98 protein-coding genes and 7 pseudogenes are annotated in these 113,279 nt (G+C 69.2%); 53 read left to right on the forward strand and 52 right to left on the reverse strand.

Annotation, left to right across the window (positions count from 1 at the left end):
- From FRCN3DRAFT_RS0224875 to FRCN3DRAFT_RS0224890, 3 genes are all read left to right on the forward strand, one after another.
- A partial coding sequence (locus FRCN3DRAFT_RS0224875; protein WP_007515006.1) for a hypothetical protein occupies window positions 1-3,918 on the forward strand: 3,918 nt, incomplete at its 5' end.
- Between the two features lie 5 nt (window positions 3,919-3,923).
- Window positions 3,924-8,123, forward strand: coding sequence for a hypothetical protein (locus FRCN3DRAFT_RS0224880; RefSeq protein WP_007515007.1), 4,200 nt, complete (start codon window positions 3,924-3,926; stop codon window positions 8,121-8,123).
- Between the two features lie 270 nt (window positions 8,124-8,393).
- Complete coding sequence (locus FRCN3DRAFT_RS0224890) at window positions 8,394-10,070, forward strand: hypothetical protein (RefSeq protein ID WP_007515009.1); 1,677 nt, start codon at window positions 8,394-8,396, stop codon at window positions 10,068-10,070.
- 382 nt (window positions 10,071-10,452) lie between these two features.
- Here FRCN3DRAFT_RS0224890 and FRCN3DRAFT_RS0224895 read toward each other — a convergent pair whose 3' ends face one another.
- Together FRCN3DRAFT_RS0224895 and FRCN3DRAFT_RS0224900 are read right to left on the reverse strand one after the other, a co-directional pair.
- Window positions 10,453-11,511, reverse strand: a complete 1,059-nt coding sequence (locus FRCN3DRAFT_RS0224895; protein ID WP_027140903.1) for an integrase core domain-containing protein — start codon at window positions 11,509-11,511, stop codon at window positions 10,453-10,455.
- Window positions 11,512-11,637: 126 nt separating this feature from the next.
- Window positions 11,638-12,309 carry an NADPH-dependent F420 reductase gene (locus tag FRCN3DRAFT_RS0224900; protein WP_007515011.1) on the reverse strand — a complete coding sequence of 224 codons (672 nt, stop codon included), beginning with the start codon at window positions 12,307-12,309 and terminating at the stop codon, window positions 11,638-11,640.
- Between the two features lie 125 nt (window positions 12,310-12,434).
- Between FRCN3DRAFT_RS0224900 and FRCN3DRAFT_RS46125 the strand changes: the two genes are divergently transcribed.
- Complete coding sequence (locus tag FRCN3DRAFT_RS46125; RefSeq protein ID WP_007515012.1) at window positions 12,435-12,845, forward strand: winged helix-turn-helix transcriptional regulator; 411 nt, start codon at window positions 12,435-12,437, stop codon at window positions 12,843-12,845.
- Between the two features lie 94 nt (window positions 12,846-12,939).
- Here FRCN3DRAFT_RS46125 and FRCN3DRAFT_RS46130 read toward each other — a convergent pair.
- Window positions 12,940-13,140: pseudogene (locus tag FRCN3DRAFT_RS46130) on the reverse strand (IS6 family transposase); the annotation flags it as partial.
- A gap of 207 nt (window positions 13,141-13,347) precedes the next feature.
- Window positions 13,348-13,743, reverse strand: coding sequence for a hypothetical protein (locus FRCN3DRAFT_RS0224915; RefSeq protein WP_007515014.1), 396 nt, complete (start codon window positions 13,741-13,743; stop codon window positions 13,348-13,350).
- 635 nt (window positions 13,744-14,378) lie between these two features.
- Here FRCN3DRAFT_RS0224915 and FRCN3DRAFT_RS0224920 point away from each other — a divergent pair.
- The 4 genes and pseudogenes from FRCN3DRAFT_RS0224920 (at window position 14,379) to FRCN3DRAFT_RS0224930 (ending at window position 18,535) form a co-directional block, all read left to right on the forward strand.
- On the forward strand, window positions 14,379-16,475 hold the full coding sequence (locus FRCN3DRAFT_RS0224920; protein ID WP_232794134.1) for an MMPL family transporter: 2,097 nt from the start codon (window positions 14,379-14,381) through the stop codon (window positions 16,473-16,475).
- A gap of 221 nt (window positions 16,476-16,696) precedes the next feature.
- Window positions 16,697-17,038 (forward strand): annotated as a pseudogene (locus FRCN3DRAFT_RS57190) (enoyl-CoA hydratase-related protein); the annotation flags it as partial.
- A 56-nt stretch (window positions 17,039-17,094) separates the two neighbouring features.
- Window positions 17,095-17,544, forward strand: a complete 450-nt coding sequence (locus FRCN3DRAFT_RS57195) for an enoyl-CoA hydratase-related protein (RefSeq protein WP_269799835.1) — start codon at window positions 17,095-17,097, stop codon at window positions 17,542-17,544.
- On the forward strand, window positions 17,483-18,535 hold the full coding sequence (locus tag FRCN3DRAFT_RS0224930; RefSeq protein WP_342435364.1) for an integrase core domain-containing protein: 1,053 nt from the start codon (window positions 17,483-17,485) through the stop codon (window positions 18,533-18,535). Before FRCN3DRAFT_RS57195 ends, FRCN3DRAFT_RS0224930 begins: the two co-directional genes overlap by 62 nt.
- Here the strand turns inward: FRCN3DRAFT_RS0224930 and FRCN3DRAFT_RS0224935 are convergent, their stop codons facing one another.
- On the reverse strand, window positions 18,536-18,841 hold the full coding sequence (locus FRCN3DRAFT_RS0224935) for a hypothetical protein (RefSeq protein ID WP_007515019.1): 306 nt from the start codon (window positions 18,839-18,841) through the stop codon (window positions 18,536-18,538).
- 523 nt (window positions 18,842-19,364) lie between these two features.
- Window positions 19,365-20,627: an ABC transporter substrate-binding protein gene (locus FRCN3DRAFT_RS0224940; protein WP_007515020.1), complete on the reverse strand. Its 1,263-nt coding sequence runs from the start codon at window positions 20,625-20,627 to the stop codon at window positions 19,365-19,367.
- 131 nt (window positions 20,628-20,758) lie between these two features.
- Between FRCN3DRAFT_RS0224940 and FRCN3DRAFT_RS49815 the strand changes: the two genes are divergently transcribed.
- Both FRCN3DRAFT_RS49815 and FRCN3DRAFT_RS0224950 read left to right on the forward strand, forming a co-directional pair.
- Entirely contained in the window at window positions 20,759-21,283 is a 525-nt protein-coding gene (locus FRCN3DRAFT_RS49815) for an integrase core domain-containing protein (protein ID WP_051466366.1), read from the forward strand.
- Window positions 21,284-21,698: 415 nt separating this feature from the next.
- Window positions 21,699-21,992, forward strand: a complete 294-nt coding sequence (locus FRCN3DRAFT_RS0224950) for a hypothetical protein (protein WP_198536035.1) — start codon at window positions 21,699-21,701, stop codon at window positions 21,990-21,992.
- Window positions 21,993-22,086: 94 nt separating this feature from the next.
- On the opposite strand, the gene FRCN3DRAFT_RS0224955 is transcribed toward FRCN3DRAFT_RS0224950, so the two are convergent.
- Entirely contained in the window at window positions 22,087-23,220 is a 1,134-nt protein-coding gene (locus FRCN3DRAFT_RS0224955; RefSeq protein WP_007515023.1) for an FAD-dependent oxidoreductase, read from the reverse strand.
- Between the two features lie 121 nt (window positions 23,221-23,341).
- Between FRCN3DRAFT_RS0224955 and FRCN3DRAFT_RS0224960 the strand changes: the two genes are divergently transcribed.
- The 4 genes from FRCN3DRAFT_RS0224960 to FRCN3DRAFT_RS0224975 all read left to right on the forward strand — a co-directional run bounded on the left by FRCN3DRAFT_RS0224960 (window position 23,342) and on the right by FRCN3DRAFT_RS0224975 (window position 28,304).
- Window positions 23,342-24,067: a TetR/AcrR family transcriptional regulator gene (locus FRCN3DRAFT_RS0224960; protein WP_007515025.1), complete on the forward strand. Its 726-nt coding sequence runs from the start codon at window positions 23,342-23,344 to the stop codon at window positions 24,065-24,067.
- Between the two features lie 472 nt (window positions 24,068-24,539).
- Window positions 24,540-24,875, forward strand: a complete 336-nt coding sequence (locus tag FRCN3DRAFT_RS0224965; RefSeq protein ID WP_007515027.1) for a MerR family transcriptional regulator — start codon at window positions 24,540-24,542, stop codon at window positions 24,873-24,875.
- 798 nt (window positions 24,876-25,673) lie between these two features.
- A complete protein-coding gene (locus FRCN3DRAFT_RS46145; protein ID WP_007515029.1) occupies window positions 25,674-26,417 on the forward strand; it encodes an integrase core domain-containing protein in 744 nt (247 codons plus the stop codon).
- 384 nt (window positions 26,418-26,801) lie between these two features.
- A complete protein-coding gene (locus FRCN3DRAFT_RS0224975) occupies window positions 26,802-28,304 on the forward strand; it encodes an FAD-dependent monooxygenase (protein ID WP_232794135.1) in 1,503 nt (500 codons plus the stop codon).
- 53 nt (window positions 28,305-28,357) lie between these two features.
- Here FRCN3DRAFT_RS0224975 and FRCN3DRAFT_RS0224980 read toward each other — a convergent pair whose 3' ends face one another.
- The 8 genes from FRCN3DRAFT_RS0224980 to FRCN3DRAFT_RS0225015 form a co-directional block, all read right to left on the reverse strand.
- Window positions 28,358-28,837, reverse strand: coding sequence for a transposase (locus FRCN3DRAFT_RS0224980; RefSeq protein WP_232794136.1), 480 nt, complete (start codon window positions 28,835-28,837; stop codon window positions 28,358-28,360).
- 151 nt (window positions 28,838-28,988) lie between these two features.
- Window positions 28,989-30,026, reverse strand: coding sequence for an integrase core domain-containing protein (locus FRCN3DRAFT_RS0224985; RefSeq protein WP_007515034.1), 1,038 nt, complete (start codon window positions 30,024-30,026; stop codon window positions 28,989-28,991).
- A 180-nt stretch (window positions 30,027-30,206) separates the two neighbouring features.
- A complete protein-coding gene (locus FRCN3DRAFT_RS0224990) occupies window positions 30,207-31,367 on the reverse strand; it encodes an amidohydrolase family protein (RefSeq protein WP_007515035.1) in 1,161 nt (386 codons plus the stop codon).
- On the reverse strand, window positions 31,339-31,779 hold the full coding sequence (locus FRCN3DRAFT_RS0224995; RefSeq protein ID WP_007515036.1) for an HAD family hydrolase: 441 nt from the start codon (window positions 31,777-31,779) through the stop codon (window positions 31,339-31,341). Before FRCN3DRAFT_RS0224995 ends, FRCN3DRAFT_RS0224990 begins: the two co-directional genes overlap by 29 nt.
- 8 nt (window positions 31,780-31,787) lie before the next feature.
- Entirely contained in the window at window positions 31,788-32,999 is a 1,212-nt protein-coding gene (locus FRCN3DRAFT_RS0225000; protein WP_007515037.1) for a thiolase family protein, read from the reverse strand.
- Window positions 33,000-33,003: 4 nt separating this feature from the next.
- Window positions 33,004-33,492, reverse strand: coding sequence for a Zn-ribbon domain-containing OB-fold protein (locus tag FRCN3DRAFT_RS0225005; protein WP_007515038.1), 489 nt, complete (start codon window positions 33,490-33,492; stop codon window positions 33,004-33,006).
- Window positions 33,489-35,162 carry a class I adenylate-forming enzyme family protein gene (locus FRCN3DRAFT_RS0225010; protein WP_007515039.1) on the reverse strand — a complete coding sequence of 558 codons (1,674 nt, stop codon included), beginning with the start codon at window positions 35,160-35,162 and terminating at the stop codon, window positions 33,489-33,491. Before FRCN3DRAFT_RS0225010 ends, FRCN3DRAFT_RS0225005 begins: the two co-directional genes overlap by 4 nt.
- On the reverse strand, window positions 35,159-35,341 hold the full coding sequence (locus tag FRCN3DRAFT_RS0225015; protein WP_007515040.1) for a hypothetical protein: 183 nt from the start codon (window positions 35,339-35,341) through the stop codon (window positions 35,159-35,161). Before FRCN3DRAFT_RS0225015 ends, FRCN3DRAFT_RS0225010 begins: the two co-directional genes overlap by 4 nt.
- A 424-nt stretch (window positions 35,342-35,765) precedes the next feature.
- Here FRCN3DRAFT_RS0225015 and FRCN3DRAFT_RS46150 point away from each other — a divergent pair, with 424 nt between their 5' ends.
- The 3 genes and pseudogenes from FRCN3DRAFT_RS46150 (at window position 35,766) to FRCN3DRAFT_RS53345 (ending at window position 39,841) form a co-directional block, all read left to right on the forward strand.
- Window positions 35,766-36,770, forward strand: a complete 1,005-nt coding sequence (locus tag FRCN3DRAFT_RS46150; RefSeq protein WP_232794137.1) for an LLM class flavin-dependent oxidoreductase — start codon at window positions 35,766-35,768, stop codon at window positions 36,768-36,770.
- A 395-nt stretch (window positions 36,771-37,165) separates the two neighbouring features.
- Window positions 37,166-38,509 carry an ABC transporter substrate-binding protein gene (locus FRCN3DRAFT_RS0225025; protein WP_007515042.1) on the forward strand — a complete coding sequence of 448 codons (1,344 nt, stop codon included), beginning with the start codon at window positions 37,166-37,168 and terminating at the stop codon, window positions 38,507-38,509.
- Window positions 38,510-39,022: 513 nt separating this feature from the next.
- Window positions 39,023-39,841: pseudogene (locus FRCN3DRAFT_RS53345) on the forward strand (IS5 family transposase).
- Between the two features lie 781 nt (window positions 39,842-40,622).
- On the opposite strand, the gene FRCN3DRAFT_RS0225045 reads toward FRCN3DRAFT_RS53345, so the two are convergent.
- The 14 genes from FRCN3DRAFT_RS0225045 to FRCN3DRAFT_RS0225115 form a co-directional block, all read right to left on the reverse strand.
- Window positions 40,623-41,360, reverse strand: coding sequence for an alpha/beta fold hydrolase (locus tag FRCN3DRAFT_RS0225045; protein WP_007515045.1), 738 nt, complete (start codon window positions 41,358-41,360; stop codon window positions 40,623-40,625).
- On the reverse strand, window positions 41,357-41,581 hold the full coding sequence (locus FRCN3DRAFT_RS0225050) for a hypothetical protein (RefSeq protein ID WP_027140910.1): 225 nt from the start codon (window positions 41,579-41,581) through the stop codon (window positions 41,357-41,359). The genes FRCN3DRAFT_RS0225045 and FRCN3DRAFT_RS0225050 overlap by 4 nt, the downstream gene beginning before the upstream one ends.
- A gap of 136 nt (window positions 41,582-41,717) precedes the next feature.
- Entirely contained in the window at window positions 41,718-42,149 is a 432-nt protein-coding gene (locus FRCN3DRAFT_RS46155) for a Zn-ribbon domain-containing OB-fold protein (protein ID WP_007515046.1), read from the reverse strand.
- Window positions 42,150-42,151: 2 nt separating this feature from the next.
- On the reverse strand, window positions 42,152-43,363 hold the full coding sequence (locus FRCN3DRAFT_RS46160) for a thiolase C-terminal domain-containing protein (protein WP_232794138.1): 1,212 nt from the start codon (window positions 43,361-43,363) through the stop codon (window positions 42,152-42,154).
- 114 nt (window positions 43,364-43,477) lie between these two features.
- Window positions 43,478-43,807, reverse strand: coding sequence for an aldo/keto reductase (locus FRCN3DRAFT_RS58295; protein WP_157845258.1), 330 nt, complete (start codon window positions 43,805-43,807; stop codon window positions 43,478-43,480).
- Complete coding sequence (locus FRCN3DRAFT_RS0225070) at window positions 43,704-44,891, reverse strand: amidohydrolase family protein (RefSeq protein WP_007515049.1); 1,188 nt, start codon at window positions 44,889-44,891, stop codon at window positions 43,704-43,706. Before FRCN3DRAFT_RS0225070 ends, FRCN3DRAFT_RS58295 begins: the two co-directional genes overlap by 104 nt.
- Window positions 44,892-45,368: 477 nt before the next feature.
- Window positions 45,369-45,761 (reverse strand): 2Fe-2S iron-sulfur cluster-binding protein, encoded by a 393-nt coding sequence (locus FRCN3DRAFT_RS46165; protein ID WP_007515053.1) that lies wholly within the window; start codon window positions 45,759-45,761, stop codon window positions 45,369-45,371.
- On the reverse strand, window positions 45,758-47,452 hold the full coding sequence (locus FRCN3DRAFT_RS0225085) for an FAD-binding protein (RefSeq protein ID WP_007515054.1): 1,695 nt from the start codon (window positions 47,450-47,452) through the stop codon (window positions 45,758-45,760). The genes FRCN3DRAFT_RS46165 and FRCN3DRAFT_RS0225085 overlap by 4 nt, the downstream gene beginning before the upstream one ends.
- Before the next feature lie 68 nt (window positions 47,453-47,520).
- The gene (locus FRCN3DRAFT_RS0225090; protein ID WP_007515055.1) at window positions 47,521-48,864 is read right to left on the reverse strand and encodes an aromatic ring-hydroxylating oxygenase subunit alpha; all 1,344 of its coding nucleotides are present in this window, start codon (window positions 48,862-48,864) and stop codon (window positions 47,521-47,523) included.
- Between the two features lie 55 nt (window positions 48,865-48,919).
- Window positions 48,920-49,162, reverse strand: coding sequence for a lipoyl domain-containing protein (locus FRCN3DRAFT_RS0225095; RefSeq protein ID WP_007515056.1), 243 nt, complete (start codon window positions 49,160-49,162; stop codon window positions 48,920-48,922).
- Complete coding sequence (locus FRCN3DRAFT_RS0225100; RefSeq protein ID WP_007515057.1) at window positions 49,155-50,150, reverse strand: alpha-ketoacid dehydrogenase subunit beta; 996 nt, start codon at window positions 50,148-50,150, stop codon at window positions 49,155-49,157. The genes FRCN3DRAFT_RS0225095 and FRCN3DRAFT_RS0225100 overlap by 8 nt, the downstream gene beginning before the upstream one ends.
- Window positions 50,151-50,271: 121 nt before the next feature.
- The gene (locus tag FRCN3DRAFT_RS0225105) at window positions 50,272-51,270 is read right to left on the reverse strand and encodes a thiamine pyrophosphate-dependent dehydrogenase E1 component subunit alpha (protein WP_007515058.1); all 999 of its coding nucleotides are present in this window, start codon (window positions 51,268-51,270) and stop codon (window positions 50,272-50,274) included.
- A gap of 28 nt (window positions 51,271-51,298) precedes the next feature.
- Window positions 51,299-52,066: a fumarylacetoacetate hydrolase family protein gene (locus FRCN3DRAFT_RS0225110; protein WP_007515059.1), complete on the reverse strand. Its 768-nt coding sequence runs from the start codon at window positions 52,064-52,066 to the stop codon at window positions 51,299-51,301.
- 142 nt (window positions 52,067-52,208) lie between these two features.
- A complete protein-coding gene (locus tag FRCN3DRAFT_RS0225115; RefSeq protein WP_007515060.1) occupies window positions 52,209-52,730 on the reverse strand; it encodes a nuclear transport factor 2 family protein in 522 nt (173 codons plus the stop codon).
- A gap of 668 nt (window positions 52,731-53,398) precedes the next feature.
- Between FRCN3DRAFT_RS0225115 and FRCN3DRAFT_RS0225120 the strand changes: the two genes are divergently transcribed.
- The 7 genes from FRCN3DRAFT_RS0225120 (at window position 53,399) to FRCN3DRAFT_RS0225150 (ending at window position 60,885) form a co-directional block, all read left to right on the forward strand.
- Window positions 53,399-54,112, forward strand: a complete 714-nt coding sequence (locus tag FRCN3DRAFT_RS0225120) for an AraC family transcriptional regulator (RefSeq protein ID WP_035929412.1) — start codon at window positions 53,399-53,401, stop codon at window positions 54,110-54,112.
- Window positions 54,113-54,414: 302 nt separating this feature from the next.
- A complete protein-coding gene (locus tag FRCN3DRAFT_RS0225125) occupies window positions 54,415-55,701 on the forward strand; it encodes an amidohydrolase family protein (protein ID WP_007515062.1) in 1,287 nt (428 codons plus the stop codon).
- Window positions 55,698-56,918 carry a CaiB/BaiF CoA transferase family protein gene (locus FRCN3DRAFT_RS0225130; protein ID WP_007515063.1) on the forward strand — a complete coding sequence of 407 codons (1,221 nt, stop codon included), beginning with the start codon at window positions 55,698-55,700 and terminating at the stop codon, window positions 56,916-56,918. The genes FRCN3DRAFT_RS0225125 and FRCN3DRAFT_RS0225130 overlap by 4 nt, the downstream gene beginning before the upstream one ends.
- Window positions 56,919-57,053: 135 nt before the next feature.
- Entirely contained in the window at window positions 57,054-57,263 is a 210-nt protein-coding gene (locus FRCN3DRAFT_RS0225135; RefSeq protein WP_007515064.1) for a ferredoxin, read from the forward strand.
- Between the two features lie 2 nt (window positions 57,264-57,265).
- Window positions 57,266-58,048, forward strand: a complete 783-nt coding sequence (locus tag FRCN3DRAFT_RS0225140; protein WP_007515065.1) for an SDR family NAD(P)-dependent oxidoreductase — start codon at window positions 57,266-57,268, stop codon at window positions 58,046-58,048.
- The gene (locus FRCN3DRAFT_RS0225145; protein ID WP_007515066.1) at window positions 58,045-59,301 is read left to right on the forward strand and encodes a cytochrome P450; all 1,257 of its coding nucleotides are present in this window, start codon (window positions 58,045-58,047) and stop codon (window positions 59,299-59,301) included. The genes FRCN3DRAFT_RS0225140 and FRCN3DRAFT_RS0225145 overlap by 4 nt, the downstream gene beginning before the upstream one ends.
- Before the next feature lie 126 nt (window positions 59,302-59,427).
- The gene (locus FRCN3DRAFT_RS0225150) at window positions 59,428-60,885 is read left to right on the forward strand and encodes an aldehyde dehydrogenase family protein (RefSeq protein WP_051467136.1); all 1,458 of its coding nucleotides are present in this window, start codon (window positions 59,428-59,430) and stop codon (window positions 60,883-60,885) included.
- Between the two features lie 414 nt (window positions 60,886-61,299).
- Here FRCN3DRAFT_RS0225150 and FRCN3DRAFT_RS51850 read toward each other — a convergent pair.
- A pseudogene (locus FRCN3DRAFT_RS51850) lies at window positions 61,300-61,569 on the reverse strand (transposase); the annotation flags it as partial.
- Window positions 61,570-61,584: 15 nt separating this feature from the next.
- On the opposite strand from FRCN3DRAFT_RS51850, the gene FRCN3DRAFT_RS46170 reads away from it, so the two are divergent.
- Window positions 61,585-61,791 (forward strand): MmyB family transcriptional regulator, encoded by a 207-nt coding sequence (locus FRCN3DRAFT_RS46170; protein WP_007515069.1) that lies wholly within the window; start codon window positions 61,585-61,587, stop codon window positions 61,789-61,791.
- A 593-nt stretch (window positions 61,792-62,384) separates the two neighbouring features.
- Here FRCN3DRAFT_RS46170 and FRCN3DRAFT_RS0225165 read toward each other — a convergent pair.
- Window positions 62,385-62,918, reverse strand: coding sequence for a cysteine hydrolase family protein (locus tag FRCN3DRAFT_RS0225165; protein WP_007515071.1), 534 nt, complete (start codon window positions 62,916-62,918; stop codon window positions 62,385-62,387).
- Between the two features lie 185 nt (window positions 62,919-63,103).
- On the opposite strand from FRCN3DRAFT_RS0225165, the gene FRCN3DRAFT_RS46175 reads away from it, so the two are divergent.
- Complete coding sequence (locus FRCN3DRAFT_RS46175; protein ID WP_007515072.1) at window positions 63,104-63,706, forward strand: TetR/AcrR family transcriptional regulator; 603 nt, start codon at window positions 63,104-63,106, stop codon at window positions 63,704-63,706.
- Window positions 63,707-63,946: 240 nt separating this feature from the next.
- Here FRCN3DRAFT_RS46175 and FRCN3DRAFT_RS55320 read toward each other — a convergent pair whose 3' ends face one another.
- Window positions 63,947-64,066, reverse strand: coding sequence for a hypothetical protein (locus FRCN3DRAFT_RS55320; RefSeq protein WP_007515073.1), 120 nt, complete (start codon window positions 64,064-64,066; stop codon window positions 63,947-63,949).
- Window positions 64,067-64,157: 91 nt separating this feature from the next.
- Here FRCN3DRAFT_RS55320 and FRCN3DRAFT_RS0225180 point away from each other — a divergent pair.
- Window positions 64,158-64,867 (forward strand): annotated as a pseudogene (locus tag FRCN3DRAFT_RS0225180) (IS6 family transposase).
- Window positions 64,868-65,118: 251 nt separating this feature from the next.
- On the opposite strand, the gene FRCN3DRAFT_RS57205 reads toward FRCN3DRAFT_RS0225180, so the two are convergent.
- The 3 genes from FRCN3DRAFT_RS57205 to FRCN3DRAFT_RS56500 form a co-directional block, all read right to left on the reverse strand.
- Window positions 65,119-65,247: a hypothetical protein gene (locus tag FRCN3DRAFT_RS57205; RefSeq protein ID WP_007515075.1), complete on the reverse strand. Its 129-nt coding sequence runs from the start codon at window positions 65,245-65,247 to the stop codon at window positions 65,119-65,121.
- Between the two features lie 117 nt (window positions 65,248-65,364).
- Window positions 65,365-66,129 (reverse strand): hypothetical protein, encoded by a 765-nt coding sequence (locus FRCN3DRAFT_RS54290; RefSeq protein ID WP_007515076.1) that lies wholly within the window; start codon window positions 66,127-66,129, stop codon window positions 65,365-65,367.
- A gap of 228 nt (window positions 66,130-66,357) precedes the next feature.
- Window positions 66,358-66,555, reverse strand: coding sequence for a hypothetical protein (locus FRCN3DRAFT_RS56500; RefSeq protein ID WP_232794140.1), 198 nt, complete (start codon window positions 66,553-66,555; stop codon window positions 66,358-66,360).
- 9 nt (window positions 66,556-66,564) lie between these two features.
- On the opposite strand from FRCN3DRAFT_RS56500, the pseudogene FRCN3DRAFT_RS56505 reads away from it, so the two are divergent.
- The 8 genes and pseudogenes from FRCN3DRAFT_RS56505 to FRCN3DRAFT_RS0225230 form a co-directional block, all read left to right on the forward strand.
- A pseudogene (locus FRCN3DRAFT_RS56505) lies at window positions 66,565-66,785 on the forward strand (IS6 family transposase); the annotation flags it as partial.
- 25 nt (window positions 66,786-66,810) lie between these two features.
- Window positions 66,811-67,527 carry an IS6 family transposase gene (locus FRCN3DRAFT_RS0225205; RefSeq protein WP_027140915.1) on the forward strand — a complete coding sequence of 239 codons (717 nt, stop codon included), beginning with the start codon at window positions 66,811-66,813 and terminating at the stop codon, window positions 67,525-67,527.
- A gap of 407 nt (window positions 67,528-67,934) precedes the next feature.
- On the forward strand, window positions 67,935-68,309 hold the full coding sequence (locus FRCN3DRAFT_RS55325) for a hypothetical protein (RefSeq protein WP_007515079.1): 375 nt from the start codon (window positions 67,935-67,937) through the stop codon (window positions 68,307-68,309).
- A gap of 335 nt (window positions 68,310-68,644) precedes the next feature.
- Window positions 68,645-69,109, forward strand: coding sequence for a hypothetical protein (locus FRCN3DRAFT_RS0225215; RefSeq protein WP_007515081.1), 465 nt, complete (start codon window positions 68,645-68,647; stop codon window positions 69,107-69,109).
- A gap of 679 nt (window positions 69,110-69,788) precedes the next feature.
- Window positions 69,789-70,850 carry a hypothetical protein gene (locus FRCN3DRAFT_RS0225220; RefSeq protein WP_007515082.1) on the forward strand — a complete coding sequence of 354 codons (1,062 nt, stop codon included), beginning with the start codon at window positions 69,789-69,791 and terminating at the stop codon, window positions 70,848-70,850.
- Window positions 70,851-71,161: 311 nt separating this feature from the next.
- Entirely contained in the window at window positions 71,162-71,329 is a 168-nt protein-coding gene (locus FRCN3DRAFT_RS54295; RefSeq protein WP_157845259.1) for a recombinase family protein, read from the forward strand.
- A gap of 197 nt (window positions 71,330-71,526) precedes the next feature.
- The gene (locus FRCN3DRAFT_RS0225225; RefSeq protein ID WP_007515083.1) at window positions 71,527-72,705 is read left to right on the forward strand and encodes an NACHT domain-containing protein; all 1,179 of its coding nucleotides are present in this window, start codon (window positions 71,527-71,529) and stop codon (window positions 72,703-72,705) included.
- A 7-nt stretch (window positions 72,706-72,712) separates the two neighbouring features.
- The gene (locus FRCN3DRAFT_RS0225230) at window positions 72,713-73,423 is read left to right on the forward strand and encodes an IS6 family transposase (protein ID WP_027140917.1); all 711 of its coding nucleotides are present in this window, start codon (window positions 72,713-72,715) and stop codon (window positions 73,421-73,423) included.
- A gap of 39 nt (window positions 73,424-73,462) precedes the next feature.
- On the opposite strand, the gene FRCN3DRAFT_RS51875 is transcribed toward FRCN3DRAFT_RS0225230, so the two are convergent.
- Complete coding sequence (locus FRCN3DRAFT_RS51875) at window positions 73,463-73,699, reverse strand: hypothetical protein (RefSeq protein WP_083401291.1); 237 nt, start codon at window positions 73,697-73,699, stop codon at window positions 73,463-73,465.
- Window positions 73,700-73,909: 210 nt separating this feature from the next.
- On the opposite strand from FRCN3DRAFT_RS51875, the gene FRCN3DRAFT_RS0225235 reads away from it, so the two are divergent.
- Both FRCN3DRAFT_RS0225235 and FRCN3DRAFT_RS0225240 read left to right on the forward strand, forming a co-directional pair.
- Window positions 73,910-77,506, forward strand: coding sequence for a tetratricopeptide repeat protein (locus FRCN3DRAFT_RS0225235; protein ID WP_007515089.1), 3,597 nt, complete (start codon window positions 73,910-73,912; stop codon window positions 77,504-77,506).
- 154 nt (window positions 77,507-77,660) lie between these two features.
- Window positions 77,661-77,852 (forward strand): hypothetical protein, encoded by a 192-nt coding sequence (locus FRCN3DRAFT_RS0225240; RefSeq protein WP_007515087.1) that lies wholly within the window; start codon window positions 77,661-77,663, stop codon window positions 77,850-77,852.
- Here the strand turns inward: FRCN3DRAFT_RS0225240 and FRCN3DRAFT_RS0225245 are convergent, their stop codons facing one another.
- The 3 genes from FRCN3DRAFT_RS0225245 to FRCN3DRAFT_RS0225255 all read right to left on the reverse strand — a co-directional run bounded on the left by FRCN3DRAFT_RS0225245 (window position 77,853) and on the right by FRCN3DRAFT_RS0225255 (window position 79,365).
- Entirely contained in the window at window positions 77,853-78,065 is a 213-nt protein-coding gene (locus FRCN3DRAFT_RS0225245; RefSeq protein ID WP_007515086.1) for a hypothetical protein, read from the reverse strand.
- Window positions 78,066-78,197: 132 nt separating this feature from the next.
- A complete protein-coding gene (locus FRCN3DRAFT_RS0225250; RefSeq protein WP_007515085.1) occupies window positions 78,198-78,587 on the reverse strand; it encodes an integrase core domain-containing protein in 390 nt (129 codons plus the stop codon).
- A 67-nt stretch (window positions 78,588-78,654) separates the two neighbouring features.
- The gene (locus tag FRCN3DRAFT_RS0225255; RefSeq protein ID WP_027140918.1) at window positions 78,655-79,365 is read right to left on the reverse strand and encodes an IS6 family transposase; all 711 of its coding nucleotides are present in this window, start codon (window positions 79,363-79,365) and stop codon (window positions 78,655-78,657) included.
- Between the two features lie 253 nt (window positions 79,366-79,618).
- Here FRCN3DRAFT_RS0225255 and FRCN3DRAFT_RS0225260 point away from each other — a divergent pair, with 253 nt between their 5' ends.
- Both FRCN3DRAFT_RS0225260 and FRCN3DRAFT_RS0225265 read left to right on the forward strand, forming a co-directional pair.
- Window positions 79,619-80,713 carry an IS110 family RNA-guided transposase gene (locus FRCN3DRAFT_RS0225260; protein WP_106410518.1) on the forward strand — a complete coding sequence of 365 codons (1,095 nt, stop codon included), beginning with the start codon at window positions 79,619-79,621 and terminating at the stop codon, window positions 80,711-80,713.
- 262 nt (window positions 80,714-80,975) lie between these two features.
- Window positions 80,976-81,959, forward strand: coding sequence for a phosphotransferase enzyme family protein (locus FRCN3DRAFT_RS0225265; protein ID WP_007516016.1), 984 nt, complete (start codon window positions 80,976-80,978; stop codon window positions 81,957-81,959).
- Window positions 81,960-81,999: 40 nt separating this feature from the next.
- Here the strand turns inward: FRCN3DRAFT_RS0225265 and FRCN3DRAFT_RS0225270 are convergent, their stop codons facing one another.
- Both FRCN3DRAFT_RS0225270 and FRCN3DRAFT_RS0225275 read right to left on the reverse strand, forming a co-directional pair.
- On the reverse strand, window positions 82,000-82,431 hold the full coding sequence (locus tag FRCN3DRAFT_RS0225270; protein ID WP_035925188.1) for a GNAT family N-acetyltransferase: 432 nt from the start codon (window positions 82,429-82,431) through the stop codon (window positions 82,000-82,002).
- Window positions 82,432-83,105: 674 nt separating this feature from the next.
- Window positions 83,106-83,603, reverse strand: a complete 498-nt coding sequence (locus FRCN3DRAFT_RS0225275; protein ID WP_007516018.1) for an integrase core domain-containing protein — start codon at window positions 83,601-83,603, stop codon at window positions 83,106-83,108.
- 314 nt (window positions 83,604-83,917) lie between these two features.
- Here FRCN3DRAFT_RS0225275 and FRCN3DRAFT_RS0225280 point away from each other — a divergent pair, with 314 nt between their 5' ends.
- A complete protein-coding gene (locus tag FRCN3DRAFT_RS0225280) occupies window positions 83,918-85,015 on the forward strand; it encodes an integrase core domain-containing protein (protein WP_007516019.1) in 1,098 nt (365 codons plus the stop codon).
- A gap of 600 nt (window positions 85,016-85,615) precedes the next feature.
- The gene (locus FRCN3DRAFT_RS0225285; protein WP_007516020.1) at window positions 85,616-86,650 is read left to right on the forward strand and encodes a terpene synthase family protein; all 1,035 of its coding nucleotides are present in this window, start codon (window positions 85,616-85,618) and stop codon (window positions 86,648-86,650) included.
- A 263-nt stretch (window positions 86,651-86,913) separates the two neighbouring features.
- Here FRCN3DRAFT_RS0225285 and FRCN3DRAFT_RS0225290 read toward each other — a convergent pair whose 3' ends face one another.
- Window positions 86,914-87,201: a hypothetical protein gene (locus tag FRCN3DRAFT_RS0225290; protein WP_007516021.1), complete on the reverse strand. Its 288-nt coding sequence runs from the start codon at window positions 87,199-87,201 to the stop codon at window positions 86,914-86,916.
- A gap of 694 nt (window positions 87,202-87,895) precedes the next feature.
- Between FRCN3DRAFT_RS0225290 and FRCN3DRAFT_RS0225295 the strand changes: the two genes are divergently transcribed.
- From FRCN3DRAFT_RS0225295 to FRCN3DRAFT_RS49820, 4 genes are all read left to right on the forward strand, one after another.
- Window positions 87,896-88,753, forward strand: a complete 858-nt coding sequence (locus tag FRCN3DRAFT_RS0225295) for a hypothetical protein (RefSeq protein WP_007516022.1) — start codon at window positions 87,896-87,898, stop codon at window positions 88,751-88,753.
- A 615-nt stretch (window positions 88,754-89,368) separates the two neighbouring features.
- Complete coding sequence (locus tag FRCN3DRAFT_RS54305; RefSeq protein ID WP_007516024.1) at window positions 89,369-89,533, forward strand: hypothetical protein; 165 nt, start codon at window positions 89,369-89,371, stop codon at window positions 89,531-89,533.
- Window positions 89,499-90,488 carry a hypothetical protein gene (locus FRCN3DRAFT_RS0225305; RefSeq protein WP_131803662.1) on the forward strand — a complete coding sequence of 330 codons (990 nt, stop codon included), beginning with the start codon at window positions 89,499-89,501 and terminating at the stop codon, window positions 90,486-90,488. Before FRCN3DRAFT_RS54305 ends, FRCN3DRAFT_RS0225305 begins: the two co-directional genes overlap by 35 nt.
- 375 nt (window positions 90,489-90,863) lie before the next feature.
- Window positions 90,864-91,946, forward strand: coding sequence for an effector-associated domain EAD1-containing protein (locus FRCN3DRAFT_RS49820; RefSeq protein WP_007516026.1), 1,083 nt, complete (start codon window positions 90,864-90,866; stop codon window positions 91,944-91,946).
- Window positions 91,947-92,032: 86 nt separating this feature from the next.
- On the opposite strand, the gene FRCN3DRAFT_RS57485 is transcribed toward FRCN3DRAFT_RS49820, so the two are convergent.
- From FRCN3DRAFT_RS57485 to FRCN3DRAFT_RS0225345, 7 genes are all read right to left on the reverse strand, one after another.
- Window positions 92,033-92,581 carry a C40 family peptidase gene (locus FRCN3DRAFT_RS57485; RefSeq protein ID WP_335341671.1) on the reverse strand — a complete coding sequence of 183 codons (549 nt, stop codon included), beginning with the start codon at window positions 92,579-92,581 and terminating at the stop codon, window positions 92,033-92,035.
- Between the two features lie 87 nt (window positions 92,582-92,668).
- Window positions 92,669-93,598, reverse strand: a complete 930-nt coding sequence (locus FRCN3DRAFT_RS0225320) for a hypothetical protein (RefSeq protein ID WP_007516027.1) — start codon at window positions 93,596-93,598, stop codon at window positions 92,669-92,671.
- Window positions 93,599-93,605: 7 nt separating this feature from the next.
- Window positions 93,606-94,028, reverse strand: coding sequence for a hypothetical protein (locus FRCN3DRAFT_RS0225325; protein WP_007516028.1), 423 nt, complete (start codon window positions 94,026-94,028; stop codon window positions 93,606-93,608).
- A 54-nt stretch (window positions 94,029-94,082) separates the two neighbouring features.
- On the reverse strand, window positions 94,083-97,292 hold the full coding sequence (locus FRCN3DRAFT_RS0225330; RefSeq protein WP_232794141.1) for a CHAT domain-containing tetratricopeptide repeat protein: 3,210 nt from the start codon (window positions 97,290-97,292) through the stop codon (window positions 94,083-94,085).
- 323 nt (window positions 97,293-97,615) lie between these two features.
- Entirely contained in the window at window positions 97,616-98,473 is an 858-nt protein-coding gene (locus FRCN3DRAFT_RS0225335; RefSeq protein ID WP_007516030.1) for a C40 family peptidase, read from the reverse strand.
- Between the two features lie 64 nt (window positions 98,474-98,537).
- Window positions 98,538-99,554, reverse strand: coding sequence for a replication-relaxation family protein (locus FRCN3DRAFT_RS0225340; RefSeq protein ID WP_007516031.1), 1,017 nt, complete (start codon window positions 99,552-99,554; stop codon window positions 98,538-98,540).
- A gap of 15 nt (window positions 99,555-99,569) precedes the next feature.
- The gene (locus FRCN3DRAFT_RS0225345) at window positions 99,570-100,349 is read right to left on the reverse strand and encodes a TraM recognition domain-containing protein (RefSeq protein ID WP_007516032.1); all 780 of its coding nucleotides are present in this window, start codon (window positions 100,347-100,349) and stop codon (window positions 99,570-99,572) included.
- A 706-nt stretch (window positions 100,350-101,055) separates the two neighbouring features.
- Between FRCN3DRAFT_RS0225345 and FRCN3DRAFT_RS46195 the strand changes: the two genes are divergently transcribed.
- The 8 genes and pseudogenes from FRCN3DRAFT_RS46195 to FRCN3DRAFT_RS46205 all read left to right on the forward strand — a co-directional run bounded on the left by FRCN3DRAFT_RS46195 (window position 101,056) and on the right by FRCN3DRAFT_RS46205 (window position 110,354).
- Window positions 101,056-102,747 (forward strand): recombinase family protein, encoded by a 1,692-nt coding sequence (locus tag FRCN3DRAFT_RS46195; RefSeq protein WP_007516034.1) that lies wholly within the window; start codon window positions 101,056-101,058, stop codon window positions 102,745-102,747.
- Between the two features lie 163 nt (window positions 102,748-102,910).
- Window positions 102,911-103,372, forward strand: a complete 462-nt coding sequence (locus FRCN3DRAFT_RS0225355) for a hypothetical protein (RefSeq protein WP_007516035.1) — start codon at window positions 102,911-102,913, stop codon at window positions 103,370-103,372.
- Between the two features lie 119 nt (window positions 103,373-103,491).
- The gene (locus tag FRCN3DRAFT_RS0225360) at window positions 103,492-103,926 is read left to right on the forward strand and encodes a hypothetical protein (protein ID WP_007516036.1); all 435 of its coding nucleotides are present in this window, start codon (window positions 103,492-103,494) and stop codon (window positions 103,924-103,926) included.
- Window positions 103,927-104,432: 506 nt separating this feature from the next.
- A pseudogene (locus FRCN3DRAFT_RS46200) lies at window positions 104,433-105,143 on the forward strand (IS6 family transposase).
- Window positions 105,144-105,476: 333 nt separating this feature from the next.
- Window positions 105,477-106,910 (forward strand): ATP-binding protein, encoded by a 1,434-nt coding sequence (locus tag FRCN3DRAFT_RS0225370; RefSeq protein WP_007516038.1) that lies wholly within the window; start codon window positions 105,477-105,479, stop codon window positions 106,908-106,910.
- Window positions 106,907-107,653: a hypothetical protein gene (locus FRCN3DRAFT_RS0225375; protein ID WP_007516039.1), complete on the forward strand. Its 747-nt coding sequence runs from the start codon at window positions 106,907-106,909 to the stop codon at window positions 107,651-107,653. Before FRCN3DRAFT_RS0225370 ends, FRCN3DRAFT_RS0225375 begins: the two co-directional genes overlap by 4 nt.
- Window positions 107,650-108,300: a hypothetical protein gene (locus FRCN3DRAFT_RS0225380; RefSeq protein ID WP_007516040.1), complete on the forward strand. Its 651-nt coding sequence runs from the start codon at window positions 107,650-107,652 to the stop codon at window positions 108,298-108,300. Before FRCN3DRAFT_RS0225375 ends, FRCN3DRAFT_RS0225380 begins: the two co-directional genes overlap by 4 nt.
- 287 nt (window positions 108,301-108,587) lie before the next feature.
- A complete protein-coding gene (locus FRCN3DRAFT_RS46205) occupies window positions 108,588-110,354 on the forward strand; it encodes a protein kinase domain-containing protein (RefSeq protein WP_007516041.1) in 1,767 nt (588 codons plus the stop codon).
- Window positions 110,355-110,489: 135 nt separating this feature from the next.
- Here FRCN3DRAFT_RS46205 and FRCN3DRAFT_RS56510 read toward each other — a convergent pair whose 3' ends face one another.
- From FRCN3DRAFT_RS56510 to FRCN3DRAFT_RS0225400, 3 genes are all read right to left on the reverse strand, one after another.
- Window positions 110,490-111,119, reverse strand: coding sequence for a hypothetical protein (locus FRCN3DRAFT_RS56510; RefSeq protein ID WP_232794142.1), 630 nt, complete (start codon window positions 111,117-111,119; stop codon window positions 110,490-110,492).
- On the reverse strand, window positions 111,085-111,609 hold the full coding sequence (locus tag FRCN3DRAFT_RS0225395) for a PAS domain-containing protein (protein ID WP_131803358.1): 525 nt from the start codon (window positions 111,607-111,609) through the stop codon (window positions 111,085-111,087). The genes FRCN3DRAFT_RS56510 and FRCN3DRAFT_RS0225395 overlap by 35 nt, the downstream gene beginning before the upstream one ends.
- A 138-nt stretch (window positions 111,610-111,747) precedes the next feature.
- Window positions 111,748-113,109, reverse strand: a complete 1,362-nt coding sequence (locus tag FRCN3DRAFT_RS0225400) for a glycine cleavage system protein T (RefSeq protein WP_007516043.1) — start codon at window positions 113,107-113,109, stop codon at window positions 111,748-111,750.
- Window positions 113,110-113,279 lie beyond the last annotated feature (170 nt).

A 113,279-nucleotide genomic window follows, 5' to 3' on the forward strand; every position in this document is an offset into this window, starting at 1 on the left:
GCCCGGGCGCGGCTGGCGGTCCGCGGCCCGGCCGACGTGCTCGCCCTCGACGCCCGCCAGGTGGTACGCGCCTACCCGGCGCCCGGCTCGCTCGGCGTGGACCCGAACTACCTGGCACACGTCGAGTTCGACCGGCCGGACCTGCCGTGGCTGTTCACCCCGTTCGCCCCCGCGGCCGGTGGCATCGGGCTCGCGCCGTGGCTCGCGCTCGTGGTCCTCGCGGACGGGTGCTACGAGGCCCAGGCCGGCCGGCCGGGGTTCCCGCCGGTGGTGCGGGCCCGCTGCTCGGAGCTGCAGCCGCTGGACAAGGGGTGGGCGTTCGCGCACGCGCAGGTGCTCGGCCCGCGCGGCGACGACGCGTCGGTGGCCCGGCGGCTGACCGACGAGTACCGGCTCACGAACCTGTCCCGGCTGCTGTGCCCTCGCCGGTTGCTGCCCGGCCGCGGCTACCTGGCCTGCGTCGTGCCCGCGTTCGACGCCGGCCGGCGGGCCGCGCTCGGCGAGCCGGGCGAGACGGGCTGGACCCTCGGCCCGGCCTGGACCCGCCGCCCCGGCGACGCCGACACCCAGGTCGACCTGCCGGTGCTGTACTCGTGGTCGTTCGCGACCGGCCTGGAGGGCGACTTCGAGGCGCTGGCCGCCCGGCTCGTGCCCCGCCCGGCCACCTGGCCGCTGGACCGCCGGGTCGACATGTCCGCGCCGTGGCCCGGCGCCGCCATCGACACCGGCCGGGTGCAGCTGGTCGCGGGGCCGCTGGTGGCGCCCTGGCCACCGGACGCCGCGCCACCCGGCTGGTCGGCGCGGGTCACCGAGGAGCTGCGGGCCAGGCTGAACGAGGCCGCCGACCGCGCCGACCGCGAGCCGGCGCCCGGTGCGGTCCCGGTCGTCGGGCCGCCGCTGTACGGCGGCGTGCACGCCGGCCGCAGGCGGGTGCCGGCCGGTACAGCGGACGACTGGTTCAGCCAGCTGAACCTGCGGCCGGGCGACCGGATCGCCGCCGGCCTCGGCGGCCAGGTCGTGCGCCGCGACCAGGAGACGCTGATGCAGGCCGCCTGGACGCAGCTGGGCGACCTGGAGGGCGTCAACGCGCTCCTGCGCGGCGCCCAGGTGGCGCAGGCCGCCGGCGCGTCGCTGTACCGCCGGCACGTCACTCCGCTGCCGCCGGGCGACCTGGTACAGCTCACCCGGCCCGTCCACGGTGTCGTCACCGCCAGGGACACCGCCGGGCCCGCCGTCGCCCAGCCCCCGACCGTGACCGAGGACCTGGCCCGCTCCACCACCGCCGAGGCGGCTGCCACCCCGGCGTTCCGCCGGCTCGCGGGCCGCTACGGTGTCCGCCCCGCCGGCCCCACCAGTCCGGCCGGCCCTGCCAGCCCTGGCGCCTACCTGACCGGCCCTGGCGGCGCTCTGGCCGACTTCCGGCGCCGGTACGACGACAGCTGGATGAGCCGGATGCCCCTGCGGGCCGCGGCGGCGGTCAGCCCGGCCGCGGTCGAGCAGGCCACCGGCCAGCCCGGCGCGGGTGCCGGGACCGTCTTCGAGCTCGCGAGACAGCTCGCCACCGTCGACACGCTCGCCGACGCGATGACCAAGGCCGTCCAGCACGCGCCCGTACTGCCGGAGGTCATGTTCGTCTTCCCGCTGGAGCAGTGGGTGGCCGAGCGCAACCTGAAGGCCGTGCAGGCCGCCGTGCCCGCCGACCCGGCCGCCGAGCACGACCGGGCCACGGCGTTGCTCGCCCCGCTCGCGGCGATCGCCAAGTCCGCCGATCCGGCGACCGCGCGGGCCGCGGCGAACGACCTGCTGCCGCTGGCGGACGCCGTCGACCGGGGGCCGGCCCCGGCGGCGCTCGCCGCCGCGGCGCGCGAGAGCCTCGACAAGCGGACCCTTGTCCAGGCCGTGACGACGAACGGCGGCGACCTGCTCGGCACCCTGGGCGTGGCCGAGGTGGCGGAGGTGGCCAAGGTCAGCGCCGATCCCCCGCTGCTGGTCGCGGCCATCCGTGAGGACCAGGCCGCGCTCGCCCAGGCCGCCCAGGACACCCTGGACCTGCACGCCTTCGAGGTGGCCGCCGCGGCGCTCGTTGAGCCGCCCGTCAAGATCATCGTGGTCGGGACGGAGGGTCCCACGACGTCCGGCGAGGTCGTGGTGATCGACACGGCGACGCCCGGGGTGGACGCAGGAGCGCCCACCCCCCCGACCGGCGAGGTCACGACGACCAGCTCCACCCTGGCAGCGGAGTCCCCGGCTGCCGAGCCGGCCGGATACCTCGGGGCCGAGGCGGGCGAGCCGGACGCCGCCCAGCCTGTCGCCTTCGACGACGGCGGCGACATCGATCTCGGCGGGATCGACCTGGGCGGCGGTGGGATCGACGTCGGCGGTGGCGGGATCGACGTCGGCGGTGGCGGGATCGACGTCGGCGGTGGCGGGATCGACGGGGGCGTGGTCCTGATCCCGGTCATCGACCCGGCCCAGGTGCTCGACCAGCTCGACCTGCCGGCCGAGCAGCTCGCGGGGCTGGCCGGCGGCAACCCGGACGAGGCGGTGCTCGCCAAGCTCGCCATCGGCTGCCTCGACGAGAGCCAGCTCGTCAACGCCGCGCGGGAGTTCCTGCCCGACGACATCCTCGCCGGCCTGCTGGGCGGCGGTTTCAGCGTCCCCGGCGCCGAGCGGCTGGCCAACGGCTGCTTCGAGGAGCCCGACCTCTTCCCCGACCCGATCGTCGAGGCGGTGCTGGCCTGGCTCGCCCGCAAGCAGCTGCCCCCGGACGACGTGCCGGACCTGTGCGGCCTGGACACCGACATGCAGTTCTTCATCAACAACTACCTGCACGTCCACCAGCCGCTGCCGACCATCCAGCCGCCGCAGGAGGCCGTCGACCGGCTGCGCCGGCTCTACGGCCAGCTGGTCGCGCAGACCTGGCCGGCCACCCCGCCGCGGCCGGCGGCCACCGTCGACGTGCCCCATCTACTGGCCCAGCTCAACCCGGCGGTCACCGTCCCGGCACAGGTCCGCGACCGGGTCGGCGAGCCGCCCGAGTGGCTGCCGGACGGCTGGCTCGACAGCTCCCAGGTGCGCCCGCTGGTGGCGGCGCCGGTGTTCACCCGGCCGATGTACCAGGCGCTGCTCGACGCGGACCCGTCCTGGCTGCTGCCCGGCTTCGACAGCGTCGCCGAGCCGGACCTGGTGACCGTGGTCGCCGCCAACCCGCGGTTCGTCGAGGCCTTCCTGGTCGGCCTCAACCACGAGATGTCCCGCGAGCTGCTGTGGCGCGGCTATCCGTCCGACCCGCGCGGTACCAACTTCCGCAGGTTCTGGTCGGGCGAGGCCGACGAGCTGGCGGCGCCGGTGCACGCCCTGGGCGGCGGGCCGCTCGGCTCGCACCTGGGCGCCGCGCACGCCCGGATGCTCGTCCTGGTCGTGCGCGGCGAGCTGGTCCGCCGCCACCCGGAGCTGCTGGTCATGGCGCTGCGCTCGGACAGCCTCGACGCCGCCGGCCGGCCGGTGTTCGGTGGGCACGGCGCCGTCGCGCCGATCGTGTTCACCGAGCACCGCGCGCCCGACATCCTGCTCGTCGGCTTCGAGCTGGCCGCCGCCGACGTGTCCGCCGTCGGCACCGGCCCGACGCGGTGGTGGTTCGTGCTGGCCGAGCACCCGTCGGCCCCCCGCTTCGGCCTGGACGTCTACAGCGGCAACCCCCACCCCGCCGACCGCGACGCGCTGGCCTGGAACCACTTCACCCTCACTGGCCAGACCCCGGCGGGCGACGGGTTCCTCGACCCGGTGCCCACCGCCGGCCCGGCGTCGCTCGGCTGGGGAAAGGCCGCCAGCGACACCGCGCACCTGCTGCTGCAGGACCCGGTCCGCGCGGTGTTCGACGCCTGGGACCTCATCCGCCCCACGTTGGCGAAGGGCTGAGCGCCGTGCCGAGTTCACCGACCGCTCCCGGCCGCCGGCCGCTCGTGCTGCTGCCCGTGCGGCTCGAGACCCGGTACAGCGCTGACGGCACCCGGCTGCGCGTGCGCGTCTACCCCGACGACGTGCACGTCGACCAGCTCGACCGCCCGCTCGACCAGGCCGAGGAGGATGCCGGCGCCGACTACTGGCGCAAGCTGTGGCGGGGCGTGCCCGTGGCCGAGGCGCGCGCCGGCCTGCGCGGCGCGGTCCGCCCGGACAGGGCCTCCTGGGTCGCCACCGCCATGACCCCGGCGAACCCGTTCGCCCGCCCCCACCCGCCCGCGCCGACGCCCGAGCCGCTGTTCCTGGTGGCGGCGGGCATCCCGTCCTCGCCCCCGGTGGCCCGCGGCCTGCCCGACCGTTTCACCGGCCGGCTCTTCCAGGCCGGCGAGCTCGTCGCCACCGGCGAGGGCGGGCCGGTGCGCCGGCCGCTGGTCCTGGGCCCGAGCCGCGGTGGGGCGCTCACCGCCGCGGCCGGCCTCACCGTCGGCGCCGGCGCGGAATGGGTGGTCGACTTCGACGCGGCCGTCGCCGCCGGGATGGCGTTCACCATCCCACTCGGCGGGCACACCGGCCCGTTCCGGCTGCTGGTCTACGGCGTGCGCGACGGCGACGGGACGACCGAGCTGACGGAGCTGCTCACCGCCCACCGGCACACCGGCGGCGTGGAGCTGCTGGCGCCGGGGACGCCGACCAACAACACCGAACGCGACCGGTCGGCGTGGCACCGGCGCACCGTGCCCACGCCGCCGGACGGCACGCAGGCGCCGCCGGAGCCCGACGCGGACGGGCCGCTGCTGGCCGCCGCGCTGGGCATCGGCGCGGATGCCCTGGCCGGCGTCGACGGCGCGGACCAGACCGACCAGCGGCTCGCCTCCGCCGCCCACGTCGCGCTGTGGCCGGGCACCTGGGACACCTACCTCGACGCCCTCGTCCAGGCGACGCCCACGGGCCTGACCATGGGCGAGGCCACCCGCGCCCAGCTGCGCGCCACCTTCGAGGAGGTGGTACGCGGGCGCGGGCCGCTGCCGGCGCTGCGGATCGGCCGGCAGCCCTACGGCGTGCTGCCGGTGGTCGACACCGGCGGGCCGACGCCGGTCGCCGGCCCGATGCCCCGGCTGGAGCCGACCCTGGCCAGGGCCCGCGGCCTGCTGCTCGCCGGCTCCGACGCGCCGACGGCCGCCAGCAGCCTGCTCGACGTGCTCGGCACCGCGCCGACGATGATCGGGACCCGGATGCGCGCCGGCCTGCCCGACCTGGACGCGCTGCTGGACGCCCTGACGTTCTACGACCCGCTGGGCGACGACCGACCCAAGTACAACAACGAGGTCGTCATGCGCGACATCCTCGCCAAGGACTTCGGGCTGGACTTCGGCCGGCTGGGCTACATCAGCTTCGGCAGCCTCACCCGCCCGCTGCTGCTCCCGCTCGTCGCCGACGGCGACGCCGTCGACACCGGCGCCGACGGTGACGACCGCTACGGCGACCGGGAGTTCGTCCGCCGGATGCTGGCCGGCGAGCACCGCACGATCTCGACCGTGCTGCAGGCGCTGCTGGAGATGAGCCTGGAGGCGCAGCGCCGCCACCAGCGCTTCGCCACTGGCGGGGACCAGCCGCTCTCGGCGGCCGGCGTCGACGCGATCCTGGGCTTCCGGATCGACCAGCTGCTCGCCGGCCGGGACCCGACGCTGGGCACCGCCGTCCGCCAGGCGCTCGCGTCGCCCAGCCCCGACGCGCTGCGCCGGGCCGCGGCGGCGCTCGGTGACTCGTTCGGCCCGGCGGACGCGAGCACGCTGGCCTCCTACCAGCCGCTCGCCGGGCTGCGCACGTCGCTGCTGCAGGTCGCCGACGCGCGGGAAAGCGAGACGCTGCTCGGCAAGGCGTTGGGGGTCTCGTTCCTGGTCGGCTACGACCAGTCGCGGTTCGCCCAGGCGGCCCAGGAGCTGGCCGACGCCCCGCTGGAGCAGCGCCGCCTCGCCGTCGCCGAGGCGCTCGACTGCTGCTCCCACCGGCTGGACGCCTGGCTCACGTCGCTGGCCACCACCCGGCTGCGCGGCGTGCGCGCCACCGACCCCTCCGGGCTGACGCTCGGCGCGTACGGCTGGGTCGACGACCTGCCTGGCCCCGGCGCTCCCCGCCCGCCGCGCGGCGGGTACATCCACGCGCCGAGCCTGGCCCAGGCGACCACGGCCGGCGTGCTGCGCAGCGCGAGCCTCGCGCACCAGGGCCAGGCGTACGACCTGGACCTGTCCAGCGGCAGCATCCGCACGGCGACGTGGATCCTCGACGGCGTGCGCGCCGGCCAGCCGCTGGGCGCGGTCCTGGGCTACCGGGTCGAGCGGGCGCTCCAGGAGGGTGGCCTGGCCCGGTTCGTCCCGACGCTGCGCAACCTCGCCCCGCTGGCCGCCGGCGCCCAGACCGGCGGCGGCGCGCCGGACGGGATCACCCGCGCCGGCATCCTCGACGGCGTGGCGCTGCTCGGCGTACCTCGCGCGCAGGTGCACACCGCGCTCGCCCGCCGCCCGGACAATCCGTTCCTTGCCGGGCCGTGGACCGTCAGCACGGACGAGACCGACGACGTCGACGCGGTCCTCGACGACGCCGCGGCCGCCTACGACGCGGTCGCGGACCTGTTGCTGGCCGAGAGCGTGCACCAGCTGGTCACCGGCGGCACCGCCCGGGCGGCGGCCACCCTGGACGCGGCCGGCGCGGGCGCACTGCCCCCGCCGGAGCCGGAGTTCACGCGCACCCCGACGACCGGCGTACCGATCACCCATCGCGACATCGTCCTGCTGCTCGCCGGCGCCGGCGACCTACCGCCCGCGGCGGGCTGGGTGTCGCGGACCCCGCGGGCGTCGGCCGAGCCCCGGCTGGAACGCTGGCTGCGCGCGCGGCTGGGGCCGGCGGCCGGCGTCCCGGTCGCCGGGGCGGTCACCCTCGACCAGCTGGGTGTCTCTGCCTCCGACCTGGTGTACGCCTGCGGCGACGACGCGTCGCTGGCCCGGCTGCTCACGGCGGCGGCACCCGCGGGAACCGCCGGGACGATCACCGCGACGGTCACCGGCGGCGCGCTGGCCCCACCGATGCGGCGGCTGGTCCAGCATGCCCGGGCGCTGCGCCAGCTGCTGGCGGCGGCGCGCCTGCTCGCCCCGGCCGATCTGGCTGCCTCAGGTTCCGAGCCCACGCACACCGTCGACGTGCAGGACGTGCGCCCGCGGGTCGAGGCGGCGATCGCGGCGCTGGCCACCGCCGCGAACGGTGACGCCGCCGCGCTGGTGTGGTTCGGCATCGATCCGGCAGGCGCCGACGTCGCCAAGGCCACCGCCCGCCAGCGCGTCGAGAAGGCCAGGGCAGCGACGGCGGCCGCGACGCCGGACTGGGCCGCGGCAGCGGCGGCGGTCTTCGGCGACGAGTTCCGGCTGCTGCCCCGGATGTCACCGGTGAATGCCGCGGCGGGCGACCCGTTCGTGCGCCGGCTCGGGCGCGTCGAGGCGCCGCGGTCCCGGCTCGCGCGCTTCCTGCGCGACGCGGCCAGCGTGCGCCCGTCCGTCGCGCGGCACACCGAGACGCTGCTGCACCTCGACGCCTCGCCCGCGACCGCGGCCGCCTACCGGCTCTCCGTCGGCCAGTTCGGCGGCGCGGCCGCCGGGCAGCCGCGCACCGCGGACGCCACGTTCTGGCTGAGCCTGGAGTTCGGCGCCGGCCGCCCGCCTCCGGACGCGCCGGCGACCTGCGTCGTCGTCGACGTCGGCGACGGCCTGGTTCTCGGTGCGGCCAGCGGGGCGCCGGCCGCACCGGTGACCGGCCTGGTCGTCGACGAGTGGGTGGAGGTCGTGCCGCGCGGCGGGCCGGCCGGCCAGCGCCTGGCCAGCGGGGTCGCCGTCCACGCCGACGCGCCCGACGCCCGGCCGCCACAGGCGATCCTCATCGCGGTCTCCCCGGACGACGCTCACACGGCCGCCGACCGGCTCGACGCAACCCTGTCCCAGACCCTCGACCTGGCGAAGCTGCGGGCCACCACGCTGGAGTTCAGCGCCTGGCTGGGCCGGGTCCTGCCCGCGATGCTGTTCGCCAGCTTCTCGCTGCGCAACGAGCGGGTGCTGGACCTCCAGGCGCTGGCGGAGCGCGAGCTCGACGTCCCCGCGCCGTTCGTCGAGGACATATAGTGCCGCTCCCGCAAGCGTTCCCACCCACCACGCGCACACCATCGCAGCCAAAGATCTGTCAGACGGTGCGCGTCGCCGGCGACGCGCACCGTCTGACAGATCTTCTGGACGTCGTCCTGGTGGGAGTGGACGTCGCCATTGGCGGCCGCGGTGGCAGCCTGCTGGCGCCTCGCCGTGCCGACGCCGTCGGCTTCGCGGGTGCGTCGAGCTGATCCCTGTTCGCGGCGGAACACCGGACAGAAACCCGAGATACCGGAGAGAGGCGGGGCTGTGGACGAGTGCGACGGCGCGCGGGTGCGCCCCGTGCCGGACGAGTTCAAGGAGGTCTTCCTCAGCGACTCGCCCTCCTGGGTCCGACTGGAGCCGCAGTCGGTGTCCGGCGACCCGAGCCCCGGCATCGAGGCACGGGTCCACGACCCGGCGTGGCTGCTGGCCCGGCAGTGGCAGCTCGGCGAGTTCCGCGGCGAGGACTCCGGCAGCCCGGTGTCGGTCATGGCAAGCTGGACGTCCATCCCGGTCGACGGCTGGCGCCCAGGCACCGGCGCCGGCACCGCCGCCGCCGCCACCAGTCCCGCGGGCGGTGGCGCGCCGATGCGCCCGCTCGGCCCGGGGGACCTCCTCGAAGCGGCCGTGGAGAGCGAGCCTCACCGCCCGCCGGGCCTGCGCGCGCGGTTCGACGCGGGCGCCCAGTTCCTGGCCGACCTGGCCGAGGCCGGGTTCGGCGCGGCCAGCCTCACCGCCGCGGTACTCGCCGCCTGCCGGATGCCCGACCCGCCCGCCGACCCGTTCGACCCCGGCGCGTCAGTACTGATGGACGTGTTCGCCGACCGGGTCCCCGACGGGGAGCGGATCGCGGCGGCGCTGGCGGCGCCCACCCCGCCGCCGTGGCTGCCTGCGGCGGCAGCGGCCACGGCCGCCGCGTGGCTACGCTGGTATCGCGGCGGCGACGAGCCCGGCTGCTGGATGCCGGCCCGGCTGGAGTACGCCTTCGACCTGTCCGCCGGCCCGCACCGGCTGACGGCGCCCGCGTTCCCCGGCGGCCGGCCCGACTGGTACCACCTCGGCCACGTCTCCACCGCGCCCGGCGGCACCCCGTCCGCCACCAGCACACCCGCGAAGCCGGTGTGGGCGACCCCGCTGACGTTCCCCGGTCAGCCGGTCGACCGCTACTGGGAGTTCGAGGACGCCCAGGTCAACGTCGGCGCGCTGGAGGCGGCGCCGCACGACCTGGCCCGCCTCGCCCTGGCCGAGTTCGCGCTGGTCCACAGCCAGGACTGGCTCGTCGTCCCGCTGGACGTGCCGCGCGGCGCGCTCACGATCATCGACCGGCTGAGCTACACGACGACCTTCGGCGAGACGATCGTGGTGCCCCGCGCCGACGAACGCGGCCGGTTCCAGCTGTTCGAGGTCGACGCTCTGCCCGGCCTGCTCGTCCCGCCGGCCGGCCCGGCCGTCCTCGAAGGCCCGGCCCTGGAGGAGGTCGGTTACCTGCGCGACGAGGCCGCGAACCTGGCCTGGGCGGTCGAGCGGGTCGTGACCGGCCCCAGCGGCCAGCCGCGCCGCCGCACGGACGAGCCACCGCCGCCGGCGCCGACGCCGGGTACCGAGCCTGGCGCCGAGCTGGACTACCTGCTGGCCACCACCGTGCCCGGCAACTGGGTCCCACTGGTGCCCACCCGCCGCGCCGACGCCACGATCGAGCTACGCAAGGGCGAGCTGTCCGGATCGTCCGCAAAGCCACTCGGCGTCCTGCTCGCGCCGGGCCAGCCGCTGGCGATCTTCGATGAGGAGGTCCCCCGCGAGGGCGTCACCGTGCGCCGGGTCCCCGTGCTCGCCCGCCGCGCCGACGGCCGCTACGCCCGCTGGATCGCCCGCCGGGTGACCACCGGCCGCGGCGAGGGCACCAGCGGCCTCACCTTCGACACCGCGACCCCCCGTAGGCCTTGAACGCCCGCCGGCGTCGGCCGGCGAGCCCTCCTTTCGGCCGAACGGATCAAACGCCGGCCCGCCGCCGGCGGCCTAATCAACGAATACGAACCAGCCGCCTGGAACCGCAGATCAACCCCGATGGCCGAGTTCTGGCACCCAACAGGCGCGGGGTCGCGTGCCGCAGCCCGCCCAGAATCAGCCCGATTCAGCCTGGGCGCCGCATGATCAGCTCACGACGACGGGGATTTAGGTAGCTTATTTCACGAGCGCGGACCTGGGTCAGGCCGGCGATGGTAACGGTCCCGATGCAGTCCGCTCGGCGAGCGATTTGCCCCCTGAGCTTGGCCTGTAGCGTGCCAAAACTCGATCTGGGGGCGTGACCTGCGGTTTCGCTGCCCGGTCAAGCGGCGCGGTGGTACTCGTTGATGACGCCGCCCAGGACCTTGCGGCGACGGATCGGCCCGTGGAGCGGTGTGACCGGGTCGTGGTTCGGTGGGCGCTGGTCTCGTCCTTGATGAGGACGATGATCGTTGAAGTGGCGGGCGTACTCGCCGAGCACGGCGGTGGCGTGGCGCTCACCGTAGAGAAGGAGCCGGTCAGTGCACTCCTGGCGGACCGAGCGGATGAACCGCTCGGCGTAGCAGTTCGCCCGCGGTGTCCGCGGCGGAGTCCGCAGGACCTGGATGCCTTCGGAGTCGAAGACGTCGTCGAACGCCTTCGTGTATTTCGCGTCCCGGTCGCGGATCAGGAACCGGAACGCGTCGAGCCGCCCCTCCAGGTCCATGACCAGGTGGCGTGCCTGCTGGGTGACCCAGGCTCCGGTCGGGTGAGCGGTCACGCCGAGGATGTGGACACGACGGGTCTGGATCTCCATCACGAACAGTGCGTACAGCCGGCGCAGCGTGATCGTGTCCAGGTGGAGGAAATCCGTGGCCAGCAGGCCGCTGGCCTGGCCCTTGAGGAAGGTACGCCAGGTGGTGTCGGCATGGCGGCGAGGCGCTGGGCCGAGGCCTGCGCGGGCGAGGATTCGACGGATGGTGCCCGTGCCGATCCGGTGACCGAGGCCGAGGAGTTCTCCTTGGATACGGTGGTGCCCCCAGGTGGGGTTGTCTCTGGCCACGCGGATCACCAGCGTTCGCAGTTCCTCGTCCACCGGCGGGCGGCCGACCCGGTGCGGGTAGGTCCACCGTCGTCTGGCCAGGCGACGGTGCCAGGCCAGCAACGTCGCCGGGGTCACCAGCCGGCAGGACCGGACCTCCCGGGGCGACAGCCGGGCCAGCGCGGCCAGGACCGCACGGTCGGGCCAGGTGAACCGAGGCTGGCCGACCTGGCGACGCAGCACGGCTACCTCGTGGCGCAGCACGAGCAGCTCCGCCGTCCTTGCCGCATCGCTACGGGTGAGCAGGACGAGCCAGCCGAACACTCGCACCATGACCAAGTACACCAGCCGCAGCCCCATGAGGACGATCATGCGCCACGGGGCCGAGCGACGAACCCGCAGGTCAGCAACCCGAAATCGAGTTCTGGCACGCTACAGGGTCCGCCGCCCGTTCGGCCCCGGCTGTTCGTAGGTAACGGAGCTCTCTCAGTCGGGGTGCGCGAAGGCCGACTCGAGCGGCGGCAGTGTGGCGCGGGCGTCGTGGCCGGCGAACCACAGCCCCATGACGAAAGCTGTCATCGCCTCGACGTATTGGGCCCGGTCGAGGCCACCCGCGTCGACCGGATGACATCCCAGGTCTCTGACCAGCTTCCCGACCGTCGCGAGCGCATCCGGATCGTCGCCGCACAACGGCACCGTCAGCGGTCTCGCGTCATAGGAGCGCTCACCTCCGCGCCAGATCTCGGCGGCGAGCATGCTGAACGCCTTGACCACGCGCGCGTCGACCGCGACCTTTGCGACCCGTTCGGCGACCGTGCACATGGCGAGGGTGAACGAGTTCGGCGCCGCGGTGAACGCATCGGCGGCGAAAGCGTTCGTACAGTCGATCAGAGGACGGCGGGCGAACGCGCCGTCGGCCGCTCCGGCGGCAGTCAGCGCATCCGTCGCCGCTTCGCCGGGCACCGCGAGCAGGATCACCTCGCCGAAGGCGGCCGCTTCACGCAGGTTCCCGGCCGCCGCCCGTCCGCCGAGGCGCGCGGCGAGTGTGGCAGCACGCTGTGGTGAGCGAGCCGTGACAAGTACCTCGTGCCCGGCCTCCGTCCAGCCGGCACCAAGCGCCTCGGCCATCGCGCCGGCGCCGATCGTGGCAATTCGCACAGCATCTCCCTCGGGGCTGTCATCTCTGTCGTTCTGGCGAAACGCGGGATCACGGGTCGCCAGAACGACGCTAGGAAAGCCGATACGCACCTTCGGGTGCCTGTCGGTCGATGAGACTGAACGACATGCGTTCCGAGTCGGCCGCCTCCGAACACGTTCGCCTCCCGCCCGCCGAGTTCCCGCCGTACGGGGACTTCGCCGCGGACTGCCCGGCACGGGTGGCCCTAGACCTGTTCGTCAGCCGCTGGACCGCGGTCGTCGTCTACGCCTTGCGCGACGGCCCGAAGCGTCCGAGCCTGTTGCAGGCCGAGATCGGCGAGATCAGCCACAAGGTGCTCACCGACACGTTGCGCCGCCTCGAACGGGTCGGACTGATTCGCCGCCACCGGTACGCCGAGGCCCCGCCACGAGTCGAGTACGAACTGACCGAGCCGGGCGTCGACCTGCTCGAACCGATCTGCGCGCTCGGCCGCTGGGCCTTCCGACACGCCGACACGGTCGTCGCCGCCTCACTCCGCGACGACGAGTTCGAATGACGACGCCTCACCGCGAGGCCTGAACACGGCACGACAACCAGCACACGCGATGGACGATCACGCGGCGCCGCGGAGCTGCCGGTCTCGACGACCCCGGCGTGAACCTCTGCACCCAGCGGTAGATCGTCACGTGGTCGACGTCGATGCCGCGTTCGGACAGCAGCTCCTCGACGTCGCGGTAGGAGAGCCCGTAGCGCAGGTACCACCGCACCGCCAGCACGATCACCTCCGGCGGAAACCGGAAGCCGGCGAACTCGGAGTCCGCAACCACGGGACGGACACGCCGACGATGCACTACTCGATCATGCCTGACCGGGCGGCTCGACCGCTGGGCCCGGCCATGCATTAGTGCCCAGCGAACTCCCAGAACGATGACCTCCGGTGGGAACCGGAAGCCGGCGAACTCCGCGACCGGGACCGGCGGACGAGGACGGCAGCGAGCCACCATCCGATCATGCCTGGCCGCCGGTCCCGACCACCGCATCCGCGAACGCAACAGACATCAGCGGGCGGGGCAGAGAGCGAACATGTCCAGCAGCGCAATGTTGTAGAGAACGGCTTGGTCGGCTGTCGAGTTACCTAGGTTATAGCGCTGTCCCATGGAAGGCGTGACTATCTTCCAGCTGGCGGCCATATCCGAGCAGTCAGACTCGCCGTCGCGGAGGATCTGCGCGTCGGTCTTTCCGTCGGCGACCTCGGGAAACTCTTGGCGAAACTGGCTGACATACGCGGAGGTGTCGTCCGGGTCGCCGGTCCCAGCTGTCGGGCTCGCTGGCACGTACGTCGTGACGGATGAAGGTGTCGGACTCGCGGCGGAGGTGGCGACCGGTGTGTCCGCGGGTCTGCATGCCGCCAACGCCGTGATGGCCACGCCGAAGAGGATGAGTCGCCGATACATGATTTTTCCTTTCCGCGCCGTTCGCTGCGCGGACGCATGGTCTCGACAGCCGACTGGCATGTAATGCGGGCAGAGGGCCCGGCAGAGAACCGGTGCTGGGATTTCGGCTCGGAGGTCCGGTTGTTGTGTACGAGACGATCCTGTCTCGCTGAGGCCTATCCGACGTCCTGTATGTGCCGACAATCCCGGCTACCGCGCCCGTGGTACTCCAAGCCGGCTCAGCCGTAGCCGATGGCAGCGCCGGGATCCGGTGACGGAGACCGTTGGCAGGTGACGTTGGTTTCGTCGCGGAGCCGGGCCGCCGACCGTTGCGCACGGGTCGCGCGGCCCAGGCATCGGCGTCCCGTTCGGCCCATCAGGGGCCGCCACCGGATGCGAGGAGGGCGCATGCGAAGAGGTTGGAGCGAGCCAGCCGGAGCAGGCGGTGGGTCGGTGTACTGCGCTGGTGGTACGGGGGGATGACATCGCCTGGCGGATGTGCCGGGCTGGCTTCCGCGGGACCGTGAACTGCCAGATTTGAGCTCTTGGGAGGCAGTTCCGTGTCTGTTCTTGCCCGGTGGTGTGCTCGCCATCGTCTTGTCGTTGTGGGGGGGTGGGCTGGGATTCTCGTCGTCTTGGTCGGCCTGGTCGTCGGGATGGGATCCAACTTCAAGACCGTCGCTGACCTGCCGAACAGTGAGTCGGCCCATGCTTATGCGCTGCTGGGCACGTCGGCCGGCTCGACCGAGGTCGGCCGGATCGTCTGGCACACCTCCGGGCAGGCGGTGGATGCGGCCGAGGTGCGCAGCGAGGTCGCCGGCATGCTGACGAACGTTGCGGCGCTACCTGGTGTCAAGGCCGTTCAGAGCCCCTACGCGCCCGGCGGCGGCGGGCAGCTCAACGCGGGCCAGAACACCGCCTACGCGCTCGTCACCGCGACCGACGACGTCAAGCTGGACCAGGTCGAGAAGGCCGCACAGTCGATCGACGGCAGCCGGCTGCGGGTCGAGATCGGTGGGCAGGCGTTCGCGCCGCAAACCAAGTCGGGTGGAATCGCGGAGATCGTCGGCATTCTGGCGGCGCTGGCGGTTCTGCTGCTGATGTTCCGATCGGTGTGGGCGGCGGCGCTGCCGATCGTGACCGGCGTGGCTGGGGTCGTCGTCTCGCTGCTGCTCGTCATGGTCGGTTCGCACGTCGTCGACCTGTCGAGCGACTCGATCACGATGGGGTCGCTGATCGGTCTGGGCGTGGGTATCGACTACGCGCTGTTCATCGTGAACCGGTACCGCAAGGCTGTCATGGGCGGAGCGTCGGTCACCGAGGCGATCGTGCAGGCCGTGACCACCTCCGGCCGAGCCGTGATCTTCGCCGGTCTGACGGTGATCGCCGCTTTGCTGGCGATATTCGTCGTCGGCATGGGCGTGCTTACCGGGATGGGCCAGGCGGCGGCGGTCACCGTGTTGTTCACCGTGCTGGCGGCGATCACCCTGCTGCCCGCGCTGCTGTCCGTCCTCGGTCTGCGTGTGCTGTCCAAGCGCCAGCGCCGCCTGCTGCTGGCCGGTGAGACCTCGGAGGTGTTGTCCGGGACGAGCACCGAGGCCGGCCTACGCCGTACCCCGGCCGGCCGGTGGGCCCGACTGGTGACCCGCATGCCGGTGCCGATGGCCGCACTCGCCCTGATTCTGCTGGCCGCGCTGGCGGTCCCGGTGCTGTCGATGCGGGTCGGCGAGGCCGATGCCAGCAGCGACCCGACCGGCTCGGCCTCGCGCCAGTACTACGAACTCATGAGCCCCGCGTTCGGCGCCGGCATCGACGCCACTCTCCTTCTGGTCGCCGAGACTCCTGACGCCAGGTCCACCCAGGCGCTGGACGCGCTGGCCAACGAACTGCGCTCGGTGCCGGACGTCGCCGCCGTCTCGGCCCCCACCCCTGCCCGTGCGGGGCTCGAGGTCATCCAGGTCACCCCGACGAGCAGCGCCGGGGCCAAGGCGACCGTCGACCTGGTCGGCCACCTTCGCACCGACGTGATCCCGGCCGCCGCGAACGGCAGCGACCTCCAGGTGCACGTCGGCGGCAAGACGGCCACCGACATCGACATCGCGCACGCGCTGATGAGCAAGCTGCCCCTTTACCTGGGCCTGGTCGCCGTGCTCGGGTTCCTGCTGCTGGCGTTGGCGTTCCGCAGCCTGCTGCTGCCGTTGGTCGGCGCCCTGAGCAACCTCACGACGATCGTCGTCGGCCTCGGCGCGATCACTGCGATCTTCCAGTGGGGCTGGGCCAGCAACCTGCTCGGCGTCGGGGACGGCGCGCCGATCTCCTACATCGTCCCCATCATGATCGTCGGCGTGATGTTCGGCCTCTCGATGGACTACCAGGTGTTCCTGGTCAGCCGCATGCACGAGGAGTGGACCCACACCCGCGACAACACCCGGGCGATCCGCGTGGGCCTCGGCGAGACCGCCAAGGTCATCGGAACCGCCGCCCTGATCATGCTGTGCGTCTTCTCCTCGTTCGGATTCAGCGGCCAGCGGATCGTGGCCTGCATCGGCATCGGCTTGGCGCTCGCGGTCATCGTGGACGCCTTCGTGGTCCGCATGGTGCTCATTCCGGCCCTCATGCGGATGATCGACGCGCGGGTGTGGGCCTACCCCCGATGGGCCGACCGCATCACCCCCCACCTGTCCGTCGAGGGAGCCGGACCCCAGGAGCAGGCGGACACCGACTCCGCACGGGTCCTCGCCGAGGCCTCATGACCGAAATGGATCGACCCGCTCAGCGGAAGTGCGGGCGTTCGCGGCAGCGGCTGTCGCTCCGTCGGAGCCTTCCCTGAGCGGTGTCGAAGCTGCGGCGTCCGAGCTGATCCATCTCGCTCGGAGTCCGGGCTGCACCAGGCGTCGCGGCCAACCCGTGGATCCGAGGGCGTCGCTGTGCCGTGATTCCGGAACAATAGACAGGAAGCCTGATTAAGTGGGCGATGGCGGTGAACGTCGAGTCGCAGGTCGAGGCCACGGCGCCACCGCTGGCCTCCGCCTTGCCGGCGTCCGTGCGGCTGCAGGCGGAGGGCCAGGTCCTCGTCGTGACACCTGCCTGTCCGCATAAGCGAAATACCCTCGACGACGCGACCATCCACGGCCTGGAACGGGTGTTCCGGGAGGTCGCTCCCGCCTACCGCGCTGCGGTCCTCGCCGCGGACGGCGATCATTTCTCGGCCGGCCTTGACCTTCATGAGCTCGCGGACCGCGATGCCTTCGCCGGCGTAGCCCACTCGCAGTTCTGGCACCGCGCCCTGGACGCGATCGAGGGCGGCCCGATCCCCTCCGTGGCGGCCCTGACAGGCGCGGTCGTCGGCGGTGGGCCGGAGCTCGCGGCGGCGTGCGCCACCTCCGGGTCGCCGACCGCTCGGCGTTCTACGCCCTACCCGAGGGACAGCGGGGGCTCTTCCTCGGCGGGGGCGGGTCGGTGCGGCTTCCCGGGCTCATCGGCGTGGCGCGGGTCATGGATCTCATGCTCACCGGCAGGCGCCTGACGGCGGACGAGGGCCAGGCCGCGGGCCTGACGCAGTACGTGGTCGAGACGGGCACCGTGGGCACCGCGGCACTCGACCTCGCGCGGAAGATCGCCCGTAACGCCCCGCAGGCGAACTTCGCCGTGCTGCAGGCCCTGCCGCGCATTGCGCCGGCCGTGTGGGGTGCAACTAGTCGGTTAGGGGCGCTGAGCTGCGCGAACAGCGCGTCGGGGATCATGCCGGGTTATGGTGTCGATGGTGATGTTCTTGCTGGTGCGCAGGCTGCTCGGCGTGGTCGGCCTGGGTGCGCGGCCTGACGAGAAGGACGTCGAGATCGCGGTCCTTCGCCATCAGCTGGCCGTACTGCGCCGTCAGGTCGCTCGGCCGCGGTACACCTCATCTGATCGGATGCTGCTGGCCTCGCTGGCTCAGCTGTTGCCCCGCCCGCGCTGGTCGGCGTTTCTCGTCACGCCTGCAACGCTGCTGTGCTGGCATCGAGACCTCGTCCGGCGCCACTGGACCTACCCGCAGCAGCGTCGTGGCCGGCGTCTCGACGATGTGGTCGCGCAGCTGGTGCTCCGGCTGGCCCGGGAGAATCCCCGCTGGGGCTATCCGCGGATCGTCGGCGAATGCCGCAAGCTGCACGTCCAGGTCTCGGCGACCTCCGTGCGCAACATCCTGCGCCGCCACGGTCTTGGTCCGGCGCCTCGTCGCGGTGGCGGTCCGAGCTGGTCGCAGTTCCTGCGCGATCAGGCCCGGGGCGTGTTGGCGTGCGACTTCCTGACTGTCGACACCGTGACGTTGACCAGGCTGTACGTGCTGTTTTTCGTTGGGCTTGACCGCCGCCGGGTCTGGCTCGCCGGCGTGACCGAACACCCCAGCGCCGCGTGGGTCACGCAGCAGGTGCGGAACCTCGTCTACCACCTCGGCGACAACGGCGGTGGGCCGTACAAGTTCCTGGTCCGCGACCGGGACACCAAGTTCGTCCGCGGCTTCGACGGCGTCTTCGCGGACGAGAGCATCCGGATCCTAAGGACACCGGTCCAAGCGCCGAAGGCGAATGCCTTCGCGGAACGCTGGGTCCGCACCGTGCGCGCTGAGTGCCTGGACTGGTCCCTGATCTGGAACCGGCGCCACGCCGAACAGGTCCTGTCGACCTACGTCGAGCACTACAACACCGCCCGACCCCACCGCGGGATCGACCTCGACACGCCCGACCCGTCGACACCGGCCGGTGATCCGACCAGCCCGATCAGACGCATCGACCGCCTCGGCGGCCTCCTCCACGAATATCAGCGAGCGGCCTGATCAGCGAAACCGTCCATTTGCACCCCTCAGAGCGATCAGGTTGTGGCGCCAGCGCAGCACCGTCTCCGCGCGCACGAGTAGCCGCAGGTCGCGCAGGGTTGGCCGCGGCAGCGTGTGCAGGAGTGCGGCGAGCAGGGCGCGGTCGGCGGGCTGGAGCTGGATCCGGTGGCCGTCGAGTTGGCGGTGCAGCACGGCGATCTGGTGTCGCAGGGTGAGGATCTCGATGTCCTTGTCGTGATCGCTGCGGGGCAGCAGGCGCAGCAGCGCGAACGCGTTCGTGACACCGAGATAGGTCAGCCGAAGCACGATGAGGTGGCATCCTCGCGCAGCCACCGGCCCCGACGGCTGCGGCCACCCTGACCAGGGCGGATGGCATTATCGGCACACACAGCGTTGCGCCGTCGGCCAGTCGGCCAGTCGACCCAGTCCGGCACCCGTCGTCGTGAACGTCCGTACTTCGCCCCGCCGACCGCCCCCACGCCCAGGCAGCCGCACCGCCGCCACGACCGTGTCCCGGTGCACATCCAGCCCTGCGACCCGGCCGATCAGCACATCCATCAAAGACCAGCTCCGTCCCCTCGACCCGCGACCGACACAGACCGCCCGGGGAGGACCTGTCACCAAAGATTTTGAGGTACGCGCTCATGGCAGCAGGACAGGATTCCTCAGGACCTCCGCGCCACACTGACCTACGGGCTCACAGCACCAAGGCGCCACGACGTCGGACCGGACGGCGCCACCGGGCTCATCAGGACAGGGGGCCGGCGCAAGCCGGCATGATCACTGGGTGGCCGCGTCGCGCGGCTACCCAGAATGGACCCCGCCGGTGCTACTGGAGCGGCTCGCCGCACCAGTAACCGTCCTTATTGAGCGCGGCGGGCGGTTGCATCGTAATGAATTGATTGCCCGCCGAGTCGACCTTGACGAAGATCCGACAGAGCGTCGGTTGCTTCGGCTTGGTGAGATCGGTCGGCGCTGAGATGCCACCCGCCGTGTAGTCGGTTTCCTTGCGGAGGTTGGCGATGAATGCCTGGCGGGTGGGGCAGGTACCGGCGCGTTGCAGGCCCGTGATCATCTCGTCGGCGGCGACATAGCCGGAGACTGCCAGTTCGTCGGTCGGGTCCGAGACCTCGGGGGCGTAGGTGCTCATCACCGTGCGATAGGCGATCATGGGAGGAGACGTCAGAGGCGCGATGCTGGACGGGATCGACATCCCGGCCATGTCGGTGCCCCGCGTCGCGAGCAGGGTCGCGTTGTAGCCGCTGGAGTTCAGGGCGACGGTGAAGTTCACTCCGAGTTGTTTGGCGGCCGAGTAGATGTCGATGAACGGCTCGGGCTGGGCAGCGCCGATAAGCGTGTCCGCTCCGGACTGCTTCAGTTGTTGGGCGACGTGCGTCGTGTCGGTGACGTTCGCGACGTAGGTGACCGAGCCGACGACCTCGATACCGCGACTTTGCAGGCTCGGCGCGAGCTGCGCCGCGAGGGTCGCGGAAGTCGAGACCGTCGGGTCAATGAGAATCATTGCCTTGTGGCCACCCGCGGCCTTGACGAAGTCCCCATAAATCGTGGAGCCGCCAGTATTGAACAGGTTGCCGGAGTGAAAGATGTTCGGGTAGTCGCTGTAAGCGACGCTCGTGGCGGTTCCGGTGACCGGCACGCCCTGCTGGGCTAACCAGGGGGCGGACTTGTCCAGCGCGATCGAGGTCGTGATGAGACCGAAAACCTTCTGGGTGTTGACCAGGTCGTGCGCGACTACGGAGAAGGTCTCCGGCTCGGACTGGTCGTCGCGCCACTCGAGGTCGATCTGGCGGCCGTTGATGCCGCCCTGCGCGTTCTGCTGGTCGACGCGGGCCTGCGCGCCGCTGCGGGCGTCTCTGAAAGCGGACGCGACCCCGCCGGGCCCTGTGTCGGGGTAGATGTAACCGATCTTGATGGAGTTGGCCGTCACGCCTGGGGCGTTGATCGGGCAGGCCGCGGCGCCTGTCGCGGGCGGGTGCGACTGTCCGCACCCGGTGAGGGCGACAGGCAACCCGATCAGTGTTGCGGCGACCGCCGCCGTGGTCGTCCGCACCCCTATACGTTGACGAGTCATCAGGTGTCCCCTCGATCGGATGATCCACATGAAAAATGAGAGTCGACTCTAACCTTGTACCGTGCCAGAACTCGATTCAGGGTGTTGAGCTGCGGTTTCGCTGTTCGCCGTGGCGGTGGATGATCGTGGGTGTGGTGGTGCGGCTGGTGTATCTGGTCACGGTCCGGGTGTTCGGTTGGCTCGTCCTGCTGACCCGCGGCGACGCGGCGACGCGGCGAGGACGGCGGAGCTGCTGGTGCTGCGCCAGGAGGTCGCCGTGTTGCGTCGCCAGGTCGAGCGGCCCCGGTTCAGCTGGCCCGACCGTGCCCTCCTGGCCGCGCTGGCCCGACTGCTACCCCGGGGACGACGTGTTCGCCTCCGAAGGTGTTCAGGTCGTTCGGACGCCGCCGCGGACACCACAGGCGAACTGCTACGTGGAGCGGTTCATCCGCTCCGTCCGCCAGGAGTGCACCGACCGGATCCTTCTCTACGGCGAACGCCACGCCACCGCCGTACTCGACGACTACGCCCGCCACTTCAACGACCACCGGCCACACCAAGGACGAGACCAACATCCGCCGCACCACGACCCGGCCGCCGTCACACCCCTCGACGGCCCGATCCGCCGCCACAAGGTCCTCGGCGGCGTGATCAACGAGTACCACCGCGCCGCCTGACCAAACAGCGACATCGCTGGTCACGCCCCGGATCGAGTTCTGGCACGCTACAGGCACCTGCGGACCGTCCTGACCGAATACACAGCCCACTACAACGGACGACGACCCCACCGCAGCCGCGATCTCCGACCACCCCGGCCCGATCACCCCGTCACAGACCTCACCACCAAAAGGATCAAGCGCCGACCCGTCCCCGGTGGACTGATCAACCAGTACGAACCAGCCGCATAAAACCCCAGGTCAACCCCGTGACGCAGTGCTGGCACCTCACAGGATCCAGCATGGTGCACGTGACCCAGATCGTTGAGGGACTGCGGATGTCCCCCTGGAAGTCCTGCTGGTGCTCGGCGCGGTCGCCCTGGTGGTGGCGCGCTGGCTCCCCGCGGCTGCCCGTCGGCCACTGACGTTCGGCTCGGTGGCAACCGTCGCGCCCTCTGGATTGGTGCTGGGCGTGGTGGGGCTGCGCTGGCAGGTGGTGCCGGTACTCGTCGGCGCGGCTGCGGCCACCTCGTTCGCCCTCGCTCCGCTACTGCCCCTACGCGATGACCGCTCGCCGCGCCGGGCCCCGTGGTGGCTCGCGCTGCCGGGATCGGCGCTGTGCCTCGGTCTGATCGCCTCGGGCCCCGCGACGGCCTGGGCACTGCCCAGGCCGGTGTTCCCCAAGCCGTCGGGGAGCTCCGCCGGGCTGCCCGGTTCGGCGCTTCTGTAACGCCTGTCCGTCAAGGGCCGTGCGCACGGAGACGCCCAGGAGGTGCGGGTTGAGCGAGGGCGAGAAGGAGAGCATCAGTTCGGGCTTGAATGGCTCATTGGGCCTGTCCATGTCCGGTGAGCATGTCGATCAGGCTGTGGGGTGCGTTGTCGTCGAAGAGGAGCTCGTGAAGGTGGGCGCCATCGGTGGCAGCCGCGGCGCTGCGGGGGAACAGGGCCTGCTCGTATTCGGTGAGCGCGGCCTCGACATCATCGGGGTGCGCGGCGATGGCCCTGCCGAGTTCGGCTCCGTCGTACATGGCCAGGTTGGCGCCTTCGCCGTTCGGGGCCGAGAGGTGGGCGGCGTCGCCGAGCAGGGTCGCCCCCGGTACCCGGTCCCACCGGTGCCCGATGGGCAGGGCGTTGAGGGTGCGCAGGACCGGCGCGGTGTCACTGTCGGTGATCAGAGCGGTGAGCTCCGGCGCCCAGCTGTCGAACTCCTGTGCGATCCGCGCGGTGGCCACGGCGGAATCGGTGAAATCGATACCGGCGAACCAGTCCTGCGGCTTGGTGAGCGCCACGTAGGTGTGGAGGGTCCCGCCGCTCTCCCGGTGGGCCTGGATCCCCTTTCCCGGCGCGAGCGCGAACAGCGATCCGCCGCCGACCGCTTTCGCGCTGGCGGGGTGCCGGGTGTCGCCGTCGAACAGGTAGGTCTCGATGAACGACCTGCCGACGTACTCGGGTGTGGCGTCGGAGAGCAGTGGCCGGACTCGTGACCACGCGCCGTCCGCGCCGACCAGCAGGCTCGTGACGACGGTGGTGCCGTCGGCGAAGGTCACCTCGTAGCGGCTGTCGCCGAGGGCGCGGACGCCGCTGACCTTGTGGCCCCACCGGACGGTGCCGGCCGGGAGTGAGTCGAGCAGGATCTGTCGCAGCGCGCCGCGCTGCACCTCGGGGCGTCCACCCGTGCCGTCGTCGGGTTCGTCGAGCAGAACGGTCCCGTCCGCGGCGAGGACCCGTGTCGCCTCGTGGCCCTCCAGTATGAGGCCGCGGAACTCCTCGATCAGGTCCGCCGCCCGCAGAGCTGGTTGGCCGTTGTAGTCGTGGATGTCGAGCATCCCGCCCTGCGTACGCGCCGTCGGGGAGGGCTCCGCCTCGTAGACCGTGGCCGGGATGCCGTGGACGTGCAGGACGCGGGCGAGCGTGAGGCCGCCGAGTCCGGCGCCGATGATCGTGACGGGGGTGCGCATCGTGACTCCTTCGGGATCGAGGCCGCCCGGTGAGGTTCGGCCAGTCTCTCTGGTATGTCGTTCCAAGATTGGAACAGGGCTCCATATTGGAACGCTGCTCCAGGCATGTCAAGATGGCGGCATGGCAACGCGGACGCGCCGGTCACAGCGGCGCACAGAGGCGCTCTCCCGCGAGCGCATCGTCGAGGCCGCCGTCGAGCTGCTCGACGCGGCCGGCGAGGGCGGCCTGACCTTCCGGGTGCTGACCGAGCGCCTCAACACCGGGCCCGGGGCGATCTACTGGCATGTCGCGAACAAGGGCGAGCTACTCGGCGCCGCCACCGACGCCGTCGTCGCCGCCGCTCTGGCCATCGAGCCCGCCGAATCTCCGCACTCGCCGCAGGACGAGATCCGCGCCGTCGCGCTCGGCCTGTTCGACGCGATCGACGAGCATCCGTGGCTCGCCACGCAGCTCTCGACACAGCTGTCCCGCAGCCCCTGGGGGTCGGTGACGCCGCGGATCCTCGAAAGCATCGGGCGGCAGGTCCGCGCGCTCGGTGTGCCCGAGGGCAGCTGGTTCACGGCGACCTCGGTGCTGGTGCATTACATCCTCGGCGCCGCCGGCCAGAACGCCGCGAACGCCCGCGTTGTCGGGCCCGACGTGGACCGTGCCGAGTTCCTCGACTCCGTGTCGACGGCATGGGAGGAGCTCGACCCCGACGACTACCCGTTTACCCGGGCCGTCGCGGACCAGCTGCGCGACCACGACGACCGCGAGCAGTTCCTCGCCGGGATCGATCTCGTCCTCACCGGCGTCACCGCTCTGCACCCGCCCGGTGGACAGGTGTGCACCTCGTCCGCCACCTGAGCCTGAGGCCTTCAGCTCCCGGCCGTGCCCCGGCCACAGCGGTAAACCTGTCTGCTCAGAGCCGAAAAATCTGCTCCCGCTGCAGTAGACATCGGGCCCTGCGCCGGGTAGCTTTCCTCTCGTAGGCAAGAGAGTCCATGGTCGCGGCAGACAGGAACTGTCGCGAGCGGGACGGCGGCCAGACGGGCCGCCGAGCACCACCGTGAAAGTTCGGCGGTACCCATAGACAGCGAAAAGCGAGAGGAGCAGACGCCACCAGGATCGCCCGGGCGATGGTCTAGCCCGCTCGGGCACCGCAGACCCCGGATTGGAAGGTGGTTCCCGGTCACGCATACGCGATCTCCGCGCACCCTCCCTCTGAGGCGGCGCGGACCCAGGAATCCGGCCCACCTGGCCGGTAGATGGTGTTGAACCCTTAGGGCCCTGGTGCCGTCTGGCACCAGGGCCCCTTCAACGTGTCCCGAGAGGTGCAGTGACTCCTGGAACCACCCGCAAACCGGCCGACAGCCTCGACGACGACGACTACCCCGCCTACACCGTGGGCCGTGCGGCCGACATGCTCGGCACCACTCCCGCCTTCCTGCGGGCCCTCGGCGAAGCCCGCCTGATCACTCCCCTGCGCTCCGAAGGCGGCCACCGCCGCTACTCCCGCTACCAGCTGCGCATCGCCGCCCGCGTCCGGGAGCTCGTCGACGGGGGCACCGCGATCGAGGCCGCCTGCCGCATCGTCATCCTCGAAGACCAACTCGCGGAAGCCCAAAAGATCAACGAACAACTACGCAACAACCAGCCAGCCGGTCAGCCTTGACCGTCGAGCCGTCCTGACGGACTGACAACAGGAAAGCGATCCGCCCGGCTTGGCCGTCGATGTCGCCCGTGCAGAGAGTGGATGGCGACATCGACGACCGGCCGCCGTACGTGATCATCGTGGGCGACCCTTTGACCTGCGGCTTCGCTGTCCGCCGAGATGGCGGATGAGCCGGGTAGCCCCGGCGCATTGCTGCGCCAGGGCTCCCTCAGAACCCGACGTGCGGGTCGTCCCCGCATCGGGCTCAAGCCGCGTCGCTCGGTGCTTCCTCCGCGCTGTGGGGTGCGGATCGCACTGCGCCCTGGTGTCGCGCGCAGTCGGTGTGGACATACCGGTGTTTCGTCCGGCTACTGCTGAGATCGTGCACCGGTTGGTAGGTCATCCGGGCTCCGAGGCCGGCGAACCACTCCGTCCTGGGGGTGCAGGTGGACGGTCAGGGGCGCTGATCTGGGCGAATGGTCGTCGGGGACCATGACGAGTCATGGTGTCGACGGTGGTATTCCTGATGGTGCGCAGGCTGCTTGGCATGGCCGGCTTGGGCGGGCGGCCGGACGAGAAGGACGTCGAGATCGCCGTCCTGCGCCATCAGATCGCGGTGCTACGTCGCCAGGTCGCCCGGCCGCGATACTCGCCGTCCGATCGGATGCTGCTGGCCAGCCTGGCCCAGCTCCTCCCCCGCCCACGCTGGTCGACGTTTCTCGTCACCCCCGCAACCCTGTTGCGCTGGCACCGCGAGCTGGTCCGGCGTCACTGGACCCACCCGCAGCGGCGTCACGGTCGCCGGCTCGAGGACGCGACGTGCAGCTCGTGCTCCGGCTCGCCCGAGAGAATCCCCGCTGGGGCTACCTCAGGATCGTCGGAGAATGCCGCAAGCTGCAGGTCCACGTGTCGGCCACGTCGGTCCGCAACATCCTTCGCCGCCACGGTATTGGCCCGGCCCCCCGCCGCGACGCAGGTCCCAGCTGGTCGCAGTTCCTGCGCAGCCAGGCCCGCGGCATACTCGCCTGCGACTTCCTCACCCTCGGCACCGTCACCATGGCCAGGCTGTACGTCCGGTTTTTCGTAGAGCCCGACCGCCGCCACGTCTGGCTCGCCGGCGTCACCGCCCACCCCACCACCACCTGGATCACTCAACAAGCCCGAAACCTCGCCTATCAGCTCGGCGACAACGCCGCCGGGCCGTACAGGTTCCTGATCCGCGACCGGGACGCCAAGCTCGTCGCCGGCTTCGACGAGGTCTTCACCGACGAGGGCATTCGGATCCTCAGGACGCCGGTCCAGGCGCCGCGGGCGAACACCTTCGCCGAACGCTGGATCCGCACCGTCCGCGCCGAGCGCCTGGACTGGAACTTGATCTGGAACCGGCGCCACGCCGACCAGGTCCTGTCGACCTACGTCAAGCACTACAACACCGCTCGACCTCACCGAGGCATCGACCTCGACACCCCCACCGCGCAGACCCCGACCGGCGATCCGGCTGGCCCGATCAGACGCATCGACCGCCTCGGCGGCCTCCTCCACGAATACCAACGAGCCGCATGATCAAGGCTCCGACCGGTGAAATCGCACACTTGCACCCTTCAGGCTCGCTTGACCGCGTTCACGTCCCGGTTGAACTCTCCTGACGAGACGATGGTCATCGTGACCACTCGCGGTGAGGTCCCCGATCGCAATCGTGTATTTTTGACCCGAAATGCCGCCCGGCGGCGATGGCCGGCCTGACCGTCCCTGCGCGGGGTACCGACGAGGCCGGGGTTTCTGGAAAATGAATTTTGTGATCAGGGTGCCGGCGAGCCAGTGTTCATACCACGCGGCAGTCCAGCTCCATTCGATGAAGAGGGCGTGGTAGACCTCCGGAGGCGGATAGTATCTCGCCAGATATCATAGTTGCACTCTGACGAAGCGAGCAGAGATATGAATTCTGGCGTGGTCGAGACGACTGTGCTGATCGTCGGCGGCGGCCCGGCTGGACTGACCGCGTCCCTCCTGCTGTCCCGCCACGGCGTCGACTCCGTGCTGATCGACAAACGGCTCGAGGCGTCGCCGCTGCCCCGGGCCCGCGGCGTGCACTCCCGAGCGATGGAGATTTTGCGCGTCTGCGGTGTCGAACCGGACCTGCGCGCAGTGGAGCTGCCGATCACCCCGGGCGCGGAATGGCGAGTCGATCTGGCGAGCCCCCCGCTGCACGAGGACGTGCCGTCACCCGGTCCCACCACCGTGAGCCCGTGCGAGGGACTGGCAGTTTCGCAGGACGTGTTCGAGGCGGTCCTGCGAGACCACGCCCGCAGCCACGCGCACGCGCGGCTGCGCCCGGGCATGCTGCTGGACTCGTTCCGCGCAGTGGAGGACGGTGTACAGGCCACTGTCGTCGAGCAGGCGTCCGGATGTCGCGTCCAGATCCGGGCCCGATGGATGATCGCTGCCGATGGAGCCCGCAGCGGCGTACGCCAGGACCTGCAGATCGGCATGAACGGGCCGGACGACCTCGGCCAGCAGAAGATGATCGCTTTCCGGGCCGACCTGAGCGCGCTGACCGGTCCTCGGCCGCGGGGGATCTACTTTCTCGCCGCCGCTGGCGCGGCGCTGATCTGGACCCACGCCGACGATCGCTGGGTGATCAACCAACCCGGCCCCATCGCCGCCGGCGAGGATCCGGCCACGGTCGTGCAGCGGATCCTCGGCCTTCCCGACCTGGCCGTGCAGGTAACGGCCACCGGCCTTTGGACGGCCGGCGCCCAGTCGGCCGACCAGTATGCGCAAGGCCCGGTCTTCCTGGTCGGCGACGCCGCGCATCGCTTCCCGCCCGTCGGCGCGACCGGGGTCAGCGCCGCGATGCACGACGTGCACAACCTTTCCTGGAAGATCGCCGCCGTCGTCCGCGGACATGGCGGCCAGAGGCTGCTGGACAGCTACGCCGTCGAGCGGGAAGCGGTCGGGCTGCGCAACGCCGACGAGACTGGCGCTGCCTGGGCGCGGGTCTTCGCCGGCAGCGGCGCGCCGTTCAGCGGACGCGGCCTGGCTCAGATCGACATGGGCTATCAGTACACGTCGCCGGTCGTCGCCGACGACGGCAGCCCCGACGCCGACCCGCCCGGTGCCGACTACCAGCCGACCGCAGCCCCCGGCTGCCGGGCGCCGCATCTGTGGCTGGCCGACGGCACGTCCACCATCGATCTGTTCGACCAGCGCTTCGTGCTGCTCACCGCAGAGCCTGGCCACGTCTGGCGCGACGCCGCCGCGCGCACCGCCGGGGCGTTCGTCGACAGCCGGGTCGTCGCCGAACCGACCTGGCCGGGCCTGTATGGCGTCGCGCCCGACGGGGCGGTGCTCGTCCGTCCCGATGGACATGTCGCGTGGCGCAGCCGAGCCGCATCCACCGATCCGTCCGCGGACATCCAGACCGCTCTCGCGACCTGCACGGGAAGCTGAGCCGCCGCACCTGTGGGGTTCCAGAACTCGGCCACCTGCGTTGAGCTGGGCTTTTACGCGGCTCGTTCGTATTCGCTGATCAAACCATCGAGGACGGGCCGGCGATTGATCCGTTCGCTGGTCAGGTCGGCGATGGGGTGGTCGGGCCGCGGCGGCTTGAGATCACGGCTGCGGCGGGGTCGTCGCCCATTGTAGTCGAGCGCATATTCGGCCAGGGCGGCCCGCAGGCGCCGTTCGCCGAAGATCAGCATGCGGTCGGTGACCTCGGCCCGAACCGTGCGGACGAACCGTTCCGCGTAGGCATTTGCTTGAGGAACTCGAGGCGGGATCTTCACCGCGGTGATGCCTGCGTCGGCGAGGACTGCGTCGAACGAGGCGGCGAACTGTCCGGCGCGGTCGCGGATTAGGAAGCGGAACTCGGTTGCCTGGTCCCCAAGGTCCATGAGGACGTTGCGGATCTGCTGGGTGGTCCACGGCCCGTCCGGGTGGGCGGTGACGCCGACGATGTGGACGTAACGGGAGCCGACCTCCATGACGAACAAGCAGTACAGACGCCGCAGCGTCACCGTGCAGTCCACGTGGAAGAAGTCAACGGCCAGCGTCGTCGAGGCCAGGGATCGTAGGAACTGCCTGTAGCGTGCCGGAACTCGATTCGGGTGCCTGGCCTGTGGTTTCGCTGTTTGGTCAGGCGGCCCGGTGGTACTCGTTGATCACGCCGCCGAGGATCTTGTGGCGGCGGATCGGGCCGTCGGGGGGTATGACGGTGGCTGGGTCGTGGTTCGGCGGGCGCTGGTCTCGCCCTTGGTGGGGCCGGTGGTCGTTGAAGTGGCGGGCGTAGTCGTCGAGCACCGCGGTGGCGTGGCATTGCCCGTGGAGGAGGATCCGGTCGGTGCACTCCTGGCGGATGGAGCGGATGAACCGTTCGGCGTAGCAGTTCGCCTGTGGTGTCCGCGGCGGCGTGCGCACGACCTGCACGCCCTCGGAGACGAACACGTCGTCGAATGCCTGAGGGTATTTCGCGTCCCGGTCGCGGATGAGGAACCGGAACCGGTCGAGGCGTCCGTCCAGGTCCATGGCCAGGTGGCGTGCCTGTTGGGTGACCCATGCCGCGGTCGGACGGGCGGTTACGCCTAGGACGTGGACACGGCGGGTCTGGATCTCCATGACGAACAGCACGTACAGCCGGCGTAGGACGATGGTGTCCAGCTGGAAGAAGTCGGTCGCCAGCAGCCTGCCGGCCTGGGCTCGCAGGAAGGTACGCCAGCTGGTGTCGGCCTGGCGGCGTGGCGCCGGGCCGAGACCCGCACCGGCGAGAATCCGACGTACCGTGCCCGCGCCGATCCGATACCCCATGCCGAGCAGTTCGCCCTGGACACGGCGATGACCCCACGTGGGGTTGTCGCGGGCGAGGCGGATCACTAGCGCCCGCAGTTCGTCAGCCACTGGCGGGCGGCCCATCCGGTGCGGGTAGGTCCATCGTCGGCGGACCAAGCGGCGATGCCACGCCAGCAGCGTCGCCGGGGTCACCAGCCGGCACGCCCGAACCTCCCGCGGCAGCAACTGGGCCAGCGCGGACAGGAGGGCCCGGTCGGGCCAGCTGAACCGGGGCCGCCCGATCTGGCGACGCAGCACCGCCACCTCCTGGCGCAACACCAGCAGCTCCGCCGTCCGCGCCGCGTCGCCGCGGCTGAGCAGCACGAGACAGCCGAACACCCGCACCATGAACAAGTACCAACCGCAGCCCCATGACAGCGATCATGCCCACGGCGCCTGGTGGCGAACCCGCAGGTCAGCGGCCCGACATCGAGTTCTGGCACGGTACAGGCCGGGGCCGTGCGTCCTCAAGGCGGTAACCTCGCGCAGGGCCCAGGGTCGAGCCTTGTTTGGTGATCTGCGACGGCGTCACCGCGCCGCGGCTTGGAGCGGGCTGGGCGACAACCCGTCATCCGGGGCGGGCGGCACGTGGGGGAACAGTTCCTGGAAGGCGCCCTGCGTGATTCGAAGACGGGTGGCGGGGTCGAGATCGCCGACGAGCTCATGAAGCGTTCGCTGAGTGTGGCCGAAGGTGCCTTCGATGTGTGGGTAGTCGCTGCCCCAGCACACGTTGCGCCAGCCCATCGCCGTCACCGCGGCGACGGCCGAGCGGTCGTGCTGGAAGGACGCGTAGATGTTCTCGTACAGGTATTCGCTCGGGAGCCGCCGCAGGCGCGGGTGGACGGCCGACGCGTGCTGCCGGTATGCCTCGTCGAGCCGGTCGGCGACGAACGGACCCCAGGTGGCGCCGCCCTCGGACACGATCGCCCGCAGTGACGGATGCCGGTCGAACACGCCGCTGGCGATCAGCTTGGACACCGCCCGCTGGCCGCCGTAGGTCGTCTCCATGTAGTTCAGCAGCGCGCCTCCCGGGCCTCGGTAGTAGGTGCCGTTTCGGGCGGACGCGTCATGCGGCTCGCTTCCGATGTGAAACCCGATCACGAGGCCGGTCTCCGCGAGGGCGGCCCACAGCGGCTCCCACGACTCGCGATGCCAGTCGTCCCCGTCGATCAGCGGCGTGACCGGCAGGGAGGCGGCGTGGTAGCCGAGCCCCGCGGCCCGCCGGACCTCGGCCACCGCGGAGTCGACGGTGAGGAAGGGGATCGTGGCCGCGCAGACGTAGCGGGGCGAGAAGCGCTGGTACTCGATGGCCCAGTCGTTGATCGCCCGGGCACCTGCCGCAAGCAGTTCCGGGCCGCGGATCGACGAGGTCCACATCCCCAGCGACGGGTAGATCAGCTCGGCCCAGATGCCCTCGGCGTCCAGGTCGACAAGCCGCAGCTCCTTGTCGTTGGCGCCAGGCGCCCGCTCGGGGACGGACAGGCCGTTCGCGTCGATGAGCTTCGCACCGGGCCGGGGCATGCGACGGCGGAACTCCTGCCCGTCGACGTGGATCGTCTCCCAGCCGCCGTCGGGGTCCTTGACGCTGCGCGGCATCCGCGCCGCGAGCGATGAGGGCAGGCTCCGGTCGAACAGATCGTCCGGCTCGACGAGATGGGAGTCACCTGAGTTGGCCCAGATCTTCTCCATGGTTCATGCCTCCTAAGACAGCACCAGTCGACGCCGGGCTGGAATCCGGCGAACACGTTATTAGGTCGATGGCGGCGAGCCGGCTAGCGAGGTCGAAAACGAAGATGAACTCGAAGTCCGCCTGCGCGGCGAAGTGCTCGTCGACGCGGGTGTCGCCGATGTGCACGAACCGCTGGCAGCGCCAGGCCGCGCGGACCGCCGTGAGCTCGTGCTTGCGGCTGACGAAGTCGGGCACGATCCCGGCGCGAGCCCACATCGCCGACTGTTCGCCGAGGGTGCGGTCGGAGCAGCTACCGATCACGTAGCCCCGCGCCCGCGCCCACCGTACGAAGGCCAGTCGAAGTGGTCCGGCGGGGTCGCCCGTCTCGAGGGTGCCGTCGATGTCGAAGCTGACGAGCGTACGAGCCTCCATCGCCGCGCTCAGTCCGTACGCAGCATGACCGCCGCGGGGTCGTGGAAGAAGCTCGCGCCGGCGCAGACCAGCGCCGTCCTGGCGTCCGGAACCTGGCGGTCCCCTTCGGTACCGCGCAGCTGCCGCACCGCCTCCGTGTAGAAGTTGAAGCCTCCGGCACGTCCGTGCGAGAGCGCGCCGCCGTTGGTCGAGACGAGCGTGTGCCCGCCCAGCCGGTAGATGTTCGCCTCGGCGTCCCAGCCGGAGGCCAGCAGGTCGGCGGTCTCGCCCGGCTTGCAGAAACCGGCGGCCTCGATGCACCCCACCGTGTCGATCGTGTAACCGTCGTAGGGGAAGAACAGGTCGAGGTCGTCGATGGTCAGGTCACTGCGCTCCCGGAGGCCGGCCAGGGAGATCCACAGGGCGTTCTCGGTCCAGCCCAGGCTGTTGTCGTAGTACTCCCCGACCCGTGACCCGCCCAGCGACATGGCGTGGATGTACACCGGCTCGTGGCACAGGTCCCTGGCCCGTTCGGCCGTCGTGATGATGAGCGCTTCCCCGCAGTCGACCGGCACGTCCATGTCGAGCATCTGCATGGGCTCCCAGATCACCCGGGAGGCGTGGTAGTCCTCCATCGTGATCGGGGTGCGCAGGGCCGCCCGCGGGTTCGTGGCGGCGTGGGTGCGGTTGTTCACCGCGATGCGGGCGAAGACGTCCTTCGTCGCCCCGTAGTCGTGCAGGTAGCGCGCCATCCACGCGGCATAGGGCTCACCGGAGTGGATCCAGCGGCGGGCGGGGTCGTTCTGGCCGACGATCGTGTGGCCCCCCGCCGCGCGCAGCTGCGCCGACCGGGCACGGAACGGGTCGGCGGCGGCGGACCGGGACATCCCGATCCCACGGGTGTAGGCCTGCACGACCAGGACCATGTCGCAGAGCCCGGAGAACACCGCTTCGGCCGCGTACACGAAGCACGATCCGAGCCACCCGTTCTTCTGCCAGGTGGTCTTCTCGATCCCGAGCGCGCCCTGCAGCGTCAGGAACCCCGATCCGCCCATGGCCAGCGGGTCCATACCGGTGCCGCAGATGCCGTCTATCTCCTGCCGGTCGAGACCGGCGTCCTCGATGGCGGCGACGGCCGCCTCGAGGGCGAGCGACAGCTCGGTGCGCTTCAGGTCACGGCCATACGGCGTCGACCCGACGCCGACCACGGCCAGTTGGTCCTTCAACGGGTTTCGTGCCATGCCGCTACCTCCCGCCCTCGATCAGGCCCGATGGCTGGAACGCGGGCCACGCGACGCCGTCGCGATCCACCCACGTCAACCGCACCGGCATATCGAGCCGGACCCGGTCGGGAGGGCAGTTCACGATCGGCGCCAGGTAGCGCAGCCCCGGCTGCTCGACAAGTTCCACCGCCGCGGTCGGCACCGGTTCCCCCGGCGCCGCGCCCGGGTCCCGCTCCTGGTGGATCAGCGTGCACAGGAACACGGATCCGTCACCGCTCACCTGGGTGGGCACGACGTCCCAGGACCAGCACTTCGGGCACAGCGGCCGGTGCGGGTACACCCAGCAGCCGCAGGCCGCGCACCGGTTGATCAGCAGCCGTCGCGCCAGCAGCCCGCGGTAGTGCTCGATGTTGTCGCGGTCGATCAGGACCGCAGGGAACGCGGCGAAGACCTCCGCATCGGTCGCGTGGGTCGCGGGGGCCACCTCGGCCGCGTCGGCTATGCCGGTCACACCGCCACCTCGTCACTGGCCCGCCCGGCCAGGCCCACCCGATCGAGCTTGCCGTTGGCCAACCGCGGCAGCTCGTCCAGGAAGACGATGTCCCTGGGCATCTTGAACCGGGCCAGACGCGTCTCGAGCCACGAGCGCAGATCGTCGGCGTCGAGATGACGGTCGGGCCGCACGACGACGTAAGCCCGCACCACCTCCCCCTTGCGCCGGTCGGGCACGCCGACCGCGCCGCAGTAGTCGACGGCCTCGTGGCTGACGACGACCTTCTCAACCTCCTCCACCGAGACGTTCTCTCCGCCGACCTTCAGCATCAGCTTCAGCCGTCCCGCGTAGGTGACGTAACCATCGGCGTCCATGACGACGAGGTCCTCGCTGCGCAGCCAGCCGTCCGCGTCGAGGGCCCGAGCGGTCTCCTCGGGCTTGTTCCAGTAGCCCCGCATGACGTTGCCGCGCACCCATGCCTCGCCGACGGTTCCGGGGGGCACATCGAGGCCGGTCACCGGGTCGACGACCCGGAACTCGTTGCCCGGCAGCGGGCGGCCCCCCGTCGTGCGCTGCTTGCCGGGCGGATCGTCAGGACCCGTCACCGACGCCGGGCCGTACGTCTCGGTCAGGCCAAAGGGAACGAAGGTGAACGTGACGTTGGGCATGACCCGGCGGGCAGCCTCATCCGGCACCGCGGCGATCCGCAGCGACGACAGATCACGCCCGTCCTCGATCGCCGCCCGCGCGACCTCCACTGGGAGCACCCCGAACATCACGGTGGCCCGCTCGGACTCGACCAGTTCGGCGCCGAGGTGGGCGTTGAACGCCTCGGTGAAGACGAGCGTCCCGCCGTTCACCAGCATCGTCATGAGGCCCCAGATGCTGCCACCGCCGTGGAAGAACGGCATCATGCTGAAGAAAACGTCGCGGCCGTCGATCCCGACGCGGCGGGAGTGCAACGTCGCATTGGCGACGACACCGCCCTGTTCGAGCATCACCCCCTTCGGGAATCCCGTACTGCCAGACGTGTACTTCACCATCGCCAGATCACCGCCCAGCACCTGCCGCTCCATGCGATCGGCAAGCGCCCGGGCGTCCGCGGCCCTCGGGTCACCGTCGCGGTCGCGGCCGACCGCCTCCAGTGCCGCGAGATCAAAGGCGCCGTCGTGGCGGCCGCCACCCCGGTTGAAGACCACCACGTTGCGCAGGTCCGGGACGCGGGCGCTGAGCAGGTGCCCCGGCAGGTTCGCGGTCGCGAACTCCGGGCAGATCTCGGCGAGCATCGTGGGCATGCGCAGCGTCCGGAATCCATCGACCATGATCACATGGCGGGCGCCGGACTGGGCGATGACGTAGGAGACCTCGGCCGGCGTCAGAAAGGTGTTGACGGGCACCGTCACCGCACCGAGCCGCATGCAGGCCAAGTGCGAGACAACCCACTCCGGCGTGTTGGTCATCCACAGCACGACCCGGTCGCCGCGGCCGACGCCGATGCTCGCCAGGCCCGCGGACAACGCCCGCGCCCGCTCGACCAACGTGGCGTAGGTCAGCCGTTGGACACGCCCACCGTCATCGGCGGCAACCAGCGCGGCGCGGTCCGGGACTCGCTCCGCGGATGCGACGAGCGCCTGCCACATCGTCCGCGCACGGAGCCTGGCTAAGACCGCCTTGGGGTCCTCGCTCATCGGGCCGCCCCCGCCGGCGCCAACCGCTCACTGTGAAGCACCCACGTGTCCGCCGCGCCCTGCCGCACCACGGGCGGCACATCCCGCCAATACGTCGCCGGCACCCGAGCAGTCAACACGCCCGGCGGCTCGGTGATGTGACTGTCCGCATCGACGATCAGTTCCGGTGCGAGCACCATCCATGCCCTCCTGAGTCCACCAGCGACGCGGCCGGCGTCGCTGGGGCCTCCGGGCGCACTGCTTTCACGGGACCGCTGTGATCGCGCGCCCTTTGGCCTATCAAGGCCCATCATCGGCAGCCGGGCCGTGGCTGTCTTTGCGCGTTCGGCCAAGTCCTTGCTGGTAGCAGCCAATGTCCGGCACCAGGGCGGCGCCAACGCTAGGCTCGACCGCGTCGCCGAGTCGGTTCGAGCCGCTTCCCCGAACGGTATCGCCGCACCAGCCGTCGACCGGAACACCCAGAGCTGATCTTCGAATGGCGGCGGCGCGGGGTGTATTCAATACGTACGGCTTTCGCGGAGGTTGCCGGGATGCGCGTTGGTCTGATGATCGGCTTGGACAAGGACAGGCGGTACTCCGAGCGGGTGGCCGGGTTTATTGCCGATGCACAGGCCGCCGAGCAGTCGGGTTCACCTCGATGTGGGTGCCGCAGATTCCCGGCTACTTCGACGCGCTGACCACGATCGCGCTTGTGGGCAGGCGACGAGTCGCATCGAGCTCGCGACCGCGGTCGTGCCCGTCCAGACTCGCCATCCGGTCGCCATGGCCCAGCAGGTCCTGTCAACGCAGACGGTCTACGAAGGACGTTTCACGCTGGGAATGGGGGCGTCTCACCACTGGATCGTCGAGGAACAGCTCGGCCTCCCCTACGGGCGTCCGGCCCACCTAGTGCGCAGCTACCTCGAGGTGCTGAACGCGGCGTTCGCCGGGCCGGGTCGGATCGACGTCGACAACGACATCTGCCGGGTGCACAGCCCGCTCGACGTCACCGACCTCGCCCCGACACCGATCCTGGTCGCGGCGCTGGCACCCATGATGCTGCACATCTCCTGCGAACATGCCTCCGGAACATTCTGTGGATGGCGGACGAGGGCCATCGGTGACCACATGGTCCCGCGCGTCACCAAGGCCGCCAGCGATGCCGGGCGGCCGGCGCCGCGGATCGTCGCCGGGGTTCCCGTGGCTCTGTGCTCGGCCAATGAGGTCAACGCCGCACGCGGGTCCGCGAACACGACGCTCGGGCACGCCGAGCACTCGCCGAACTACCTTCGTCTGCTCCAGCACGGGGACGCCGGGGACGTCGGCGACCTTCATGGCGGCCGGGGACGCAGGCATTCCTCGCGACGCTCTGCCCAGAATTCTGAGCCAAAGCTTTGGGCAGGCCGATCCAGCCCTTCGAAGTCACGTCACCAGAGCGATCAGCCCAAGGAACAGCATCTCGCTGTTGTGGGGCGGGTCTGGACATACGACTCACCGGCTCGTCGAGCCAGGAGCGAGCCCGGAGATGCAGCGCTCCGTCCGCTGGCCGCAACGGGCAAGCACTTGGCCGAATCCGCGAAGACGGCCACGGCTATGGCGCCGATGATGAGCCGACAGATCAGCTGGTGAACCCGAGGGGGACCAGACGGCGGCCTCGAGGGAGCTGGCCGTTGATTGACCGACGACGAGCGGGCGGCCCGGCCAGGAGGATCCGCTGCGCCACGACGACGCAGCGTGACGGGCCGAGCGCGGCGATCGAGCTCGCCGAGCGCGGCCATGGAAATCGACGCAAGAACTGAGTAGGCGCTTGCGGCGCGACATCGCGACCACCAGGTCGCCGCAAGAGCGGTCCCAGCGGCCGAAACCTCGCGCCAGGCGTATCCGAGCAGCAGACACGTCAGCGAAGTCACGATCCGAAGGTTTTTGACAATCCGGACTCTTGTCCAACCAGTCAGCCAACCGCCCCTCGGGAACGGTTCGGCACTCTTTCGCAACCTCCAAACGTCGACGACAAGGTGGAGAACATGTCGAACATCTGGAAACTGGCCGATCGGCGGGCGCCCGCGCGAGCGCCCCGGCCCGTCGCATCCAGGCAGGCGCCCACGCACCCGACTGGGTTACGGCTGGCCGGCGCCGCGGTTCTGGCCGCGAGCCTGGCCTTTGTGTCGGCCTGCGGTAGCGGCTCCGACAACAAGGGCGACGCCACCCCCGCGGCGAGCGGCTCCGCCAGCCAGACGGACATCCTCGGCCCGGTCGCCAAGGCGACGGGCGCGCCGGTCAAGATCGGTGTGATCACTGATGGGGCCAGCACGACCGTCGACCTGCGGATCCAGAACAGGGTCGCCGAGGCAACCGTCAAGTACCTCAACGAGCACAAGTCCGGGATCGGCGGCCGGCCCATCGAGATCACCATCTGCGAGACCCAGAACGACTTGTCCAAGTCCACCGACTGCGGCAACCAGATGATCGAGAAGGGCGTCGCCGCCGTCCTCATCGGCACCTCCGGCGTCGTCGAGTCCGCCTGGAAGCCCCTGAACGACGCCAAGATCCCCGTCATGCTCTACGGCTCCAGCGACCCCGGCCTGCTTGCCAGCCCGACGACGTTCGTCCTGGGCAACCCGACCTTCGCCGTCATCGACCTGCCGATCCAGGTCGCCAAGGACAAGGGCAACAAGAAGGTCACCGCGGTCGTCATCGATGTGCCTGCCGCGCTGCACTCCGCGCAGGACATCGCCCCGCCGTTGTTCCAGAAGGCCGGCATCGGTTACGAGCTCGTCCGCGTCGCGCCCGGCACCGCCGACATGACCCCCCAGATGCAGCAGATCGCCGACAACGGCTCGGACGAGGTCTTCATCATCGGCAACGACGCCTTCTGCATCAGCGCCATGAACGGCCTCAAGGCCGTCGGCTTCACCGGCACCATCAGCGCCATCTCCCAGTGCGTCACCGACGCCACCCGCAAGGCGGTCCCCGGCAGCACGCTGAAGGGCATGGTCGTCAGCGCCACCGCTCCGCTCGGCCCGGACAGCCCGTCGATGCGCCTCTACACGAAGGTCGCCGAGACCTACGGCACCAACATCGATCTCAGCAGCCAGGACGCCATGATCATGTTTAGCCTTGTCGCCGGCTTCCAGTCGGCCCTGCGAGGTATCTCCGGAGACATCACCCCGACGACCGTCACGGCGACCATCCAGGCGATGAAGGAGACCGAACTGCCCGGCGCCGGCGGGCTCAATTTCCGCTGCAACGGCAAGGCCATCCCGGCGGAGCCGGCCGTATGCGTCCTCGGTGGCCTGACAACGACCCTGAACGACAAGGGCGAGCCGGCCGAGTACAAGGTTCTCGGCAACACGTCGATCTCGAGCTGACCGCTGTTCCCGACCTGACGACACGACAGTCCTGAGCTGAACTGGCCTGCCGGGCGGGGCGGCCTCGTCGTCCCGCCCAGCACCTCCCCGCCCCGAACGGCCCGTCACCCGCGACGGGCCGTTCCGCCTGTCGGCCTGCCGGCCACCACTGCGTTCTACGGTCAGTGACGACTGGCCCGCGCCCGCGACAGAGCCGGATGTGGTTCCTGTAGGCGTGCAGAGTCGACTCCTTCATCCAGCGGACGAGCCGGGACGCGGTCGGCGAGCCGCCAGCCACGCCGACCTCCTGATCACCCCATCTCAATCCGGTTGCCGCCGCGAGCGCGCGCCGCACGGCTGGTCCCGGATCGGGTGTACGGATCGGCCTATTGGAGCCTCGCGGTGCCGTTCCTTCCTCCTCCTGCGGCGTCGCGGGCCGTTCATTCAGTCCGGGTTTCCCGAATTTCTTCCCAAGTTCTACTCGAGGCGGCCCGCTTAGAGGGTGTCTCACATGGCCGGGGTGGGTCTTGTTGGATGATCTGGGGTGTGGACGACCGCCTTGCGCTGCGGCTGGTACCTGATGAGCTGTGGGAGCTGGTAGCGCCGTTGCTGCCTGGGTTCGCTCCCCGCCCGCAGGGTGGGGGTGTGGCTCCGGTCGCGGACCGGGCGGTGTTCACCGCGGTCGTCTACGTGCTGACGTCGGGCTGTGCGTGGCGGCATCTGCCGCCGGGGTTCGGGGTGTCGCCGGCGACCGCGCATCGGCGGTTCCAGCAGTGGAGCCGGGCCGGTGTCTGGCCGAGGCTGCACCGGGCGGTGTTGGACCGCCATGGCGCGGTCGGGAACGTGGACTGGTCGTCCGGGATCGTCGACGCGGCGAGCCTGCGGGCGAAAAGGGGGGCTCGCTGACCGGTCCGAACCGGTCGACCGCGGCAAGAAAGGATCGAAGATCCACGTCCTGTCCGACGCGAACGGCCTGCCCATAGCCGTCGCGGTCTCGGGCGCGAACCTCCACGACAGCCAGGCGCTGATTCCCCTGGTCACCGGCATCCCGACGATCCGCTCGCGGCGCGGCCCGAGGCGGCGCAGACCGGTGACGCTGCGCGCGGACAAGGCCTACGACCACGACCACCTACGTGCCTTCCTACGCGAACGACAGATCACCCACGCATCGCGCGGCGCGGCATCGAGACCTCCGAGAAGCTCGGCCGCCACCGCTGGAAGACCGAACGCACGATCGCGTGGCTCGGTGGCTACCGCCGCCTGACGATCCGCTACGAGACCAGCGGTCACAACTTCCTCGGATTCCTCACGCTGGCAGCCGCTCTGACCTGCTGGAAGCGACTCCCCATGTGAGACAAGCTCTTATGCACGCGAGAACCGTTGCTTCCCGAGCAAATGAACGCGCCGTTCGCTCGTCGTAGGCGACCGCTCGTACCGGAACTTTGGCCGCATAGGCGCGACCGGCCCGCTCCGCCCGATAGACAACGGAGTGCGAGCCATGTCCTATCTCCTCCCCGATGACGACATCGGGTATCAGGATGTCCGCCACAAACCCCACACCTCGCCCACGAGGGTTCCGAGTTGGAAGAGGCCCGGATCATTGGTCTCGAATAGGAGAATATCACGGCAGTAGGTGGCCTCCTGCCTGGCTTCGCCATCCTCGTCGCGATCGATCTCCAGCGGAGCGTCGTCCAACCCCAGGTATAACCGTCAGACGTCTGGCGCAGCACTTGGTCGACAAGGCCGAGCACGCCCATGTGTTCGATTCCGCTCGCCGCGAGCACTACGTCCGCTGAGTGCCTCGGCGCCGTCTCGCGCATATCTGACCCAACGTCTGATGTCTATTCCACTTGATCGGGGCGTCCAGCCTTCCCTTATCGGCCGGCCAACCGCCTCAGAGTGTGGACGTCCGACGCCCGTCCCGGCACAATCACCAAAGTCGGAGGTCTGCTGTGCCGGTTGAGGAACTGGTCCGGATCGGGGTCGCGCGTCCGATCGCCTCGGTGGAAGGGTCGCGAGACGCCACGTGCCCGCCGGTCCACAACGAGTCGATGGGCAACTCCTCCATCGCCGCGGCTCGCTTCAGGTCGTCTCCGGACAAGATGCCCACGTGGATGTCGTTGCGCGACGCTCATCAGAACGCCTCGCATCTCACCGATGCTCCATCGGAGATGCCGGCGATGCCATGGAGGATCTTCGCCAGCGCGGCCGGCTGGCTGATCATGCACATGTGCCCGGCGTCGAGGTCGATCATCTGGCAGTCACCGAGGCGGGCGGCGAACCGCGCCTGCATCTCGGGTGGGAGGATGGCGTCTCTCATGGTGCGCACCCAGGTGCGAGGAATGGGTGAGCGTAGGCCCGCCAGGTCGACGGGTTCGGTCGTGAGCCCCTCTGCCTCGGGGACGAGACGCTCGAGGCACCAGGCGAACTGCGCCCCGCCGAGGTCGTTGCCGAAGTACCGCTTCGCCCGCGCGGGATCCATCGTGGTCCGCCGCTCGGCCCGAGACGCCTCGACGTGGTCCCGGACGCCCGGCCGCAGCTCGTGCATGGTGCCGGTCCCGGCTTCTGGCACCATCGCGGCGAGGAAGACGGCATGACGGACGCGGCCGCGGAGCAGAGCCATGGCCCGCGGCAACGAGCAGCCACCGAGCGAGTGCCCCACGAGCACGACCTCGTCGAAGCCGGCCGCGTCGACGTCCGCTGTGATGGCGCGCGCGCAGTCGGCGAAGGTCACCGACTGCAGTGGTCCCGGACGGCGCCCCCGGCCGGGCAGGTCGACGGCGATCGTGGGCGCGGTGAGGTGGGGCACTAGCAGGTCCCAACAGCGGCTGTCGAAACCGCCACCGTGCACGAGGACCAGCGGCGTCATCATCGGTCGGCTCGCCCGGTCTCGGTGTGTTCGCCGTGTTCGGGCGCGCGGGTCGGTCGGCTTGGCTGCTGGTCGAACTGCACCGATGCGGTGACCAGCGGGAGGGCTGGGCCGTTCCTGACGTCGAGTTGGGCGAGGTAGCCGTTGGCCTGGACTGGGGTTCGTCGGCCAGCTTGTGGAACGGCTGCCTCGATGCTGATCAGGATTAAGTCGTCCTTGTCCACGCCGCCTCTTCTATCGCCGCCGCCACGATGACCCTCAACGCCCACACGTAAGACGGCTCGGCGGCCCACACCGGCAGTCAGCTCCGGTGCGAGCGCCAACCCGCCCGTCTGGGCCTGTCGACGGTCTCCTGTCGGCTCATTTTTCGGATCGGTACTGGCGGGCGTGCTTGCGGAAGACCGGGAGGCGGAAGGCGCCGGCGTCGTCTTCGCACTCGATGAACTCGACTTCGACGGCCATGGCCGGCGTCATCTCGTCTCTGGTGAAGCCGAGCGGGTTGCTGACGAAGAGTGGGCCTTCGTCGAGCTCGACGAGGATCGTGTCCCAGGGCAGCGGGATCTCCCGGTGGTACCGGTGCTCGAAGGTGGCCCAGCTCACGAGCTCGCCGGTACCGGCGGCAGGTCGCCATTCCAGCTCGTCACCGCCGCAGTTCTCGCACCGCGTGACCGGAGGCCAGGCGAAGGTGCCGCAGCCAGCGCACCGTTGCAGCCGCAACTCGCCCCCGTTGCAGAACTGCCAGAACTCGTCGTGGACACCCCCGAGGAACCGGTTCGGTCTGCGCTCGGGCATGGTCACCCTCCTCGCGTGAACAGGAGCGGGTGCGCGGACTCGGTCGTCGACATCGAGAACAACGACGTCGTCACGTCGTCGACCTGACGGTTACCCGCCTCGTGGCGCAACTGGCGGACCGCCTCGACGACGTGGTTCCACCCGTGCATGTACGCCTCGGACAGCAAGCCGCCGCTCGTGTTCGTCGGCAGGGCGCCGCCGAGGTCCATCTGACCGTCCTTGCAGAACTCCAGGCCGGTACCGGGCTCGGTGAAGCCGTAGCCCTCGAGCTGCTCCACGAGGTGGATGCTGGATGCGTCGTAGCCCTGGAAGTGACCCACGTCGGAACGGGCGAGGCCGGCCATCTCGAACGCCTGCCGCCCAGCCTCGTCGAAATGGGCACGAAGGCGCTCGCGTACCAGTTGGTGCATCTTCGCCTGGCCGGCCTTGGCGTGGCCCCAGCCGGCTACCTCGACGGGGACCTGTGGGAGGTCAGCGGTCATGTCCGTCCTGCGCATGATTAGGCAGACGGCCCCGTTGTTCACCAGGCACATGTCGAAAAGGTGCAACGGCCGCACGATGTAGCGAGACGTGAGATAGTCGTCGATCGTGAGCGGCGCCCGCATGATCGCGTTCGCATTCCGCCCCGCGTGGCGCCGCAATGCCATGGCGACGCTACCGAGGTCGGCCTCGGTAGCGCCGAATGTGTTCATGTAGTGCTGGAAGACGAACGCCCAGTGGGCAGCCTGGGAGCTCCAGCCCCAGGGCGCGAAGTAGTAGTACGAGACCGGCGTCCCACCCTCGTCGCCGTAGGTCGCTCCGCCGTACATCCGTTGGGACGCCCTCGGCGCGGCGGCGTAGACGAGGGCGATCGTGTCGCATCTCCCCTCGGCGAGCGCCACCACGGCCGGCGGGATGATTTGGTCCATGATGTTGCCCTCGGCGACGGCGTACCGGGGCCGGATCCCCAACGCCTCCGCCACCTCTCGCGGTGCTGGGCCCCCATACATGAGGCAGGCATTCATGCCGTCGATATCGTCACGGCCCAACCCGGAATCCGCCAGCGCTCGCTCGAAGGCCACCGTGGCAAGCGACAAACCATCGGGGGCGACGCATGCCGCTTCCTTCTGCCGGCTCGCCCGGTAGTCCTTGGCGTAGTCCGACTCGCCGACGCCGACGATGGCGGCCAGCCGGGAAAGCTCACGAGCAGGCTCCGTAAATCCCTCCGTAGTCACCACTCTCACTGTTTCTCCCTCGCGTCGTCCAAGACGAGTGGCAGGATGGCATGGTCCGCCGAGCCGGACCGGGCTCGACCACCTGGGGCGCTGAGCTGCCCACGGGCGCTCGGGTCATCGTTTCAGGTCGGTGTCCCAGCCGTGGCGGTGCACCTGGTAGATGTCGATGTGGTCGGTGTCCAGCCGGCGAAGGCTGTCCTCGACCGGGCGCATGATCCAACGTCGGAAGCCACCTCGCTGGTTGCGGCCGGGGCCCATCGAGTTGATTTCAGCGCAGCGAGCGGGCCGGCTGAGAAAGAGGAAGTGAGAGGTGTCAATCCACAACGGATCGACACGTCGGTCACGTTCCCGCCGTCGCCCGCCACGCCGCGGACGGCTCCTCGATCCGATACAGCCGTGTGGCGTTCTCCCAGAGGATCTTCCGCCGCACCCCGGCCTCGACATGCCCGAGTCCGGAGGAGATGGTCTCCTGGATGTTCTCGAACAGGCAGGTGGTGTGCGGGAAGTCGGTCTCGAACAGGATGCTGTCGACTGGCAACAGATCGAGGAAGTGCTTGGGCGCCACCGACTCGAACCAGTAGGTGACGTAGACGCTCTGGCGGAACAGCTCCGAAGGCAGGACGTCGCCCGGTTGGCGCTCCCGGCCTGGCCGGAACGCCCCGAGCCAGCTGTAATCGGTCGCCTCGAGCATAAACGGCAGCCAGCCGATGCCGCTCTCCACCGACACGAACTTCAGCTCCGGGTAGCGGGACAGCACACCCGAGGTGATCAGGTCCGAACACTGGACGCCGTTCTTCATGAACAGGCTCACCGCGCAGTACGCCTGCGCCCCTTCCACCCCGTGCTGGGCGTAGCGCTCCGGGGTCGACAGCTCCAACGTGTCCCCCGCGCTGCCGATGTGGAAATGGATCGGCAGGTCGGCCGCCCGGGCGACCTCCCACAGCGGGTTCCAGTGCGGCGACCCGAGCACAGGTAGCCCGTAGCGCTGCGGCTCACCCGTGAACAGGATTCCTCGTGCCCCGAGCGGGACACACCGCTCGATCTCCCGCACGGTCGCCTCGATGTCCCAGAACGGCGTGGCCACCACCGGCAGCAACCGGCGCAGATCGACCGAGGACCACTCCAGGAGGAAGTCGTTGTACGCCGTCACGCACAGCAACTTCAGCACGTCGTCCTTCAGCTTCAGGAAGTTCTCACTGCCGAAGCCACCGACGTTCGGGTAGAGCACCTGCGCCCAGATACCCGCGCCGTCCATGTACCGCAGCCGAGCGTCGGCCTGGTACGCCCCGGGATGGCAGTCCTCGTAGGTCTGCGGGTACTCGGGCGGGAACGTCGGCCAGCCAGCCGGAGCCGTCACCCCCACCGGCGCCAACCGCTCGCCGTTGAGCACCCACGTGTCCGCCGTGCCCTGCCGCACAACGTGCGGCACGTCCTGCCGGTACTTCGCCGGAACCCGAGCAGTCCACACGTCCGGCGGCTCCGTGATATGGCTGTCCGAATCAATAATCAGCTCTGGTGCTGCCGTCATCCTTGACCTCCCAGGTTCAACAACGGTGCCCTTCTCAGCTCATCATCGACGGCCGAACCGTGGCCGTCTTTTCGTATTCGGTCAAGTCCTTGCCCATAGCGGCCAAAGTCCGGGACGGGGGCGTCAGTGGTGTCCAACGGGTACGTGGGACGCCGAGTCCCGGGCTCCGGCAGCACACCGGCGCGCCTGCGACAGGCTTTCCGTCCGCGATTTTCGATCGCGCCCGTGATCTGTGGGGATAATGGACGCGAATGGGTCTCGTGACCGGCCCAAACAAGGACCTGCTACGCAAGGAACAGGCGTCGGGTTTATTGTCGATGCCCAGGCGGCCGAGCACGCGGGTCTCACCCCGATGTGGATGCCACAGATCCCCGGTTACTTCGACGCGCCCACCGTGGCCGCGTTCATGGGGCAAGCGACGACCTGCATGGAGCTGGGGACATCGGTCCCGCCGGTCCAGACGCTGCTGTCCATGGCTCAGTTCCTTGGCTCGTCGACGACGCGAACGGACTGGCTGGCCGGCAGAGCCTGGCCGGGGCGTACGCCGTTCTTGCGCACTGCGACGTCGCCCGTTGCGCGCGCCCGGCAGGCGAGCCGAAGCCGGGTGAGATCACGACGGTGCGCGCCGGGAAGCCTGTGTTCGAGGGCGTCCTGTTCCTCCTCGTCGGCGGGCGTCAGGTGCTCGGCGCCACGAAGTACCTCGACGTGGCACACCGTGCACGTCGCCTGGCCGTAACACACGGTGGGCCAGTGGTACCCGAGACGCCACGCGGCCTCGATGATCGTCTCTCCGGGCTCGAGCTCGAGTTCGGCGCCGATGGGGTCGATGTGCACTACCGGCCCCCGGCGGCCGCCCTGCTGTTCGGTCATGTCACCACTCGGTCCCCGGAGGCGACGAGCGCGGCGTGTTTCATGCCGATGTAGGAGAACACGAAACTGTTGCCGATGCTGGCGCCCGCGCCGAGGTAGGTGCGGCCCATGACCGACGCGGTGCAGTTCCCGGCGGCGTAGAGGCCGGGGATCGGGTCGTGGTTTGTGTCGAGTACCCGGGCGTGCTCGTCGCACAGGAGGCCGCCGCTGGTGCCGACGTCGCCCGGATAGAGCTCGACCGCGTAGAACGGCGGTTTCTCGACAGGTCCCAGCGACGCGTTGGGCTTGTGGGCGTAGTCGCCCTGGTACCGCTCGTGGGCGCCTTCGCCGCGGTGGAAGTCGGGGTCGGTGCCCTGCTTCGCGAACGTGTTGAACCGTGCCACCGTGGCTGCCAGCCCGGCGGGGTCGATGCCGCACGCCTGGGCGAGTTCCTCCAGTGTGCCGGCTTTCTTCATGTAGCCGCTGGTGAACCATTCCTCGGGGGTGTCGGGGCGGAAGGCGAACAGGTAGCGGCCACGGTGGCGGGAGTCCATGACGAGCCAGCTGGGGATGGCGTCGCCGTCGACGTTGCGTGCGTACATCTGCCGGCCGGCCTCCATGTACGAGACCGCCTCGTTGAAGTACCGGCGGCCGGTTCGGTCGACAATGATCGAACCTGGCTTGCACCGCTCGCCGTTGTGCATGCTCGGACGGCCGTTCGGTTGGACTGAGGCTGGGATCCACAACGCCTCGTCCATGAAGTCGACGGCGGCGCCGGCCCCCATGGCGGCTTCGATCGCCTCGCCGGTGTCCCCCGGATTGGCGATCGTCCATGCGCCGTCGTTCGGCTGTCTCGAGTACCGCTTGCGCATCTCGGCGTTGCGGCCGAAGCCGCCCGAGCTCAGCAGCACGGCGTGGCGGACGCGGATACGGATGGTCTGTCCGTCCCGGTCGGCGACGACGCCGACCACCCGGCCGTCCTCCACGATCAGGTCGACCAACCCGGTGTTCGTCCAGACCGATGCCCCGGCGGCGAGCGCGACCTTCAGGGTCTGGGCCACCAGTGCCCCGCCGTTGGCCAGCCGGGTCTGGCGCCGCAGCCGGCCGACGGCCGTCCGCACCCCGACGCGCACGGCCGAACGCATGGCTTTCGGTCGCCGCTTGACCATTTGCAGCGCGGACGCCTCGCGGGTCATGACGACGATCCCGAGCGCGATCGTCATCCCCGGCATCAGCTTGTCGAACCACGGTCCGAGCTGATTACCATCGGTCACCGCGGGTTCGATCGAGCGCCCGCGGGCCTTGCCGCCATGGACGTCCGTCACGTCGGCGTAGTAGTCGCTGTAGCCCTCGCACCGTTCGAACCGCATGCCCAGGTCCTGGAGGAAGTGGACCATGGTGTTGCCTTCGGTGACGTAGGCGACCCGGCGTTCCTTCGACGACGCCGGGCCGACGTCCCCGACCACGGAGTCGAAGTACGCCAGCGCGTCCTCGAGGGAGTCGGGAACCCCTTCGGCCTGCATGAGCGGGTTGTTCGGCAGCCACAGGACGCCCCCCGACATCGCCGTCGAGCCGCCGAGCATTGGCTGCTTCTCGATGAGAAGCGTCTCCAGCCCGCTGGCCGCCGCGGTCGCGGCGCCGCACAGGCCGCCGCCCGATCCCACGACGACGATGTCAGTGACGTGGTTGTAGCTGGCGTCCGAATTCGACACGGTGCCCCCTCCATGGAGTGGATGGCTTCGGTGGGGTCGCTCAGGTGGGGTGCCTTCGGTGGGGTGCCTCAGCCGGCGAGGTACCGGTCGAGTTCGGTGTGCATGTTGCTGATGAGCTGTTCCCACTCCGTGGCGAGGCGGTGTTCGCGGTAGCTACGCGAATGGAGGCCGCGTTGCTGGCCCGCGATGTTGCCGAAGTCCTGGCGCGGGATCTGGCCCCAGTTCTCGTCGTCGTCGGAGGCGAAGCGACCCTTCAGCTTCGCGCGGCCAGGCTCGTCGCCCTCGGGGTACATGGTCAGCGACCACACTTCGAAGCGGCACCACTCGGGGTCGTCGTTGTAGGGGCGGACCCGATAGGAAAGCGCGTTGCCGAACTGGGGAATCATGATGAAATTCGGGAACATGAACACCTCGCCGCCCCACAGCCGCATGCCTTCCGGCGTGGGGCGCAGCGGGATGCCGGCGCCTTCGGCGTAGTCGAACAACGCCTTGATTGCCGCGGTCGGGAAGTCCTCGCCGGGTGGGACCCGGTTCTTCATTCCCCGGAAGACATGCAGGTCCCGTTCGAGGGTCATCGCGTCCTGGCCTTCCCACAGGATCCGTGACCGTTCCAGGAACGCCTCGCTGCCCCGCCCCTGGGAGACGCCGCCCGCGGCCGGGTCGAACCGGCCCCGGAAACGGCCGTGGCCGTTCTCGAACGCGGTGTACTCGACATTCCCGACCGGGTAGTCGTCACCCAGCCCGAAGGTGAGCTGCGGGTGGGTTCCCATCACGTGGTAACCCTCGTGGAACGCTTCCTGGGCAATCTTCCAGTTCGCGTTGAGGACGGTTTCCTTCCACCACCACACCCGCATGTTCTCGACGCAGACGTCGTCCAGCAGCCCCGCTGCCGGCGCCAGCGCCTCCCGTAACGGGCGGGCGTCCGGGTCCATGTTGACCCAGACGCAGGCGCCCCAGGTGTCGACCTTGCACTCCTGCAGCCGGATGTCGTCGGGGCGCAGGCTCTCCGGCGTGAACCCCTCGGCGCCGTACACGAACGAGTTGCTGCCGTCGAGGTTCCAGCGCCACCCGTGGAACGGGCAGACGATCTGCCCGCCACCGAGCCGTCCGGAGCCCTTGCACAGCTGGGTGGCCCGATGACGGCAGGTGTTGTGGAACGCCTTGATCGACCGGTCAGGCTGGCGCACCACCAGAATCGACTGGTCGCAGATCTCGTACTCGACGAAGTCCCCGGGTTGGGGGATCTCTTCGAGGCGGCACGCCATCTGCCAGACGCGCGGCCACAGGTACTCCTTTTCGAGCTCGTAGAACCCTCGGTCGTAGTAACGCTCGCGAGGTACATGTAAAAGGTCGCGCATCGCGAACGGGACATGACCGGCGGCGACGGGCCGGCGGTAGTCAGCGAGAGCCATCGACGTCTACCTCCTTCCGTGCGGGAATTTTCGGGCGGGGCTTCCCGGGCCGGCCTCAGCCCGCCGGGCGGATCTCCCCGATTTCGGCACCGATCTCGTAGACCGTCTCGAGGGTGCCGGTCCAGTGCACCGTGCCGGACGCGCCGGCTTCGACCTCGGTCTCGGCCTTGTCGGTGGCGATGATGAACAGCGGTTCGCCTTCCTGGACGTGCGCTCCCTCGGCCACGAGCAGGTCGATGAGTTCCGCCTCCGAGATCGCGACCGACACCCGTGGAATACGAATGGTGAACTCAGCCATGTGCACCCGTCTTAGCCGATTCCAACCCGAGCGTCCGCCGAACGGCCGCGACAATGCGCTTGGCACTCGGATACACCTGTGACTCCAGCGCCGGCGGCGCCGGATTCGGCACGAACCGGGCACCCACCCGCTCCACCGGTGCCGAAAGCCGGCCGAACAGCTCCCGCTGCAGGATCGCGGCGATCTCCGCCCCCGGCCCGGCGAACTGCACCGCGTCGTGCACGACGACCGCCCGCGTCGTGCGGCCCACGGACTCGACCATCGCCGCCACGTCGAGCGGGACGAGGGTGCGCAGGTCGAGCACCTCGGCGCTGACGCCGTCGGCCTCGAGCTGGATCGCCGCGCCGAGCGCCTCCACCACCCCGCGGCCGTAGCTGATCAACGTGACGTCGCTGCCCGGTCGCTTCACGTCCGCCTGGCCGAGCGGGACCGAGAAGCCAGGGTCGACCGGCACCATCCCGCGCTGGGCCCCCAGCCGGATCGTCTCCACGAAGATGCACGGGTCGTCGTCGAAGATCGCCGACGTGAGCAGTCCTTTGCCGTCCCGCGGCGTCGAGGGCACGACCACCTTGAGGCCCGGGACGTGCATGAACCACGCTTCCAGCGACTGTGAGTGCGTCGCCCCGGTCCCTATCCCGCCGTAGACCTGCGTCCGGACGGTAATGGGTGCGCTCGTCCGCCCCCCTGTCATGAACCGCAGCTTCGCCGCGTTGTTGACGATCTGGTCGGCGGCGATGCCGATAAAGTCCATAATCATGATCTCGGCGACCGGACGGAACCCCTCCATCGCGGCGCCAATCGCCGCGCCCACGATCGCCGACTCGGAGATCGGCGTGTCGAGCACCCGCTCAGTGCCGTACTTGGTCGACAGCCCCTTGGTCGGCCCGCTGGCGCCGGGGTCGGCGATGTCCTCCCCCAGCAGGAAGACGCGTTCGTCGCGCGCCAGCGCCTGGTCCAACGCGAGGTTCAACGCCTCGCGCATCGTCATTCGTCGCTCGTCCACGTCCACCTCTATGCGGGTCCGTTGAGCCAATCAAGTGTGCGATCATGGTGAACCCGGCGCGGTCTGCGAGGCGCTCTCCCAGCGACGCCAGGCGGGATATGCAGGCCTAGGCGGGGCAGTTGCGTGGGTCGGCGTACACATCGCGATCCAGCTCGTCGACCAGTGCGCCCGGCGCCGTCAGGACGACAGTCAGTGCTTCCTCGACCGCCGTGGCCGCCGCCGCGTCGATCTCGTCGAGGTCGGGCTCACTACAGATCCCGGCCAGACACAGCCGCGACCGGAACCGCGGGATCGGGTCGGCCTCCAACGCGGCGGCCAACTGCTCAGTCGGGATGTACGCCATCGGGTCGCCGAAGTAGTGGCCGCGGAACCGGAACGTCACGCACTCCAGCAGCGTCGGGCCGTCCCCGCTCCTCGCTCGGTCCACCGCCTCGGTCAACGCGGCGACGACGGCGAGCGGATCGTTGCCGTCGACGCGGACACCTGGCATGCCGTACCCGCTCGCCCGATGCGCGACCTGGGAGATCTTCATCGTGTGCTCGGTCGGCGTCATCTCGGCGTACAGGTTGTTCTGGCAGAGCAGCACCAGCGGCAGATCCCACAGCGCCGCCATGTTCGCCGCCTCGTGAAACGAGCCGGTGTTCGTGGCCCCGTCGCCGAAACTCGCGACGGTCACCCGGTCGAGGCCCTTGCGCTGGGCGGCCATGGCCAACCCCACCGCGACCGGCGGCCCCGCTCCCACGATCCCGGTCGACAGCATCACGCCGCATTCCGGGCTGGCAATGTGCATCGTGCCGCCCTTGCCCCGGCTCGACCCCGTCTGTCGACCGAGCATCTCGCCGTAGATCTCCACCAGCGGCACGCCTTTGCCGATCAAATCATGCAACCCCCGGTAGTTCGTGACCAACTGGTCGTCCCGCCGAAGGCATACCCCCATTGCAGCGGCGATCGCCTCCTGGCCACGAGGCGGCCAGTACACGCACTGCAGCTCACCCGACGCGATCCCCTTACTCAACCGGTCGTCAGCCGCCTTCATCAGCGTCATCAGCTCGTACAGCCGGCGCTGCAGCTCGGGTGACACGCCCACCGTTCGATCCGCCGTCACGTTCCGTCCTCCTCGGACCCGGTCCCGCTCATCCCTCGGCGACCAGGTGGTTGTTCAACACGCCGACCTCTTCCACCTCGCACACGATCTGGTCGCCGACCGCGGCCACCGGAGGCGGCAGTGGCGTGCCCAGGGTCACCACGTCACCGGGAAAGAGGCTGACCCGGTGGCTGACATGGCTCAACATCTCGCTCGGAGCGAACCTGTAGTGGCGGGTGTTGCCTGACTGGACCTTCACGCCGTTGACGGTCCCGGTGATAGCGAGGCCCTGAAGGACCCGTTCCTCGGTGAGGTCCCGCCGGATCCACGGACCCCACGAGGCGAAGCCATCGATCGACTTGGCCGTCGCCCAGAGGCCGGGCACCACGTACTCGGCGGCGGTCACGTCGTTGAAAACGCTCCAGCCGAAGATGGCCCCGGCCGCCTCGGCCGGTGACGCGCCGCTCAGCGGGCGACCGACGACGACGGCCAGCTCCGCCTCCACATTCACTGGCCCGCGCAGCGCCGAGGGCACCCGGATCTCAGCTCCGTCACCGCTGACGAAGTTGCACGCCTTCGGCACCCACATCGGCTCGGCCCCCGATGGGCGTGACGTGCCCGGTTCCAGGAAACCGCCCATAACAGCAATCAGCCGGACACCGGCCAGCGGCGCACCGAGCACGACATCCACCAACGGTAACGACTGCCCACTTCGGCGGTACTCACCGAACACATCGCCCACCAGGAGGTGGAACCGGTCATCCACCACCTCCCCGAAACACGACGTGTCACCGATCAGCGCGCGGCCAAGCAACATGGCTGGTACCCCTTCTACGACTGGAGGACTCGGTAAGGAAATCCCTGCCTGGTGTGGCGAGTGCCGGCCGATCGGCTGCTGGCGTTCGTCCGACTCGGCTGAATCGGATCGCGGCGGGCGAGCAGCCGCCGCCCGGCTCGCGTCAGTACTCGAGTTCCGCATACGAGGGGTCATTCCGGTCCCGGGAGCCGAGACCGAGAAGCGGCGGCGGCGGACCTCCCGCCGGGGCGATATATGTGAGCTCCACGATCACTAGCCGATTCGCGATCTTCCACTCGCCGTCACGGCGTTCGAAACGATCGACGTAGCGCCCGAGCGCGAGTAGGAGGCGTTCCTCGCCGTCCGTCTCCATGCTCTGCCACGCCATGAAGTACGTCTCGCAACCCGCGGTCTCGTCGCCGTGCAGGGTGATGAGCTGGTTCGTGACGTGATGCGCCGAGACCTTCCACGAGCGGGCGAGGTCGGCGATGCCTCGGCCGACAGTCGCGCCCGTGTAGCGCTGGCGGCCGTGGTCGTCGACCGCGTCGGGGTGGTAGGCGGAACTGATGAGGTCCGGATCAGCGCGGTCCACGCCGCGGCAGTACCGCATGATCGCCTCACGGATGGCCTGCTTGTCGAGCAGCTGCTGGATCGCTGCGCGCTCGGTGCCCGCGATGTCCGTCAACGCACGCTGCTCTCCGGAGACGGACGCGAATGATCGACCAGGATGGTGCAGGTACCGCATGCCAGACGGGTGCCTCGCTCGCCCGCGGTCCGCAGCCGAGGAGTAACGCGCGCGCTTTCCCGCGCGGGCGTCGTCTCGGTCAGTCGCCCAGCCGCTGTCACGACCTGGCCCCTCGGGTTCGGCGACCGGAACGGCCCGACATCGTCACCTTCCTCAGCGTCATTGATCAGTGATCTCCGATGGATTGGCAGCGGATCACGGTCTGCCTGCACGTAGGCACCACGTCACCGCGCTGCCGCGTCCACATCGTCCGGTGCGGATGAACAGCACAGGCCGAGCGAGTCCTCACGCTCACGTGACCCACCGAGGTGGCTGACGGAGTCGATCTCGTCGTGGACCTGCGGGCGCTCTGCCCGCGAACCGGGTTCGGCGGTGCCCTGTCGGCTCATCATCGACGGGTCGAACCGTGGCCGTCTTTGCAGGTTCGGTCAAGTGTTTGCCCATTCCGGCCACACCGGTGTCCGTTCCCACCGCTGCACTAGGGTCCGTCCATGGCTGTCCCTGCAAATGGAACCCGAATCTTGCCTATTTCGGCCAACTTCCGGCGCGAGGGTGCCGACCCCGCGGTGGTCCGAGCTGGCACCTACGCCCTGGAGGTCGGGGACGAGGTGATCACCGGCTGGCACTCGCACGACCTGCATCAGCTGGAGTACGCGTTCGAGGGCGTCGCCGAGGTCGAGACAATGACGGCGCGCTACCTTCTCCCGCCCCAGCAGGCCGTGTGGATCCCCGCCGGGATCGTCCACTGCAGCACGTGGACGCACGTCAAGGCCGTCTCGGTCTTCTTCGACCCGGTGATGGGCATACCGGCGGGCGACCGGGTCCGCATCCTCGCCGCCGCACCGGTGATCCGGGAGATGATCCACTACGCGAAGCGGTGGCCGATCGCCCGGACGTCGAACGACCCGATGGCTGACGCCATCTTCGAAGCCCTCGCCTACCTCGTCGTCGAATGGCTCGACCACGAGACCCCGCTGTGCCTGCCGACCACCGGCGACCCGCTCGTGGCCGCGGCCATGAAGTACACCACCGAGCACCTGACCGACGTGTCCTTACCCCAGCTGTGCGCCGCTGTGGGAGTCTCGGAGCGGTCGTTGCGCCGAGCGTTCCTCGCCGCGACCGGCATGTCCTGGCGTCGGTACCTCCTGGAAAGCCGGCTGCTGAAGGCCATGGCTCTGCTCGCTCAGGACGGCCAGAACCAGAACGTCATCACCGTCGCGCTCGCTGTCGGCTTCCAGAGCGTGAGCGCCTTCACCCGCGCGTTCGGCCAGTACACCGGGGAGACGCCCACCGGCTACCGCCAGCGCGTCCGCGCCGGCTGAACTCGTTCAGGCAGCGAACCGGCTCCAGACAGCACACCGACGTCGACGTGGGCGCGCGCAACGCTCGACGCCACCCGCTTACGGCCTACCCACTACGGCCTGGCCGAAATGGGCAAGCACTTGACCGGACGCGCAAAGACGGCCAAGGCCCGGCCGTCGATGATGAGCCGACAGGAGACCGTCGGCGGACCCAGACGGGCAAGGATGGCGCCCGCACCGGAGCTGACTGCCGATGCGGACCATCGAGCCGTCTGGCATGTGGACGTCGAGGGTCATCGTGGCGGCGGCGTAGCGGAGGCAGCGTGAACAAGGACGACTTAATCCTGATCAGCGTGGACGACCATGTGATCGAGCCACCTGACATGTTCGACGGCTTCATCCCGGCCAAGTACGCCGACCGGGCGCCTCGGCTCGTCTCGGACGAGGTGAGCGACAAGTGGGTGTTCGGTGAAGGCGAGGCTCGCAGTTCTGGGCTGAACGCGGTGGCCGGCCGCCCACCCGAGGAGTACGGCCTGGAGCCGACGCGGCTCGAGGAGCTGCGACGGGGCTGCTACGACGTCCACGAGCGCGTCAAGGACATGAGCGCCAACGGCGTGCTCGCCTCGCTGAACTTCCCGTCGATGGCCCGGTTCTGCGGCCAGTTCTTCGCGAGCCGCGTCGACCAGGATCCCGACCTGGCCCTCGCCGTCCTGAAGGCCTACAACGACTGGCACATCGACGGCTGGTGCGCCTCCTACCCCGAGCGGTTCATCCCCTGTTCGATCCCGCCCATCTGGGATCCGCAGCTGATGGCGAAGGAGATCCACCGGAACGCGGCCAAGGGCGCCCACGCGGTCAGCTTCTCGATGAACCCCTACGCTCTCGGGCTGCCGTCGCTGCACAGCGACCACTGGGACCCGTTCTGGGCGGCGTGCCAGGAGACCGAGACCGTCGTGTGCGTCCACATCGGGTCGGGCGCGATCGGCGTGGTCACCGCGCCCGACGCCCCGATGAACGTCGAGATCACCTGCGCGGCCATCAAGACCTTCCCGACGGCGACCGACCTCGTGTGGTCACCGATCTTCCAGAAGTTCAAGAACCTGAAGGTGGCCCTGTCTGAGGGCGGCATCGGCTGGATCCCGTACTTCCTCGAACGGGCGGACTACACCTACAAGCAACACAAGGCCTGGACCCGCCCCGACCTCGGTGGCCGGCTGCCCAGCGAGATTTTCCGCGACCACGTCGTCACCTGCTTCATCGTCGACGACTTCGGCCTGGCCAACCTCAACTGGATCAACGAGGACATGGTGACCTGGGAGTGCGACTACCCGCACTCCGACAGCACCTGGCCGCGGTCCCCCGAGGTCGTGGCCGAGGCAGTGGCCGGGCTGACCGACATACAGGTCGACAAAATCACCCACCTGAATGCAATGCGGGTTTTCTCGTTCGATCCGTTCGCCATCCGCCCGCGCGAGCAGTGCACGACCGGAGCGTTGCGGCAGGAAGTCGCGGGCCACGACATCTCGATCGTCTCCCGAGGCACTCGGGACTGGCACACAGCCACAGTGGGACAGTTCGCCCACTCGCACCAGCCGACCAGCACGACGTGAGCGCGGCCCCGCTCGCCGGGGTGCGGGTGCTCGAGGTCGCCTCGCACGTGTTCGTCCCGATGTCGGGGGCCGTGCTCGCCGAATGGGGCGCCGAGGTCATCAAGATCGAACACCCCGAGACCGGTGACCCATACCGGGGCCTGGTCACCGCCGGCATGCACAAGCTGTGGAACGGCGTGGACGTGCACTTCCAGGCCACGAACCGAGGCAAGCGCTCCGTCGGGGTGGACATCAAGCACCCGGAGGGCCGGCGGCTGCTGTCCCAGCTCGTCGCCGCAAGCGACGTGTTCGTGACCAACCTGCGGGCCGACACCCTCGCCCGACTGAAGCTCGACGTCGCCCACGTACGGGCCGACAACCCCGCGGTGATCTACGTACGGGGCACCGCGTTCGGCGCCCGAGGGCCCGACGCCGGCCGGGGCGGCTACGACGCGGGCGCCTACTGGGCCCGCAGCGGCATGCAGCAGATCTTCACCGCGCCCGACGCCCCCTGGCCGGCGATGCCCCGGCCGGCGTTCGGTGACGTGGTCGGCGGGCTGGTCATCGCCGGCGCCGTCAGCACCGCACTGTACCGCCGTTCGGCGACCGGCGAGCCATCGGTGATCGACGCCTCGCTCCTCGCGTCCGGCATGTGGCAGGTCCAGATGGACGTCATGAACTCCGTCATCAACGGCCCGACGGCGCCCGCGCGCGCCCGTGGCCGGTACGAGACCTCGAATCCGTTGATGCTTCCGTACCGCACCGCCGACGGCCGCGTGATCATCTTGCAGATGCTCGCGCCCGACCGCTACTGGCCCCACCTGTGCCACGCCCTCGGCCAGCCCGACATGGCGAGCGACCCCCGCTTCCTCGACATCGACGCCCGCCGCCGCAACGCCCAGGCGTGCGTCGAATGGCTCGACGGCGTCTTCGCCCAGCGCACCTACGACGAGTGGCGGCACGTGCTGTCCGAGTTCGACGGAGAGTGGGCGCTGAGCCAGTCGCCCCACGAGCTCGACGGCGACCCTCAGGTCCAGGCCAACGGCTACCTCGCCCACGTCGACGTCGGCAACGGCCACTCCCTCCCGCTGGTCACCGCGCCGGTGCAGTTCGACCAGCAGCCAAACCAACCGACCCGCGCCCCCGAACACGGCGAACACACCGAGACCGTGCTCCTCGAACTCGGCCTCACCTGGGACGAAATCGGCGAGCTCAAAGCCAGCAAGGCCATCCTGTAACAGCGCAAAGTCACATCAAAGAATTGACCGAATGCGCAAAGATTGCGCGGAGCCAGACTGGGATGATTCTCCCAGTCGGGCGCGGTTAGGGTCTCGGGGGATAGAGTCCATCCGGCCCTGCCATGGAGGTTCGAGGTGGACGACACCTGGACGATAACGGTCGATCGGGAGCGATGCATGGGTAGCGGTATCTGTCTCGTTTATGCGGCCGGCACGTTCGACCATGACGAGGACGCCAAGGCCGTCGTGACGGATTCGGCCGCCGATCCGATCAACGCGATTCGCGTTGCGGCGGAGGCGTGCCCAACCAGCGCGATCCAGCTCGCGTTAAACGATGGAGTGTGACGGTGTTACTCGAGAGGAAAAGCGCGGTGATCACCGGCGCCGGGTCGGGCGTCGGTCGCGCCTCGGCCCTGCGGTTCGCCGAGGAGGGCGCACTGGTCGTCTGCGCCGACCTTCGACTCCAGTGGGCGAAGGAGACCGTGCGCCAGGTAGAGGCTGCTGGCGGCGTCGCCATCGCCCAGGAGTGCGACGTGGCGTCCGAGCAGGACGTCGCCGACGCCGTCGCCACCGCCACCGAGCAGTTCGGCCAGCTCGACGTCATGTTCAACAACGCCGGTATTCCGGCGCCGCAGCGCGGCAGGGCGATCGAGGACCACACGGTCGAGGACTTCGAGCGCCTGACCTCCGTCAATCTGCGCGGGGTGTTCCTCGGCTGCAAGCACGCGGTGGCGCAGTTCAAGAAGCAGGGCGACGGCGGTGTCATTCTCAACACGGGTTCGGTCGCCGGTCTGATCGGCCTGGGCGACGTGGTCTACGGAGCGACAAAGGGTGGCGTCCACCAGCTGACCCGCGGCGTCGCCGCCGAATGCGCACCCTTCGGTATCCGGGTCAACGCGATCTGCCCCTCCGGCATGCCGTACACCACCAACTTCACCGCGGCAGGCGGGACACGGATCCCACCCGACGCCCTCGAGCAGTACGCCGAGCACGTCGGGTCGATCCATCCGCTGGGACGCCCGATCACGGCGGAGGACTGCGCCGAGGCGGCGGTGTACCTGGTCTCAGATCGAGCCTCGAACATCACGGGCGTGCTGCTGCCCGTCGACGGAGGATACGTGGCAAAATGACCAGACCGGACAGCATCGGACTACTCGACCGCGCGCGTCTACGCGAGGTCTTCGACCTCCGTAACGAGGCGAATGTCGGGGCGGTCACGGACTACACCGACGATCCGTACCCGAGGTGGCACGAGCTTCGGAAACAGGCAGCGGTGCATCCCGGCACCTTGCACGAGTTGACCGGTTGCCACGGCCCGGTGATGTTCCAGGGACTGCCGTTCGAGGACCGGCCGCACTTCACCGCGTTCACGTTCGCGGCCTGCGACGAGGCGTTGCGGAACCAGGAGGTCTTCGCTTCCTCGCCGGTAGCGGTCGACCTCGAGGACGGGCAGCTCGCTCCGCTGAACAGCATCTTCTCCATGGCCGGCGCCCAGCACCGCCGTTACCGGAGGCTGGTGCAGTCCTCGTTCGTGCCACCGCGGATGCGCTGGTGGACCGAACGGTGGATCGAGACGACGGTGCACGCGCTGATCGACTGGTTCGTCGACGACGGCTACGCGGACCTGAACGTCGACTTCTCCGCGGCCGTCCCGGTACTGACGATCACGGGCAGCTTCGGGGTCGCGGTTGAGCAGGCCGTCGCGATCCGAGAGGAACTGGGCAAACCAGCCGAGCTCGTCCCGTTGCTGGCGCCGATCGTCGCGGCCCGCCGAGCGGCTCGCGAGGACGACCTCATCAGCGTCCTCGTCGACGCCGAGGTGCAGGACGACAATGGGAACGCTCATCGGCTGTCAGACGCGGAGATCTATTCGTTCGCGGTGTTGCTGCTCATGGCGGGATCGGGCACGACGTGGCGACAGATGGGTATCGTCCTGACCACGTTGTTGCAGCGCCCAGAACTTCTCGACGCGGTGCGCACCGACCGGCAGCTCCTACGCAACGCGATCGACGAATCGTTGCGGTGGACACCCACTAATCCCATGTTCTCCCGGTTCCTGACCAGAGACATCGAGTTCCACGGCACACACCTTCCCAAAGGCGCGGTGCTGCACCTCGCACTCGGTGCCGGCGGCCGGGATCCCAGCCGCTGGGAACGGCCTGACACCTTCGAGGTGACCCGCCCTCCCAAGCCCGCGCTCGGATTCGGCGGGGGACCCCACGTGTGTCTGGGGATGCACGTCGCTCGAGCCGAGATGTACACGGGCATCGGCGCCCTGCTCGACAGGCTGCCGAACCTTCGACTCGATACCGACGCCGAACCACCCCGCATCATCGGCATGTACCACCGCGGCCCGACAGCGATCCCCGTGCTATTCGGTTGAGAGGAGCGACCCGTGACGGAGACCGACGGCGAGGTCGGCTACCTCTGGAACGCCGTCCCGACCTTGCTGCCCGCTGGACGGAAGGAGCGAGGCGCAGTGGCTGACACGCCTCAGTTCGAGTCGAGAATGCTCGTCGACGGGAAGCTCGTCGAGGCCGCCACGGGCAGAACCTTCGACAACGTCAACCCGGCGACCGAGGAGGTACTCGGCCAGGTCGCCAATGCGTCCGCCGTCGACATGCACCGCGCCGTCGACGCTGCCCGCCGGGCGTTCGACGAGACCGGCTGGTCCACGAACCATGCCTTCCGCAAGCACTGCCTCTCCCAGCTGCAGGAGGCGCTGGAGGCGGAACGCGAACAGTTCCGCGAGGAGCTGATCGCGGAGGTCGGCTGCCCTCGGGCGACCACCATCGGCGAGCAGCTCGACGCGCCGCTCGCCGGCGCGCTGCGCCACCCGGCCAAGCTCATCGACGAGTACCCATGGGAGACTGACGTCGGCGACAAGGTCGACCCGCGAAGCGGAAGGCTGACGTCGCGCAGGATCTGGCGCGAGCCGATCGGCGTCGTCGGCGTCATCGTGCCGTGGAACTACCCGCTCCAGATCACACTGCACGGACTCGGCCAGGCCCTCGCCACCGGCAACACCGTCGTACTCAAGCCGGCGCCGGACACTCCGTTCCACGCCACCCGCCTCGGGCGCCTCATCACCGAGCACACCGACTTCCCTCCTGGGGTTGTCAACATCGTCACGTCGTCGGACCACCTCGTCGGCGAGGAGCTGACCCTCTCCCCCAAAGTCGACATGATCGCCTTCACCGGGTCGACGGCCGTCGGCAAACGAATCATGGAGAAGGGCGCGGCCACCCTCAAGCGACTGTTCCTCGAGCTGGGTGGCAAGTCGGCCACGATCGTGCTCGACGACGCCGACCTGCAGACGGCCACGAGAATGGGCATCGCGGCGTGCATCCACGCCGGCCAGGGCTGCGCCATCCCGACCCGGATGCTGCTCCCCCGCTCCCGCTACGACGAAGGCGTCGATCTGCTCGAGGCCATGTACGCCGACGTCAAGGTCGGCGACCCTCAGCAACCGGACACCGTCACCGGCCCGGTCATCTCGGCGAAGCAACGCGAACGCGTACTCGGCTACATCCGCAAGGGCCTCGACGAAGGAGCCAGCCTCGTCGTCGGCGGCACCGGCCGGCCCGAAGGACTCGACAAGGGGTACTTTGTCAGACCGACACTATTCGTCGACGTCGATAACTCGATGACAATCGCCCAGGAAGAAATCTTCGGACCCGTCCTGGCGGTGATCCCGTTCGACGACGACGAAGACGCCATCAGGATCGCCAACGACAGCTCCTACGGCCTGTCCGGCACAGTGATGTCAGGATCGCTGGAACGGGCGCTGGCGGTGACCCGCCGCCTCCGGACAGGCACCGTCCACGTCAACGGCGGCTCGGCGTCCGGCCCGGACATGCCCTTCGGCGGCTACAAGGCCAGCGGCATAGGACGGCACAAAGGACAAGTCGGCTTCGACCAGTACCTCGAAACGAAATCCACAGCCTGGCCGGCAGAAAGCCGATGAGCAAGATTGCGCGGAACCCGACTGAGAGGATTCTCCCAGTCGGGTGCGGTGAGGGTCTCGGGGGATGGAGTCGATCCGGCCTGTCATGGGTCTCGATCCGGAACCGGACTACGACTCGAACCTCCAAAGCCGCTCACCTCACAAGTTCAACGTCAGTAAAAGCCTTTTTCAGATCTCGTGGGGTGCACCGGTTGTAGTCCTTTTCCGATCTTCGCGGGCACAAGAGCGCGTGAACCAATCAGGCAGTCACCACGACCAGGGTGGTTCGTCGTAGCCGCACCGGTGCGGAATCACACTGTCGTCTGCACAGCGACCCTTGCCCCTGGTGCCGCATTCCTTACCCGTGAGCTTCGCGAGAACAGCGAACGTCTTCGAGGGGGACCGTCCCATAGACGGTGTTTCCGGCAACTTTGCTCAGTAGGTCTCGGCAGACGGCCAACGGTCACCGAACGTGATCGAGAAGGCGTCGGTCGCGGGCTTCCAACGGACGATCCACCGGGCGCGGCCGGTCGAGGCTGCGGGTCATAAGATACAGGCATTTCAAGGCGCGGCCTGGTCGCTGGGGAAATACCCTCGGGCCCGCACCGCCCGCCGGTAGCGGGCGTTGAGCGACTCGATCGCGTTCGCGGAACACAGCACCCGAAGTATTTCCACGTCGTAGTCGAAGAAAGGAGTGAACTCCTCTCATAATTCCGGGAGGTGTGGAACGACCACGAGATCGGCATTCGCCCCAACGAGGTGAAACACTTCATCCACCCCGAACTCGGTGCATTGGTGCTAACCCGCCAGACGCTACTCGATCCGAACCAGTCGCATTCACTGCTCGTCTACACCGCCATTCCCGGCAGTGAGAACCACGAAAAATTGCAGTTGCTGTCCGTCATCGGAACCCAGGCTCGTCACTAACCTCGATCTTTCACGCTGGGAGCCACCCTCGCAACCTTGTTGATGTTGAGTTGTCGGCCTTGACTGGTTCGCGTCGTGACCGGATGCCCCGTTGGGCTCTAACGCGTGCGCGTTCGGCGAGGCGCGCCAAGACCGGGAGGGCGCCGTGATGATCAGACCGCTGCGGTCAGTTCGGTCGAGGACCCGCGGGTAGACCGGTGCCTTGTCCGTGGTGACCTCGACCGGCCGGCGGCCGTGAGGCCATCACCCAGGCGGCACTCGGGCTACACGCCGCCCACTTCCCCTCCCCGTTCGCCACCGTCCTCGCCCGCGCCGAAACCCTCGACGTCACGCTGTCGCTGCTCGACCGGCCCCAAGGTCTCACCACGCTGCGGTGCATGCGTCGCCACGCCGCACCTGCTGCCCCTCGACCTCGCCGCCGCCGCGCACCAGGCCACCGTCCACTACCGTCTCCGCGACGCGACCCGGCGCAGGCGTAACGCCACGCCCCAGACAACCTGCTCAACCCAGACCAGCGGACAGCTGCACAGCCTGCTGGCCGACGGCCCGTCACCGCGCGGCGCAGGACGATAGGCGGGCCGTGCGGAACCCGGCTATCCCGCGACGGGCTGCAGCTCGGTGACCTGGCTGGTGTTCAGCACATCGGCGATGCGCCAGAGCCCGAGCCAGCTCTGTGGGTGGACCGACTCGTCGAGCAACGCGGCATGGGCTCGCGGGTCGGGGTCGGCGCACGCCTCGGCGCAGACGGTGACCTGGTAGCCGACGTCGACCCCCCACCTGGTCGTGGACAGCACCGTCCCGGAGGTCGCCACCCCCGCCAGGATGATCTTCTCAATGTTCGCGGCCCGGAGGAGCTCGTGCAGGTTCGTGGTGGCGAAGGCTCCGATGCTGCTCTTGGTCAGAACCGGCTCGTCACCGACCGGCACGAGGAGGGGATGGATCCGATCCTGCATCCCGGCCGGGACGACGTGTATCACGGGCAGCCCCGCGGAGCGGGCCGCGTCCAGCGCGCCCGCGGCGTGCTCGGCGATGGCGGCGTTGTGGCTGAAGTTCTCGACGATGTACGCGGCGAAGTCCAGCGCCAGGAACGCGGCCGGCACGGACGTCGGCTGACTGGCCACAGTCATCAGGTTCTCCTTCGCGAATTGGTACGGGCCGGCGGTGCACGAGACCAAGACGCCGCCGTCACCACCGGCGTTCTCACGCCGAGCGCCACAGCGGACACGAGTAAAATCGGAGACAGCGCCCCGGTTCGACCACTGTACCGGAGACAGCGCCCCGGTTGGAGAACCTCGGACCGAGGGAGACCCGGATGGAGACCGAGCACCGGCCACTGCGCGCCGACGCGCGCCGCAATCGCGACCGGCTTCTGCAGGTGGCCCGGGAGGCCTTCGCGGCCGACGGACTGTCCGTCTCGCTGGACGAGATCGCGCGCCGGGCCGGTGTGGGGCCCGGCACCCTCTACCGCCACTTCCCCACCAAGGAGACGCTCTTCGAGTCCGTCATCCACGAGCGCCTCGACCCCCTGCTGGCCGAGGCGCGGGCCCTGCGCCACGCCGACGACGCAGGAGCAGCCCTCTTCAAGTTCATCGAGCGCCTCGCCGTCGACGCCTCGACGAAGACAGACCTCATCGACGCGATCGCCTCCACCAGGGCCGACATGCAGGCATCCGTAGCCGCGATGACCGCCGCCCTGCGCGATGAGATCGGCCACCTCCTCGTCCGGGCGCAGGACGGCGGGGAGGTACGCGGCGACATCGACACCGCCGACCTGATGGCGGTGCTGACCGGTACCCTCCTCTCGCTGCGTCACCTCGCGCACCACGACGCGGACCCCACGCGAGTGCTCGCGATCCTGCGCGACGGGCTCCGGTCACCGGACTTCTCGCCCCAAGGGGAGGCTCCCCGTTCCTGAGTGCGCCGCGCGGTCATCGCGGCTCCGAGTCCGACGAAGACGACAGGGAGGCTCCCGGGTGGGGGCCGGCCCGCAGAGCAGACGTCCTCGTCCGGACATGGCGCTGTTCCGGCCGACGATCGGGCGGACGCCACAGCGTCCGGGGCAAGCGGTCGCCCGGAAGCCCTGAGCCGTCGCGGCCTCGGCGTCGTCCAGTTGGTCTGGCCGCGCGCCCGCGGCCGAGCGCGCCGCCAGGCGTGTTCAGGCCGGGGTGAAGATGACGGGGAGTTCGGCCAGGCCGCGGACCCAGAAGGTGGGACGCCAAAGGAGGCTGACAGAAGGGATGGCGAGGGCGATGTCGGGGATGCGGTCCAGGAGCACCGTGACCGCGGTCTCAGCAATGATCTCGGCGAGGCTCTGTTGCGTTGGCGGTGCACAGCGGTCGGGCCATCCGCTCAGGCATGATCGAGTAGTGCGTCGTCGGCGTGTACGACCTGTCGTCCCGGCCTCGGAGTTTGCTGGGTTCCGCTTCCGCCAGAGGTGATCGTTCTGGGCGTCCGCTGGTACCTACGGTTCGCCCTGTCGTACCGCGACGTCGAGGAACTGCTGGCCGAACGCGGCCTCGACGTCGATCACGTCACGATCTTCCGGTGGGTGCGGCGGTTCACGCCGCTGTTGATCGACGCGGCCCGGCCGTGCCGCCACAGCCCGAGCGACAGGTGGTTCACCGATGAGACGTATGTGAAGGTCGCCGGGCGCTGGACGTACGTGTACCGGGCGATCGACCAGTTCGGCCAGGTCATCGACGTCCTCGCCTCCGAAAGACGCGATCTGGCGGCGGCGCGCCGGTTCTTCACCCGGGCACTGGCACACGGGTGGCGGCCGGTCGAGGTGACCACCGATCGGGCCGCGGCTTACCCGCGGGTCCTCGACGAGCAGCTTCCGGCCGCCCACCACATAGATGCCCGGTATGCGAACAACACGATCGAAGCCGATCACGGCCGGCTGAAGGCCCGGCTGCGGCCGATGCGCGGGCTGAAACGGCTGCGCTCCACCCAGGTGATCGGTTCCGGGCACGCCTTCGTTCAGAATCTTCGCCGCGGCCACTACGAACTCGGCGTCGACGCCGAGCCCCATCTCCGGCTCGCAGCAGCGTTCACCGAGCTCGCGCAGGCCATCTGATCAGGCCGCCAACCTGACCCTGTCGTGCCTCGGGCCGGCCCAACGCAACAGAGCCGCCGGGCCACACTCCGCCGGGCAGTTCGTCGGGGCGCAGGCCCCGAAGATGCCCGTCCTGCGGTGGCCTGATCATAACCATTCGCGGGAGGACAAGCTGCGACGAGTGGACGCCACTCTCCGGGCGAGCGCGGCGTCGCTGACCTGGATAGGTGGGGCGGGCGGGCTCACAGGGCGGTTGCGCGGTCGGTGATGCGTCAGCCGGCGGCGGTTCGGACGAGGGTGACGTCGGTGCGGGCGGGCGCGGATGCGGTCTTGTGGGCGAGCACCGTGCCGTCGGCGCCGAGGAAGTCGTAGGCGGCGGTCTGCTCGACGACTCGCAGCACGACGCGGTCGGGCCTTTCGTCGGTGATCTGCAGGTTGAGGGTGCGGGTTGCCAGGTGGGAGACGTGCGCGAAGCGGCCGGTGATGTCGCGCAGCAGGGCGAGGTCGGGCGGGAGCGGTCAGCCGCTGAGCCAGGTTCCCATGGTGAGCGGGTCGAAGCCCCGCCACCAGCGGACCAGGGTCACCGCGTTCGAGCCCTGCACACTGACCGCGACCGGGACGGCGTCGTAGGCCCAGAGGACGACGAACTGGCGGTTGGCCCAGAAGCACAGCAGGGCACCGCCCTGGCCGCCCTGGGGCGGGATCCACCGGCCGACGGCCGGTGCGCCAGCGTCGCAGGAGCCCGGGGTGGGCACGTTGACGGTCAGGAGGTCAAGGCGGCGGTCCAGTGCCGATCGGTCCGGGAAGTGCCAGGCGTACACGAACCGGCCGTCGGAGGCCGCGCAGCGGACGGCGGCGTCCGGATAGGTGCTGTTGGCCGCCGGATCGACCCGGATGCAGCGGGTCATGGTCACGGGGTTGAGCAGCGCCCGCAGCGCCTGGTCGGCCGACAACCCGGCCGCCGGGTGCGGCACCGGCGAGGTCCTCGGTGGCACTGTCGACGGTGGCACGGTCGGCGACGCCGACGCCGACGCCGGGGCCGGGTCGGTCGAGGTCGCGGTCGCCGGCCGTGGGGTGAGAGTGGCCGTTCCCAGGGGGACGGGCGTCGGCGCGCCATCCGGGCTGCCCGGCGGGGGCAGGCGGCTGCCGAGCAGGATCACGGCGGCGATAGCGGCAACGAGGGTGACGCCGACCGCCGTCGGCCTGCGGCGCGCCTGCCGCCACCGGTGCTGGCTGGCACGGGCCGGGGCGGCACTGTCCCGGCCAGGGTTGTGACTGTCCATCAGGTCTCCGCTTACAGCGTGCCGGACCCGCCTTCGGTGACGTTCTTCAGACCGGCGTGACGGCGAGGCCGAGTGCCGATGAGTATGTGCCACCGCAGCGGTCAGTAGTTCGTCGTTTCAACGGATAGTGGCAGTCGCCCGGCACCGCTCGAAGATCCAGAAAGGGACCTCATGCCGAAAGTCGTAACGATCGGTTACGGCGATCGTCCGGGATATGACAGCACAGCCTCATCCGTCCGCGACGAGGCGCACGCGCACGACGGCCGCCTGCGTCGCGGCGGAGTGCTCATGGGGATCGCCGGCGCGCCGGTCCAGGTTCGCAACCACGACGCCGTGCGCGTAGAGACCGACAGGGGCGCGTTCCCGCGGTCCCCGCGGCTCTGTTGCGTTGGCGGTGCACAGCGGTCGGGCCATCCGCTCAGGCATGATCGAGTAGTGCGTCGTCGGCGTGTACGACCTGTCGTCCCGGCCTCGGAGTTTGCTGGGTTCCGCTTCCGCCAGAGGTGATCGTTCTGGGCGTCCGCTGGTACCTACGGTTCGCCCTGTCGTACCGCGACGTCGAGGAACTGCTGGCCGAACGCGGCCTCGACGTCGATCACGTCACGATCTTCCGGTGGGTGCAGCGCACTGTTGCGTCGGTGGACGCTGTGGTCCGTCCCGGCGGCCAGGCATGATCGGATGATGGCGCACCGCCGTCCTCATCCGCCGGTCCCGGTCTCGGCCTCGGAGTTCGCCGGCTTCCGGTTCCCACCGGAGGTGATCGTTCTGGGAGTTCGCTGGTATCTGCGGTTCGCGTTGTCGTACCGGGACATCGAGGAGTTGCTCGCCGAACGCGGCGTCGACGTTGATCACGTGACCGTGTACAGGTGGGTCCGCCGGTTCACCCCGCTGCTGATCGACGCCGCCCGGCCCTGTCGCCACAGCCCGGGCGACAGGTGGTTCACGGACGAGACATATGTCAAGATCGCGGGCCGGTGGCGCTACCTGTACCGAGCGATCGACCAGTACGGGCAGGTCATCGACGTACTCGCCTCCGAGAATCGGGACCTGGCCGCGGCGCGTCGGTTCTTCACCGCCACGTTGTCGCATGGTCGTCGCCCGGTGGAGGTGACCACCGACCGGGCCCCGGCCTACCCACGCGTCCTCGACGAGCAACTGCCTGCTGCTCACCACGTGGACGCCCGCTACGCGAACAACCCGATCGAGGCCGACCACGGCCGGTTGAAAGCCCGGCTGCGGCCGATGCGAGGACTGAAACGACTGCACTCGGCCCAGGTGATTGGCTCCAGGCACGCCTTCGTCCAGAACCTTCGCCGCGGACACTACGAACTCGGCATCGACGCCGAGCCCCATCTCCGGCTCGCGACAGCGTTCGCCGAGCTCGCGCAGGCTATCTGATCAGGTCGCCAACTTGGCCCTGCCGTGCCTCGGGCCGGCTCAACGCAACAGCCCCAGCCCGGCTCCCCGCGCATCGCCGTCCACCAGGCCCGCCACGACCAGCCCCCGGACGACCCGTGGCCCCTCTACCCCCCGGACTGACCACCCGCAAGACACAGACCACCAGCCCGATGAGGGCTGGGGCCTGACGCTCGGCGCCTCGCCGCGGCGAGGCGCCGTAGTCCCGCCAGCCCCGCAATCCGTGTACTCCCATTGAATGGGAGTACACGGATTGCGGGGCTGATCTCGGTCATACGCCCGCGACTACCGCTCGCCGGCCGGCTCGTCCTCGTCCAGGCGGCGGTAGACGGTGGCGCGGCGGCTCGGCAGGATTCTGGCCGCGCTTTCTGGCAGGGGTGGATCGCCGTGTGCGGGCGTCCGATGGCGGTGGCGGTACAACCCTTCCCATAACCGACAACGGGGGAGCGGCCGGGCGTTCCGGCCGGCACCGGTTGCTGGCGGTGGCGGGGCTGGCCGGGCTGGGCACGGTCGCGGCGGTGGTCGCCATCTGGCGCCTGCCGGTCCGGGATGTACCCGGGCGGCTCCGACGGGGCGGTCCAGGCCCGGCCACAGCACTGCAGGGCGGGCTGCTGTTCGCCGGGGTCGTCGGCGTGCTCGCGCTGCCGCTCGGCACCGGCGGCCGCCGCTATGCGCCGGACTTCGCCGACGGCTGCGCGCGGCTCGCCGCGGCTCTGGTCGGCGGCCGCACCCTCGCTCAGCGCCAAGCCCGGTCGACGCGCTGACCGCTGACGGGGAGCGCTTTCGAGAGGACAGGATAAGAGGCATTACCCCATCCTTCAGATGATCGTTTGTGGGTTGCAGTGGGGGAACTCGTGCCGGTCGCCGTGCCGGTGCCGGCAACCCAAGATCAATCTCGCCGATAACCGCTGTTCCGTTGTTCCCCGACGCCGTCCTCCCGGCCGACGCCGTTGCCAGCGGACATGATCCCGCACCGCGCCCGCGCGATGGCCACGCCGGTCAGCCATATCCGCCCGATTTTCGGCGAATGCCACGGCGACCCCATAGGTGTCGAGGCCGCTACTCTGACCCCCGGTCGAAGACGATCAGGGGGATTCTCATGACACAGCCAGGCTTCCAACCGCCCTACGGCTACCCGCCACCGCCACCACCCGTACGCCGCTCCACGTTCCGCCGACTGCTACCCCTGTGGATCATCCTCGGCGTGCTGTTCATCGGCCTGGCCAGCTGCGCCATCGCCATCGGCGTGGCCGCCGGCCACACGGTGAAGCTCAACGGTCAGCATCCCGAGGATGTGCGCGTCGACAGCTGTACGACCGACACTGCTGGCGCGCTGCACGCGACGATCACTGTGACGAATAGGACCGACCGAACCGCGTCCTACGTGATCACGGTGGCGTTCACCGCGCCCGACGGCGCCCAACTCACCACCGGCCCCGCGTTCATCCCACGCCTCGGCCCCGGCCTGGCCGGACGGGAAGAAGTCCGTGGCTTCACCGGGCAGACAGTCGGCGGCCAGGTGGGCTGCCGGATCACGTCGGCCCAGCGGACCATCCTGTCCTGACCGGTCAGCGCGCGGGGCGGTGGGATTCCAGCGCGTAGGTCGTCGTACCGCCGTTCGTGCTCCGGCGGCGGTACACCCACACCTGGCCGTTCCGCACCGACGCGATCAGATTATGTTGATCTTCAACCTCGATGCGGTCTTTGCTCCGGCATCTCGATGGCAAGTGGAGGTCCCAGCCCGACTTCACCAACCCGGCGTTACCTTGGGCGCCGTGGGCAGCAGTTCGGACTTCGCCACCTCCCGTATCGACTGGGGCTCGGTCCCCGACTGGATCGGCGGCGTTGGCAGTGCCCTCGCCTTCGCCGGGTTCGCGGTCGCGTTCATCTGGGAAGTCAGGAAGCGCCGACAAGACGACGAACAGGGGGACCGCCGAGATACGGCAGAAAGGGGCAACGGGCTCAGCGGCGGCGGGCCGCGCGCGGGATCCCGGCCGGCCTGCCAGCGGGCCAGCGCCTCCGGCGGCACTCGGGCATAGCGCGCCAGGGAGGCGACCGAGGTGTGGCCCGAGTAGGACAGGAGCGTCGAGGTGTTCGCGCCGTCCTCGGCGGCGTGTGTGAGCGCCGAGTGGCGCAGCTGGCGCAACGTCGCCCCGCCCGAGCCCCGACCCCGCCCGTCGGTGAAAATGCCGCCGTGGCAGCCTGAAGCGGGACGTATCGGGATAAGTCGGATGGAGAGCTGCATGCTGGTCAGCGACGGTTTCGTGCCTGCGGCGGCCCGGCGCCCTCGGCGGCGCGTGCTGTCCGTACTCGCGGCCACGGTCGCGCTCGTGGCCGCAGGCGCGGCAGCGGGCTGCGGCTCCGGCGGCTCCGGCGGCTCGGTGCCGGCCTCGCTGACCCGGCAGGTCCCGCTCGGCGGGTGGGCCGCCACGCTGACGGCCACCCCGGTCCAGCTGTCCGGGTCGCTGGCGCCGACCGGCGCCACGCGCACGCTGTCGATCCGCTGGCGCCTGACCAACACCAAGGGCGCCGTCCTCCCTGTCCAGGCGCCGAGCCAGTCGGCGCTGGTCGACGCGGGCGGCCACCCGACCCGGGGCGCGGGTTACCCGACGCTGCCCACTACCGGCGCACCGGCGCCGCTGGTCGCCTGGCTGGGGCCGGGCGAGACGCTGACCGCGTCGATCCCCTACGTGGTGCCGGCCGGGGCGAGCGTGCGCACGGTCCGCTTCGGGCGGCTGCTGACCACGGGCGCCGCGCCGGCGTTCGGCGCGGCCGAATGGGCGGCCGAGACGATCCCCACCCGGCCGGACACCGCCGGACCGCCGGCGGTGCCGGGGCCGCTGCTCGCCCCCGGCGCCACGACCACCCTCACGGCGACGACGTTCGCCAGTGCACCCGGGACCAGCGGCGGACAGACGGGCCCGGACGCGTCCAACCCCGTCCACCTGGCGGTGACGCTGCGGCGAGTGGTCGACCCGGCGCCGGCGCAGAACGGCGGGGCCGCCACCGGGCCGGCGGGCTCCCACCTCGTCGTCGCCGAGTTCGACGTCCGCAACGTCGGTACGACCCCGAGCTGGGACCCCGCCGAGACGAGCATCTTCGACACGCAGGGGCAGGACTTCAGCCTGGGGTTCACCTTCAGCGGGCTCGGCCCGGACACGCCGGCCCAGACCCTCGAGGCGGGCGCGCGCCTCAGCGTCCTGCGCACCGTCGAGGTCCAGGACGGGGTGCAACTGCGGTACGTCCAGTTTGTGCTCGGCGGTGGCAGCGGGAACGTCGCGGTGGGCCGCTGGCGGGTGCGCTGAGGCGCCCGGATCGCCGGCCGCGGGCGCTGGGGGGCGAATCAGCTCTGTCCGGTCAGGCGTCTCTCGGAGGGGTCCGCCGAGACGGCAGAAAGGGCAATGCCCGGCTGGCCGTCGGCAGACGAACGTGAGCTGTAGCAGCCCCGGCCCTGTCGGGAGCAGCGGAACGAAGAGTCCCGACAGCGGGCGGGTGTCCGGTAACGAACGTTCATGAGACGCAGAGATCGACAATGCGTCTCCGCAGGTCGCATGCGTAACGCATGCCGTGTACGCACCTATGACACGCATACCCCCATTCGCGTTACGAACCGATCATGCATGTCAGCTACGGACGGGTCTCCCCCCGTGACCAGCGCGCCGCGCTGCAGGCGGCCGGCCGCGACGAGATCTTCATCGACAAGGCCGCAGGTAAGCTCGCCCACCGCCCCGAACTCGACAAACCATCTGTGAGCCGGGTGTCGGCTCCCAGTAGATCTGCATAGCCGTCCTGGTCGTGAGCTGGCGCTGCTCAGGTCGACTGGTCTACTCGGGCCGCTTGAGGTGTTCCGGTGGTTCTGCACCTTTCGGCGGACAGCTGCGGCGGTATCGAGGCCGGTGATGCCTGCCCTGCCCGGGTGTTTGGCGTGGCGGATGTCGGCCTTGTCGCTGGTGGTGACAGATCGGCGACGATGATGCTGTCATGGGGGGAACATGCACTGGGGGCGCCCGGGTCGTCGCGCTCGCGCTGCTGGGTGTCTCGGCTGTTCTGACGGCGGTGACAGTGGTGGTGGTGGGGGTGCCGGGCTCGGCGGCTGACTGGGTGACTGTCGTGGGGGCGCCTTTCGTGCCACCGGGTCTGTACCTGGCCTGGGCGGCCTACCAGGCCAACCGGCGAGAGGCAGCGGCCGGCGCACTGGACCTGGCCGGGGTCGCCGACCAGCTCGCGATCGCAGTACGCCGCCAGTGGGAGCACGAAGTCGGACTACGCCGGCTCAATGACCCGTATCCGCTGCCGGTGCGCTGGATCCCGGCGGACAGCGACCTGGTGCAGCAGTGGGAGTCGCTGGTGCGGCTGGCGAGCTCCGGAGCCGGCTGGCCACCACCCCCGCCGCCAACGCCACCGGGCACGCCGCAGGTGTGGGCGGCCGGGCCGGGCGACCTCGCCGGCGGTGACGGTGATCTCGCGGGTCTGCTCGACCGGGTCCCGACCGGCCGGCTGGTCGTGCTCGGCGAACCCGGGGCGGGCAAGACGATGCTCACCGTGCGCCTGGTCCTCGACCTGCTCGCCGCCGTCCGGCGTGCCCCGGGCGGGCCGGTCCCGGTCCTGGTCGCGCTGGCGTCCTGGAACCCCCACCAGCAGTCCCTGCACAGCTGGCTGGAGACCCGGCTGGCCATCGACTATCCCGGCCTGACCGAACCCGCACCGGGCGACGCCGAGACCAGCCGGGCCAAAGCGCTGCTCGACGCCGGGCTGATCCTGTCGATCCTCGACGGCCTCGACGAGATCGCCGACACGGTCCGCGGCGCCGCGATCGCCCGGATCAACGACGCGGCCCCTGCCGGAATCCGGCTGGTGGTCACTGCCCGCACCGACCCCTACCAGCGGGCGGTCTGCCCGCCCGGCGGACCCGAGATACGCCTGGCCGGCGCCGCCGGCATCCAGCTCTGCCCGCTGGACGCGGCCGTGGTCGCCGACTACCTACGTGCCTCCTCCGGCGGCCCAACCGGCGCCGCCCGCTGGGACCCCCTGCTCAACACCTGGCCGGCACCAGTCGCCCAGGCGCCGACGACCCCGCTGATGGCCACCCTCGCACGCACCATCTACAACGGGGCTGTTGCGTTGACTGGGCACCGTGGTCGGGTTGGCAGTCAGGCATGATCGACTGGTGCATCGTCGGCGTGTCCGTCCCGTGGTCGCGGCCTCCGAGTTCGCGGGGTTCCGGTTTCCACCGGAAGTGATCGTGCTGGCCGTCAGGTGGTACCTGCGCTACGGGCTCTCCTACCGGGACGTCGAGGAGCTGTTGACCGAGCGCGGCATCACGGTCGATCACGTCAGCGTCTACCGGTGGGTGCAGCGGTTCACTCCGTTGCTGATCGACGCCGCCCGGCCGTGCCGCCACAGCCCGGCCGACAGATGGTTCACCGATGAGACGTATGTAAAGGTCGCCAGCCGCTGGACGTACCTGTACCGGGCGATCGACCAGTTCGGCCGGGTCATCGACGTCCTCGCCTCCGAGAAACGGGATCTCGCCGCGGCCCGCCGGTTCTTCACCCGGGCGCTGTCCCACGGCCGACGCCCAGTCGAGGTGACCACCGATCGGGCCCCGGCCTACCCACGGGTCCTCGACGAACAGGTGCCCGCCGCCCACCACGTCGACGCCCGGTACGCGAACAACCCGATCGAGGCCGATCATGGCCGATTGAAGGCGCGGCTGCGGCCGATGCGCGGCCTCAAACGGCTGAGCTCCGCCCAGGTGATCGGCTCCGGGCATGCCTTCGTGCAGAACGTTCGCCGCGGCCACTACGAACTCGCCACCGACACCGAACCCCACCAGCGGCTCGCGGCAGCCTTCACCGAACTCGCCCAGGCCATCTGACCAGGTAAACCACCGGCCCTTACCACGCCCCACGCCGGCTCAACGCAACACCGCCGGTGGCACTCCCGACAGCTTTCCGCTCCAGCCACGATCTCTGGTCAAGATGAGGCGTCTTCCGTCGCGCAGAGTCGCGAACTCTTCGATGCGAAAGTGCAGCGTGTTCATGGACGAGTTGTCTTTCCCCGAAGGCCGCGGCACCGCGGATGGTGTGCCGCGGCGCTCGTCCTCGGTCACATAGTCGCACCAGGCCCCCATTGCCACGACCACCGCATCCATGGAGATAGCATAGGCCGTCCTGGCAATCGACCACTTCCGAAAGTCGACGCCGGCGGAGCCAGGCGGCGCCTCATTCCCGGTGTCGCTCCCTGTCCGCCAGCCGACTGGTGGATCCGCACGTCGACGGGACCATCGTGCGAGCGGGCTACCCGGAAGCATCATCCACGACGCCATCGTCGATCGTTCGCCGAGCCATGCAGAATCGGGTACGTGGACTACGATCTCAACCGGCTGGGCGACCGAGAGTTCGAACATCTGTCGCAGGCGCTCGCGGTGTCCGAGCTGGGGTCGGAGGTGCACGTCTTCGGTGATGGCCCCGACGGAGGACGGGAAGCCTCGTTCGAGGGCACGTTCGATCTGCTGCGGGACAGAGTCAGCGGCGGTAGCTGGCAGGGTTACGGAGTGCTCCAGGCCAAGTATCGACGCCGGCCGGAGGGCGCGACGCGCGACGCCGGATGGTTCGTCGGCCAGGTCAGGACCGAACTCGAGAAGTGGTCGGACCCGGGATCGAACCGGGTCCGAGGAGGTCGGCGTCCCGAGTTTCTTCTGCTCACCACCAACGTAGTGCTCTCACCCGCACCAAGAAGCGGCGGGATCGACGTGGTAGATGCTCTCCTGGAGGGCTACGCACAGCGCCTCGGCCTTCGAGGATGGGAGGTGTGGCACTACGACAAACTTTGCCGCCTGATCGATGTGGCGTCTGGCGTCCGCACCGGCTACCGCCATTTTGTCACGCCTGGGGACGTCCTCTCGCGGCTCCTTGACCGCTTTCCCGAGAGTTCGCCGCCGACTCGGTCCGCGCATCCTTATCTACGCGAAGCCCACACTCCCCTGCCGGGCAGGTACCTTCCCGCACAGCTTCTCAACCCGCGCTACGGTGTCGTTCCGTTCCTCGGGCGCAGCCGCCTGTTGGGTGAGCTCGTGGAGTGGTGTGAACGCACGGACATATTCAGCGTCGCGCTCATCGTCGGACAAGGAGGCAGCGGAAAAACTCGTCTGGCGACGGAGTTGTGCTCGCACATGAGATCCAGACGCTGGGACGCCGGCATGGTCGACGCCCCGGCGTTCGCCAGAGGCCCATTGGTCGATAGTCCATCGCTGTTGGTGTTCGACTACTCGGACCAGGTGTCGGACCTTGTGAAGGAGGGCCTCGCGGCGCTGGCACATCGGCCGGCAGGACCTCCGGTCCGCGTGTTGCTTCTGGCGCGACATGCCACCGGCGCCTCCGACTCGTGGTGGTCTCGCCTCGCCGACGCGACCGACCAGACGGTCACGGAGATGGTAGACCTTCGTGTCACTCTGGAGGATCACCCTATGGACCAGGAGGAGCGGATGTTGCACGCCGAGCGCGCGACTCGGGCATTCGCTGACCACCTCGGGTCCTCTGCATACACCCCGCCCGACGTCGCCGGCGATGACTTCGCAAGCCCGCTGCTCGTTCACATGGCCGCGTTGCTCGCTGCGCAGGGCGATACCGTGAATCATCCGGCTGGCGGCCGGAGCACCCGAGAGACGGTCCTCGCTCAAATCCTTGGACGTGAGCGCAGAGCGTGGACAGCGCATCTGCCGGCGCATCGACTGGAAGATCTACATCCATCCCATGCCAATCGAGCGGTCCTTGTCGTCAGTCTCGTGACGCCGAGCCGGGCTGAGATCTTCGACCTGCTGAAGGCCTTCCCTGAATTCGCGGACCCGACTCTCCGTTCAAAGATCTCCGAATGGCTTTCTGCGGTATACCCGGATTCTTCGATAGGTCCGGATCTCCTGGCCGAGGAGCTGCACGCTCAAAGCGCCGACCTCGCAGAGGTCGTCTCGGCGATCTACCGGAGCCCTGCCTGCGGCGACAGGCATCTTGCGCGGCTCCTACAAGTGCTCGGGCGGGGGGCGGAGCGGAGGGAGCAGCCAGCCAGGGTTCTCGGCGACCTGTTCGCCGACCATATCCAGGAGCTGGTCGACCGGGCGCTGGCCAATGCGGACGGTGAACTCGCCGGCACTCTGAACGGCGCGTTGTGGATCTGTTGGCTGACATATCGCGAGCTCAATTTCATCGTAGCTGTGTCCACTACTGAGCACGCTCTTGGTCCGCACGGGGCCGGAGCCGCCGCACTGCTTGTCGGTCTCACCTACCTTCGTGCCTGCGCCACCCAGCTGCTGGCAGCCCGCGAGGGGCCGGAGATGCGTTCATACCACGTTGGGGCGCTGATCGCGCTTGGTGAAAGGTATGCGGACGCGGGCCGCTACGACGAGGCGCTCACAACTACCGAGGAAGCCGTTGTCGAGTTTACCAAACTGGATCCGAATACGACGGAGAACCTCGAACAGTGGATTCGTTTGGCTTTCCAACTATTCGGTTGCCTCAGCGTCCGCTATGCCCAGCTCGGAAGGCACGATGACGCGGTACAGGTGGGCGAGCTAGCCGACGGACTGGCCAGGGAGTTCACCCCAGAACGTGTTGCATCACCTAGTTCTCACGCCCAGCTACTGAGCTCCCTGGCTGGTAGCTATAGCGGGCTTGGCAAGCTCGACAAGGGTCTTGCGGCGGCCACCGAAGCCAAGAGTCTGTGCCAACAGTCAGGCGGCGACGATAGCGAGGAAATTCTCTCAGGTATTCTTTTCAATATCGGCTCTACGCTACGGGAATCCGGCCGCGACGCCGATGCCCTACGGCACTATCGAGAGGCGCTTTCCGGATATCGACGCCTTGCGGCCGAGGACGCCGCGGGCAAGTATCTGCCCGACCTTGCCCAGATCGAGCTCTCGATCGGCCAAACGATCCTTGAGATCGGACTGGGAAGACGTCGAGCCGGCGAGGAGGAAGCGGCGCGATCAGACTTCGCCGAGGCGCGCGTCGCGCTCGAGGAGGCGTCCGAACTATACTGGAAGCTTTCGCTGCAACTCCCCGACCGGTTCAACCCCGAGTTCAACCGCGCCCTGTGCGAGCTGGCTCGCTGTCATGTTCACCTCGGCTTCCCGGTCAAGGCCGTCGATGCACTCCGTGCGGCCGCAGGCCTACTTCCGGACGTCGAATCAATCAGGAATGGCCGGCGGTACCCCTGGCTGGAGAAACAGGCGGGGCACCTGGTCGATACCCTTAGCGAGCTCGGACTGGAATGCGACGACGTCCGCAGCGTCGCGCGCGACGTGCTGGAGCTCCTACGCGGCGCGGAAGCGGCATCGCCGGGCATTTTACTTCACCCACTTGCCCGATCCCTGCACCAGGTCGCCTACTTCGATGCGCTTGGGGGAGATGACGGGGCGATCCTTCTACTGGACGAGGCGTCGGCGACGTGGTCGGATCTCGTGTCACAGCTAGAAGACACGCCTGGTCCGGGACATGTCCGTGGAAGGTCGTCAGAGCAGGCACCCGTGAGTCGCGACGCGATCATGATGTCGTGGACTCGGACGCTCAGCAGCCTTACGTCGCTCTACAACACGGCCGGCCACTACAGTGCAGCCAGGGCCTATACCCGAAAGACGGTCGAAATCTGGCGCGAGCTAGCGAGTATTGACGGAGAGCATCGAGAATCCCTCGCGAGGTCCCTGGTCCAACTAGGGTATCTCGCTGAGTTGATCTTCATGGGAGCTGGCGTCCCCGCCTGCCGCGAGGCGCTCACCCATCTGCGTGCCTACTGTGCGGATCATCCGGACAGGGCCGCCAATACTGTTGGGGTTTTCCGCTCCATAGGGGATCTCTTTCAGATGTCCGGGCTGACGGCAGAAGTCGCCACGACCGCGGCGGACGTGCGACGTCTCGGCGACCCCGCAGAGGTACTCGGGGCGTCCATGAGATCCGACCGGGATCGCTGACAGGATGCGACCGCAGCGCTGCGTCCTCGTCAGCACAGCGACCGCCGCCCGCTGCCCCAGCGACCGCAGGCAGGCGGCCAGGTTGGTCGCCGAGGCCAGGGCAGGTATCCCCCCGTGTACCTGCTGTCATCCCGTGGCATGGCGGGTCAGGCTGGTGGGACGACACCGCGAACCCCGCGCTACGCCCGCCGACCTCGAGGCGTGGTGCCGGTCCACCCTGGCCCACGACAAGGTCCCCACCCACTGGCACCTCGTCGCCGACGCCCGCCCGCGCACCGCCACCGGCAAGCTCCTCAATCGCGAGATCCGCGAGCTGGTCGCGGTGGCGGAGCCCGGGAATCGCTGATCAGCAGTTGGTGAAGTACCAGTGGAAGAGGGCGCCCTTGATGCCCGTGGTCGGGGGCACGATGTCGCTGAGCAGCCACTCCTCGAAGGGCTCGATGAGCGCGCAGGTCATGGGCTTGGCGATCGCGGTGCCGGTCGTGCCGACGATGGTCACCGTGGTGATGCCGGTGGTGAGTACGGCCGCGGTGGCCGCCGCAAGCAGTCGTCGCTTCATGGTTCCTCCCTCGTCCTGTCTCGCCTTCTCGCGAGACCGCTGGAACCAGATCACCTCGCCGCCGTGTGAAGAACCGTGTTGTAGCGTGCCAGAACTCGATTCGGGTGCCTGGCCTGCGGTTTCGTTGTTCGGTCAGGCGGCTCGGTGGTATTCGTTGATCACGCTGCCGAGGATCTTGCGGCGACGGATCGGGCCGTCGAGGGGGGTGACGGCGGCCGGGTCGTGGTTCGGTGGGCGCTGGTCGCGCCCTTGGTGGGGCCGATGATCGTCGAAGTGGCGGGTGTACTCGTCGAGCACCGCGGCGGCGTGGCGCTCGCCGTACAGGATGATCCTGTCAGTGCACTCCTCGCGCACAGAGCGGATGAACCGCTCCGCGTAGCAGTTCGCCTGTGGTGTCCGTGGCGGCGTGCGCACGACCTGCACGCCCTCGGAGGCGAACACGTCGTCGAACGCCTGGGGGAATTTCGTGTCCCGATCGCGGATGAGGAACCGGAAGCGGCCGAGGCGTCCGTCCAGGTCCATGGCGAGGTGGCGGGCGGTGTTGCGTTGAGCCGGCGTGGGGCGTGGTAAGGGCCGGTGGTTTACCTGGTCAGATGGCCTGGGCGAGTTCGGTGAAGGCTGCCGCGAGCCGCTGGTGGGGTTCGGTGTCGGTGGCGAGTTCGTAGTGGCCGCGGCGAACGTTCTGCACGAAGGCATGCCCGGAGCCGATCACCTGGGCGGAGCTCAGCCGTTTGAGGCCGCGCATCGGCCGCAGCCGCGCCTTCAATCGGCCATGATCGGCCTCGATCGGGTTGTTCGCGTACCGGGCGTCGACGTGGTGGGCGGCGGGCACCTGTTCGTCGAGGACCCGTGGGTAGGCCGGGGCCCGATCGGTGGTCACCTCGACTGGGCGTCGGCCGTGGGACAGCGCCCGGGTGAAGAACCGGCGGGCCGCGGCGAGATCCCGTTTCTCGGAGGCGAGGACGTCGATGACCCGGCCGAACTGGTCGATCGCCCGGTACAGGTACGTCCAGCGGCTGGCGACCTTTACATACGTCTCATCGGTGAACCATCTGTCGGCCGGGCTGTGGCGGCACGGCCGGGCGGCGTCGATCAGCAACGGAGTGAACCGCTGCACCCAGCGGAACAGCGTCACATGGTCGACAACGATGCCGCGCTCGGCGAGTAGTTCCTCGACGTCCCGGTAGGACAGGGAGTAGCGCAGGTACCACCTGACGGCCAGCACGATCACTTCCGGTGGAAACCGGAACCCCGCGAACTCGGAGGCCGCGACCACGGGACGGACACGCCGACGATGCACCAGTCGATCATGCCCGACCGGTCGCGCCCGGCCAACGCAACAGACAGTGAGGATGTTGGTGAGCCCCGCGCCGGTCGGTCTGACCCGGCAACAGACTGACTGCGGGTCCTGGACGGGATCTGTCGGCCGTGCCGGCGCGGGGCTCGTGTGCACTCACCGGACGGGCGGGTGACCTTATAGGAGCCTGGCCAGAGGCCCCTTCACTGTCTTGTCCGTCGCCCGGCTGGTGCGTGCCGCCCTGTCGGTCGAGGTGATGGTGAAGGGACGGCTGGCGCCCACGATGGCACAGCAGACTGATGAGGTCACGGGTGGTGTCGACACCCACAAGGACAGTCACACGGCGGCGGCTCTCGATAGCGCCGGGCGGCTTCTCGGTGTGGAACAGTTCCCCGCGACCGGGGCGGGTTACGGCCGGCTGCTCGACTGGCTGCGTGGCTTCGGCGCCGTTGGGAAGGTCGGCGTCGAGGGGACCGGGGTATACGGCGCCGGGCTGGCCCGGCATCTGGCGGCGGCCGGTGTCGCGGTCGTCGAGATCGACCGGCCGGACCGCAAGGCCCGGCGCTGGCAGGGCAAGTCCGACCCGGTCGACGCCGAGGCCGCGGCCCGCGCGGCGCTGGCGGGCCGGCGGACCGGGAAGCCGAAGGACCGCACCGGCCAGGTCGAGGCACTGCGTGCTCTGCAGGTGGCCCGTCGTGGCGCGGTCGAGGGCCGCGCTGACGCGCAGCGCCAGATGAAGGCACTGGTCGTGACCGCACCCGAGCAGGTACGTGCCGAACTGTCCGCCCTGACCGCCACGCGCCTTGTGGAGGTCTGCGCCAGCGCCGACATCGCGGTCGCACACGCCGGCGACCCCGCGGTCGCTGTTCGGCTTGCACTGCGCAGCCTTGCGCGCCGCCATCAGCGGTTGTCCGTCGAGATCCGCGACCTCGACACAGTCATCAACCGGCTCGTGGTCACGATCAGCCCAAAACTGCTCGAGGTCCAAGGCGTCGGCCCGGACACCGCCGGCCAGATGCTCGTCACCATGGGAGCCAACCCCGACCGGATGCGCTCAGAGGCCGCGTTCGCAATGCTCTGCGGCGTCGCCCCGCTACCCGCGTCCTCAGGCCGGACCCATCGCTACCGACTCAACCGCGGTGGCGACCGCCAGGCGAACGCCGCGCTCTACCGGGTCGTGCTCTCCCGCCTGCGCTGGGACGCGAGAACCCGTGCCTACGTCGAGCGCCGCACCAAGGAGGGCAAGAGCAAGAAAGAGATCATCCGCTGCCTCAAGCGCTACGTCGCCCGGGAACTCTACGCGATCCTCACCACCCTACGAGAACCAAACGATCTTCCAGTGATCACTTGACATCCATAGGAGCATCCCTGTGAGCAGCGAACGAGCAGTGGTCAGGTCTATTTGAGCAGTCGCTGCCTTTGGTGACGCTCGGTGGCGTGGTCTGTGGCGTGTCCCGGAGGTCGGTGGTACTGTCTAGCCGCTTCGGGGCTCGTTAGCCTCGCGTCTGCGAGGGTGCCTGACCCGAGAACAGAGCCGCTAACTTAACGGTCCCCTGTCCGGGCCGCCGACAAATTCCTGGCCGCCACCGAGGCGTCGGCGATAGGTTGCGCAGATGCCCGAACTAGTGTCGAAGCGCGCACAGGTCGCACGCATGCGCCGCACAGCCATGCGGGCGCTTGCGGACTACCCGGTCGACGAGCCACGCCTGTCGTTCATCGCGCACGGCGAGAACACCACGTTTCGGGTCGACTCCCGCGATACCCGATTTCTGATGCGCGTACACCGGCCGAACCGGCACGGCCGTGGAGTCGATTCGCGGGTCGCGGTCGGATCGGAGCTGGCCTGGCTGGCCGCATTGCAGGCAGACACGGATCTGAGCGTGCCGACGCCGATCCGGGCCCGCAGTGGACAGTGGACCACCGTCGCCGACGGCCGGGTCTGCTCGGTCCTCGGCTGGCAGAACGGACGAATGCAGGCGGCCAATCCGCGGTCCGTGCACTTCCGGCGATTGGGTGGCATCCTCGCCCGTTTGCACAATCACGCTTCGGTGTGGGCTCCGCCTTCCGGGTTCGTACGCATGCGGTGGGACTGGGAGACCTTCTTCGGCAACACCATGGAGTACGGCGGCGTGTCCGCAGCCGGGTGCTGGGACCTGCTGCCGTCGCCGGTGCGCGCGCAATTCGATGAGGTCGCGCGCCGGATGCGTACTGTCATGGCGGGTCTTGGATCGAAGCCGGACGCCTTCGGCCTGATCCATGCCGACCTGCATCTGGAGAATGCTCTGTTCGACGGTGATGCGGTGCGGCTGATCGACTTCGACGACTGCGGATTCGGTTACTGGCTCTATGACATCGCGGTACCACTGTGGGAATATCGTGGCCGGGCCGACTACACCGCAATCCGTACGGCGCTTCTCAATGGCTACAGTGAACGCCGCGAGCTGCCCGATCTCATTCACCTGGACGACTTCATCGCCACTCGAGACGTCGCCTTCGGCCTGTGGTTCGCCGGGATGGCTCAGGTCAATCCGGCATTCGCGGCCGACCTGGACGAGGTGATGGACTCCATCCAGCGGTCACTTGATCGAGTGCTGTGACTGGGGCCTCCACATCGACCCAACCCGACGCGGAAGGCGTTCAGCCGGGCTTTTCCATGTCAACGAACTCCACGGGCCCGTAACCGTCGAACGTCTCGGTATGCCGGCCGGTCTCGATGAAACCGAGGCGCCGGTACAGGCGGATGGCGCGTTCGTTGAAGGCCGCGACATCGAGCACCACGCGGCACCGGCCGTAGATAGGGCGGGCGAACTCCAGGCCCGCCAGCACGAACTGCTCGCCGAGCCCACGACCAGTGAGATCCGGCCGCAGGCCAAACCCGTAGAACAGCCCGTCGTCGACCGGCTCAAAGAAGTAGAAGCCGATGAGGGTGCCGTCGTCGTCGCGCACGGCGAAGAAGAGCTCGGGGTTCTTCACGGGTAGGCCGTCGGTGTCGTAGAAGTCGTAAGGCGGGTCGTAGCGCCAGGCGTCGCGTTCGCAGAACATGGCGTCGTCCGCCGGTTCGATCCTCACAGCTCCCGCCCGTCCCGAACGCCGGTCCCACCCCATCAGCGCGATTCTCCCACAGCAGGCGGTGGCTGGACACCGCCATGGAATGCTGGCCCTACCGCGTCCGCTGGGCGTGACGGGCAGACCGTCCAGCGGCGTCGAGCCCGTTCTCGGCCTCCCCCACTGGACCCAGACTGCGGTCACGTTCAGTAGTTGACAATGGAGCCCAGATCCCGTCAGCACTAGCAAGAACTGCTCAACTGGCTCCGCCGCGCGACCACAGTTTTGCTCACATAGCTGCGAACCCCAAGGATCGGCTGCTCATCTTCGCTCGATCCCTACAATGCCTGTAGGGATCGGATCGCGCTGGGAGTCGCCGTCCGTCGTTGGCGAGGATCCAGCGAACGGCCTGACCTACTGGGCAAGCTTGCTGGTCACGGCCCGGTCGGCCTCTCGCTGTGCAGCCTGCTGGCAGTGCCAGTGCGCGCCGCGGGGACGCGCCCGGCGCGCTGGCGGCTTGCCAGCAACGGCGATTCTCTCCATACGGATTCGTCGTTCCGGTCAGATCCCTATAGTGCCCATGGGATTGGTCCCAGTGGGGTGGATGGCGCACGGCCCGGTCCACGCTTAGCTGGCTGGCCGACCGGCACCGCCTCGCCCGGTGGCCCTGTTCCTGCCGAAAAATACGTCTGGGCTGGTCAGGCTGCGTGTTCGTATTCGTGCAGGATGCCGGCGAGGCGGTCGCGTCTGCGGATGTCTAGGTGGGCGAGCCGGTTCGGGTCGGTGATCGGTTCGGGCAGCGGTTGGAGTGGCCTGGCATCGGCGATGCCCTGATGTGACCGATGATCGTTGTAGAACGCCTCGTATGCGCGGAGAGCATGCAGGAGGTGGCGCTGGTTCCAGATCAAGGTTCGGTCGAGGAGCTCCCGGCGGCAGGTTCCTACCCACCTTTCCATGATCGCGTTCATGCGTGGGACTCGGACGCCGCTGCGGACGACTGTGATCCCGGCGTCGGCGAGGATCACGTCGAACAGGGCCGGGTATTTGCTGTCTCGGTCGCGGATGAGGTAGCGGGCGGTGCAGCCGGCGTCGTGGAGGTCCATGGCGAGGTTGCGGGCGGCCTGGGTCACCCACGCGGCGGTGGGGTGCGCGGTGGCGCCGAGGATCCGGATGCGGCGGGTGGAGTGTTCGATCACCGCGAGGATGTACAGCCGTGTCCCGGTCAGGGTCAGGGTCTCGCGGAAGTCGGCGGCGAGCAGGCCGTTGGCCTGGGAACGTAGGAAGTCGGCCCAGGTGGTCGCGGTGCGGTCGGGTGCGGGTCGACGCCTGCGGCGCGAAGGATCTCCCAGACCGTGGAAGGGGCGACCTTCACGCCGAGTACCAGCAGTGTGCCTGCCGAATATGCCATCCGCCCTGGTCAGGGCGGTCGCAGCCGTCGGGACCGATCGTGGCCCTCCCAGCGTCCGGCCCTCGCCCGGCAGGACCGGGTGCTGGGCGAGGATGCCGGTTCATGGTGCTTCGGCTGACCTACCTCGGTGTCGCGAACGTCTTCGCGCTGCTGCGCCTGCTGCCCCGCGGTGACCGCGATAAGGACATCGAGATCCTCACCCTGCGACACCAGATCGCCGTGCTCCAACGCCAGCTCGACGGCCAAAGGATCCAGTTCCAGTCTACCGACCGCGCCCTGCTCGCGGCACTCCTGCACGCGCTGCCGCGGCCAACACTGCACCGCCTGCGGCTACTCGTGCGCCCGGAGACCGTCCTACGCTGGCACCGCAATCTGATCGCCCGCCACCACGCCGCCGCCTCCCGCCCCAAGCGGCGCGGCCGGCCCCACACTGTGGCCTCGATCCGTGCCCTCGTGTTGCGTCTGGCCCGGGAGAACAGGGGCTGGGGCTACAGACGGATACACGGCGAGCTCCTGGTCCTCGGCATCAAGGTCGCCCCGTCCACGGTCTGGGAGATCCTGCGCGAGGCAGGCATCGACCCCGCGCCCAACCGGACCGTCACCACCTGGGCCGACTTCCTACGTTCCCAGGCCAACGGCCTGCTCGCCGCCGACTTCCGCGAGACCCTGACCCTGACCGGGACACGCCTCTACATCCTCGCGGTGATCGAACACTCCACCCGGCGCATCCGGATCCTGGGCGCCACCGCGCATCCCACCGCCGCCTGGGTGACCCAGGCCGCCCGCAACCTCGCCATGGACCTCCACGACGCCGCCTCGACCGCCCGTTTCCTCATCCGCGACCGCGACGGCAAATACCCAGCCCTGTTCGATGCGATCCTCGCCGACGCCGGAATCACGGTCGTGCGAGGCGGTGTTCAAGCCCCACGGATGAACGCGATCATGGAACGGTGGGTACGGACCTGCCGCCGAGAACTGCTCGACCAGACCCTGATTTGGAACCAGCGCCATCTTCTGCACGCACTCCGTACATACGAGGCGTTCTATAACACGCACCGACCACACCAGGGCATCGCCAACGCCAGACCACGGCGCCCGCTGCCCGAACCGATCACCGACCCGAACCGGCTCACCCACCTCACCATCCACCGACACGACCGGCTCGGCGGGATCCTGCACGAGTACGAGCATGCAGCCTGACCTGCCCGGACGTACTTTTCGGCAGGTACACCGCGCTGGGTGACGTTATCGGACGAATCCCAACACTCGCCCAGTAGTCCCCGAGGACAGGGACCTCCTACGGCCAGAGTGACAGACGGTGAGCGGGGGGCGGGGAGCGGGGAGCGGGGAGCCCACACGGTGGTAGACGCCACCTCGCCTCACGCTGTCTGCGGGCCGGCGGCGGACGGTCCGACCGTCGCAGCCGCCGTATCAGGGACGAAGCCAAGAACCTACATAGATTTCAGTTGACTGGCAGAGTGCTGGTATTAGGCGTGCGCAGTATTCCTCCTCGCGTGGCGGCCTCGTATCGTCTCGTGGCGGATCGGATTGCCTCGCCGGCTGACGGGGGCGGCGGCGGCTTCACGGGGCGCCGATCATGTTCGGCGAGGCGATGCAGCGGTGTGTCAGGACCGTCGTCGTGGGAGGTAACCGTTCGATCAGGGCGGTTTCAGGTTGCCGCCGATGGAGGAACGCTCCTTCTCGCGGAAATCTCACATGACCAGCTGCGTTGGGCCGCGCCGGGTTACACCTGAAGCGGTGGCCGGTAAGCCAGAGGGCGGGCCGGCGTGTGGAGGGTCCATGCCGCAGGACGTCGCATTCGATCTGCCCTTTCCGCTCCGCGTCCACCAGGACATGGAAGGCGCACGCGCTCGCAACCTCGCCTGGGTCCGTCGGCACGGGCTTGTGGGTGGCGAACGGTCGGTGGACTGGTACACCTCGTGGGACATTCCCCGGCTCGCCGCCTACGGCTTCCCCGACGCCACCGGACCGGGGCTAGATCTATGCACCGACGCTATGGCGTTCTTCTTCGTCTTCGACGACCAGCTCGACGGCCCCCTGGGTCGGGCGCCCGACCGCGTAGCCCGAGTGTGCCAAGGCCTGATCGACATCATTCACGGCACCTCCCCTCGCCACGGCGACGACCCGTGCTCGGTCGCCTTCGCTGACCTTTGGCGGCGCAGCACCCATGGTGCCTCGCCCGCCTGGGCGGCCCGGGTCGCCAGCGAGTGGGAGTACTACTTCGCCGCCCACGCCCACGAGGCGCTCAACCGGCGCCGTGGGGTGCCGGCCGACATGGAGCAGTACCTCCAGGTCCGGCGGGGCATCGCCGGGACGACACTGCCGCTGTCGCTGGGGGAACACGCCGCAGGCCTCACGCTGCCTCCAGCCGTGTTCCACAGCCCGCAGCTCAGGATCATGCGAGAGATCGCCATCGACATCACGCTGATGTGCAACGACGTGTACTCCCTGGAGAAGGAGGAAGCGCGCGGGGACATGGACAACCTCGTCCTGGTTCTCGAACACACCCGGCACTACACCCGCGACGAGGCGGTCGCTGCGGCTCAAGGGGAAGTCCACCGACGCTGCACCCGCTTCCAGGAGCTGGCCCACGACGTCCCGGCCATGTGCACCCACCTCGCACTCCCCGCCACGCAGCGCGCCACCGTGACCACCTATGTCGGCGTCCTAACCGCCTGGATCTGCGGCTATCACGCGTGGGAAACCGAGACCCTGCGCTACACCACCGCGCTGGAGGTCCTCCCTCGGACCGGCCCCGGATTCTTCGAAAACGTCTTGGAAGATCCAGGTCCCACTGATTCGTCAAGACCGTGAAGTCAATCTCTGCCGACCATTGGCGCGAATAAAACTCACTCGATTGGTGGAGTGCCGTTATTTGAACCCTGCCGTATTCGCGATCGCCGGCTCGGAGGCGGTCCGATATCCCACGCTGACTACGCGCCGCAGTGTAATGGCTGGGCCTCGCCATGGCTGACGGCAGCGGGGCTGGACCCGGCCGGCATCGCTCTTGGGCGTCAGGCCCCTTGGCTCGACACCGCGGTCTCGGTCCCGCGTAGTAGGCAGCCCTGCTCAATGTCCTACTGGCGGCGGGCCACGCTCGGCAACTGGTTGGACAAGCTGGCGCTATAGGCCGCCCGCGCGACCTTCCGCCGTTCCTGTCGTGCCCGGTAGTCCTCCCAAACGAGGTAGATCGTCATCACGCCGTAGGCGATTGCGGGTGCTATCACCCAGTCGGCTGCGGTGTGAATACCGTGGATGATCAACCCCGCCAGCGTGAGCGCCGCGGTGTAGGCGACGAACAGCGCCGCCGCTTTGATGCCGACGTGATGCTCCCGCGTATAGGCCGTTCCCGCGCTGCCCCCCAAGCGGGCGCCGTCGTCAGCCGTTCCGGGAGCGCCACGAGCAGCAGCTGTCCGCGCGCTGGACTCCCGCCTTGCCCGTCGAGCGGACCACAGGAAATACAGGCTCGTCGTGCCCACGAGAGCGGCCCGACGATCACCCAGTCCATGGACGAGTGGAACGTCCGCAGCCCTACCAGCACTCCCAGCCCGGCGATAGTGACGAGCAACGTGATGCCGATCATGGCGACACGCCGCTCGGACGGTACCGTCATGCCTCCATTATCGCAATCATCCTCACGCTCCGCCCCTCCCCACCCGACGCCCTACGTCGGTCGTCGCTGGCGCCTATGCAGAGCCTCACGAAGACTCAGTTAACTGGCAGGGTGCTGATATTCGAACCCTGTCGTATTCGACGATCTTGATGCGGTCTCGGTGCGGGGCAGTGGGTCCCGACGCTCGACCCGCGGTGCAGGCGCCGTCCGCGGCGCACAGGCGCAAACAGCGCGCCGTCGGTCATCATCGAACGGCGACGCAGCCGGCTCGGGGCGCGCCGACCAGCCGCCGTGCACGCGCGTAGAGCAGGAGAGACGTGTGCGAGACGAGTGGAGCGTCGATGCGCGCGTCGTGCGGGCGGCCCCGCGGGCGTCTGGGCCGGGAGCATTCCCGGCCCGACGTACTGCACCATCGGTATGCTTCCCAGGCTTCTAGGGAGGATTCGATGCGTCATCGGCTGCCGGCACGGGTGAGCGCTGCCGTGTCCTGGGTCGTCGTGGCCACGTGCGCGGCCTGCGCCAACGACCTGACTCCGCCGGAGGTCACCGGCAGCGGCACCACGGCGCGGACCGTCACGTCGGCGCCGTCGAGCGCCGCCGCGGACGGCAACGGCTGGAAGGAGTACCTCGCGTTCGCCGTCGGGCACGGGTGCTCGCTGGTCGGCGCGGACCCGGCCGTCACGCCGAGGATGGCGCTGGACACCGACGACGAGACCGAACGGGCCGACGGCACCGAATACATCATCACCGTCATGACCTTCCCGCCAGGCGCCGACGAGTACACGAGGCCGGTGACGCAGACGGTGCCGTACTTCGTGCACCGCAACGGCACGGTCACCGTCGCGCAGAAGCCCGCCGCGGCGAAGCCCTACGTCTTCACCGTCGACAACCCGGTCGTCTGGCCCAGCCCGACCGAACTCGCGCGCGGCGAGTCCCGCCGGTCGACGCTCACGATGGCGATGTCGGCGACGACCCCAGAGGCGCAGAACGAGATCCGCGACATGATCACGGACGGCGACGCGCTGAAGATCTCGATCACCTACACGGTGACGGCGGCCCCCAAGGTAGCCACCATCGCGACACCGAGCGGCACCTACCAGGACATCGTCGGGGTGACGGTCACCGAGACAGACGTCCACTACGTGAACGCGACGCCGTCCGCCGCGCAGGATGGGGCCGGCGTGCTGGCGACCATCCAGGGCAAGCCGATCACCGAGTACTTCGCGCGCGGCATCGGCATGGTCGAGGCACAGATCGGCGGGGACAGCGGCTACGTCCTGAAGCGGAGCGCCTGTAGCGGCTGATCCGGCTGGGCGCGACGCCGGCGCGCCGACGTGACCGCGAATCCCCCATGGAGACATCATCGCGGATCAGCCCGGTGACCGGCGGCATCCCCGCCCAGTCGGTCATGTAGCCGGCAGGCACGAAGACACGGTGCAGCGGGCTGCCGCGAACAGCAGCCCACGAAAAACTCCGCCGAGATGACCACGACAGCCGGCCACGCAGCGGTGTCCCTACTGGGAGCAAAGGCCCAGCCTCGTACTGGTCTGGGCGGTACGAGGGATCTGAATGCCGGCAGCTGCGTAGGAAGCATGGGTAAGGCCGGAGCAGTCGGTTAGGTCGACTGCGTCGAGCCCAGATCGGCGCGATCCGCGTGCCCACAAGCTGCTGCTGTTGTAGTTGTCCGGTCGCATGGCCACCACAAGTAGCAGCGAAGCGAGCTATGCCGAGGCGGAGCGGTCGGTTGGCGATCTGATCAACCAGTTCGGTCCGCCGATCCGCCACTCGACAACGCGGCAGCGGGCCGATCGTGCACCTGGAACGCGAGCTGTGAGACCTGCGCGGCGCCGCCCGGCGAGCCGTGCTCGCTGCACCACACACTGCTCGACCTCGGCGTCATCGGCCTCACCCCTGACCGCATGCTCAAGGTGTCCGAGCTCTACATCGCCCAGACGCCATCCGGCCGGGCGGTCTACGACCTCGCGGGACGCCCGCTCGCCTCCCCCCGCCCCGGCGAAGCTCTTGTGGACGTCGAGCACATCACCTGGCATGACCGGCAGGTCTTCCGCAGCAACGCAGCCTGAAGGGCGCGCCGCCGCAAAAATGACTACGGAGGAACTGTCCGATTCTGCTACGGTCGCCCTCATTGGGGGTGGCATGATCGAAAATTCGTCGGAGGCGGGCCCGTCGCTCGGAGCGCAGCTGGAGGCGTCCGCACGTGAATTCCTCGGGATCTTCGATGCGCTGCTAGCGGCCAGCGAGTTGCAGTTCGCGCCAGACCTCGCGATCCGCCATGTAGTCGCGAAGGCGGTTATCGAGCGGCAGACTTCCGCGCTGCGTGCGGCGCTGTTGCTTGGCGACCAATGCCTTGGCAACCTGGCAACCGCCTTTGTCCGGCAAGCATTCGAAGAGCAGATCTGGCTCGCGTACGTCGAGACTCTTGACGCCGAGCCAGGCGAGCGGCTGCTCACAGCCATGAGGCTCAACGACGCGTTGCGGGGGCTAGCCGCCTTTCACAACTATGCGGGCGCCGATGCCCTTCGAGGCGTCGGGTTCCCGTCCAGGTTCGCGGATGCAGCCGGCCGCGAAACGTCGAAGATCCGCGACGATCTACGAACACTCGGCCAAGAGTTGGGCTGGCCCAAGGGAACCGTCGTACCCTCCACGAACTGGGTCGCTGAGCGGGTCGGCGCCCAAGCCAGGTACGACTACTTGTTCGCGGCGACGAGCCGGGCGGTGCACTTCTCCGCAGGGGAGGCGATGCGTAACTCGTGGTGGGACAGCGACGGGCGGATAATGATGGCTTCAGAGCGCACGAGGCACCAATACGCCTTTGCGCTGCAGCAGCTGATCAACATCGCAGTGCGCACTTTTGCGAACGCTCTTGCGATCATTGGCCCGACGACCTCACTGGCCGGCCCGACCGAGGGCAGATTCACCGCGACCGTCGAGCGGTTCGCCGAGATTAAATGGGTTCCGCTGGTCATCACCGAGGAGTTCAACCTGTCACCAAGGCAGAGATCTCGATCTCGGGCATAACCGACCGTCTCTCGGGGGATCTGGTCGACTGGTGGATTCCGCCCGCTTCTTCGGGCGAATCAATCCTCTTTAGGCTGGTGGAGTGCAGTTATTCGAACCGTGCGGTATTCACCCTGCTGTCGACCTTGAGGGCCTTCCGGGAACGGGCCGCGTGGGCGAGCTCGGGTGAGCTGGCACGGTCGCGCCCGCCCGTCTCCCCCTCCTCCGAGCTTGCGCTGAAGGGGACGGTTGGCCGTGGTGGCGCCAGATTTATCGCTTCGCAACGGGCAGCAGGCCGCGGGCCAACGACGTGTGACAGCCGGGTCGATGACCATGCATGCTGTCCGGGAGCATGCCGTGCGATCTCGTCGCGCATGCCTGGGATCGGGGGTACGCATGGGAGAAGGGCTCACGACTGGCGAGATCGGCGCACTCGCGGAGCTGTTCACGGATCCGCTGTCTGCCGGTCAGTTGTTGAACGGGGCCGGTCTTCGCCGAGCGCATCATCCAGCATGGGTGGCGGGACTGAGCGCGCACCTTTTCTGGTCGGAGGTGTCGCGCCTGCTTGCCGCGGGTGTGTTGGCTGACGGCCGGGACCGGCTTCTGGCCGCGGCGCATGCCTGGTTTCCCGCCAATCCGGCGTTCGTGGGTGGCCCGCTGCCCGGCGGCGCCGCGGGCGACGTGGTCGCCGCGGTCGTCGCCGCCCGCCTGGCCTGCCTAGAGGTCATGTGGCTGGTCGCAGACGCCACTGCCCGGTCGTTCGGTAGCGCCGTCGCCCGCAAGGGAGCCCGCAGGTTCGCCCAGCGCGCTGCCCGAGAACACGGCACTGACGCCGACGCCCTTCCGGCTGGCAACGCCCGAGGCCTCGCCCGCGCGGGCGGCGACCGACTCGCGGACTGGCTCGACCAAGGGCGTGGCCGTTCCCTTGACCGCGCGCACCAGCTGACCGACCAGCTGGCCGCCGCCTTGGACCGCGCCCGTGAACTTGGCGGCGATGACAGCCCCGGGCTCGACCGGGCGTGTTACCTGGCACACGATCTTGTCAACCGGCTACGGATCCCCGCCCTTCGCGATCTGCGGACAATGTTGGACACGCTCAACGACCTCGGCGAGCACCTGATGGGCACGGTCACGGTCGAGGCCTCCGGACTGGACCTGTCCGCGCTGAAGGGCGTCGGCCTCGACGGCCTCGACCTGCTGGCCGGCGTGACCTGGACCGAGGAGACAACCTGGCCACCTCACCTGACCGAACCTCTACGCGCACGGTCCATCGAGACCAGCCCCGGTATCTACCAGATACGCGGTGACGAGGCCTGGGCACTGGCCTTCGCGGACGTCGACCGGCAGCTCGACGACGTCACGGCCACGCCAGCTCCCACACAGCGTCGCGAGACGAGCGGACCAGAAGACATGACCAGCGACGAACCCGCCTGGGCGTATAGCCAAGAGCCCGAGCCTTTGCCGCATACAGACCAGTAGGCGGAACGTTAACGATGCGGGCGCGGTACCTTAATGACCCGCTGACGACCGGGCCCCACGGTCGCGGCGGCCTCGGCCAATAAAGCTCATTTTCCCGGACGTGTCGCTCCGAAATAGTCGTCTCCCGCCCACCTGTACGGGGCGACGTGTACCACCTTGCCCTGTCCCGGAGCGCTGATCATCTGGCCGTTTCCGATGTAGATCGCGACGTGGTGGATGTTGGTGGCGGTGCCGTAGTAGACAAGGTCGCCGATCTGGAGTGGTTCTCCGGGTGGGACTACGGGGCCGGCTTCGTACTGGGTCTGGGCGGTGCGGGGCAGGTCACGGCCGGCGGCGCGGTAGGCAGCACGGGTTAGGCCGGAGCAGTCCCAGCCGCCCTCGGCCGGCCCGTCTCCGCCCCACAGGTAGGGAAGGCCGACCTGTCCCTGGGCGTAGAGGACGGCGGCGTAGCCGGCGTCGGACGGCGCGGTGTCGGCGGCGAAGCCGCTGGTCGAGCTGTACTTGTCAACCGCACCCGAAGACTTCAGTCGGTCGGCGCCGTGAGCTGGACACTGAAATCTTGGAGTGCGCCTAGTTGTGTGCGATCGTCCGGTTGATCTTTCAGTCGGAGGTCCGGCCGGCGCTCGCCCGCGGATTCAGCGCGATGTAGCTGTAGCCGGTCCCCGATTCGGTGTGGGGTTTTCACTCGTCGCGCGGGGCTGTCTGGCGATGGCGCCAGTTGTCTATGTGGGTGAAGTGAAGGTGGGAGTCGTGTCGTCGGAGCCCCGCCACAGGTACGCGGTCAGCCGTTGCCCGCATGCGCGTTCCTCGTGCGGGTTGGTGGGTGGGGGCCAGCGAAGCTGTTGGTAGAGGGCGGCGCGGTGCAGGTCGTAAGCGGTCTCGATCAGGTCACCGAAGAGCTGCGCCCGGGTCGGGACGGTAACGACAATCGTCAGCGCGGCGACGCCGAGGCCGATCGGGACGGCCAGGTAGGTGAAGGGAGCGAACGCGCAGAACAGCAGGCCCCACATGGCGGTGGTGACGGCGGTGTCGAGGCTGGCACGGATGGTGAGAATCTCCTCGCGGATCGCGTCGGGGAGCAGTGTCCAGATCCTGGGCCACAGCGCGACGGTGTCCAGGCCGTACTTGTCTATGGGGCGGCGTTCGGCGGCGCGCAAGATGTTTCCGATCGGTGTGGGCATGAAGTAAGCGGGCGCGGCGGGCCGACGACGACGGCGACGTTCCAGCCGGGTATAGGTGGCGAGGTCCTCGGCGGTGGGGGCGGTTGACTCGTGGGCTCGGTTGTAGGCCTGCTGCCAGGCCGAGGCCTCGGCGGCGGCGCGGCGCGCGAGCCTGTCGGTGAGCCGGTGATGTAGCGGTCCGGCCCATGCCGGCCAGTAGCCCTCCAGCAGCCGCAGAGCGGGGGTGGCGAGTCGGTTCATGACGATCCCGGATGCGGCGACGGCGAGCAGGACGGTCAGGATGACCGCGACCTGGGTCGCGGGGGTCTGCCGGTCGAGCCAGCCGGTCTGGGTGGACAGGGTGTGCAGGCCGCCTCGATGGCGGGCGAAGGCAGCCAGCCCAGCTAGCCAGAAGACGAGTGCGGGGACGGAGGCGGTGGCCCATCGGTCGGCGAGCTTGTTCCCGGCGGCCTCCCAGAATGCGGTGAGCACGCGGCCGTCAGCTCCGGACCAGCGGGACCTGGTGGGTTTTGCAGTCCGGAACCGGGGTGCCGATTTCTGGCCGGTACCAGACGTAGTCGCCGCCGCGCGGGCAGGTGTAGCGGTTCGCGCCGATCAGTCCGGCGTCACCGGCTGGAGAGGCCATGCCGCCGGCGCCACGCGGCACGTAGGGCGGCTGAAGGTAGGGCGGCCTGTAGTGGGGTGCGTCGGCCAGCGTCTCGGCGAGGAACCAGCGGGTGTCCTCATGTTCGTCAAGCACCATCTGAAGCTGGCTGCTGGTCTGCACCCGGCCGGCGGAGCTGTTGAGGTGGTCGGCGATCTGCCGGTCCAGAGGTCCGGCGGCATCCGGTCCGACCAGGTCTGTCAGGTAGGGCCGGATCGTTCGCGCGGCTTCCAGCACCCCGTCGTCATAGGTTCCCATCAGTCCCCCTGCGCGCGTCGTACTGATCTCACGACCGAGTTTTCCAGGTTCACGTCAGGCGCCGCTGTGGATGTGCGACGCCCACACCGACGGCATGTGTGCCCATCGGTTGCGCAGCCGGCGGGTCGCGGCATGCAGCGCGGCAGCTGCGTCGATGACGCCGTCGGCGTCAGGGAGGGCGGTGTAGATATCGCGGGCGAGGGTCGCGGCGTGCCGATCATTGATCGGCGACAGGGTGCCGATCACGTGCCGGTAGCCGGCTAGTTGGAACGCCGAGGCGAGGTGGATCGCTTCGTCGGCCAGCCGGTTACCTGGGCGGGCTGTCGAGCAGGCCGATAGGAACGCCAGCTGAGCATCGTCCAGACGCAGCCGGGCCACGTCGACCACGGTCAACGGCTGCTGCCGGTGGTCTTGGAGGAGCAGCCGACTGGCAGAAGGGTGACTGGGGTCGCTCGACCCGTGGCAGGCGAGATGCGCCCACCCCGCCGTGGGCAGCGCGGCAAGCACCGCCGCGCGGGTGGCCTGAGGTCCGACAAGCGTGCTGGTCCGGTCCGGGAAACGCTGCTGGAGCATGGCGACCTCCGCATCCGCACCGGGAAGATCAGCGGCCTCAGGGGTGTGCGGCATCGCCACCACCAGCCGGCTGTCCGAACCGAGCCGTCCTCGGTCGACGTCTCTGTCGCCTGAGTGGGTCCGGCGGGCGTAGATCAGCGCCCGGATGGTCGGGGTGTAGGACGACACCACTCGGTCAACCACCGTTTTCGGGGCGGGATCGAAGCGGGTGGCGTGGTGGCCGGCGGCGTGCAATGGCAGGAACGACAGCAGTCCGGACACACACCACCACAGCCGCGGCCACTCCTCGTCCTTCTGGGGCGGTCCGGTGATGCCTAACCGGTCCAGGACCGGGCCGGTGACGGCGTCCCACAGCCAGCCGAGCGTGTCCGCCAGCCGCCGTTGCGCGGCACCCCAACCTTCGGTACCTCCGTCTGGCGAGGACACCTCGTCGAGGGCTGCGAGGAATCCGTCCGCCTGGTCGTAGACGGCCTCGGTAGTTAGAGCCACCAGCGGCACCGGCTCCAGGACACCTCCGGTGGTCAGGATCAGCGCGTGCGAGCCGAACCGGGAGACGTTGACGACGACGACCGGACCGCTCGCCGCAGCCGCCGTCAGGTCCTGCACCGGTGGTGGACGCAGGAAACGCGCGAAGGCCGGCAGGTCCCGGATCTCGCCGATCGTCTGGTCGAATGCGTCGGCTAGCTGCCGCCGTCGCTCCACGTCGCCGCGTGCTACGTCGACGTTATGGTCCCACCCGGGAGGTGTCGTCACCGGTCGCGTACCCAAGCCATCGGCCCTGTCGAGGTCGTCACGCAGAGCGATGAACCGTCTGGCTAGGTCCGGAAACTGCTCAGCGAGCGCGGTCAGGTCGGTGCGGGTGTCCAATGCCTGACCCAGCAGGACCCCACGGCCCTGCTCGAAGAGTTCGATCGCGCGTTCCGCTAGGCCGGCGTGCACGCAGCATGCCGCCGCTTGCGATCCCAGGCCGCCTAGCTCGGCGAGTAGATGTTCCTGGTCGCCTCGGGCGAGGCTACGCGGTGCCACCCGTCCCAGGAGGTCAACGGCTGCCGCGAAACCCGCGACGGCCTCGTCCCACCGCATCCCGTCGGCAGCGGTGTGTCCCCAACCGCGTGCGGCCCGCGCGCGAAGCCGAGGTGACGCCACCTCGACGGCCACGGCGGCCCGACTCGCGGCGATCGCCTCGTCTAGATCCGCCTGGTCGCCGTACTGCTCGAACCGGAGGCTTAGGGCGGTGCCCAGGTTAGAGAGCCATGCGGCGCGGTAGGGATGATCGGGCGGGCTGGCGTCCAGCGCCCCGCGGCACGCCATGACCGCCTCGTCTAGATCGGCCTGGCTGGGTGATCGCTCGAACCGGGTCAGCAGGGCGATGCCCAGATTGGAAAGCCACGCGGCGCGGTAGGGATGAGTGGGTGGGCTGGTGGCCACTGCGTCGCGGCCGGCGGTGACCGCCTCGTCCAGATCCGCCTGGCTGTCCAACAGTTCGAACCGGGTCAGCAGGGCGCGGCTGAGGTTGGACAGGTAGCTGGCCATGCCCGGATGGTCGGGTGGGCTGGTGGCCACTGCGTCGCGGCCGGCGCTGACGGCGTCGTCCAGATCCGCCTGGCTTCCCGTCCACTCGGACCGGATAAGCAGCGCGGCGGCGAGGTTGGACAGCCATCCGGCCCGGTGGGGATGGTCAGGTGGGCTGGCTGCCAGCGCCGCCCGGCCGGTGCTCACGGCCTCATCCAGGTCTGCCTCGCTGCCCGTCCGCTGCGATCGGATACGGAGCGCAAGACCAAGATTCGCCCCTGCCGTGGCACGGTCGAGATGATCGGGTGGACTCGCCGTCACCGCGTCGCGGGCGGCGCCGATGGCCTCATCCAGATCCGCCCGGCTGCCCAACAGTTCGAACCGAGCCTGTAGCGCCGTGCCCAGGTTCGTTACCAGAGCGACCTTCGCAGGGTCGCCGGGTGCCCAGGCGGCCAGCGCCGCCCGGCCGGCTCTGATGGCCTCATCCAGGTCCGCTTGGCTGCCCGTCCGCTCGGACCGGAGACGTAGCGCGGCCACATGGTTAGCCACCATCGTGGTTCTTTCCGGGTGGTGTGAGCTGACAGCCAGCGCTTCGCGGCCTGCGCTCACGGCCTCGTCCAGATCCGCCTCGCTGCCCGTCCACTCGGACCGAATACGCAGCGCGGCGGCCAGGTTGCCCAGTCGTTTGATCATTTCCGGATGGTCGGGTGGGCTGGCAGCCACCGCGTCGCGACCCACGCTGATGGCCTCGTCCAGATCCGCCCTGCTGCCCCACCGCTCGGACCGGGTACGCAACGCCGCCCCGAGGTTGGACAGCCATCCGGCCAGGTTGGGATCGCCGGGTCGAAGGGCGGCCAGCGCCGCGCGGCCTGCGACGACTGCCTCATCCAGATCCGCCCTCCTGCCTGACCACTCGAACCGGACATACAGTGCGGCAGCCAGATTGGCCAGTATCCCGGCCTGCGCCGGATGGTCGGAAGGACAGATGTCCAGCGCCTGCCGATGCAGGTCGATCGCCGCGGTCAGCCCGGCACGGTCACCGGTACGCACCGTGTTCCGCATAAGTTCCTCGGCGCGCATCGCCGTGATCTGCAGACGGGCGATTAAGACGGGATTACGTCTGTCGAGTCGCGCTCGGAACTGTTCCAACCGTGCCCACACCTCTGCTACCGCCTTCATCGCGACGTTGCTACACGCCCCTGCTCGCCAAGTTAAGAGATCATATTGGCATCAAGGGTCGAGTTGGGTCCTGCCTACCGATCGGTCGGCTCCACTTAACGATCTAACCAGCACGATGATGGTGTCCGCCGCCCGAAGCCGGACATGGAGGACGCCGTAGGGGCCGAGGTCACCGCCGATCAGCGGACGACGCCCGACGCGTCCTCGCGCGCCACCTCGACCACCGACTCGGCCCACATCGCTGAACGGCGTGCACGGAGCGCGAGCGGCCGAGGCCGGCAAACGGCGCTCCAGGCTCCCGTCGTCCGCCGCCTGCGCCCGTGTCAGCCAGCGGTTGGCGTACTCGCTCCGAGGTAGAGCTCTGATCCCCATCGGGCACCCACCGTCGCGGGAAACGGTTCGACGCGGACGTAAGCCCCCTCGTGAGGCGCGTCCACCATCATCGCCTGGCCATTCTGGATACCAAGGAAGATGCCGACATGGGTGACCTTGGCTGGTCCGCCACCGAAGAACACCAGGTCCCCCGGCAGCAGGGGCCTATCAGCTGAAACAAGCGGGCCGGCGTTGTACTGGCCCTGGGCCGTACGAGGGATCTGGGCACCCGCGGCGGCATAGGCGGCAGCCGTCAGACCACTGCAGTCGAACCCGGGCTCGCCATTACCACCCCAGACGTAGGGCTTACCGATCTGCCCGCAAGCGAACTGAACGGCAGTCAGCGCGACGCTACTGAAATGATCTATCCCGGACTGAAACGATGACTGAAATGTAGCGCACGCTACTGAAGCGTTCGGGTTCGGTTCAGAGTACTGGGTGGCCTGGGTGAGGACCTGAGCGACGTAGGAATCGTCATGGTTATACGCCCACAGCGCCCCGGTCAGGTCGGTGGCGACGTGGTTGTCGCACAGGTAGGCCGCGGCGGCGTAGACGGCGTCCTGGGGGTTGTGGAGCGACGGCGGGTCCGCGCCGCCCGCTGGTAGCTGGTGGTGGGCGACGACCTCGGCGAAGGTCGGGGCGAGGAACTGCATGGGACCGCCGGCGCCGGCGCTGTTGGTGCCGCTGGCCACGCCCGGCAGCCGACTACGACCGTGATCGGATTCGACCTTGCCGATGGCGGCGATTGTCGTCCAGGACAGGCCGGGGCAGGTCGCGGCGGCCTGCATGTAGAGGTTCGGCGGCGGCACCTGTCATCACGATGAGCAGGACCACGGCGGCGACGGCGGCGGTGAGGTATTTGGTCGTGGTCGCTCACCCCCCGGTACCGCTCGGGGGCATCGGTGTGGGCGGGCGCAGGCCCGGCCGTGCCGAGGTGTCACCAGAGCGGCCGTCGATCGGGTCGGGGGGTCGTAGCCGGGGCCAAGCGGAGGTGAGCTGGTCGAGGGGGAGCCGTCCGCCGCGGGCCGTGGTCAGGGGCAGCCAGCGGGGAAGGGTGGGATCGAGCTGGGCGTCGGCGGGGGCGAGGGTGGCGGCGGTGGTGGCGACCGGGACCATGTCGGGCTGGTCGAGCCCGGCCAGCGCCGTGGCGAGCGTTCGCCGCGCGTTGGTCTCCCGTCCGGCGGTGGGGAACCAGAACAGCACCGGGGTGCTGATCCTGGTCGCCGCCGCGAGCCGGCCGTAGTCGCCGATCTTCAAAGCGAGCCGGCCCAGCTGTTCGGTGGCCCAGTCGAGTTCGAGGAACCATTCGATCTCGCCCCGGGCGGTGCTCCAGCGGCCGTAGGCGTCGGGGCGGACGATGTCGCCGAACGCGCGTAGGCAGCGGGTTTCTGACCACCAGGCGGTCAGGGTGCCGGGTGGGGTGGGGCGGCGGGCGTGGGCGATCAGGGCGGTGAAGAAGCCATTGACGGCGACCGTGTGCGCCAAGCGCAGCGAGTGGGCGACGGCCATCGCACGGGTGTGGCGGTAGCCGGTCTCCTTCAGCTCGATGCTGTCCTCGGCGGCGAGCACACTGGCGCCGGCGATGTCACAGACGTAGTGCGCCGGGGGCTGGCCCTGCCCGACGGGAACCAGGGGCTGGAAGCGGTCGAGGACCCGCCACCGGTAGAGCTCGAGTAGCCGGCGATTCGCGGCCCGTTGGCTGGACCAGCCGACCTCGACGATCTGGTGGGTGGTCAACACCCGGTGCTCGTGGGCCAGCCGGGTGATCCACCGGTCGCGGGGCGAGAGGTGGCGGGCGAGATAGGTGACCAGCGCGGCGTCGGCAACGACCCGGCCGGGGGCCCGGGGCGGGATGCGCAGGGCACGTTGGGGCTGCGGGTAGGCGACCATGAGAACTCCGTGGTGTCAGCTGGCGGATCGGCGGGGGTCGGCCTGTGGCTGCGGGGCCTGTGGGTCCGGCGGCGTCGGTGCAGGGGTGGGTGTGCGGCGGCGCAGCTCGCGGCGGATCTGCGCGGCCCGGCCGGGCACTGGGGCGGGGAGCTTCTCGGTGCGCAGCGTGAAGGCCGGTGCCTCTTCTCCGACGACGACGAGGCGGGTGGCCGCGTGGAAGCGGCCGAGGTTGGCCAGGTCGTGCTCGGACAGGCGGGGCTCGACGTGGCGGACGAGGCGCTTCGCGTCGGCCGGCGACATCGTGAAGTAGATCTTGCTGCGGGCGTTCGCGGCGATGCTCTCTTCAAGGTGCCGTGGCAGCTGGGCGAGGTTCTGGTGCGCCAGGGTGATCCCGAGGCGGTAGCCGCGGGCGGCGGCGAGCATGTCCTCCAGCGCGTACGGCAGCGTGAGGAAGTTGTGGGCCTCGTCCAAGAACAGGCTGGCGTCCGGCCGTTTCCCCTGGGGCATGCGGGCGCGGCGGGTGGTGGCCTGCCAGACCGAGGACACGACGATCGAGCCCATGAGTGCCGCGGTCTCGACCCCGAGGGCGTCTTGCGCGATGCGGACCAGGCACACCCCGCCGTTGTTGAGCACGGCGTCCATGTCCACTGTCGAGGGGCCGGCGGCGATCGCGGCCCGGACGAACGGCCGTAGCAGGAAGCCTCTGAGTTTGTTCATCAGCGGGGCGACGGCGTGCGCCCGCGCCGGTTCGGACAGCGCTTCGTACCACTGCCAGTGGATCGGCGGAATGACCAACCTTCCGGCAGACGAGGGTCGCCGTCGTGCATGATCCGGCCGACATCGGTGCTGGCTTTTCGGACGGCAACGGACTCGACCAAAGCGAAGACCCGCTCGAGGCCCACGGCGGCGATGATCCGCCCGACTCTGCCCTCGCAGACAGTCCAGCAGTCCTAGGTCGGCTTGCAACCGACGCAGACCGTGCGAGCCGAGTCGCGGCGAAGCGCGCGGCCTCTCCGAAAAAAATCAGGCACGAGTCCGCATCCGGACTCATTCCCAGTCCGACAACGGACCGAACAACAGATGCCTTTCCGGGCCCAGACCGGCCTTTCATATGCGCCAGATCAAGTTCCGGAGCCGACGATTTTCCCTGCACCTCCGGGCAATCGCCACACCTCGGCCGCGGTACTATTTCCACGCACGGCCCGGGTACCGCACCATGCCCTCCCGGCACTTCCTGCGCCGCTAGTCCGATCATCCCGACGGCCGCGCCGGTAACCGACGCACAACTCGCCCCGGCCCCGCGGTCCAAAAGGTCCAACAGCCGTTCCTCAGCCACATCCGTTCAGGTGATCGTTCCAAAGCAGTCAGCGGACGTGGCAGCGAACGTGGCGATGGCATTGCTGCGACTGATCCAACGGGTCATGGACCGACGCACAGGGGAGGCACCGACGGTGCCCGAGGAGATCTCGACGCCGCCCGAGTAGGCAGAAGGGAAACTCGCATGACGATCCGGTTCGCGTTCTACGGCCGCGTCTCGACCGAAGACCAGCAGGACCCGGAGGCATCCCGGGAATGGCAGCTGACCCGCGCGCGGGCGCTGACCGCGAGCCACGGTGCGATCGTCGCCGAGTACTTCGACATCGGCCACTCCCGGGCGCTCCCATGGAAGCGCCGCCCACAGTCGAACCTGCTCCTTCAGGAGCTACGCGACCCCGGGCGGGGCTTCGACGCGGTTGTCATCGGAGAGCCGCACCGGGCGTTCTACGGCAACCAGTTCAGCCTGATCTTCCCCGTGTTCACCCACTACCGCGTTGCTCTGTGGGTACCCGAGGTCGGCGGACCGATCGACCCGGACAGCGAAGCCCACGACCTGATCATGTCCGTCTTCGGCGGGATGTCCAAGGGCGAACGCCAACGCGTCAAGATCCGCGTGCGCACGGCCATGGAAACTCAGGCCCGCGTCGAGGGTCGGTTCCTCGGTGGCCGTCCGCCCTACGGCTACCAGCTCGCCGACGCCGGTCCGCACCCCAACCCAGGCAAGGCCGCCGATGGCAAGCGCCTTCATGCTCTGGAGAAGGACCCTGTCACCGCACCGGTAGTCGAGCGGATCTTCGCCCTGTTCCTCGACGGCATGGGCTTCTTCCTGATCGCGCAGACCCTGACCGACGAAGGCATCCCCTCACCATCTGCCTACGACCGGACCCGCAACCCCCATCGTGACGGCGTTGCTTGGTCCAAGAGTGCCGTGCAGGCGATCTTGGCCAACCGTCGATACACCGGCCACCAGGTGTGGAACAAGCAGCGCAAGCATGAGGAGCTACTCGACGTCGAGGACGTCGCCCTCGGCTACGAGACCAAGCTGAAGTGGAACGAGAAGGACAAGTGGGTCTGGTCGGAGCGCCCCGCGCACCCGGCAATCATCGACGAGAGCACCTTCCTCGCCACCCAACAGCGCCTCAGCACCCGCGGCCCGGCCTCAGGACGCATCGGTACGCCGCGAACACAGCATCCCTACGCGCTTCGAAGCCTGCTGTTCCACAAGCAGTGCGGCCGGCGCATGCAGGGCAACTGGAACCACGGCCATGCCCACTACCGATGCCGCTACCCCGAGGAGTACGCCCTCGCCAACCACGTCGACCATCCTCTAGCCGTCTACGTCCGCGAGGACGCCGTCCTCCCCGCGCTTGACGCCTGGCTCGCCACCGCGTTCGACCCCGACCACATCGAAGCAACGCTCACCGCGCTGGAACGGGCACAGCCCGACGACTCCCCCGCCGCGGACCCGCTGCGACAGACCATCGTCACCTGCGACCGCAAGCTCGCTCGACACCGCGCCGCCCTCGAAGCCGGCGCAGATCCGGCCATCGTCACCGGCTGGATCGCCGAGGTCCAAGCCGAACGCGCAGACGCCGTCGCGGCCCTCGAACGCCGAGGCGACCGCCACCCAAACCGGGCGAGGCTCACCCGCCTCCAGATCAAGGCGCTCGTGGACGGGTTCGGTGGGCTGCTCGCGATCCTGAAGGAGGCCGACCCGGCCGACAAGGCGGAGGTCTACCGCGAACTCGGCCTAAAATTGACGTACGACCACGAGACGGAGACGATCATGGCCGAAGCCAGACCAAGATCATCCGTGTGCGCAGTGTCTGTGTCCGAGGACGGACTCGACCCATTCCTACATGATCGGTCTACGTGAGGTCTTCGACCTCGCGCTCCTCGCCGGAGGGAACGGGGCATACCGATGACCCGCACCCCTATGACGGCTGCCTCAACCCGGCCTTGAGATCGCTCCTGCTCCTGACCCGCGCGTGTGGCGGTGCGCCAATGGCTGTCCGCTGGTGCTTCGCTACGTTCCCTGTATGAGCTACGACATCATCTTCCTGCGACGGGAGCCTGGCCAGTCGTGGGAAGACGCGATCAACGCGCTCGAGGGCCAGGACGACGCACCCGCAGACCCTGCACACCCGCCGAACTGGGATCAGGTGGTCGCGGGAGTACGCACGCTGCTCGGCGAGGTGTCAGTCCGAGAGAGTCCCCAGGCATGGGAGATCCACCATGAGCCGACCGCCATCCAGGTGAGCTGCTTCTCCGGCGAGTGGTCCATCACAGTGCCGTACTGGAGCGAGGGACACACCGCCAGGAAGATCGCCGAAGACCTGCGCGGTCTCGCCGCCATCGTCCACGCCTCGACTGGACTCGACGCATACGACCCGCAGGTCGGCGAGGCCGTCCTGTCCGATGTCTGGGCGCCGGCGCGGGCCGCCTCCGTCTTCGACCAGGTCGCCGAAAGCTTCAACACGCGAGGCATCACCCGCGGTTGAGGTCGTCGCCACCGCCCGGCTCCGGCATGTGCGAAAGGCGTGGCCTCGCTTGCCGAGGCCCGTCCAAGCGGACCGGCTCCAGACAGGTCTGGCCGTGCCGATGCGTAGGAAGGATTCCGGTGCCGCCAGGACTGATCTTTGTGTTGCACTCGATCGGAGTCGCCTCTGATCCAGACGAGTACCAGGAAACCGAGAGAGGGCTGGGCGGATCCTTCCGGCAGCTGTCAGAGCTACGGAGCGACCCGGACATCGAGCGCGACGTGTCGGAACTCGCCGGGCCGCAGCTCGGGACGTGGCTGGCAAGCCTTCCGGTAGGCCGGGACGTCGACGTGCGAGTCGCCTGGCCCGTCGACCGGATCGGCGCACGGATGACGTGGTCGACCTTCGTCGACCACGTGTCGGACCTCTGGTACCCGTCGATGGACGACGTCGTGATCCTCATCGAGGCGAACCGACTCCTCGTGCTCGACCACGAGGAGCGCATCACCCTGTCGCACCTGACCTCTCCGCCCCACAGCTCAGAAACCACGGCCGCCCCGGAGGCGGCGCCATGAGATGCCCAGTGTGCGCGTACACACCCTCAAGGTCGACCGCCGCGACGGAAGCCCTCCCCCAGCCCCGCCAAGGCGCAAAGCCCAACAGCCGTCCGATCACACGCGCCTAACAGCCATCAGCACGAACAACCTCATCCGCCACACAAAACCGCAGGTCAAGCAACCAGCAGCCAGTTGCGCGCAACACATTCAGAACCTATCTAGCCGCCCGATTACAAGACGGCCATTCCCGTGTTTCCTGCTACCGTCCAGTATCAGGAAATGCCGATTGGTCCACGTCGCGGCCACGATAGGTGTTGTGGCGGGTTTCCTGATGCCGGAAAATGCCGCGCCGTCCGTACGCACAATGAGCACACGTCGGCCACCGATGACCGTGATGCCCTACAGTCACGGCCGGTGATGGCGCGTCGTCAACTGCCGATCCGGACGGACTGGATCCGGCTACCTGGGGTGACGCTGCGCAGGTAGCCGGTGTGGGGGCTCGGAGGCCACGGCATGATCGGATGATGGCTCGCAGCCGTCCTCGTCCGCCGGTCCCGGTCTCGGAGTTCACCGGCTTCCGGTTCCCTCCCAAGGTGATCGTTCTGGGAGTTCGCTGGTACCTGCGATTTGCACTGTCGTACCGGGATGCCGAGGAGCTGCTGGCCGAACACGGCATCGAAGTTGATCACGTGACTGTGTACAGGTAGGTGCAGCCCTTCACGCCGCTGCTGGTCGACGCGGCCCGACCGTGCCGGCACCGCCCGGCCGACAGGTGGCACGTCGACGAAACCTACATCAAGATCGCCGGCAGATGGCGGTACCTGTATCGGGCCATCGACCAGCACGGCCAAGTCATCGACGTGCTCGCCAGCGAACGGCGCGACCAGCTCGCGGCCCGCCGGTTCTTCCAACGAGCGCTCATCCACGGCCGCCAACCAACCGAGGTCACCACAGACAAAGCGCCCGTCTACCCGCGGGTCCTCGACGAACTGCTGCCCGAGGCATGCCATGTCGACGCGCGGTGGGAGAACAACCGGATCGAGCCCGACCGCAGCCGACTCAAGGCCCGGCTACGGCCGATGCGCGGGCTCAAACGGCTGCGCTCGGCCCAGACAGTCAGCACCGGACACACCTTGATCCAGAACATCCGCCGCGGTCACTACGAACTCGCCGTCGACACCGATCCACGACTGCGGCTGTCGGTCGCGTTCACCGAGCTCGCCGCATCGGTCTGATCCTCAAGCCTGCCAGGCCTCCGCGCGCACCCCGGCCCTCCGAATGCAACAGGCAGCGTTGAAGACGTCCGACGTCGTCGCTGCACGTGCCATGGCCGAATTATATGCCGATATCGGCATGCTTCAAGGGCGGTGGCTGGCCCTGAGCCGGCCCTGGCCTGACGAGTCGAGGACGGGCCCTCGCGCCGGCCGTCGCGCGCGGGCGGCTGCGAAGTTTTGCTTTCGGCCCGCGATGACGGGGTGGGATCGTCGAGGGCGACCGCCGGCCCGGCGGGGACCGACGACGCAGGACGCGATGACGGCGGACGACGGCCTGGCAGCGGGGGGAATCGGATGGGGTCCGACTGGTCCGGCCGGCCTGACATCGTCTGGGTGACGGCGCTGCGCGCCCTCGACGAGCAGCACCGGACCACGTCGCTGGTGCGGCTTGGCCTCCTCGCCGTCATGTGGGGGGCGGTCGCGACGCTGCCCGCCCACGAGATTCCCCGGGGCGCCGGTCAGCTGGCGATGGTGACGGTCGGCTGTGCGCTGTCCTGCGTGCACGCCCGGCCTGCGTTGATGGACGCGGTCGAACGGCTGCAGGGCGCCGGGCAGCTCGCGGACCATCTCGTCGGTACCCGCGGACGGGCGACGTTCGACGTGCCCGGCCTGTTGGAGGCGTTCGGGGTGGTGGCGGCGGGGCTGCTGTTCGCCGGCCCGTGGCCGGTCACCGGGTTGTCCGTCGCTGTGCGGTCGGCTGCGATCCTCGCGGCGGTGGCGTTCGCCTGGTTGGTCGGCTTGAACTCGCTGATCGACGCCGGCTGGTACGCGCCGTACGCCCCGGTCGTCATCGGGTCGGACCGGAGCGATCAGCCCGCGCCCCGGGTGCTGCTGTTGTTCCGCCGGCTGGGCGTGCTGCTGCTGGCCAGTCTGGTCGCGCTCATCGTCGCCGTTCCCTGGTCGCCGGAGGTGAGCGAGGTCCCCGTCGCGCTGCGCGTGGCGGCCGTCGGCAGCGTGCTCGCCCTGGAGATCGTGCGGATCTGCTTTGAGCAGCTGCTCGCCGCCACGGTTGCCACCGTGCGCGACGCCGAGGACATCGTGCGCAAAGGTGCCGCACAGGACCTCCACAGCCTCACCAAGAACGCGGTGCGCCTGGTCGCGCAGGCGGTCGAGGAGGCGGAACCGAACCCTGCCGAGCTCCGTGCGCGCGTCCGCGACCTGCTCGTCGTGGTCGAGGAAAACCGGCTGGAGATGCTGACCGGCGACGGCGCGGCCCGGGTCCAGGACGTGGCCGCGCTGTGGCAGGCGGTCGTCCGGGTCCTGCCCGAGGCGCGCCGCCACCGCTGCCGCCTGGTCGAGGGCGGGAGCATCGTGCTGAGCTCGACCGACTACCAGCTGGCCCGGCGTGCCCTGGCCGACCTGGTGATGAACGCGTTGAACGCGGGCGCGAGCCGGGTGGAGGTGCGCCTCGCGGTCGGCGCCATGGCGGCGGATGACCGGTTCGCGCGGTTCGAACTCGACGTGACCGACGACGGCCCGGGCATGCCGCCGGACGCTTTGGACGACCCGGCCGGCAGCCTCCGGCTGCTCGACTGGGAGCTGCACCGCTACGGCGGCGCCATCAGTTTCGAGCCGGCGCCGGATCGGGGCGCGACGGTACACGTCCGCTGGCGGTCCCCGCGGGGGAACCGCGATGGGACAGACGAACCTCGCTGCGCTGCGGATGGCTGCCAGCGACCCGGGCGCGCGGCTGACCCGACGCCCGATCGGGTTGGGGAGGGCCGATGACGATACGGGTGCTGGTCGTGGACGACTATCTGGGCGCCGAAACAGCCGTTGCGCGGGCGCTTGTCGACGCCCCCGACGTGGAGGTGCGCGGCGTGCGCAATCCACGGGATCTGGCGGATCTGCTGGCTGTGGACTGGGACTTCCAGCTCGCGTTCGTCGACCTGCATTACGGGCGGGGAGTGCGGGAGAGCGGGCTGGCCGCCCTGGACAGCCTCGCCCAGCGGGAGATCCCCTGCGTCGTCCAGACGGCGGACGGCGAGGACAACCGACTGTTGTTCTTGCTAGCCGTGTTCAAGTTCTTCCCGGACACCTGGACCCTGGCTCCGAAGTCCGCGGGCCATGAGCCGGTCCGGCGCGCCATCGCGGCGCTGCGGGCCGGTTACCGACCCGACGACGGGGCCGCCCGCCGGTACAAGAAGGCGGCGCCGCTGCTGGACCGGCTCATCACGCGCCCGAGCGATCTGCTGATCTGGCGCGCGCTGCTGAACAACTTCCGGGAACCACAGGTCGCGCAGGCCGCCCACGTCTCCAAACGAGTCGTCTCACAGTTCACCGCCGACCGTCGGCCGGTCGTCGCGCAGCTCGAGGCCGACCTGCTCGACCGGCGCGCCGATCCGGCGGCCGACGCGGACGAACGCGGTGCCAACCTGCTCGAGGTTTCCGCGTTCGCCCGGCTACACGCCGACTTCTTCAGCGCTCCTGACGTGGAACGGCTGTTCAGTCGGGCCCGCACGGCCGGATGAGCGACGACGAAGGCGGCTGGTTGCCCTGCCTCGGCCTCGCCCTGAGCCACGGCCCCCTTGTCGCCTTCGCCGTGTGCCTGGCTGTCAGCCCGGTCGTCCATGCGCTGATCGCCCGGATCCTGGAACGTCGCTGGCTCTCGCCGCGCGGCGAGTTCGTCGCGCTTCTCTACGGGGATCCGCTGCTCGCGGTGGCCGCGGGCTTTGGCGTCGTGCTGTGCCCGGACGGCCCGTCGGCGTCGGTCCGTGCCGTGGTGCGCGGCGCACCCGCGTGGGCCATGGTCGCGGCCTGGCTCGCCTTCGGGCTCTGGCAGTGGTGGGCGGAGGTGCACTCACGGCTGTACGTGCCCGCGCAGGCCGTGGCGCCTACGAAGATCTGGCACCAACTTGTCGTCTACCCGGTGCTGGGTTATCTCGTCGTCGCTGCGACGGTCGCCGGGCTGGCTTCGCCCGGCCTGTCCGTCGCCCGGGTGCTCGCCCGGATCACGATCGTGGCCTGCGTGGCTGCCTGGACGGTCGCGAACGTCTACGACCGCCGGCACACCAAGCTCGGCCACCCGCCCTACGACTGGCGCCGGCTGCGGCCTACTCCACCGCCTTGGCCTCGGTCTTCCCGCTCGCTGCGCGTCGGCGTCCACCCGGCCGACTGACCCCGTCCGTCGGCCACGCGTTGCCATCCAGGTGATGGCCATCCCACCGTGACCGTCGCCGCTTGACCGTCGCCGGCCGGCGCCGCGAGAGCCGGCTGCGAAGTTTCGCGGGCGGCGGCGCGCAGAATGGCATATCGCCGCGCGTTCTGGGCCGCCAGGCGTGACGGAAGTACGCGCCGCGGGGCGCGCATCTGATCGCTGTTTCGTCTCCAAATCCGCCGCATTCTGGATTCAGGCGCAATTCCGCAGGAAGCCAAGGAATTCAGAAAGAAGGCGGGGACGGAACCATGGAGACGCTGCAACAGGACGACCCGCAGCGGCTGGGAACGTACGAAATCGTCGGGCGGCTGGGTGCCGGGGGGATGGGGCAGGTCTTCCTGGCCAGGTCCCGATCGGGCCGGGCGGTGGCGATCAAAGTCATCCGGCCGGAGTTCGCGGGTGACCCCGAATTCCGGGGCCGCTTCGCGCGGGAGGTGGCGGCGGCGCGCGCCGTGAGCGGCGTGTTCACCGCCGCGGTCGTCGATGCCGATCCGCTCGGCCAGCGGCCGTGGCTGGCCACCGAGTACGTCCGCGGCCCGTCACTGCTCGCGGCGGTGACCCGCCACGGCCCGCTGCCGGCCGCCTCAGCCGCCGCCCTCGGTGCCGGCGTGGTCGAGGCGCTTGCCGCGGTGCACCAGGCAGGTCTGGTGCACCGCGACCTCAAACCGTCCAACATTCTGCTCGCCGCCGAGGGCCCGAAGGTCATCGACTTCGGGATCGCCCGATCGATGGAGGCCAACGCGGCGACGCGCACCGCCGGCATCATCGGCACGCCGGCATTCATGGCGCCCGAGCAGGCGGGCGGCCCCCCGGAACCGAGCCCGGCGAAGCCCCTGAGCCGCGCGGAGTGGTCTCCGACCGTGGCCATCGCACCCGACGTCACGCCCGCAGCGGATGTCTTCGCGTTCGGCGGAGTCCTGACGTTCGCGACTACCGGATATGGCCCGTTCGGCCACGGCTCTGTGCCCGAACTGCTGATGCGCGTCGTGTACGGCCAGCCGGATATCGGGCATGTCCCGCAGAGTCTGCGCGACATCGTCTACGACTGCCTGGACAAGGATCCAACCCGACGGCCGACGCTCGACCAGATCCTGGACCGGCTGACCGACGCCGTACCGAACGTGCCGGACCTGCATCACCCTGGCTGGCTGCCGCCGACCCTGACTCAGGTCATTCTCGCGACGCCGTCCGTCCCGCCCGACACCTTCCGGTCCGCCGCCACCCCGGCGGGCGGCGTCTCCTGGCCGCCGCACCCGACGGGCCAGCGAGCGTCGGCCAGTCAATCGCAGGCCAACGTGGCGGCGGGAGGATCAAGCATTCCAGGCGTCGCCGCCGACCCTGCGGCGAACGGCCGGCCGACGGGCACCGACTGGCGGAGCGATCCGGCGGTACCGCACTGGATGGAGGCCAGAGACGGTCCGGGGCCGTTCACCGGCACCGGCACCGACGCCGGCGGGAATGCGTTCAGCCGAGCGACGAACCCGCCGCCATTCGACTCGTCGGTAGCATCGAGCCGCGCACGCCGAACGGCGCGGCGCTCGGTCGGTGCCGCGGTCGCGGTCGGCGCGCTGCTCGCGACGGGCCTCACGCTGGGACAAGGCTGCGCCGGTCCCACGCCTCCCGACCCTCCCGTGCTCTCCTCGCCTCCCTCGACGACTCCGCCTTCCTCAACGACTCCGCCTTCCTCGCCGCCGCCAACCGCTGACAGCGACTTCTCTTTCAACTACGGTTCCTCCGCCCCGTACAGCTGCAACCCGAAGCCGAGGTCCCTGTGGGACAGCGATACGGCGCCGACCACGATCACCTTTGTCAACAACCGGTCCGAGCAGATACAGATCTTCGAGCACGACCAGTACGGGAACCGGCTGACGCTCCAATACAGCACGCTGCCGCCCGGCAAGCAGACCACGATCAGCACCTACACCACGTACGCGTACGAGGTCGCCGACGACGCGCTGCGCTGCCAGGAGGTGTTCGTCCCCGCATATGGCGGGAGCACCGTCGTCGTCCGCTGACCGGCATCGATGGAGCATGCCTACGCTCGCTCACTATGACTGCCGATCCGCGTCCGGGGACACACGCAACGGTCATCGTCGAAGCCGACCAGCCGTCATCCTCACGAACAGTCTCCACGGAAACCACATGGCCTTCTACCGGCGCATTCCGCGAAACCGCTGCTGCGGGCCGCAGGACCATGCATGCCCGCTGGGGCCCGGCGCGTCGGGCCGGAACCACCGTTCGTGCGGCTCTGTCTCACTTTCGGCTCTGGCGCACATTCGGTGGTGACGCACAGTGATTGTGAGACGCAACATCGCCCACGCCGACTTCGTCCTCGTTTGCGGCTTTCCAAGGCCGCGCGGCGGCGACATCCCGACCTCGCGCACGATTGTGACGCCGAGGACGACCAGCTCGCCGTGTATCCGCCGATAGCCCCAGCCGGTGTTCTCGCGGGCCAGGCGCAGCACCAGGGCGCGGATCGAGCGCACGGTGCGAGGCCGTCCGCGCCGCTGGGGGCGGGAGATGGCGGCGTGGTGGCGGGCGATCAGGTTGCGATGCCAGCGAAGGACGGTCTCCGGACGCGCCAGCAGGTGCAGGCCGCGCAGCGTTGGCCGGGGCAACGCGTGCAGGAGTGCCGCCAGCAGCGCACGGTCGGTGGGCTGGAACCGGATCCGCTGGCCGTCGAGCTGGCGCTGCAGCACGGCGATCTGGTGCCGCAATGTGAGGATTTCGACATCCTTGTCACGATCACTGCGAGGCAGCAGGCGCAGCAGCGCGAACACGTTCGTGACACCGAGGTAGGTCAGTCGAAGCACCACGAAGCGGGATCCTCCCGCAGTCACCGCCCCCGACGGGCACCAGGCACCGGGAGGGCCCAGGATCGGCCGCGACCGTCCCGATCAGCCCGGATATACTTTTCGGCAAGTACAGGGCCAGCACCGCGGCCGCATGGTTCCACAGCCGGTCAGGCTCGGCGGTCCGCAAGGCCTGATGAGCCAAATTGGCGAGGACGCTCTGGTCGAAACGGGCCTGCTCACGATCGGTCACATCGGTACTGATCGATGCCACCTGGCTGACCTCGCCACAAGGATCGAAGATCGGCCTGATGTGTAACTCGTAGTGCCGCCCGAAGGCCTCATGGATGTCGCAGCCCGGTTCCCCGTCCATCGCTCGCCGTATCAGCTCCAGCGCCCGCGGCACGTAGGCGAACACCTCGAATATCGACGACTGCTCGGCGGCCTTCAGGTCATCGATCAGGTCGGGGACGCTCATCACCTGACGTCGACACCTGACGTCGACCCGCCTTCGTACAGTTCGGGCATGCCGTGCACCCAGAGTGCGAGGAGGGTCCGGCTGTCCGATGCCGGGACAGGGCCATCCCCGGCAAACCCGTCCAGCGCCGCGGGTCGGCTACAGGGTCGCGACGTCGGTCCGACGACGGTCCGGCTTGAACGGCAGCGTGGTGACCGTCGCTCGGATCTCCCGCTGGGGCGTTCCAGGTCGGCCCCAGACGACTACGACGTCCGCGCCGGCGACCGCGCGGTCACGGTCGATCACACAGAGCGAGATCATGGCCCGAAGGTTAGAACTCAGGCACCGGCCGGTCGAGACACCGACAGGGTTGCCACAGACCAGGACCTGATCGAAACTGGGGCCAAGACGGCGAGGAATGTCCATCTGTTCCGGGATGTCGCCGCCGTGTAGCAGCGACGCAAACACTTCGCCGACGTCATCCGCGTTCCACACGAGGCCAACGAGCAGTCGGGCCGGCCCTCCGATCTCAGCCTGCGAGACCAGCGCCTCCCGACCAAGGAAATCGTGATCTGAGATCTTTCCCGAGGTGCCCCAGCCGAGCTCGCCCGGTCTCCGGAAGTAGTCGGTCAACCCATTCTTGGGAACGAAGCTCCCACCCATCACTCCACGCCTGAACTGTCGCGGAGCTCCGGGCGTCACGATCGCCGCCGGCAGGTAGTCCAAGCCATTCGTCGCGATTCCCGCCTCGATGTGCTGCACAGGCTGTGAGCGGAATCCGAGCTGACGGATTCCGAAATCCTCACCAGCAGCCAGGATGGTCGACCAGATCCCGCTCGCGGCGTTCGCGGATCCATGCACCTCGTACCCGAGTTCTCCCGAGATTCCGGTCCGCAGGACGTGCACCGGAATCTGGCCGATCTTGGCGGGCCGGCTTCGGTTGAAATTGACGTCGCGAAGGCTTTCCCCGGTCGCCTTCTCGAGCACAGCCAGGGACGTGGGTCCCTGTACTCCGAAGATAAATCTGTCCGGGCTGATGTCCGACAGCTCCGCGTCCCAGCTTCCGCGACTGAACTGCCACTGCGCCCAGTCACAGCTTCCCGCGGTGTAGACGAACTCCTCTGGACCAAGCCTGCACAGGACGCCCTCGGAGGCCACCCAGCCGTTCTCGTCGAGCTGGACATGATGTTTGACCTGCCCGGTCTCGAACCGGGACAGGTCGTTCATGCCAATCCGGCTGAGGAATTCCAGTGCCCGCGGGCCCCGTAGGTGCAGTTTGCTGAGAGACGTCCAGTCGCCGATGTAGCAGGACTCGACGTGGGCAACGCTTTCCTCGACCCAGTTCGTGTACTCCAGCGGAAGTAATATCTGCGCGAAGCGCCCGAAAGTTCCCTTTAAGTTCGCTTCGTCCTGGATTGCGGCCGCCGGGCTGAACAGAGCCGGGCGCTCCATGATGAACGAGGCCTCGGGAAGGTCAAGCAGTTTCTTGTAGTCCTGGCGCTGTCGCGACAGCACGTCCATCGCATACCTCACAATATTCATCGAGACATCAAAAGAGACCTAGACTCCGACCCAGGTCGTCCGTACTCCTGCGATGCGGCGCCGAAAGGGTGGATCTAGCGTCCAGATTTCCGCGGGTGCCTGCCACCAGTCCCACCACAGAGCTGCACCGGACCGTTCCGACCTAGGGC

It is taken from the genome of Pseudofrankia saprophytica, assembly GCF_000235425.2.
In the GTDB taxonomy this organism is placed as follows: Bacteria; Actinomycetota; Actinomycetes; order Frankiales; family Frankiaceae; genus Pseudofrankia; species Pseudofrankia saprophytica.

What these genes read in the sequence shown, in the direction of transcription:
- FRCN3DRAFT_RS0224895 (WP_027140903.1), bottom strand. Translation starts at nt 11,511, where the DNA reads ATGGGGCTGCGGCTGGTGTACTTGGTCATGGTGCGAGTGTTCGGCTGG.
- FRCN3DRAFT_RS46125 (WP_007515012.1), top strand. Translation starts at nt 12,435, where the DNA reads ATGCGTTCCGAGTCGGCCGCCTCCGAACACGTTCGCCTCCCGCCCGCC.
- FRCN3DRAFT_RS0224915 (WP_007515014.1), bottom strand. Translation starts at nt 13,743, where the DNA reads ATGTATCGGCGACTCATCCTCTTCGGCGTGGCCATCACGGCGTTGGCG.
- FRCN3DRAFT_RS0224920 (WP_232794134.1), top strand. Translation starts at nt 14,379, where the DNA reads ATGGGATCCAACTTCAAGACCGTCGCTGACCTGCCGAACAGTGAGTCG.
- FRCN3DRAFT_RS0224930 (WP_342435364.1), top strand. Translation starts at nt 17,483, where the DNA reads ATGGTGATGTTCTTGCTGGTGCGCAGGCTGCTCGGCGTGGTCGGCCTG.
- FRCN3DRAFT_RS0224940 (WP_007515020.1), bottom strand. Translation starts at nt 20,627, where the DNA reads ATGACTCGTCAACGTATAGGGGTGCGGACGACCACGGCGGCGGTCGCC.
- FRCN3DRAFT_RS0224955 (WP_007515023.1), bottom strand. Translation starts at nt 23,220, where the DNA reads ATGCGCACCCCCGTCACGATCATCGGCGCCGGACTCGGCGGCCTCACG.
- FRCN3DRAFT_RS0224960 (WP_007515025.1), top strand. Translation starts at nt 23,342, where the DNA reads ATGGCAACGCGGACGCGCCGGTCACAGCGGCGCACAGAGGCGCTCTCC.
- FRCN3DRAFT_RS0224980 (WP_232794136.1), bottom strand. Translation starts at nt 28,837, where the DNA reads ATGGAGGTCGGCTCCCGTTACGTCCACATCGTCGGCGTCACCGCCCAC.
- FRCN3DRAFT_RS0224985 (WP_007515034.1), bottom strand. Translation starts at nt 30,026, where the DNA reads ATGGTGCGGGTGTTCGGCTGTCTCGTGCTGCTCAGCCGCGGCGACGCG.
- FRCN3DRAFT_RS0224990 (WP_007515035.1), bottom strand. Translation starts at nt 31,367, where the DNA reads ATGGAGAAGATCTGGGCCAACTCAGGTGACTCCCATCTCGTCGAGCCG.
- FRCN3DRAFT_RS0224995 (WP_007515036.1), bottom strand. Translation starts at nt 31,779, where the DNA reads ATGGAGGCTCGTACGCTCGTCAGCTTCGACATCGACGGCACCCTCGAG.
- FRCN3DRAFT_RS0225000 (WP_007515037.1), bottom strand. Translation starts at nt 32,999, where the DNA reads ATGGCACGAAACCCGTTGAAGGACCAACTGGCCGTGGTCGGCGTCGGG.
- FRCN3DRAFT_RS0225010 (WP_007515039.1), bottom strand. Translation starts at nt 35,162, where the DNA reads ATGAGCGAGGACCCCAAGGCGGTCTTAGCCAGGCTCCGTGCGCGGACG.
- FRCN3DRAFT_RS0225015 (WP_007515040.1), bottom strand. Translation starts at nt 35,341, where the DNA reads ATGGTGCTCGCACCGGAACTGATCGTCGATGCGGACAGTCACATCACC.
- FRCN3DRAFT_RS46150 (WP_232794137.1), top strand. Translation starts at nt 35,766, where the DNA reads ATGCACAGGCCGCCGAGCAGTCGGGTTCACCTCGATGTGGGTGCCGCA.
- FRCN3DRAFT_RS0225025 (WP_007515042.1), top strand. Translation starts at nt 37,166, where the DNA reads ATGTCGAACATCTGGAAACTGGCCGATCGGCGGGCGCCCGCGCGAGCG.
- FRCN3DRAFT_RS0225045 (WP_007515045.1), bottom strand. Translation starts at nt 41,360, where the DNA reads ATGATGACGCCGCTGGTCCTCGTGCACGGTGGCGGTTTCGACAGCCGC.
- FRCN3DRAFT_RS46155 (WP_007515046.1), bottom strand. Translation starts at nt 42,149, where the DNA reads ATGCCCGAGCGCAGACCGAACCGGTTCCTCGGGGGTGTCCACGACGAG.
- FRCN3DRAFT_RS58295 (WP_157845258.1), bottom strand. Translation starts at nt 43,807, where the DNA reads ATGTCGAGGCCGGGGTGCGGCGGAAGATCCTCTGGGAGAACGCCACAC.
- FRCN3DRAFT_RS0225070 (WP_007515049.1), bottom strand. Translation starts at nt 44,891, where the DNA reads ATGACGGCAGCACCAGAGCTGATTATTGATTCGGACAGCCATATCACG.
- FRCN3DRAFT_RS46165 (WP_007515053.1), bottom strand. Translation starts at nt 45,761, where the DNA reads ATGACCGAACAGCAGGGCGGCCGCCGGGGGCCGGTAGTGCACATCGAC.
- FRCN3DRAFT_RS0225090 (WP_007515055.1), bottom strand. Translation starts at nt 48,864, where the DNA reads ATGGCTCTCGCTGACTACCGCCGGCCCGTCGCCGCCGGTCATGTCCCG.
- FRCN3DRAFT_RS0225095 (WP_007515056.1), bottom strand. Translation starts at nt 49,162, where the DNA reads ATGGCTGAGTTCACCATTCGTATTCCACGGGTGTCGGTCGCGATCTCG.
- FRCN3DRAFT_RS0225100 (WP_007515057.1), bottom strand. Translation starts at nt 50,150, where the DNA reads ATGACGATGCGCGAGGCGTTGAACCTCGCGTTGGACCAGGCGCTGGCG.
- FRCN3DRAFT_RS0225110 (WP_007515059.1), bottom strand. Translation starts at nt 52,066, where the DNA reads ATGTTGCTTGGCCGCGCGCTGATCGGTGACACGTCGTGTTTCGGGGAG.
- FRCN3DRAFT_RS0225145 (WP_007515066.1), top strand. Translation starts at nt 58,045, where the DNA reads ATGACCAGACCGGACAGCATCGGACTACTCGACCGCGCGCGTCTACGC.
- FRCN3DRAFT_RS0225150 (WP_051467136.1), top strand. Translation starts at nt 59,428, where the DNA reads ATGCTCGTCGACGGGAAGCTCGTCGAGGCCGCCACGGGCAGAACCTTC.
- FRCN3DRAFT_RS0225165 (WP_007515071.1), bottom strand. Translation starts at nt 62,918, where the DNA reads ATGACTGTGGCCAGTCAGCCGACGTCCGTGCCGGCCGCGTTCCTGGCG.
- FRCN3DRAFT_RS46175 (WP_007515072.1), top strand. Translation starts at nt 63,104, where the DNA reads ATGGAGACCGAGCACCGGCCACTGCGCGCCGACGCGCGCCGCAATCGC.
- FRCN3DRAFT_RS54290 (WP_007515076.1), bottom strand. Translation starts at nt 66,129, where the DNA reads ATGGACAGTCACAACCCTGGCCGGGACAGTGCCGCCCCGGCCCGTGCC.
- FRCN3DRAFT_RS56500 (WP_232794140.1), bottom strand. Translation starts at nt 66,555, where the DNA reads ATGCCTGAGCGGATGGCCCGACCGCTGTGCACCGCCAACGCAACAGAG.
- FRCN3DRAFT_RS0225205 (WP_027140915.1), top strand. Translation starts at nt 66,811, where the DNA reads ATGGCGCACCGCCGTCCTCATCCGCCGGTCCCGGTCTCGGCCTCGGAG.
- FRCN3DRAFT_RS0225215 (WP_007515081.1), top strand. Translation starts at nt 68,645, where the DNA reads ATGACACAGCCAGGCTTCCAACCGCCCTACGGCTACCCGCCACCGCCA.
- FRCN3DRAFT_RS0225220 (WP_007515082.1), top strand. Translation starts at nt 69,789, where the DNA reads ATGCTGGTCAGCGACGGTTTCGTGCCTGCGGCGGCCCGGCGCCCTCGG.
- FRCN3DRAFT_RS54295 (WP_157845259.1), top strand. Translation starts at nt 71,162, where the DNA reads ATGCATGTCAGCTACGGACGGGTCTCCCCCCGTGACCAGCGCGCCGCG.
- FRCN3DRAFT_RS0225225 (WP_007515083.1), top strand. Translation starts at nt 71,527, where the DNA reads ATGGGGGGAACATGCACTGGGGGCGCCCGGGTCGTCGCGCTCGCGCTG.
- FRCN3DRAFT_RS51875 (WP_083401291.1), bottom strand. Translation starts at nt 73,699, where the DNA reads ATGGATGCGGTGGTCGTGGCAATGGGGGCCTGGTGCGACTATGTGACC.
- FRCN3DRAFT_RS0225245 (WP_007515086.1), bottom strand. Translation starts at nt 78,065, where the DNA reads ATGAAGCGACGACTGCTTGCGGCGGCCACCGCGGCCGTACTCACCACC.
- FRCN3DRAFT_RS0225250 (WP_007515085.1), bottom strand. Translation starts at nt 78,587, where the DNA reads ATGGACCTGGACGGACGCCTCGGCCGCTTCCGGTTCCTCATCCGCGAT.
- FRCN3DRAFT_RS0225260 (WP_106410518.1), top strand. Translation starts at nt 79,619, where the DNA reads ATGGTGAAGGGACGGCTGGCGCCCACGATGGCACAGCAGACTGATGAG.
- FRCN3DRAFT_RS0225265 (WP_007516016.1), top strand. Translation starts at nt 80,976, where the DNA reads ATGCCCGAACTAGTGTCGAAGCGCGCACAGGTCGCACGCATGCGCCGC.
- FRCN3DRAFT_RS0225280 (WP_007516019.1), top strand. Translation starts at nt 83,918, where the DNA reads ATGGTGCTTCGGCTGACCTACCTCGGTGTCGCGAACGTCTTCGCGCTG.
- FRCN3DRAFT_RS0225285 (WP_007516020.1), top strand. Translation starts at nt 85,616, where the DNA reads ATGCCGCAGGACGTCGCATTCGATCTGCCCTTTCCGCTCCGCGTCCAC.
- FRCN3DRAFT_RS0225295 (WP_007516022.1), top strand. Translation starts at nt 87,896, where the DNA reads ATGCGTCATCGGCTGCCGGCACGGGTGAGCGCTGCCGTGTCCTGGGTC.
- FRCN3DRAFT_RS54305 (WP_007516024.1), top strand. Translation starts at nt 89,369, where the DNA reads ATGCTCAAGGTGTCCGAGCTCTACATCGCCCAGACGCCATCCGGCCGG.
- FRCN3DRAFT_RS0225305 (WP_131803662.1), top strand. Translation starts at nt 89,499, where the DNA reads ATGACCGGCAGGTCTTCCGCAGCAACGCAGCCTGAAGGGCGCGCCGCC.
- FRCN3DRAFT_RS49820 (WP_007516026.1), top strand. Translation starts at nt 90,864, where the DNA reads ATGGGAGAAGGGCTCACGACTGGCGAGATCGGCGCACTCGCGGAGCTG.
- FRCN3DRAFT_RS0225325 (WP_007516028.1), bottom strand. Translation starts at nt 94,028, where the DNA reads ATGGGAACCTATGACGACGGGGTGCTGGAAGCCGCGCGAACGATCCGG.
- FRCN3DRAFT_RS0225330 (WP_232794141.1), bottom strand. Translation starts at nt 97,292, where the DNA reads ATGAAGGCGGTAGCAGAGGTGTGGGCACGGTTGGAACAGTTCCGAGCG.
- FRCN3DRAFT_RS0225340 (WP_007516031.1), bottom strand. Translation starts at nt 99,554, where the DNA reads ATGGTCGCCTACCCGCAGCCCCAACGTGCCCTGCGCATCCCGCCCCGG.
- FRCN3DRAFT_RS46195 (WP_007516034.1), top strand. Translation starts at nt 101,056, where the DNA reads ATGACGATCCGGTTCGCGTTCTACGGCCGCGTCTCGACCGAAGACCAG.
- FRCN3DRAFT_RS0225355 (WP_007516035.1), top strand. Translation starts at nt 102,911, where the DNA reads ATGAGCTACGACATCATCTTCCTGCGACGGGAGCCTGGCCAGTCGTGG.
- FRCN3DRAFT_RS0225370 (WP_007516038.1), top strand. Translation starts at nt 105,477, where the DNA reads ATGGGGTCCGACTGGTCCGGCCGGCCTGACATCGTCTGGGTGACGGCG.
- FRCN3DRAFT_RS0225375 (WP_007516039.1), top strand. Translation starts at nt 106,907, where the DNA reads ATGACGATACGGGTGCTGGTCGTGGACGACTATCTGGGCGCCGAAACA.
- FRCN3DRAFT_RS0225380 (WP_007516040.1), top strand. Translation starts at nt 107,650, where the DNA reads ATGAGCGACGACGAAGGCGGCTGGTTGCCCTGCCTCGGCCTCGCCCTG.
- FRCN3DRAFT_RS46205 (WP_007516041.1), top strand. Translation starts at nt 108,588, where the DNA reads ATGGAGACGCTGCAACAGGACGACCCGCAGCGGCTGGGAACGTACGAA.
- FRCN3DRAFT_RS0225395 (WP_131803358.1), bottom strand. Translation starts at nt 111,609, where the DNA reads ATGAGCGTCCCCGACCTGATCGATGACCTGAAGGCCGCCGAGCAGTCG.
- FRCN3DRAFT_RS0225400 (WP_007516043.1), bottom strand. Translation starts at nt 113,109, where the DNA reads ATGGACGTGCTGTCGCGACAGCGCCAGGACTACAAGAAACTGCTTGAC.